This is a genomic window from Flavobacterium tagetis, assembly GCF_016735615.1.
Classification (GTDB): domain Bacteria; phylum Bacteroidota; class Bacteroidia; order Flavobacteriales; family Flavobacteriaceae; genus Flavobacterium; species Flavobacterium tagetis.
In genome coordinates, this window is sequence record NZ_JAERSF010000002.1 from 115,343 (window position 1) to 230,685 (window position 115,343).

The window sequence follows — 115,343 nt, forward strand, 5'->3', positions numbered from 1 at the left end:
TCAAAATCTTCTTTTTTAACGATTAAGCTATCGTGCTGCATTCTATAGGCAACTAAATCTTCAATAGAAACTAATTTTAAATCGAATTTCTTCGCTACTTTAATTAGTTCAGGCAAACGAGACATTGTTCCGTCCTCGTTTAAGATTTCGCAGATTACACCTGCAGGCTTAAATCCTGCTAGACGCGCAAAATCAATTGCAGCTTCAGTATGTCCTGTTCTTCTTAAAACGCCTCCTTGTTTGGCAATTAAAGGGAAAATATGACCCGGACGAGCTAAATCGTGAGGTTTTGTATTTGGATCAACTAATGATTGAACTGTTTTTGATCTGTCAGCAGCAGAAATACCAGTTGTAACTCCATTTCCTTTTAAATCAACAGAAACTGTAAAAGCAGTTTCCATATGATCAGTATTGTTGGTTACCATGGCGCGAAGATCCAATTCTTTGCATCGGCTCTCTGTAAGTGGTGTACAGATTAATCCGCGTCCGTGAGTAGCCATAAAGTTGATCATTTCTGGTGTTACTTTTTCGGCAGCAGCCAAAAAATCACCTTCGTTTTCGCGATCCTCATCATCGACTACAATGATTACTTTACCTTGACGAATATCTTCTATAGCTTCTTCAATGGTATTCAGTTGTATTTTTGTTGTTGACATAGTTATTTTTGCTTTTGAGCAGGTAAAAACCGCTCATAGATTTTCTGAAATAGTTGTGAAATCGGAGTTGTGATCGCGTCAAAATTAATTAACCCATTGTCGTTTGTAGCACGGTAAGTTAATAAAATTGCCAGCGGAGATAGTATAAAAGAAGACATCCAGGATCCCATAAATGGAGTCATTCCGCCTTCTTGAGATAGCCTTTTTCCGAAAGTATTGATGAAATGGAAAGTAATAAAGATTAAAACAGCAAATACAATTGGAAGTCCAAGTCCTCCTTTTCTAATAATAGCACCAAGTGGAGCTCCAATAAAGAACATTAAGAAACAAGCAAATGCAATGACAAATTTCTCATACAATGCAGTCAAGTGTCTGTTGATATCACGTTGTTTATCTTTTAAGTCTTTCTGGGTGGTCTCGATAGAGTAAATGGTGCTAGTAATATTACTGCTGGCCATTTTTAAAATATCTAATTTATCTTTGTTAGAATAGATAGATAAAAGATCATTTGGAAGCTGTTTCTTCTTGATGTCTTTTTTTGAATCAGAATGGAACTTTTTAATTCCAACTCGCTGATTGATATTTTCAGAAAAAGAAACAATTTCGTTGTCTAAATTTTTGCTCAAAGAATCTAAAGTATAACGTAACTCGTTAACATTTAGCATGGCATTTGTTCCTGCAATACTTTCTTTGCTGTCGTCAACTTTGTTAAGTTCAGATAAATCGATATTGATAATTTGCGTTTTAAATTTTCCTTTTATAAAAGGCATTTTCGCGCGATCTTCATATTTTTTAGGAGTAACGTCCTGGTAGTAATAACCGTCATTTAAAACTAACTTTAAAATGCTAGATTTTTCATTACTAACTAATTCACCAGTTTTAGCTTTAATAACGGTTTTATTTTCACCCATATTATTCGCTTTCTCGTGAATAGTTACACCAGTTAGGTGATTTCCGTTTTCGCCAGTTTTTTTGTTTACTTTAATGTTGTAAGTTCCGACATCGTTAAACTGGCCTTCAGCAATAGCCATAGCTGGCTTAGCTTGAGCAATGTTTTTTCTAAAGTTGACAAACTTATATTCGGCGTATGGAATAACATTATTGGCAAACCAAAAGGCAACAATACTTAAAACGAAAATAAAAATAATCAAAACTCGCATTGCTCTTTGCAAGGAGATTCCTGAAGACTTCATAGCTGCAAATTCATAATTTTCGGCTAAATTTCCGAAAGTCATAATAGATGCTAATAAAACCGAAAGTGGTAAAACCAACGGAATAATTCGTGGCATAGAAAAAAGCAGGAATTTCACGACTAATATTAAGTCGAGATCTTTACCTGCTAGTTCTGAAATAAATAGCCATACTGTTTGTAGTATGAATATGAAAAATAAGATTACAAATACCGTAGTAAATGTAAGTAAGAATGTTTTTAATAAGTATTTGTCTAGAATTTTCAACCTTCTGATTAATCTAATTTATTGATGTAGTATTTCGGGTATTTACTCGCTACAAAGGTAAATTGATTTTTTGATAATGGCTGATTGGTTTTAAAAGAATTAACGGTTAAAGTTGTTTTTGTTCCGTTTTTTCCAGTTTCAATCAAATTATAGATGTGTTTAGTTTGAACGTCAACACCTAACAAAATTTCTTTTCTTTGGTCTTTTCCGCTAGTTGGAACTAATTTGATGTATTGAATTTTTCTTCCTTTTACATTCTGAACAATGTCCATGTTGTATTTGTAGCCAGAATTAAAGAAAGTAAGCATTTTAGAAGGAGTGATTGCATTATCATCTTTCTCGTTTACTTTAGAAATAGTAACTTCTTCGTCTTCAGGAACGATAGTATATGTTTTTTGACCGTCAAAAATTTTCGTAACGCCCATGAAATTCAAAACATATTGATTTCCTTTCATTGTTACATTTCCTTTACTGTCTTGATTGATGTTTTCTTTGGCATTATTCAAAGAATATTTAAAATCGATAACAATATTGTCGTAGCTTTTTATTTTAGAAGTTACTTCGTTCAATAAATCTTTCGCTTTTTTATCTTGAGCCTGAATAGAAGTGAAGCTCAAAAGCAAAATAATTACCATTTGGAAGCACTTTTTAGTCATGTTTGTGATAGAATTGTTGTTGATTTCTTGAATTTTTGCTTTCATGATTGGATTAATTTTGTTCATTATTAAAAAATTGATCAAGAGCATTTAAATCTAAGATGTTTACACTGCGTGCTTTACTGCCTTCAAACGGACCAACAATACCTGCTGCCTCAAGTTGGTCGATCAAACGACCAGCTCTGTTGTATCCTAATTTTAATTTTCGTTGCAATAAAGAAGCAGAACCTTGCTGTGCATTGACAATAATCTCTGCCGCCTCTCTAAATAAAGTATCTCTTTCGGAAATATCTATATCAAGATTAATGCCACTTTCTTCTCCAACAAACTCTGGAAGTAAATAAGCTGTAGCGTATGCCTTTTGTCCGCCAATAAAATCTGTAATTTTTTCTACCTCTGGTGTGTCAATGAAAGCACACTGTACACGAATTACGTCGTTTCCGTTGGTGTATAATAAATCCCCACGACCAATAAGCTGATCTGCTCCTTGAGTATCCAAAATAGTTCTAGAGTCAATTTTTGAAGTTACTCTAAATGCAATTCTGGCAGGGAAATTGGCTTTAATTAAACCTGTAATAACGTTTACCGATGGTCTTTGCGTTGCAATAATCAAGTGAATACCAATAGCACGGGCTAATTGAGCCAAACGAGCAATCGGAACTTCAACTTCTTTTCCAGCGGTCATAATCAAATCGGCGAACTCATCGACAACCAAAACGATGTAAGGTAAGAATCGATGGCCGGCTTCTGGATTTAATTTTCTAGACTTGAATTTATCGTTGTATTCTTTGATATTACGAACCATCGCATCTTTTAATAAAGAATAACGATTGTCCATTTCTGTACAAAGTGAATTTAAAGTATTGACAACTTTTGCATTATCGGTAATAATAGCATCTTCAGTGTCAGGAAGCTTGGCTAAATAATGTCTTTCGATTTTATTGAAAAGCGTAAGCTCTACTTTTTTCGGATCGACCAAAACAAATTTTACTTCTGCTGGATGTTTTTTGTATAAAAGCGAAGTTAAAACCGCATTTAATCCAACCGATTTTCCTTGTCCAGTTGCTCCAGCCATCAATAAGTGAGGCATTTTGGCCAAATCGACAACAAAAGTTTCGTTAGAAATGGTTTTCCCTAAAGCAATTGGCAATTCCATTTCTGCTTCTTGGAACTTCGCCGCTCCGATAACACTTTTCATTGAAACCATAGTTGGGTTTTTGTTCGGAACCTCAATACCGATAGTACCTTTTCCTGGAATTGGCGCAATAATACGAATTCCAAGTGCTGATAATGATAAAGCAATATCATCTTCTAAACTCTTAATTTTAGAAATTCTGATTCCCGCTTCTGGCACAATTTCGTATAAAGTAACCGATGGTCCAACGGTTGCTTTAATCTGTGCAATTTCAATTTTGTAGTTACGAAGTGTATCTACAATCCTGTTTTTATTTTCTTCTAATTCTTCCTGATTAATTGTAATTCCGCCAGTCGAATATTCTTTTAACAAATCGATGGTTGGGAATTTGTAATTGGATAAATCCAAAGTTGGATCAAATAATCCGAAATCGGCAACTAGACGAGAAGCTAAGTTTTCTTCAATAATATCTTCCTCCTCAGCTTTTTCAATTACAAAAGCTTCATCAGGAGAAACTAATGGCAATTCTTGTTTTGGAGTAATTGGCTTTAAAACTGGATTTAACTCAATTTCTGATGAATGAGAAATAGTTGGTTTTAAAGCTTCTTTGTTAAGTTCGAATTGCGTGTCAACTGTTTTGATGTGAATATCATCTATTTCAGGATCACTTTCTATTTCTTCTTTAATAGCAAATTCTTCCAGATTATAAGCGCTTTCAGGTTGATTAACCGCTGGTTTTAAAGTGTCTAATTCTGATTTGAATTCTTTTTTAGTAGAATCAAAATACGATTGAATTTTTTCTGGCGATAATTTGATTTTGAAAATCAGATAGATAATTAAACCAAAAAGGAGTGTAAGAAGTGTGCCTGTTTTTCCAATATAATCTTGCAGAAACAAATTCAGTTCATAACCAATTGTTCCTCCTAATTCTGGTGCAGAAGTAGCAAAGAAACCAAATAATACAGAAACGATAATAATGGCAAAAATATCCCAGAACCAAGTATTTTTTAGCTTTTGAGTAGAAAGCTCTAATGCTAAAAACATTCCAGTAAGGAAAAATAAACGTACGAAAATGAAAGAAGCAAGTCCGAAACCTTTATAAATAATCAAATCGGCAAGAAAAGCCCCGAATTTACCGAGCCAGTTCTCAACAACTTCAGTGCGATCGCCAAGTTGGTTTACAACACTTTGATCATTTTGCCATTGTCCATTAACATAAAAAGAAATAAATGCAACCAATAAGGCTATAGAAAAAAGAACCAAAAGACATCCTAGAACAAACTTTTGCTGTTTGGACATCTTAAATGATTTTTTATTTCCTTCTTGTTTATCGTTTTTTTTATCTACAGTTTCTTTTTTATTTTTTGCCATTCTTGCGTTTTCCTTTGCCTAAATAAATTTTGGAATATAAATAATCAAGCCTATTGCTATTGCAGTCATTGCAGCAAAAAATACTGCTCCTGCAGCAATATCTTTAATAAATCCGATTCGTTTGCTGTAATCAGGATGGATAAAATCGGCAATTTTTTCAACTGCTGTATTTAATCCTTCGATTGCTAAAACTAAACCGATTGCCAAGGTTTGACAAAGCCATTCGGTTTGCGTAATATGAAAATAAAAACCTAAAATAGTCATTATGATTCCCAATGAAAATTGAACCATAATGCTGTGTTCTGTTTTAATTAATTTTACAGCGCCGTTAAAAGCATATGTCATGCTTTTTAAACGGCCTGTAACAAATGTGTTATCTTTTTGAAACTCCATTTATTGGAAAATATTATAGTGCTGCTAAAGCTTCTTCGTAATTTGGTTCGTTTGCAATTTCTGCTACTTGTTCTGTATGAACAATTTTTCCGTTAGCATCAACAACAATAATTGCTCTTGAGTGCAAACCTGCTAATGGTCCATCAACGATTTCTAATCCGTTTGCTTTACCAAAAGCACCAGTTTGAAAATCTGATAAGTTTACCACATTTTCTAAACCTTCAGCACCGCAGAAACGTTTTTGAGCGAAAGGTAAATCTCTAGAAATACATAAAACGGTAGTGTTTTCTAATCCGCTTGCACTTGCATTGAAAGTTCTAACAGATGTTGCACAAGTTCCAGTATCAACACTTGGGAAAATATTTAAAACTAATTTTTTTCCAGCGAAAGTGCTTAGTGAAGCAACTGATAAATCGTTTTGTACTAATTTGAAGTCAGCTAGTTGTGATCCAACTTTTGGTAATTCACCTGATGTATGAACTGGATTTCCTCCTAATGTGATAGATGCCATGATTTTTGATTAAAATTAATGAGGCTCAAAAGTAAGGATTAATATTTGAATGTAAAAGTATTTGTTGAGGGTTTAAGGAGAGATTAAGGATCGTTTTTGGATAGCTATAAATTCACGAATCAATCTAAAAATTTTAGATTTTAGAAGCTGGATTTTGGATTTTTGTGCATGTCAGGCTGAGCGGAGTCGAAGCCACGCAGGTAGCTCTAATCTAAAATTGCTAATCTTTGTCTGTTTACTTTGCGTGGGCTTCGACTCCGCTCAGCCTGACAAAGATTACGTTAATATAGAGATTGAAAATTGGCACTGAGACTATAAACTAAAAAAAGCGTCCCTAAATTAGAAACGCTTTCTCAGCTTTGTTTTTTTATTTATTTATTCTTGGGAGGGGATCGATTTATTTATCGATTGAGCCTAATACACGTTTCATAAACGTATTTAAAGCTTCTTTTTTATCTGTTCCTTGAGCAACCAATTTCTGCACTTCAAGGGCACCGTACATATTTGAAATCAATTCACCGATTACGTCTAATTCTTCGTCTTTTAGAGAAGGAATTTCAGTCATAGCTTCTAGAACTTCAATCGTTTCGATGATATAGTCCTGATCGTTTTCTTCGATGAATTGTGTTAAATGCTTAATTACTGGTAATTTCATAATTTCTTGTTTAAGCGTTAAATCGTTTTTTTGTTTAATCGATTAAACGAATAAACAAATAACCAATTAAACGATAGCGTTTACTAAGTCAATTAATACTTCTTGTTTGTTAGTTTGCGTTTCGCCAACTAATTGTCCGTTTACGAAAGTTGCGAAAGTTGGCAAGTTGCTTACATTAGCTAGTTTTCTTGATTCAGGAGAATTTTCTGCATCAACCAAAACAAAAGTGATAGCTTCATTTTCTGTTGCTAATTTTTTGAATTTTGGTTTCATAATACGGCAATTTCCACACCATGAAGCTGAATATTGTACTACTACTTTTTCGTTTTTAGCAACTAAATCTGCTAACGTATCTTCGTTTAAGTCGATTAACATAAGTTTTATTTTTTGAGATTCTAGGGTGCTAAGATTCTAAGGTTCTGAGTTTTTGAACCTTTGTGGATTTTAGCAACTGTAATTTTTGAGATTTTTTGAGAGAGGATTTGATTTCTAAGGTACTAAGGTCTAAGAGAAAATCTTAGAACCTTAGCATCTTAGTATCTTAGAAACTAATTAAAAATTAGTTTGCGCTTAAGTATTCGGCAGTACTGATTCTGTCAGCAGACATAGCTTCTTTACCAGCTTCCCAGTTTGCAGGACAAACTTCACCTTTAGTTTGAATGTGAGTGTAAGCGTCAACCATTCTTAAGTATTCGTTTACGTTACGTCCTAATGGCATATCGTTTACGCTTTCGTGGAAAATTTTTCCAGTTTCGTCAATTAGGTAAGTAGCTCTGTAAGTTACGTTTGAACCTTCGATGATAACTGAATCTGTATCTTCGCTATAGCTTGTAGATTCGATATCAAGAATACCTAAAATGTTAGCTAAATTACGGTTTGTATCAGCTAAGATTGGGTAAGTAACACCTTCGATTCCACCATTGTTTTTTGGAGTATTTAACCAAGCAAAGTGAACTTCGTTTGTGTCGCAAGAAGCACCAATTACGATAGTATTTCTTTTTTCGAATTCTGGTAATGCAGCTTGAAAGGCGTGTAATTCAGTTGGACATACAAAAGTAAAATCTTTTGGGTACCAAAATAAAAGTACTTTTTTATTGTTGTTTACTGCTTCTTCAAAAATGTTGATTTTTAAATTGTCACCCATTTCTGAGATAGCATCTACTGCAATACTTGGGAATTTTTTTCCTACTAAAGACATAGTTTTTGTTTTACGTTAAATATTTATTTCTGGTGCAAAAGTAGGCTATAAGTCCAGATCCTTACAATAAGATGTGATTATTAATATTTATAAGTTAATAAATTTTAGCTATTTCACCTTTTAACTTATTGAATTTCAATATTTACAGGTAAAGCTCCGCTGAAACTATTTTTTTCTAAAAATTGAATTCCTGCTGTTTTTTGAAATTCTTTAAAATCCTGATACGCCTCAACCAGCGCTGAAGCCTTTTTTAGATTCGGAATTAACGGTAAGGAATATGGATTTCCGAAAACATAAATAATGCATTTTTTGCTCTGAAGCAAATCAGAAAGTAAGTTTAGAACTTCTTTATCAATTTCGAAATTATTTAAAGGTTTTGCTTTCGGAACAAATAGTGAAATTAAAATCGTATCGAAATTTTCTAATTCTTTTTTGATAGATGAAATATCCGAAACTTCTAAATTTTCAAAAGCAAATTCAGGTGAAGGTAATTCTGTATTTAAAGTTTTAAAAAATGTATTTTCGGTATTTTTATACAAACTCAGTTTGGCTAATTTGTTGTTTTTCTGAGCTTCAAAAGCTAATTCTGCACTCGAATTATCGATAATGGTTGTAATAGCATTTTGAGCAATTTCCAGATTTAATTCTGATGTTTTTTCGAAATTTAATTCACCCGAAGCTGAAGTGTTTCCAGAAAGAATTCCAGCTTTTTCTTTGGCTTTCATGATTCGGTTGTAGCTCTCGAAAATGCGATCTGGAGAAGCATTTTTATAAATTGCTTCAATTCCTTCAGGAACATTTTCGGCGAAGCATAAAACATCATTTCCTGCATTAAAAGCTTCCCATTCTAATTGACCTTTTGTTTCGTACAATTTCGAAACGCTGTGCATGTTTAAAGCATCAGAAATTACCAAACCATCATAACCTAATTTATTACGTAAAAGATCTTGAATTACTGCTTTTGATAATGTTGCCGAAGTATCTTTCCCGTCATTTAAACTCGGAACCGCCAAATGCCCAATCATAATCGAATCGACATTATTTTCGATTCCTTTAATAAATGGATACAATTCGTTTTCCATTAATTCTTCTAGAGTTTCTTTTAAAACCGGTAATCCTAAATGCGAATCCACATTAGTATTTCCATGTCCTGGAAAATGCTTCAGACAACCTAAAACGCCAACTTCCGTCATTCCATTTAAATATTCAATAGAAAAATCGGCAACTTTCTTTTTATCTTCTCCAAAAGAGCGATAACCAATAACGGGATTATTTGGGTTGTTATTAATATCTGCCAAAGGCGATAAATTATATTGAATTCCGGCTGCTTTTAAATCTAAACCAATTTGTTTTCCAGTTTCGTAAACTAAATTTGATTTGTTTTCTGGTAAAGCGCCAAGCGTAATCGCATAAGGATATTGTGGTGTTTTTTCAATTCGCATTGCTAAACCCCATTCTGCATCAATGCTAATAAGAAGTGGAGTAGAAGCTGCTTTTTGATAACGAGCAATAAGTACTTTGATTTTTTCGTAGCTGTCATCATTAAAAACTACTTTTTTCTTGCTTTCGTAATTGGTTGCAGCGCTCGCACGGCTGTGAAAAAAGGTCAGTCCGCCAATATTATGCTCTTTTATAAGGCGTTCCGTTTCTTGAATATTTTCTTCGGTATCGTTGATGAATACTGCTGGAAAGAAAAATTGTCCTATTTTTTGTCGTAATGCTTCTGCTGTAATTTTCATTATTATAAAGTCTTTTTCATGCAAACACTATTATCCATTTTTTCGTAAGGCGGATAATTGGGAATTATGGTATAATTTAATTTTTGATATAAGTTAATGGCTTCCGGCTGTTTTTTTCCCGTTTCTAAAATAGTATAAGTATAACCGACTTCTTTTGCCCAAGTTTCAAGTTCTTTTAAAACGGCAGAAGCGATTCCTTTTTTTCTATGATCGGGATGAACGTACATTCGTTTGATTTCTGTTGTTCCTGATTCTTTTTCGCGAAAAGCGCCACAACCAACAGGAATTCCATTTTCATAATAAACGATTGTATGTTTTATTTTGTCGGTTTTATTAAACTGATTATAAAACGCGTGATCTTCGCCATCTCGAATCGCTAAATCTTGGTCTAATAAAACAACCAGATTTATAAAATCGATATCGTCTGAATTCGTACGTTTTATACTCATGATTTAAAATGCTTAGATTTGTTTCGTTTATTTTCTAACACATAGAAACATAGTATCTAGTTCTTGAAAAAGGCGTTTCACTTTGTTTAAATACACATAGCTATGTGTTGAGAAACTAGTTTCTCTTTTTTATTCTTTTAATAGAAAAAAATCTATGTCTCTATGTGTTTAAAAGAATATTTTATTTCAACTTTGCTTTCTTTTGTTTAGCCAATTGTTTTTTGGTTTCAAGCGCTTTTTCCAATCGGTTTTTAAAACGGAAAAGTTTTGGCAATCCCTCCAATCGGTCTTCAATTGTAATAATTTCGTAAACCACAATTGCTTTTTCTAGAACTCGAATTTCATTTTCGAGGTCATTTTCGTTTTTGTAGATCGTTGCTAATCGATCGTAAGGATGGTTTCCTTTAAAGCCTTCTGCAACATTTTCTTCGTATAACTCAATCGCTTTTTCAAGATTTCCATTTTTTTCGAACTCCGATCCTTTCAGATTGCGTTCGTTCTGCAAATTCTCATTGATTTCCATAGGTAAAGTTTGATTTGGGGTTTAAACTTCTTCTGATTTCTTCCCAAAATCTTTTGGGAAAGTTAAAAAACGTGATAAAATAAGACCTGGAATTGTTGCTATTAAAACCCATACAAAGAAGTTTTGATAGCCTAAAAATTTCTGAATATAACCGCTCAACATTCCCGGAAGCATCATTCCTAATGCCATAAAACCAGTTGCAAGTGCATAATGTGCTGTTTTTGATTCTCCTTCGGCAACGTGAATTAAATACATCATAAATGCTGTAAATCCAAAACCATAACCAAATTGCTCTACAATCACGACGGCATAAATGTAATAAATTGATGTTGGGTGAAAAAATGCTAACAGAATAAAACCAATGATTGGTAAATGCATAGCTAAAAACATTGGAAACATCCATTTTGTAAGCCCTTGTTTAGAAATTGCAATTCCGCCTAAAATACCTCCGATAGTTAAGGCCGCAACCCCACAAGTTCCGTAAATGATTCCAACAGCTTCAGTATCCAATCCCATTCCGCCCAATTCTTTTGAGTCTAATAAAAACGGACTAAGCATTTTAAGCAATTGAGATTCTCCTAATCTGAAAACCAAGATAAAAGTTAGAATTAGCCCGATTTGTTTTTTCTTAAAGAAACTGATAAATATAGTTCCGAAATTTTGATGCGGTGTTTCTTTCTTATTTTCTACAGCATTAATTTCGTTTTTTGGTGTAAAAATGAAATTGTAAACCGTAATAAAAGTCATCAATAAACCAACGCAAATCATGGTATAAGACCAAGCTTTGGTATTGTCTCCAAATTTATGTTCTAAATATCCAGCAAAGAGAACCACTAATCCGTTTCCTGCAAGCATAGAAAGTCTGTAAAAAGTACTTCTAATTCCGATAAAAAAAGATTGTTTGTCTTCTGGTAAAACCAATAAATAAAAACCATCACTCGCAATATCGTTCGAAGCCGAGGCAAAAGCTGCAACCCAGAAAATCGATAATGTCATGGTGAAAAATCCATTGAGCGGAATCGTGAAACCGACCAGCAGAAAGGCAATTGAAATGATGAGTTGCATCAGCAGAAACCACTTTCTTTTGGTTCCGATTAATTCAATAAGCGGACTCCAAAGCGGTTTGATAACCCACGGCAGATAAAGCAAACTGGTATAGACTCCTATATCTTCATTTGTAATTCCTAAATTTTTGTACATAATTACCGAAACCGAAATAATTATGGCATACGGTAATCCTGAAGCGAAGTTTAGAAGCGGAATCCAAAACCAAGGTTTGTTATCTGTTTTCATTAGGTTGATTTGGTGTATAGTTTTTATAAGGTTTTTTTAAGTCTATAGCAGTTGGTGTACTTTCGTTAGCATAATAATCAATAAAAGTTACAGCACAGGCTTTGTACAGATTTAGTTTTCCAGCTGCAATGGCGAAATTAATTTTTCCGTCAACTTCTTTTATGGTTACTTTTTCAATGATTTTTGAGGCATCATTAATATCGATTTTCGAAATATGATCGCCACCATAAACCACCATATAACGAACTTTTGTATTTAGCGGACTTTGGAATGTAAAATTATATTTAATGCTGTCCTTACTATATTCCAAAACTTTTGGGGTATCGATAATAACATGTTTTAAATTTGGAACCGCAGCAGGAAGTGCAGGATATTTATATTGATTTTCTTCTAAATGACGAACTACATCAAAGTTTTTGCCCATAAACCATTTTGAACTGAAATATGCACTTCCAGAAACATTTTTAAAAGTTCTAAGAAGATCAATCTGATTTGGAATTTCAGTCATATAATTCCAGTTTTTATCACCGTCGCCTCTAATTTTGTATGTTGCGTGTCCTATATAAATAGCAGTATTTGGATTAGCGTTTTCAGACCACCATTTTACCAATTTAGAGTAAGAAGCTCTCGTATTGTTCATACTCCAATACAATTGAGGCAGAATATAATCAATCCAGTTCTGATCCATCCATAACATCGGGTCTGCGTACAAATCGTCGTAATTTGATGTAGATTGTGTTTCAGAACCTCTCGGATCCTGAGATTTATTGCGCCAAACTCCAAACGGACTAATTCCGAATTGTACCCAAGGTTTACTTTCTTTGATAGTTGTAGAAATAGCGTGTACAAAGTTGCTGACATTTGCACGGCGCCAATCAGAAAGGCTTAAGCCAGCTCCATATTTTTTGTAAGACGCGGTATCGTTAAATACTTTTCCAGGAACAGCATAAGGATAAAAATAATCGTCAAAATGAATCGCGTCGATATCATATTTGTCAACGACTTCTTTTACCACTTTAGTTAAATGTGCCTGAACTTCTGGCAAAGCAGGATCATAATAATATTTTCCGCCATATTCAATCATCCATTCTGGATGTTTAAAAAGATCGTGCCCAGGGCTTAAAAGATTTTTATTCAAATCGAAAGTGGCGCGATATGGGTTTAACCAAGCATGAAATTCGAATCCACGGTTGTGAGCCTGTTCAATCATCCAAGCTAATGTATCGTAATACGGATTTGGAGCCAAACCTTCTTTGCCCGTTAAAAATCGCGACCAAGGCGCAAATTCTGAAGGATAAATAGCATCGCCAACACTTCTAACTTGAACAATTACAGCATTGTAATTCAGTTTTTTGTAGGCTTCTAAAATTTCAAGATAATCAGCTTTTTCTTTTTCTACGTTGTCTGTCGCTTTTTGTGGCCAGTCAATATTTACAACTGTTGCAATCCAGACACCTCTAAATTCATTTTTAGGATGCAGTATTTTTTCCTGAGAAACAGATTTCCATCCAAAGAAAAATAAAAATATAATAGAGTATAGTAAGTGCTGATTTTTATGCATTTCAATCTTTTTAAACAAAAACCAAAAATAGTTTTTTTAACTGATTATAATTAATAACGCTGGGTTTTTTCTGCTACGAATTCACGAATTATTTTTTTCAAAGATTAAATATAATCCAAGTAATTACAATTCGTTTAATTAATAACGTTTTTTGCGCATAGATTTTTAAATAAATACGTGAATTACTTCGTCTGTCCCTTCGGTCGAGTCGTGGCTATCTTTTAATCTGGGAAAGAAATTTTTCCCATTGTTACCGATGGAATTCCTTTTTGTGAACCAAAATTATAATTTCCGCCAGCAACAGTTTCATTAGCCAAAACGGCAAATAAAACTGCTTCTTTTGCATCGCCTGAAATTCCGAGAACGTCGCTTTTTTCAAATTTACAAGACAATAATTCCTGTAACCACTTCACCATTAACGGATTTCTAGCGCCACCGCCAGACATATAAACTGTAAACTCTTCGATTGGTGTTTTAGTATTTTCTACAACAAACAAAACCGCTTCAGCAATCGTTTCTGCACTCAGACGTGTTAAAGTTGCCAGCAAATCTGGTGCCGAAATATTCTGCAAACCTAATTTTACTAAAGCAGAGTTTACAAACTCATGGTTAAATAATTCCTGACCAATAGTTTTTGGGAAGCTTTTCTGGAAGAAAGGATCGCTTTTTAATTCGCTTAAAAGTTCTTGATTTACAGTGCCGCTTTTAGCGATTTCAGCATCTTTATCGAAGCTTTTTTCAGGGAAAAATTGTTTGGTGAAAATATCGATTAAAGTATTTGCTGTTCCGGTATCGGTTACAAAAACTTCTTCGGCATTTTGTGAAGCGGGCAAATAAGTAAAATTTGCGATTCCGCCCATGTTGATCATAATTCGGTTTTCGTCTTTTTTACTGAATAACAAATAATCGCCGTAAACCGCCAAAGGCGCGCCTTCGCCACCCGCAGCAACGTGTTTTTGTCTGAAATCTGATAAAGTGATAATTCCCGTTTTTACCGCAATATGATCGCCGTCTCCAATTTGTAAAGTGGCGTTTGGAAATTTTTCCTGCTGATGTAAAAACTTCGGAGCGTGCAAAACCGTTTGTCCGTGCGAAGCGATCAAATCGACTTCGCTTGCAGGAATATTCCATTTAGCAAGACAATCATTGATCATTCCCGCGTGCAGGTTTGCAATCCATTCGTTTAATAAAACTAAATGCTGAAAATCGATTGTTTTCTTTGCAAATACTTTTCTTATTTCGGTTTTAATATCGTCGTTATAATCAACAGTTTCAAATTGCTGGATTTTGACCACCGTGTTTTCGCCCTCGCCCGAAACTTCGCAAAGTGCCAAGTCGAGTCCATCAAGTGAAGTTCCTGACATTAAGCCTAATATTTTTCGAGTTTCTTTTTGAGCTATTTCGTATAGGGCTTTTATATTTTTATTCATTTCAACTAATCTTAAAAAACATAATTAATTTGGAAACGCTAAAATGGGATTTATTTGCGTATAAATTTAGAAAAAAGAGATTTTATTGTTTCTAGTTACAAGAATTAACAAAAAATCAATAGAGATAGAATATTAATGTTTAAATATGTCGTTCCGCTGAAGCTTTTGTGACGGCGAATCAAAATGGTTATAGATATTTCGCTTCTCCGAAGCTAGTCTGAAATAACTCGAAAGGCCATTACAATTGTAATCTTAATTAATGAAAAAAAAACCTCGACTTAAAAAAATCGAGGTTTTTCATTTTAAATTCTACTCCAATTCCAAATAAGGATTTAAAATTTCTGCTAATTCATTGAGCCAGTAAAAGTTGTCTCTTAATTTGATGATTTCGCTTTGAAATGTTTCATGTTCGCTCAAAACACATAAAGCGAGTGTGAAATTTACCTGCCTTAATGTTTTAGCCATTTCAACAGGATCTATTCTGTCGTTGAAAAAATTCAAAAGCTTGATTTCGGTTTGTTTTGAAATTGTGTTGGTACTCATAATCTTTGTGTTTAGGAAAAGAACCCGCACAGCTAAGGTGTCCTACGCCACAAAGTGCGTTGCAGTTGTTTCCAATACCGCCACCATACCGCACGGGCAAAAGTTTTTTTGATATCATATTTCTTTGTGTTTAGGGCTGTAAAGATATCAAAAAAATATTTTAAAGTAAGAAAAAGATTATATTTTGTTTTTAAAAACAATACTATTGCTGTAGTATATTGTCTCTAATTGGTAAATATAAAACGATATTTTGAAAAATGATAAATTCAGTGAGATTTCCACACAGTATGTCATTTCGACGAAGGAGAAATCTTCGCAAGAAACTCGATAAAGATTGGCTTTTCGTTACGGAGTTACGTGCGAAGATTTCTCCTTCGTCGAAATGACAAAATTGGGGAAGAATTCGTTGTGTCAATTTTTAGGTTTCATAAGCCTTCGACTTCGCTCAGGTGACAATTGAGTTTAAAAAACTTAGAGCCTTAGCATCTCAGTCCCGATAGCTATCGGGATAATACCTTCTATTTCAACACAAACTCATTTTCTTTCAATTTCTTCAAGACAGCAGCAATAATCTTAGAACGGCATTCTGAGTTTTGAATCGTTGATGCGGTTTTAACCCAATAACGAACATTGAGCTGAATAATACCTGCGGCGGCAACATCGGTAATTACGGCGGCGTTTTCGTGGTCTTTTTCGGTTACTTCTTCGCTGTTGCCAAGAACTTCTTTTACGAGTTCGATGGCGCGGGTATAATCAGAACCATATTCGAGTCCGACCGTGAAAGTTTGGAGTAGAAACCCTTCGCTGTTGTAATTAATTAAAGTGTTTTTTATGAGAAGCGCGTTCGGAATATAAATGATCTTAGAATCGCTTTTTACTTCAGTATCTCTCAGGTTGAGATTGATGACTTCGCCTTTTACACCATTGCTTTCGATAATATCGCCAATAGAAAACGGACGTTTGAAAGCTAGCAGAATTCCGGCAAGGAAATTTTCACCAATATCTTTAAGCGCAAAACCAATCACAAAAGCTGAGATTCCCGCGCCAGCAAGCATACTTTGCGCAACGCCGTCAAGTCCGATAATTTTAAACATGAAGAGAACTCCAATAATAATCAGAACCGATTTAATTAATCGGGCAATAAAAGTGGCGAGAAGTCGGTCGTGCATTCTGGCTTTGAGTCGGTTTCCTGCAAAGAGACCAATTCGCGTTGCGATAAACCACGAAACGAGAATTACGACAACGGCCAGAATAAATTTTGGCGTAAGATCGACAATACTGTAATAATAGTTTTCTAAATGTTTAAAGACGTCCTGAACGAAATTTTCCATGATAATAAGGCGTAAAAATGTTTAAATTGTTTAGTGAAATTTAAAACACATAGAAACATAGTTTTTCTTTGTACTTAAAGGCATTTCATTTATTTAAATTCACATAGCTGGGTTTACTGTACTATGTGTTAAAATCTAGATTTTTATAATATTCTCATGCTTTGAATTTAAAATCTATGTTTCTATGTGTTTAAAAAATTTTATTCAACTAAACAAAACTTTAAAATTAACTTTTAGTAAATGGAATACTTTACAGGATTCTTTCTGAATTTTATAAAATGTGATGGAATTATTAGATAAAATCTACAAATGAAATTATTTTGCCATGTGTTATCTTTATATTTGTTGTCTCAATTTTTGAGGAATTATTTTAAAGAAAAAGCACCATTTAACATGTTGACCCAATCTCATTTAGAGCAATTAGCCAGCGAACTCGAAGGCACACTTTTATTCGATGATCTTCATAAAACACTTTATTCGACAGATGCATCGGTGTATCGGATTCGTCCAAATGCGGTGGCTTTGCCTAAATCTACAGCAGATATCAGCAGGTTAATTCGCTTTGCGGCAGAACATAATATTTCGATTACGCCTAGAACTGCTGGAACTTCATTGGCAGGACAAGCAGTTGGTGACGGACTTGTGGTGGATGTTTCGAAACATTTTACCAAAATATTAGGTTACGATGCCGAGAAAAAAACGGTTACGGTTCAGCCGGGCGTTATTCGCGATGAATTGAACTTATTTTTAAAACCTCACGGCGTATTTTTCGCGCCAATTACATCTACATCAAACCGAGCAATGATTGGCGGAATGGTGGGAAATAATTCATCGGGAACAACTTCGATTCGGTATGGTGTTACGCGTGATAAAATTGCGGAAGTTAAAGCGATTTTGAGTGACGGAACTGAAGTGGCTTTTGGCGAATTGACTTCAGCTGAATTTATAGAGAAAACCAAAGGCGATTCTTTAGAAAACAAAATTTACAAAAGCGTTTACGACGAACTTTCGGTAAAAGAAAATCAGGAAGAAATTATAAGAGAATTTCCGAAACCGGAAATTCACAGACGAAATACAGGTTATGCTGTAGATATTTTGCTAAAATCTGAATTATTTGGCGGAACTGAACCAACGATAAACTTAGGGAAATTGCTTTGCGGAAGTGAAGGAACTTTGGCATTTACAACCGAAATTACTTTAAAAGTTGATGATTTACCACCACCTCATAGTATTATGGTTGTGGCGCATTATCATACGATTCAGGAATCTTTGGAATCTGTTGTCGTAGCAATGAAACATCATTTGTACACTTGCGAAATGATTGATGACACAATTTTGGATTGTACGAAAACAAATCGTGAGCATATTAAAAACCGTTTCTTTTTGGTTGGAGAACCAAAAGCGATTATGCTGTTTGAAGTGGCATCACACACTTTAGAAGATGCCGAAAATCAAGCAAACGCTTTAATTGCCGATTTAGAGAAACATAATTTTGGATACGCCAGCGTTAAATTATTTGGAGCTGATATTGATAAAGCCAACGAACTGAGAAAAGCAGGATTAGGTCTTTTAGGAAGTATTGTAGGCGACGATAAAGCAGCGGATTCTATTGAAGATACGGCAGTAGAATTAAGCGATTTACCAGCGTATATTGCAGAGTTTTCTGCAATGATGTTGCGTCACGGACAGGAAGCGATTTATTATGCGCATGCGGGTGCGGGAGAATTGCACCTTCGTCCGGTTTTGAATTTGAAGAAAACGGAAGATCTAAAATTATTCAGAACCATTGCGACGGAAGTAGCGCATTTGGTGAAGAAATATGGAGGTTCGCTAAGTGGTGAACACGGAGACGGAATCGTGCGTGGAGAGTTTATTCCGTTTATGATTGGTGATAAGAATTACGAATTACTGAAAAGATTAAAATTGGCGTTCGACCCGAATTCGGTTTTAAATATCGGAAAGATTGTCAATGCTTTGAAAATGGACGAAAATCATCGTTTAGTTTCGGGTAGGGTAGAACCAGATATTAAAACATTTCAAGATTTCTCAGACAGTTTAGGAATTTTGCGTGCTGCAGAAAAATGCAACGGTTCTGGCGATTGCCGAAAAATGCCATCGGCAGGGGGAGCGATGTGTCCGAGTTATCGTGCGACTAGAAATGAGAAAGAAACGACTCGTGCGAGAGCAAACGCTTTACGTGAATATTTGACGTATTCTGAAAAAGAAAACAAATTTGATCAGAAAGAATTATACGAAGTTTTTGAGTTGTGTGTAAGCTGTAAGGCGTGCGCGAGCGAATGTCCTAGTAACGTAGATGTTGCCACTCTTAAAGCCGAATTTTTGTATCAATATCAAAAAGCAAACGGATTTTCAACTCGGAATAAGATTTTTGCCAACAACGCCAAATTGAACAAAATGGGAAGCAAATTCCCTGCGATTACGAATTTTATTTCGAATCAGTCTTTGGTGAAAAAAACAATGGGAATTGCGCCTGAAAGGCAAGTTCCGTTATTGGCGAAAAAGACTTTTAGAAAATGGTATCAAAACAACAAACCTGTAACATCAGATTTTCCAAATGGAAGATTGTATTTGTTTGTGGATGAATTCACGAATTACTACGACGTAAATATCGGAATTGATGCTTTCGAATTGTTGACTAAATTAGGTTATCAGGTTTTAGTTGTAGATCATGAAGAAAGTGCAAGAACCTATCTTTCAAAAGGATTTTTGGAGGAGGCAAAGAAAATCGCTAATCACAACGTAAATGTTTTTAAAGATTTGGTTTTAGCCAATGCACCTTTAGTCGGAATTGAACCTTCTGCTATTTTAACTTTCAGAGACGAATATCTTCGTTTAGCAGATGACAAAGAAGCTGCAGAAAAGCTATCCAGAAATGCATTTACAATAGAAGAATTCTTCAAAAAGGAAATCATCGACGGAAAAATAACATCTGATTCATTTTCGGAAGAAACCAAAGAAATTAAAATTCACGGACATTGCCACCAGAAATCTTTAAGCTCTGTTGAAGCGACTTTCGTCATGCTGAATCTTCCTAAAAATAATACAGTTACAATTTACAATTCGGGCTGTTGCGGAATGGCAGGTTCTTTTGGATACGAAAAAGAGCATTATCAAGTGAGTATGCAAATGGGAGAGGATACGCTTTTTCCGAAAGTTAGAAACACGGCCGAAAACGTAAAGATTGCTGCCGCAGGAACGAGCTGTCGTCATCAAATTTATGATGGAACAAAACGTGAGGCACAGCATCCGGTTAGTATTTTGAGAAATTGCTTGAAGTAGAATTTAACCGCAAAGCTCGCTAAGAATTACGCAAAGGTCGCAAAGTTTTTTTGTTTCCCGCAGATTTGGCAGATTGAGCAGATTTATTTTTTATTTCAAGCTCCCAATATCTATCGGGACTGCTGATTTAAGCTGATTTTGGAGATTTAATTTGAAAAAAATCTGCTCAATCTGCGAGAGAAAATTTATAGACAAAGATTTGAGAAAATAATTCGTGAATTCGTGGCAGAAAAAAACACCTGTAAAAACAAAATCGTTTTATATATTTGAAATCAAGATATTTTTTGCATTATTTGCAAAATAAAACAAAAAGAACTGAATTAAATTAATTTATAACAGTAAAACATTATATGGCATTTTCAAGTTTATTCCGAAAGAAAACAGTACAGGATATTCTGAAGCAGGTTGCACAGAACGAAACAGACGGTCATAATGCCTTAGGAAAACATTTGACAACTAGGGATTTAACGGCTTTTGGAATAGCAGCTATTGTTGGAGCGGGAATTTTTAGCACCATTGGAAAAGCCAGTGCAGATGGAGGACCAGCTGTAATTTTCTTATTCTTATTTACTGCTTTAGCGTGTAGTTTTGCAGCTTTTGCTTACGCAGAATTTGCTTCTATGGTACCAGTTTCTGGAAGTGCTTACACCTATTCGTATGTTGCTTTTGGAGAATTAATTGCTTGGATAATTGGTTGGGCTTTAATCATGGAATATGCCGTTGGAAATATAACCGTCGCCATATCGTGGAGTGATTACTTTACGGGACTTCTCCAGAGTGGCGGAATTCATTTGCCGCAATGGATTCAGATGGATTACTTAACTGCTTCAAACGGATTTAAAGATGCTGAAGCTTTAATGCGAGGCGGAAAATCATTCGAAAATTTAAGTGTCGCTTTACAACAAGCACATACAGCCTGGACAACTGCGCCGACAATTGGATCTTTCCATTTTGTAACTGATATACCTGCTTTATTCATCATTATTTTGATTACAGCTTTGGTCTACAGAGGAATGAAAGAATCTCGTAATGCAAGTAACTTAATGGTTGTGGTAAAACTTTGCGTAGTGCTTTTAGTTATCGCAGTTGGAATATTTTATGTAGATACAGCCAATTGGGATCCGTTTGCGCCAAATGGAGTTAGCGGAGTTTTAAAAGGAGTTTCTGCCGTTTTCTTTGCTTACATTGGTTTTGATGCGATTTCGACAACTGCCGAAGAATGTAAAAATCCGCAGAGAGATTTACCACGCGGCATGATGTGGGCCATTATTATTTGTACAATTCTTTATATTGCTATTGCCTTGGTTTTAACCGGAATGGTAAAATATCACGAATTGAATGTTGGAGATCCTCTTGCATTTGTTTTCGAAAAATTAGACTTAAAATGGATGTCAGGAATTATTGCCGTTAGTGCAGTAGTAGCAATGGCGAGTGTTTTATTGGTTTTCCAAATGGGACAGCCTCGTATTTGGATGAGTATGAGCCGTGACGGGTTGCTTCCAAAAAAGTTTTCAACCGTTCACCCAAAATTCAAAACTCCATCTTTTGCAACAATTGTTACGGGATTTGTAGTTGCAGTTCCAGCTTTATTTTTAAACTTAACAATGGTTACAGATTTATGCAGTATCGGAACTTTATTTGCCTTTGTATTGGTTTGTGCAGGAGTTTTGGTTTTACAAAATAAACCTGAAATTCCAAGAGGAAAATTCAAAACACCTTATATCAATTCAAAATATATTTTGCCAGTTTTAATTATTGCTGGTTTGTATTATGCTTTTGCTTTCAACAGTAAAGCTACGATGGCATTTATTAATAATGAAGCGCAAACTTTTGATGCTACTTCAATCGTAACTTCTTTAGATAAAGAAGATTCTCAAAAAGTTTTTAGTTATTTAAAAAGTATCGATCAAAATAATAAAACAGCTGAAACTTCAGATTTAGAACATTTATTAAGCCAATATCAAGATGATGAGGTTAAGTATGCTGAGGTTGTAAAGGGACTTCCGATCAAAGATTCATTAAAATACGAAACAGGTTTCCAGTTATTCAAACACAAAATTCCAATGTGGATATTTTTATTTGTTTTAGTTGGATTGGCGGTTTGGGCATTCAGAAAAAATCTATCTTTAATTCCGCTTTTAGGATTAATCTGCTGTCTTTATATGATGGCTGAATTAAGCGTTTGGAACTGGATTTATTTTACAGTTTGGCTCTTAATCGGACTATTTATTTACTTTACTTATAGTAGAAAAAATAGTAAACTGAATACTGAAAATATAGGGTAAAAGTAAAATTATATACCATAAAAGCCGTTCTGAGCACTTCAGAATGGCTTTTTTTATTTTGTGGTTTTTTATACAAATATTCCTAAGTTTTGAAAGGTCTTTTGCTTAAGTTTGTTCCTCTCGAATTTTTAAATTTATTTTTTTAGTACATGAGTTTTCTTGATAAAATATTGGGCAAAAAAGATGCTCCAATACAATCTTCTAATGATTTCTGGAATTGGTTTTTAACAAATGAAAAAGTGTTTTTTAAGACCGTTCAAAATGGAGAAAATATACACCAAGATTTTTTTGATAAACTGGCTCCAAAACTGGATGAAGTTCATGAAGGTATTTATTTCCTTACCGGAATGTTTGATGATCAGACAGCCGAATTAGTTTTAACGCCAGACGGAGCAATTAGAAACATTTACGCAATTGAAGAATTAGTTGCTAGCGCTCCTAAAATTGACGGCTGGAAATTTACAGCTCTAAAACCAGCTTCGGATATTAATAATATAGGTATTACGTATCAGGGTTTTGAATTCAGTAAAGAAAACCTAAAGTTTTATCCTCGCATCCATGAGGAGTATCCAGACGAAATAGATCTGGTTATTGTTTATGATCATTTTATTGAAGAGAAAAAATCTAATATAACCAACGGAGTCTATATTTTTCTGGATAATTATTTAGGCGAACTGCATTCAGTGACTTTGATTGATAATCTTGTAGTTACGGGATCAGATCAAACTTCGGAAGAGCTAATTCCAATCGAGAAATTAAAAGACTATTTAATTTGGAGAGAAAAAGAATTTGTTGAGAAATACGAAGGAACCCGACATAACACAGAGAATGATAGTTATGCCAATTTTGAAGGTAAAAAGCAAGATGGCTCTATTGTTTTGGCTCTGATCAATACCACAATTATTGAGTGGGATAAAAAAGCATCTCACCCTTGGGTTTTTATATTGGGAATTACTTTTGATGACTGTGACAACGGCGGATTGCCAGACGAAAAAACATATAAGCTGTTGGAGGAAATCGAAGAAGAAATCATCTCTAGTCTTCCAGATTCTGAAGGTTATTTAAATGTGGGAAGAGAAACCGCAAACAATAAAAGAGAAATCTTTTTTACTTGCAAGGACTTTCGAAAACCAGCGAAAATTGCTGACGAATTAATTAAAAAATACAGCGGTGTTTTTGAAATAGGCTACGAACTCTATAAAGACAAATACTGGCAATCGTTTAGACATTTTGAACCAAGATAAATTGCAAAAAGCCGTTCTAAGATTTTAGAACGGCTTTTTAATTTCCAAAAAAAATCCGCTTAAGAAAGATCTTCAGCGGATTCAAAACAATCTAAAAAAAAATGTGCAAATTTATTTATAGAGTAATGTTTCCTGTTTTAAGACGCCAAGCTCAATCATACAATCTTTCATCATTTCGTAAGTGCGCTGAATATCGTTGTCTAGTCCAATAGAAAAACGAATCAAACCATCTGTTAATCCCATTTCTTTCTGTTCTTCTAACGGAATTTCACTTGAAGTTGAGGTTCCAGGCGCGCTGAATAATGTTTTGTAAAAACCTAAACTTACCGCTAGATATCCTAAGTTTCGTTCCTGCATTAATTCCATTAATTCATTAGCTTTTTCCAAAGAACCTACATCAATCGTCAGCATTCCGCCAAAACCGTATTCTGGATTAATCATCGTTTTGTATAATTCATGACTAGGGTGACTTTTCAATCCTGGGTAAACTGTTTTTAAACCGTCTTTTTCAAATTGATCTGCCAAATAATGCGCATTATGGCTATGCTGCTTAATTCTGATATGAAGTGTTCGAAGGTTTTTCATCACACTTGCAGAACGTAAACTATCCATTGTTGGCCCTAAAAGCATGCTTGCACCAGAATTTACATTCTTCAATGAATTGATAAATTCTTTCGAAGCACAAGTTACACCGCCAACAGTATCACTACTTCCGTTAATATATTTTGTCAAGCTATGAATCACAATATCAGCACCTAATTTTGCAGGAGAAACTGATAATGGCGAAAACGTATTATCGACAACTAATTTTAAATTGTGTTTTTTAGCAATTTCTGCCAAGCCTGCAATATTAGCAACTTCTAAAAGAGGATTACTAACCGTTTCGCAATACAGGACTTTAGTTTTAGAAGTAATTGCAGCTTCAACAACATTCAATTTTGTAATATCAACAAAACTTGTTTCAATTCCGAATCTTGGTGTAAAGTTTTTCAAGAAAGCATAAGTTCCACCATAAATAGTTCGACTCGAAACAATATGATCACCTGCACCGCACAATTGCAATAGAGTAGGCGTAATAGCGCCCATTCCCGAAGCCGAAACATTTGCCGTTTCTGTTCCTTCCATCGCTGCCAATGCCTGATCTAAATATAAATTACTTGGAGAAGAATGGCGCGAGTATAAATAACAGCCTTCCATATTACCTTCAAAAGTATCAAACATGGTTTTAGCCGAAAGAAAAGTATAAGTTGAAGAATCAGAAATCGACGGATTCACACCGCCAAATTCGCCAAAATATTGCAAATCCTGAATTTTATCTGCTGGGTTGAAGTTTTTCATTATAGTTAGTTTCAAGTTTTTATTTGTTCCAAGTTGCTAAAATTGCAATTGTTATCCTGAGCGAAGTCGAAGGATAAGGAGCTATTTCCTGCTTTCCGTTTCAAGTCCTCATAAAAAAGTCAAAGTTTCTAATGTTCTAAAAAGAGCTTCCGTTGGTCGCTTTTTTAGAACAAGAAACATATGCCTTTTTTACTCCGGGCTTTCCACTTCTATCAGGGCTAGGACATCCATATTTCAAAAGAAATTCTAGTCAAAATAAGATCTAATAAGAAAATTAATCAACCGTAAATTGAATAATTAGATTTTAAAACTAGATAAATGTGTTTATAATGATTTTTAATCTAAATTTGATTCTGAAATTACAATTTACTAGATTTTCTTTCTTTTTAATAACAATCAACCAAAAATGACTTTAGACGCTACAGATAAAAAACTTCTGGTTTTACTTCAAACCGATAGTAAAAAAACAACCAAAGAATTATCATTAAAACTTGATCTTTCGGTTACGGCAGTATACGAAAGAATCAAAAAATTAGAACGCGAAGGCATAATAAAAAACTACGTGGCATTAGTAGATAAATCCAAAATTGAAAAAGGATTTGTGGTTTTTTGCCATTTAAAACTCATTCAACACACGAAAGAATTTCTAACCAAATTTGAAAGTGAAGTCATAAAACTAAACGAAGTTCTAGAATGCCATCACGTAAGCGGCGATTATGATTATATCTTGAAAGTCTTAGTAAAAGATATGGAAGCGTACAGAGAATTTTTAGTAACCAAACTTACTTCTTTACAGCATATTGGCAGTACGCAAAGTATGTTTATGATTAGTGAAGTGAAGAATTCGACAGTGATTTCTTTTTAGGAGTTTCAAAGGTTCAGAGAGGCAAAAGGGATAAAGTTTTTTCTGTAGAGATGCACTGCAGTGCATCTAGCATAAGTTAAATACATAAACGGAAAACATTAACAAAATTCACAGCTAAAAAACCTTAAATTTGAATTTAAATATAAGCAAAATGGAAACGAAAGAATTAAGACGTAAGCTTATAAAAGATTTTGGTAAATTCATTGATGACGATTCAAAACTAGAAATTTTGGAAAGTGTTTTTGATGCCATCAAGAACGATGAAAAAGAGTCAATCGTTCCAGATTCACATTACAATAAAGTCGCTGAAGAAAGAGAAAAATATTTGTCTGGAGAAGTAGAGGCAAATACTTGGGAAGAAGCAGAGCAACGACTGAATGCTAAATATAGTTTTTAAGATTAAAATTTTACCATTAGCAGAAAAAGAAATTGATGAATCTATTGAATTCTACTAAAGCAGAAGCAAAGGTTTGGGAAAGCAATTTCTAACATATTTAAAATCTTATCTTAAGGTTTTGAAGATAAATCCAGAGTTATTTGAAATCAAAAAACAGCCAGGTTATAGAGAAATGACTTTGGTTAAATTTCCATTTGTTATCATTTATGAGATTATTGGCACTGAAATAATTATTTATTCCATATTTCATACTTCGAGAAATCCAGAAAGAAAACTTTAAGGCTAAGATTCTAAGTTTTCTTTTTTATCTTATAAAGTTATAAACTTTGCGACTCTGCGTCATTGCGAGGTTAAAAACAAAACTTAGCGAACCTTATACAATCTTAACAGCTTCAAGATTAAAACAGGCTAATATTTCACACAAAAAACATTGAAAATTAAACTTCAAACAGAACTTTATTGCTTAATTTTGTAACCGCTAAAATAAAAACAAAATACTATGAGTTCATTTGACGTAGTCATTATAGGTTCAGGTCCTGGAGGATATGTATCAGCAATTCGTTGCGCACAATTAGGTTTCAAAACTGCAATTGTAGAAAAATATAATTCATTAGGCGGAACTTGCCTTAACGTAGGTTGTATTCCTTCAAAAGCATTATTATCTTCTTCTCATCATTATGCTGAAATCGCTCATTTCGCAGATCACGGAATTGAAGTTTCAGGAGATGTAAAAATCAACTTAGAGAAAATGATCGCGCGCAAGCAAGCCGTTGTAGATCAAACAGTAGGTGGAATTAACTACCTAATGGATAAAAATAAAATCACTGTTTTCAATGGTTTAGGTTCTTTCGTAGACGCAACACACATTGCTGTTGCAAAAGCTGACGGAACGTCTGAAACTATTGAGGCAAAATATACTGTAATTGCTACAGGATCAAAACCATCTTCTTTACCATTTATCAAAATTGATAAAGAAAGAATTATTACTTCTACTGAAGCTTTAGCTTTAAAAGAAGTTCCAAAACACTTAGTAATCATTGGTGGAGGAGTTATCGGAATCGAGCTTGGACAAGTTTATCTTCGTTTAGGAGCTCAGGTTTCTGTAGTTGAATTCATGGACAGAATCATTCCAGGAATGGACGGAGCTCTTTCTAAAGAATTGACTAAAGTGTTGAAAAAACAAGGAATGAAATTCTACGTTTCTCACAAAGTAAAATCAGTAGAAAGAAACGGTGATGCTGTTGTAGTTCAAGCTGAAAATGCAAAAGGAGAAACTATTACTCTTGAGGGAGATTATTCATTAGTTTCTGTTGGTCGTCGTCCTTACACAGACGGATTAAACGCTGACAAAGCTGGAGTTAAAATTTCAGATAGAGGTCAAGTTGAAGTAAACGATCATTTGCAAACTAGTACTCCAAATATTTATGCAATTGGTGACGTTGTTCGTGGAGCAATGTTAGCGCACAAAGCGGAAGAAGAAGGAGTAATGGTTGCTGAAATCTTAGCGGGTCAAAAACCACATATCGATTACAATTTAATTCCTGGTGTTGTTTACACTTGGCCAGAAGTTGCTGCAGTTGGGCAAACTGAGGAGCAATTGAAAGCTGCTGGAGTAAAATATAAATCAGGAAGTTTCCCATTCAAAGCTTTAGGACGTGCAAGAGCAAGTGCTGACTTAGACGGATTCGTAAAAATCTTAGCTGATGAGAAAACAGATGAGGTTTTAGGAGTTCACATGATCGGTGCTCGTACAGCAGATTTAATTGCTGAAGCGGTTACTGCAATGGAATTTAAAGCTTCTGCTGAGGATATTTCTAGAATGAGCCACGCGCATCCAACTTTCGCGGAAGCGGTAAAAGAAGCAGCATTGGCAGCGACAGAAAATAGAGCTTTACACGTATAATTTTTACGTTAAATTATATTTAAAAACCGTTAGAGTGATCTGACGGTTTTTTTGTGCTTCATATAATATAATATTCAAAAATAATTTTGTAAATTAGATGTGTATTTCAGGTGCTATCTTTATGATAATTAAAAAGATAGTATTATGAAAACTAAATATGTAGTTCCGGTTTTGATCGGAGCAGGGATTGGACTCGCATTGTATTCTTGCGGAGGCGGAATTCCAAAAAATGCAAAAGCTGTAACAAACTTTGACAGCGCAAAATATCTCGGAAAATGGTATGAAATTGCCAGATTGGATTACAAATGGGAAAGAGATTTGAACAATGTAACTGCCGAGTATTCTTTAAATGAAGATAAAACAATAAAGGTAGATAATAAGGGCTATAATGTCAAAAAAGACAAATGGGAACAAAGTGTCGGGAAAGCTAGATTTGTCAAAAAAGACAACATTGGTATGCTGAAAGTCTCATTTTTTGGTCCTTTTTATTCTGGTTACAATGTCGTAGCAATCGATCAAGATTATAAATACGCACTTGTGGCTGGAGAAAGTTTAAAGTATATGTGGATACTTTCTAGAGAAAAAACAATTCCGGAAAGTGTAAAAGCAGATTTTCTTATCAAAGCTCAAGAAATTGGGTATAATGTAACCGATTTGGTTTGGGTAAAACACGATAAGGCAAATTAAAAAATAAAGTCCGTCAGATATTAATGCTGACGGACTTTTTTATTTCGATTTGAAAAATTACTTAAGCAGTAAAAACGCTTTTGTAATTATCCCAGTATCTGTAAATCAAGAAAAGGTTTCCTAGGAAAAGAAGAGCTGCAATTGGCAGACCATCTGGAGTAAGAAAATAATTGATAAACAAAATATTTACCGTAATCGGTAAGATCAAGATGTTTGCTAAAGTTACATAACGCCCAGATACAAATGCAATACCACACAATAACTCGATAGATTTTGCCATTGGCATTAAATACGTCGAAGCCATTAAACCTACATTAAATGCTTTAAAATTCCCTGTAGTTTCAGGTTCTGGCATTAGGTGGAAAAAATAACTGATAGAGGCGAACAGCAGCAAAAGGCCAATTAAAACGCGGACAATAATTGTGGCAATTTTCATAATACTTAGGATTTTTTAAGGTTAAAAAATTAATTAAGTTATTGGAAGAAATGCAATCTAAAAGCTCAAAAGAGAATCATAAATTAATTTTTTTAAGGCTCTTTTTTAAGGATTCTACAATCAAATTAACACTGTTTTTGGATTAATCTAATTGTATATCAAATATAACGAATTTTTTCTTATAAAATGAATGTCTTTTTAACAGTTTTGTAATGTAATTCAAATCAAATTGATTATTTTTTTGTTTTCTTCTAATGAAATAATTTTGTCGTAATTTTGACCTTTAAAATTACCTTTTTTGAGAGTTTCCATCCGTAAAAATATTGCCAATCCGAAACTGTTTAAAGAACAGCTTTTAAGTTGGGCGCAACAATTTCGCGAAGTCGTTTTTTTAGACAGTAATTCTTATCCGCAACAGTATTCAAGTTTTGACTGTATGTTGGCAGTTGATGCTTTCACCTCTTTAAAAACAGACTATTACAATGCTTTTGAAGATTTAAAACAATACCAGCAAAACACAAAAGACTGGCTTTTTGGATATCTTTCTTATGATTTGAAGAACGATATTGAAAATCTTCAGTCTAATAATTTTGATGGTTTAAATTTTCCAGATTTGTTTTTCTTTCAGCCTAAAAAAGTTTTTATCCTAAAAGGAAATGAACTTGAAATCCAGTACTTAATGCTGTGTGATGATGAGGTTGAAGAAGATTTTAATGACATAGTCGAAAGTCAAAAGTCGAAAGTCGAAAGTCAAGAAACGATAATCATAAAGCAACGCATTTCGAAAGAATTGTATGTTGAAAAAGTAAATAAAATGCTTCATCATATTCATATTGGAGATATGTACGAAGCTAATTTCTGTATGGAGTTTTATGCTGAAAATGCCGTTATAAACCCATTAGAAAAGTTTCAGAAGTTGAATGAAATTTCACAAGCGCCTTTTTCTGTTTTCTTTAAAAATTACAAAAATTACTTGCTTTCAGCTTCACCAGAACGATATTTGAAAAAAGAAGCAGAGAAGATTATTTCACAACCAATAAAAGGAACTTCAAAACGTTTTGTAGATCCGATAGAAGATGAAAAATCAAAAAACATTTTAGCTTCTGATGCCAAAGAACGTGCTGAAAACATCATGATAACCGATTTGGTTCGAAATGATTTGTCGCATACTGCACAAAAAGGCTCAGTTGAGGTTGAAGAACTTTGTGGAATTTATTCGTTTTTACAAGTCCATCAGATGATTTCTACAATCACTTCAAAATTAGATCCTAAATATTCAGCAGTAGATGTCTTGAAAACAACATTCCCGATGGGAAGTATGACAGGTGCGCCAAAGATTTCGGTAATGGAAATCGTCGAAAAAACAGAAGAAACCAAAAGAGGTTTATATAGTGGTGCAGTTGGATATTTTACTCCAGAAGGCGATTTTGATTTCAACGTCGTAATCCGAAGTATTTTATATAATCAAGAGAATAAATATGTTTCTTTTTCGGTTGGAAGCGCGATAACATCGCTTTCAATTCCAGAAAGAGAATATGAAGAATGTTTATTGAAGGCAAAAGCAATGCATGAAGTTTTGCGATAAAAAAGTTGCCACGAATTGCGCGAATTTGCACGAATTATTTTTTTTCCACAGATTAAAAAGATTTGCACAGATTTTTTAATCAATTTAATCCTTTTAAGCTGTGGCTATTTTTTACGAATTGAAGAAAAAATTCGTGCAATTCGTGGCAGAAAAAAACAGCGCTTAACATTTCGTTTAAAAATAGATCGAATTTAATTTTTTACTTTTATCAGATGTTTTCAAAATTTCAAAATCATATCGTATCCAGATTTTCGTTTTTAGCCGAAAAAAAGCTTTTTTTGGCTGTAAGTGGAGGTTTAGACAGTATGGTTTTGTTACATTTAATGAATCAATTACCTTACGAAATTGCTGTTCTACATTGCAATTTTCAACTTCGTGGACTAGAAAGTTTTGGAGACCAGGAATTTATACAGGATTATTGCGATCAAAATAATATCCCAATTTTTACCACTCATTTTGATACAGAAGCTTTCGCTAAAGATTATAAACTATCGACGCAAGTTGCGGCGAGAGAATTGCGTTACAGTTGGTTTTATGAGCTTTTGGAAGAGGAAAACTTCGATTACATTCTGACTGCTCATCACGCTGATGATAATTTGGAAACGTTTATCATCAACTTAACTCGCGGAACTGGTTTAGAAGGTTTGACAGGGATTCCAGAGCAAAACGATAAAATTATTCGTCCGCTGCTACCTTTTTCAAGAGAAGAAATCTTGAAATATGCAGAAGAAAATAAGATAGAATGGAGAGAAGATAGCAGTAATGCTTCTACGAAATATCTCAGAAATAAGATTCGCCATAATTTGGTTCCAGTTTTAAAAGAAATCAATCCGAATTTCTTGGATGCTTTTCAGAAAACTCAGTCCTTTCTTCAAGAGTCAAAAGAAATGGTTGAAGATGCATCGATTATTGTCTATCAGCAGGTAGCCAAAGAAGAAGGAGATGATATTCATTTTGATTTAAATCAGCTAAAAAAACTTCCTAATTATAAATCATATTTGTATCAATGGCTGAAAGAATTTGGTTTTTCGGCATGGAATGATATTTATGATTTGGTTGAAGGGCAATCTGGTAAACAAGTTCTTTCAGAGGAATTTAGATTATTAAAAAATAGAGAAACACTCATTTTGAGTCCGTTTTCTGAAACATCAGAAAAAGACGAATATGAAATTAGTGAAAACGATACAGAAGTTAATTTTCCCTTAAAAATGAGTCTTTGTAACGTAGGTCACACAACATTCGGTTCAAATAAAGTTATATTTGTCGATTCTGATAAAATCCGCTATCCTTTGATTTTGCGTAAATGGAAAGAAGGAGATGTTTTTCAGCCGTTTGGAATGCATGGAAAATCGAAAAAAGTAAGCAAGCTTTTTAAAGATGAAAAACTATCCTTGATTGAAAAGGAGAAAACATGGATTTTATGCTCAGAAGATCAAATAGTCTGGGTAGTCGGAATAAGACAAGACGAACGTTTTAAAATAGAAAAAGCCACAAATAAAATACTTAAAATAGAATTACAATAATGAACTTTACTCAAGCCCATCAGTCGATAACTTCGAAAAGTATCTGGAATAAAATAACCGCTTTTTTACTCTTTTTCTTTTTTGCATTAGCAAGTAACGCTCAAATATTAGAACCAGTAAAATGGACTTCTAAAATGGAGAAAAAGGGAGATAAGGTTATTCTAATTTTTGATGGAACAATCGAAAAAGACTGGCACATGTATTCTCAGTTTACACCAGACGGCGGGCCATTGGCATTAGAAATAACTTTTAAAAACCAAAAAGGAAACTACGAATTAGTTGGAAAAGCTAAAGAAGGTAAGACTAGAACAGCTTTTAACGATGTTTTTGGCGTAGATGAAACTTTCTTTGAAGGAAAAGCACATATCGAACAAGAGATCAAAATCATTAACCCAAATTTAAAAACGGTTGATGTAGATTTTGATTTTCAGGTTTGTAAAGAAGTTTGCATCAATTCGAGCAAGAAATTCTCAATAGCTGTTCCTTCGACTTTTAAAATGAATGAAGTTCCAGTTGTTGCAGAGGCTAAATTGGACGAGACAAAAGTAGTTGGACTAGCTGTCGATACGGTTAAAAAAGAAGAAGCCGTACAGCCAAAAGTTGAAAAAACTGCAGAAACGGTTAAAGAAGAAATTCCTGCGCCGGCACCTGCAAGAAGTTTGTGGTCAATCTTTTTTATTGCTTTTTTATCAGGATTTGCAGCATTGTTAACGCCTTGCGTTTTCCCAATGATTCCAATGACGGTGAGTTTCTTTACCAAACAAAGTAAAAGTCGTGCAAAAGGAATTAGAAACGCCATTATTTACGGATTTTCAATTATTGCAATTTACGTGATTTTAGGTCTTATTGTAACTAAAATATTTGGTGCAGATGCATTAAATGCTTTATCTACAGATGTTTGGTTTAACTTGATTTTCTTTGTTATTCTAATCATTTTTGCTACTTCGTTTTTGGGAGCTTTCGAAATTATGCTTCCGAATTCTTGGGCAAACAAAGCCGATCAACAGGCTGATAAAGGAGGTTTGATCGGAATATTATTTATGGCTTTGGCTTTGGCAATTGTATCATTCTCTTGTACAGGGCCAATTGTTGGAACTTTATTGGTTGAAGCTGCTTCAAATGGAGGAATTGCTCCAATTGTTGGAATGTTAGGATTCTCGTTAGCATTAGCGCTTCCATTCATGTTATTTGCAATGTTCCCAGGATGGTTAAACTCTTTGCCAAAATCTGGAGGATGGTTAAATACTGTAAAAGTAGTTTTAGGGTTTTTAGAATTGGCATTGGCATTCAAATTCTTGTCAAACGCAGATTTGGTTTTACAATTACATTTCTTAGAAAGAGAAGTATTTATCGCAATTTGGATTGCCATTTTCGGTGCTTTGACTTTATATTTATTCGGAAAAATTACCTTGCCTCACGATAGTCCGACGAATCATATTTCTGTTGGAAGATTGTATTTAGGATTGCTGACATTTGTATTTGCAATGTATTTAATTCCTGGACTTTGGGGAGCTCCTTTAAAATTAATTAGTGCATTTCCGCCACCTCCGCAGTATAGCGAAAGTCCATTTGGTGTTGGAGGCTCAGGAAACGGAGCAGTTTCTACAGAATCTATAAAAGGGCTTCCGGCAGGTGCTGAATTAGGACCGCATGGAATTATGGTTTTCCATGATTACGAAGATGGTTTAGCGTATGCAAAAGAAATCAATAAACCAATTATGCTTGATTTTACTGGTTATGCTTGCGTAAACTGTAGAAAAATGGAAAATAACGTTTGGTCTGAACCAACGATTTTACCAATTCTAAAAAATGATGTAGTTTTAATTTCTCTTTATGTAGATGATAAACGCGAATTGCCAAAAGAAGAACAATTTACAACTGAAGCTGGAGACAAAATCATCACAGTTGGTGATAAGTGGACAGATTTTATGATCTCAAAATACAAAACGAATACGCAGCCTTTATATGTTATTACAGATTTAGAAGGAAAAAACATGAATACTTCTAAACCTACAATAAGCTACGTAAGCGCTGATGAATATTTGGAATGGTTGAAAGAAGGAATTGCTAATTTTAAATAAGTTGTAAAGAAGCAAGAAGAAAGACAATAGAGAATAGACGAAAGACATACTCTAAAGTCTACAATATAAAATCTAAAATAAAGGGGAATTTAATTCAAACAAAAAGCACTCTAAGTCAAATTTAGAGTGCTTTTTTATTTATCAAGTAATGTGAGAAAGGGAATTTATTTTATAAGAATTCTCCGTGTTGAGAGATGTCTAATCCTAGTTCTTCTTTTTCTTCAGTAACTCTTAGAGGAGTAATTTTATTAACGATGAAGAATAAAGCGTAAGAAGCTACAAAAGCAAAGATTGAAACGATAACCAAAGCAGTTAATTGGTTGATGAATAATGTAGGAGTTCCGAAGATTAAACCTTGATTGTCTCCAACTGCAGGGTTGATTGCTTTTGAAGCGAAAACACCAGTTAAAAGCATACCTACCATACCGCCAACACCGTGACAAGCAAATACATCTAGAGCATCGTCGATTTTTCCTTTAGGGAATTTGCTTACTACAATGTTACTTACAATTGCAGAGAATAAACCGATGAAGATTGCGTGAGGGATACTTACGAAACCAGCAGCAGGTGTAATAGCAACAAGACCTACAACAGCTCCGATACAAGCTCCAAGAGCAGATAATTTGTGTCCTAAAATTTTGTCAAGGAAAACCCAAGCCATTGCAGCGGCAGCGGCAGCAACAGTAGTTGTTCCTAAAGCTTGAGCAGCAAGACCGTTTGCTCCTAAAGCAGATCCAGCGTTGAAACCAAACCATCCGAACCAAAGTAAACCTGTTCCTAATAATACATAAGTGATTCTAGCAGGATTTACTTTTTGAACTTTTCTTTTTCCTAAGAAAATAGCTCCAGCCAAAGCAGCCCATCCAGCGCTCATATGCACTACTGTTCCTCCGGCGAAGTCCAGAACTCCCATTTTGAAGAAAACTCCATCAGGGTGCCATGTCATATGAGCAAGAGGAGCGTATATTAAAATGATGAATAAAACCATGAACAACAAATAAGCCCAGAAACGAATACGTTCTGCAAAAGCACCTGTAATTAATGCAGGAGTAATGATGGCGAATTTTGCCTGAAATAATGCGAATAATATAAATGGAATTGTTGGTGCAAGGCTCCAGGCTGTATTGGTTCCAACTCCTGCAAAGAACAAATTCTGAGAGGGATCTCCGATAATTCCTCCTATTGTAGGTCCAAAAGCCAATCCAAAAGCAACAACTGTCCATAGAATAGTAACAATTACCATTGCCATAAAACTTTGAAGCATAGTACTAATTACGTTTTTCTTACCTACCATACCTCCGTAGAAAAATCCTAATCCAGGTGTCATTAGCAATACAAAAGCAGTTGCAACAATCATCCAGGCAGTATCTCCCGTATCAAACTTTACAGCTTCAGCAGGAATTGGGTTGTCTGCAATGATAAAGTTCGAAATAAAGGTTAGGACCAAAATCGTGATAAGAATCACACTTAAAATAATTTTTCGCATAGTTATTTAGTTTTAAATTTTTTATAAAAGTATAAAATGATTTAATACCCCCTAAGAAAATAGGGTTGTGTGTTTAATTTTTGTTAAATTTAAAATTTAACCCCTTTCATTTTGCGTGAATTTCTTAAAACAAACTTAAAATTTACAATTTGGCAACATTTTTTTTTTACTTACCATCATTTTTGATAATTTTTAGGGTAATTGATTGCTATTTTTTGTAGGATAATAGATATTTGTTGTTTAAAAAACGTCTGTTGCATGTCATGATGGATATTTTTTAATCTTTTTGACAATTTTGATGATTATAATATAAGAATGGGAAATAGAAGAATTAAATGGGGAATAGTAGGATTGGGAAACATTGCAAGTCAGTTTGCGTCAGACTTATTATTGGTTGAAAACGCTGAGCTGACAGCAGTTGTTTCAAGAGATTTAGCTAAAGCTGAGGAATTTGGAGGAAAATTTAATGCTTCAAGAATATACAATTCTTATGATTTGCTTTTTGAAGATTCAGAAGTCGAAATCGTCTACATTGCAACTCCTCATAATTCGCACGCCGAATTATCTATAAAAGCTTTAGAAAAAGGTAAACATGTGCTTTGCGAAAAGCCGATGGCTTTGTCTTATCAAGATGCGCAAAGAATGATAGAAGCGTCTAAAAAACATAATGTATTCTTTATGGAAGCTTTTTGGACAAGATTTATCCCTTCAGTTCAAGATGTTCTTCAGAAAATAGGCAATGGAATAATAGGAGACGTTAATTATATAAAAGCCGATTTTGCCTTTCACGGAAGTGAAACAGAAAACAAAAGACTTTTTGATAAAGAATTGGGCGGAGGAGCTTTATTTGATATTGGAGTTTATCCTTTATTCTTGTCTTATATAATATTAGGAAAACCAAAAGAGATTACTGCAAAAGCAATCAAGCATAAAAACGATATTGATTTGCAGACATCGATGATTTTGCAATACGAAACAGCTCAATCTATTTTGCACGCTTCTATAGTTTCAGAATCTGATATGAAAGCTATTATTTCTGGAACAAAAGGACGAATAGAATTAAATGCTCCGTGGTATGTTGCTGATGGTTATTCTTTATTTATTAATGAAGAAAAAGAAGCCACTTTTACTTTGCCAACTTTAGGAAAAGGGTATTCTCATGAAATAATGGAATGCCAAAATTGTATTTTCAATAATGAAATTGAAAGCAAACTTTGGTCGCATCAGAATTGTTTGGATTTGAGTAGAATAGTCGAGGAGATTAAAACTCAAATCAGATTGCCTTTTTAGGATTAAATTATTTTGTAATAAAATATTTACAATTAATTATTTTTCATTAGTTTTAAAAACTATTAATGAAAGGATAATTATGTTAGTAAAAGTTTACGGAAGTGCGGTTTTTGGAGTTGAAGCCACAACGATTACAGTTGAGGTTCACATGGACAAAGGAATTGGTTATCATTTAGTTGGGCTTCCGGATAATGCTATAAAAGAAAGCAGTTATAGAATTGCCGCTGCACTCAAGAATAATGGTTTTAGTCTTCCGGGAAAGAAAATTACAATCAATATGGCGCCAGCCGATCTTCGAAAAGAAGGATCTTCATACGATTTGACATTGGCTATGGGAATTTTAGTTGGTTCAGATCAGATAAAAGCTCCAGAAATTGAACGATATATTATTATGGGAGAACTTTCTCTCGATGGAAGTTTACAGCCTATTCGTGGTGCACTGCCAATTGCAATCAAAGCCAAAGAAGAAGGTTATAAAGGATTTTTTCTCCCAATTCAAAATGTGAAAGAAGCGGCTATTGTAGCAGGTTTAGATGTTTACGGAGTTGAAAATTTAAAAGAAATTATTGATTTTTTCGCTGGCAAAGGAACGCTTCAACCCACAGTTATCGATACAAGAGCAGAATTTTACAAAACCCTCGATTTTCCCGAACATGATTTTTCAGACGTTCGCGGGCAAGAAAGCATTAAGCGCTGTATGGAAATTGCAGCAGCGGGCGGACATAATATTATTTTGATTGGTCCGCCAGGAGCAGGAAAAACGATGCTGGCCAAACGTGTTCCGAGCATTTTACCGCCCATGACTTTGCGTGAAGCTTTAGAAACCACCAAAATTCATAGCGTTGCAGGAAAATTAAAAGAAGTAGGATTGATGAATCAGAGGCCTTTTAGGAGTCCGCATCATACAATTTCTAATGTCGCTTTGGTCGGAGGAGGAAGCTATCCTCAACCTGGTGAAATCTCGATGGCGCACAATGGTGTTTTATTTTTGGATGAGTTGCCAGAATTCAAGCGTGATGTTTTAGAAGTAATGCGTCAGCCGTTAGAAGATCGCGAAGTAACGATTTCAAGAGCCAAGTTTACTATTACATATCCATCTTCTTTTATGCTTGTGGCAAGTATGAATCCAAGTCCAAGCGGATTTTTTAATGATCCGAGTATGCCAAATACTAGTTCGCCACACGAAATGCAGCGTTATATGAGTAAAATTTCGGGGCCTTTATTAGACAGAATCGATATTCATATAGAAGTTACGCCCGTTCCGTTTGAGAAATTATCAGACGAACGAAAAGCGGAAAGCAGTGTCGAAATTCGTAAACGAGTTACAGCAGCAAGAGAAATTCAAACCAAAAGATTTGAAGCCGTTGAAAATGTTCATTACAATGCACAAATGAGCAGTAAACTAATTCGAGAATTTTGCGTTTTAGACGAACCTTCAAAAGAATTGCTCAAAACCGCAATGGAAAGATTAAATCTTTCTGCCAGAGCTTATGATAGAATTTTGAAAGTTTCCAGAACTATAGCCGATTTAGATCATTCTGAAAATATTGTTTCATCTCATATTGCAGAAGCTATTCAATATAGAAGTTTGGATCGAGAAGGATGGCTTGGGTAGAATTGTTAATTGTTAATTGTTAATTGTGAGATGTAAGATGTAAAATAATAAAGCTTTACTTTTAGCATCTCACATTTCACATTTTACATTTCACAATAATAATGGCTTTTATTGTTTCGGATAAAAGAATTTGAAAGAATTAGAAACAGCTGTATGCAGAATAGATCCGTGGTTTTCTTCTGGGAAATAATCGAAGTGCGTTTTTACACTTTTGCTTTTCGATTCTTTTAGTTTTTCAGCAAGTAAATTAGCATCAACTTCCATAACATGTGGAATTGCTGTTGGAGCTAGTCCTTCTTTGCCAACAGCAATATAAATTTCAGTTTGCTGATTGAAATTTTCTTTCAGCATTTCAGAATCTAAACTTAGCAAAGAACCATTGTTCCACCATAAACTAGGACTTACAATAATATATCTATTAAAAAGAGTTGGCTTTTTAAGTAAGATTTCAGTTCCTAATAAACCCCCAAGAGATTGGCCAATAATGGTTTTAGAATCATTTGTCTTGTATTTCTTTTCAATAAAAGGCTGTAATTCTTTTTCAATAAAAGCTATAAACTGATCAGAATGTCCTGTTGTTGGAAAACGAGTTTTGTCTTTTTCGATAGAAGTTGGAAAAGTAAAATCTCTTTTTCTATCAACAGTTGCAATACCCACCACAATTGATTTTGGAACCTGATTAATCCATTCAAAACTATTAAACTGAACTAATCCCGAGATATGAATAAAATCTTCATCAGCAGAACCGTCCAATAAATAAATAACAGGATATTTTATGTCTTCTGCTGGATTGTAGCCTTCTGGGAGATAAATGTTTAAAATTCTTTTTTCATTCAGTTCTTTTGATTGAATTTCATCAATAACGCCTAATACAAAAGGTTTTACTGTTTCAGTGGTTTTCGTTTTATTTTTTTGTGCGAATATAAAATTCGAAGAAAAAAATAAAAAAGCTAGGGCAACAAATTTGGTCATTAATTTTTGAAATTTTGTGGTAAAGATTCTTGTTTTACTTCTTGTTCGGGCTTGTAGTAACTGCTTCTATTTGTAGTGACAATTAAAACGCCTGCTTCGCCGTAATTACCATAGAGGCTGATTCCAGCTTGTTTTTCAAGAGCAATAATTTTTTTGATTTCAATTTTAGAAAGTACAAGTTTTTCTTTCTCTAAATCCTGATAACGATGAGGAATCCCGTCTACAACAACTATTGGATGATCTGTAATTTTTCCTGTTTTGGCAAGATTTGCAATAGAGTCTGATAGATATAGTTTGTCTTTTCCTTCGTCTGAAAGTTCATATCTATTTTGAGAAAAAACGGTGATTGAAATTAATAACAAGAAGAAAGTGAGGAGTTTCGCCATTGGATTAGTTTTAAGTTTTTTGGAATTAAAAAATGATTTTCTAATCGAAAATACAAAAAAATCCTGCAAAAATGCAGGATTTAACAAATGATGTAATTATTTAGTTTTTAATTTTTTCCAGCAAAAATAGCATCTAAACCTTCCATTGCAATAGTGAAACCTTCTTTGAAACCCATTTGAATAATCATTTCCAAATCAGATAGTTTTTCGTGTTTGATGATAACATCAACAAAAGTAGAACCGTCTTTTTCAGAGAAAGTCACATTCCAGTCAGAGCGTGGAAATTCTTTGTTTAGATTTCCTTCGCTGTCGCTAAAAGCATCTAGATATTTAAAATTAGTTTTCGGACTAATTGAAGTAAAATCTGCAATCGCCCAATGTTCTTCGCCTTCTGGTCCAAGCATTGCATACAATCTTCGTCCGCCTTCTTTAAAATCCATGCTTTTCGTTTTAGCTTTCCAAGGAGCAGGAGCCCACCACAAATCCAGAATCTGAGGTTCTGTCCAGGCAGACCAAACTTGAGGCAGCGAAGCATTAAATTCGCGTTTTACATTGACAGTATTATTTTCTTTATCAACTGTAAAATTCATTAAAAGATTTGATTTCATTTTTTTTAGATTTTAATTCGTTAATAATAATTCGGCTAAAATGGCTTTACTTTTCTGCTAAGATTTTGTCCAAACCTTCCATCGCTGATGTAAAACCTTGTTTGAATCCCATTTCGATTATTTTTTCCAGTTCTTCAAAACTGTCTCGTGTAATAACAATATCTACAATAGTAGAATCTCCCTGTTCTGTAAATGAAACGTCCCAGAAAGAACTGCCAAAAGCAGAATTTGGATTGCCTTCAGCATCGCAAAAAGTAGACGTATACTTAAAATTTGTTTTAGGAGAAATCGAAGTATAATCAAAAGTGCTCCAGCCTTGTGCGCCTTCAGCACCAACCATTGCGTACAATCTTCTTCCGCCTTCTTTAAACTCCATGCTTTTGGTTTCAGATTTTAACGGAGCTGGCGCCCACCATAAATCCAGAATTTCTGGTTCTGTCCATGCAGACCATACATTTGACAATGGGGCGTTGAATTCGCGTTTTACATTCACTCTTTTATTTTCCTTGTCTACAGAAAAAATCATTAATAAATCAGTCTTCATTTTCTTTAGATTTTAAGTTTAGTAATACTTGATCCAATTGACTAAAACGCTGTTCCCAAATTGCTTTAAATTGCTCCAGCCATTGATCAACTTCTTTCATTTTATCAATTTTGAGCTGATAATAAATTTCTCTGCCCAATTTCTTTTCTTCCAATAAATCACATTCATTCAATATTTTAATGTGCTTAGAAACCGCTTGTCTTGTAGTTTGAAACTGCTCTGCAATTGCATTGGGTGTTAATGCACTCGAAGAAATCAAAACTAATATTGCTCTTCTCGTCGGATCGGCAATCGCTTGAAAAATATCTCTTTTCATTTTTTTTGAATATTTATTCGCAACTAATCAGTTGCAAATATATGCAACTTTTTGGTTGCGTAATTAAAAAATGTGATTTTTTTAAATGAGAAGAACTTAAACAAAAAAAGACGCATCAAAAATGCGTCTTTTTCTCTATAATCGTGTTATATAATTACCGTCTAAATTTATTCTTTACGATGATGTCTTTTAGCTTGGCTTTCAGGTCTTCACCTGTATCATAAACCATCTGTTCGTTGTTCGGAAAAGCAATAGCGCGTTTATCAAAATACCCAAGATAATTATCGTCGCAAGCACCTCTGTTTCCTTTGTAAGTAGAATAAATATTCTCGAAAACATATTCGCTGCTTATCGGGAAAGTCTGCACCAGCTGATTACTTTTTAAATCAACATAATCCACTTTTGCTGTTACAAGACAAGATTTAAACTGTCTGAATTCGTAAACCGTTGCACGAAGTGTTTTATAATTATCCACTTTTATTTCTTTGCCTAAACTGTCTTTTACGGGTCTTCCGCGACTGTCCAAAAGCGTTTTTACGCCATCTTTAACTTGTCTTTCCTTTACAAATTCTTTCTCTTTAATTTGTTCTGGCGAAATCGCAATCTGTCTAAAACTCAAAATCAAGCTATAATCATACGACACATTTTTTTGTCTCGCACTGTGGTAAACCGTCCATTTATCATTTAATCCGTAGGTTTTAAAATCCAATAAATCTTCCTGAAGCATTTTCGGAATCACCATTTCGGTTTCGTTTTTCGCGTACACATCTATAAAATCAGTTCCTTTAAACTGAGCGTCGTCCATTAGTTTTTTTGTGTTTTTGTAATTTGGATTAATGCTTTCCAAATACGCAAAATCATCATACGCTTTTCTGAAATCCAATTTATTATTTGATTTCAAAAGTCCCGAAGCATTTTCATATAAATATTTCGAAAGCGCATTTTTGCTGTTTACAATTTCGTTCGAATAATTATCAAACGGGAAATTGGCATTTCGTCCCAACTTCAATAAAGGCAAAGGCAGAATTGGTCTAATTTTTTCCTGACGGTTATTTAGCTGTACATAAGTGTTGTAGATGCGTTCTGCATTTGCTGGATTATTTTCTTTGTTCAGCATTTCCAAATTGCGCAAATCGCGATCTTTGGCTTTTGCAAAAGCTTCTTCAAGCAGATAAACATAATCTTGTTTTCCTTTAGAATCTTTTTTGGTGCGAAGTGCTTCAACAGCACGATCAATTGCACCATCGTAATTTCCATCGCTAAGCATTGATTGTGTTGTTTTTACCCCACAAGAAGAAAGGGCTAAAAACAATATAGAAAATAGAAAAGTAATTTTTTGCATAGTGTGTTTTTTGAAGTTGCAAATATATTTTATTTAACTTTCAACAACTATGCCTTTTTCTAATTTATTTAAGGAGCAGAAAAACCTGTTTCCATAAGTACGTTTACTCCCGCTGTACGCTAAATTCCCGATTAACAAAAACTACGGCTGAAAAAGCCTTGTTTTTCTAAATCGGGAGATACCGCTTCCATCGGGGCTATTTTAGAACTTTTGTTTTTCAGAGGAAATGTAAAAACAAAACTAATTTATTCCGCCACTTTTTTATATTCAAAAGTACCAACCTCAGGATTTGTTATAACACGTTTTTGATTGTCAAAAGAATTTATAGTAAACACAACTGGCAGAATAACAGAAATAATGGTCAATTGAGAATTATCTTTAGATAGTTTCCATTTTGCTTTGTGTAATTCATCTCCAATAACACTTTCAAAATCACCATTTTCTTTAAAAACCTGAAAAACCTGATCTGTTTTAAAACGTTTTTCAATACTTTTTTCTTTTCCGTTTTTAGTCCACTTTACTAGTTGCCATTTTCCGATAAGTTCTTTAGAAGTTTGAGCAGAAGCAGATAAACTGATTAAAAAGACGAATGCTAAAATTAGTTTTTTCATTTTTTAAATGTTTAAAATTCAATTCTAATTTAATGATTTATAATGAATCGAAATAGAATTTCATATTGAGTTGTTTAGCTGTTTTTTAATCAAAACAATCTGTCCCAAATGATAATAACTATGTTCAATCATGGCTTCGATGTTTCTTTTGTAAGTTCCGTATTTGGCATCTACAAAACCTTCATTGAGTTTTTGATCAGACATTTGTTCTACTAGCAAAGCAAATTCTTCGGCGTCATGCCAAAATTTCGTTAGAAAATTATCCCATTGTTCTTGCGAATGAATCGGAGGAAAATCAAAACTAAATTTGTCTTTTATATCTAAAGTTCCACCTTTAAAAACCTGATTGATTCCGTTAATATAATAATGAATATGCTGAGCCAGAATTGCAATTGTATTTAAATTCTGAATTGGACTGACAGCAATTTTCCAATCCAGATTTTCGAGCTGATCTTTAAAATTGGTGTTAGCAATCCAGGTTCCGTTTAAAATAACTTCTCTAAAACGATTGGCAATTTCTGTTGTACTTTTCATATTCAAAATAGTTTAGAAGTTAAATTACGATTAATTTATTCCTGCTGAATCCATTCGTATTTTCCATTTTTCAGATAGATAACACCACCTCCACAGCTTTCATCGGCATGAATAAAGATTCCGACGTTAGGCAGTTTTATTTTGTCTTGTTCTGCAACTTGTTCTTCACCAATGATTTCTCCGTCTTCATTTACATTTTCAAAATAAACCTCATTTTTGGGCGCTTTTTCAAATATTCCTGCCCAATCAATTTCATCAAAACCTTGTCCTAAAATATCATTTCCAAAGCCTAAATAATCAGTTTTTTTTCCGTTTCCGTAAGTGATTTTAAAACCGCTTTTTTGGTTGTTTGTACTTCTAAAGATTTCTACAGTTTCGTCTAGACTATCTCCGTCAAGATCACATAATATTTTATTGGTTTTATGTTTTGTCGAAAGCACAATTGTATCTGCTTTTTCTGTTTTTGGCTCTTCTTTTTTAACGGCTTTGAGAGAATCTTTTGCGGTGATTTGAGCAGTTTCGACTTCTGTTTTTGTTTCTTTTTTACAAGAAATGGTAAGTACAGATAAAAGGAGTAGAGTTCTAATTTTCATATTAGGCTTAGATAAATTTTAAAATGCTAATATAAAAAATTACGTACGAAAATATTAGGTTTTCTATTGTATTTAAAGAGTTTTTTAAACTTGTTTTTCAATTTAAGTATTGAAAATGAATGAGTTATTTGTTTTTGAAATAACTCTCAAATTTTTGAAGGTTGAAATTTTTCCCTTAAAAGTGCTCCTAAGAGTGGTAATATTCCAATTATAATAATTTCGATTAAATAGAATCCAGTTCTTTCTATAAAAGAAGGGTATTTTAGAAAATTAGTAAATATTGTAAAGAGTGGCCATTCAAGAGGAAATAAATATATCTGCACAATAACCCAAATAAAACTTGAATCTATATTTTTGTTGGGTAATTGGTTTGGACTTATAATGCAAGAAATAATAAATAAAAATAAACCAAGGAGTCCAAGGATGCAATATTTTAGTTTTTTATGTTTTTTTATGGTGGTTATAAAGCCAGAATAAATATAGATTAAAATAGTAGCTATAAAAAAAAGAATAACTAGAAACAAATTGGTTACTTTAATCATACAAAATGAAAAAATACAGACTAAAAAATGAGTAAATATTATATTTTTCATTTTTTCCTAATCTTCACCTGATATACAATTTCCCAGAAAATAATAGAAAAAATGGCATTGGCAAAAATGGCAGTTTGGATATTTTCAGTGAATGTTCTAAACAAAAGCATTTCTCCTGCTTTTATAGCTAAAAAGACACTTAAAAATGCAATTAGGAATGAACAAATAATATTTAATAATAAGTTCCATTTCAAAACAAAACAAGAATAAATAATATTTAAGAATATATACCCAAAACTTACAGTAATAAAAAAATCACTATTTAATCTATCGGAAAGTTCAAATAAAAAGGGAGCAGCAAAAAAATACACTATAAACATTGTCAAATAAATGAAGATTCTAGCTTTTAATTTCACTTTGCTTTTTCTTATTAAAATTTCAAAAAATTATTTAGATTTTCTAATCTTCACCTGATACACAATCTCCCAAAAAATAATTGAGAAGACAGCATTAGCAAATATAGCAGTTTTAACCTGATACGGATCGTAATTTACCAACAGATGCAAGTTGGTAAACTGTAAAGCCAAAAACATAGCCAAAGCTGCAATTCCGACAGCGCAAAGTACATTAAGCAAAGGTTTCCATTTTAAGGCTGTAAAAGCATAAATAAGATTTAAAATACCAAAACCAGCTCCTAAAGTTACAAATGCATCTCCTTTAAACTTTTCGTTTAATTCAAGCAAAAGCTGTGTAGAAGTAAGGTATAAAAAGAAGAGAATAGAATAAATCAGGATTCGTACTTGCGGTTTCATTTTGATATTTTTAGGATGATTTTTTTTATACGCGAAGATACTACTAAATGATGAATGCCAGATGAAGTCTGTGAACTTCATAGATTAAGATTAACAAACTTTTTTGATTATTTAGTGTCTAGCTCAATTTTGAATTTTTCAATTTGCCTTCTATGACGTAAGATGTGTACAATTGCATGTTCCATCATTTGTTCAATATCATAAACTTGTCCCCAAGAAGTGGTTATTTTTTTCTCGTTGTTGCATTCTTCCAATTGATTATCGCTAAAATTTTTAAGCACATTTTCTGTAAAAATAAAAAATGCAGTTAGATCATTTTGATATTCTGAAACAGTCTTTCTATATACAAGATCTGGAATGCTATTTTGCTCTCCCAACAATTTCTGAATATACAAAGCATAAGTATATCCAGAACGAACTACATGCGATAGTATCGATTGAACTGATGCATCATTGATTGCAATAGTAATTGCTGTCTCATTAAAAGAAGAGATTGTTTTGCTTAAATCTAAAATCGCTCTTTCGTATTCATCGAGTAAAGCTCCAATTGCGCCTTGTCTGTATGTTTTGGTCATATTTTGCAGCATTATTCAAGTTTGTTTTATGGCAAAAGCGTTTCTATTTTGGTTTCCGATTTTTCCTTTAGTGGACTATCGGCCTTCAAACTCCAAATGATTAGAAATTTACCTTTTACAATATATTCTTCTGGATGCTCATCGGTTGGTTCGCCTGCTTTTCCCCAAAGTAAACCTTGCAAGAATCGATCGCCCTTAAAAGCGTGATCGAATTCAAAATACATAATAGAACCGCGATCTGCTTTACTTTTAAAACTCTGAATAGCTTTACTTTTTATAGTTCCAACAATGTTGCTGTAGGTTTCAATATCATTATAAAAACTACAAGCTTGTGGCGTAATGCAAACGTTGCCGTCGCTTACCATATAACCGCCTTTCGGAATTTCTTTTGGTTTTAGTTTTAAATCGGCTAAGGTTTGGCTGAATGAATTTGTTGTGAATAGTAGTAATAGTGTTGATAGTAGGATTGTAGATTTCATTTGATTTTGGGGATTGATTTGGTAGGCTAAAAATAGGGGTTTTATTTTTTTTGTACTTTAACTATTTTCTCTTTTTCATCATAATACAAGAGATCTTTGTTTTTTTCAAACCAGGCTCTCCATTTCTTAATCGTTTTATCTGGAGGAAAGACTGGCATATCAAACGGCTTTTCCATTTTATAACTAATTCCGGTGATATCGATTAAAAACTTTCGGGCTTCGTACACCATATTTAAGTTAATCGAAGCATTTTCGTTTGCCAATTGTTCAAAAGCTCCAAGGTTTTCCAGAAATATTTCCTGAGCATTTTGTGCGTTTAATTTGGCTGAAAATGAAAGAATAACAAATAGAAATAGAGATAGTTTTTTCATTGGTTGGTTTTTGGTCTACAAAAAAAGCACAAAATCATAAGATATTTGTGCTTTTGCAAAATTTATTTTAAAAGGAATTTATTTTCCTTTTAGTAATTTTTCTAAATATTCCACTTTGTCTTTTTCAGCCTGAACCAAACGTTCATAAAGCTCAACAACTTTATCAAGTGGGTTGAAAGTGCAATTATTATTAATTCCCTGAGCCCCACTAATAGAACTATTATCGTAAAAATTATTAAAAAAATTAAAAACTGCTTCTTCTGAAAAATTTTCAATTGCTTCAACAGTAACGCCAAGTGCTTTTGCAATTTTAGCCAGTTTTTCTTGGTCAATAGTCTCGCTGTTTTCAATACCAGAAATAGCTTGCTGATTTGTACCAATTGCAATTGCAAGCGCTTCTTGCTTCATACCTTTAAGCTCTCTGATTCGGCTTATGTTTCTGCCGATATGTTTTGGTTTTGATGTCGTGCTCATAATTTCAAAGGTATTTAGTTTTTTTGATTTTATTGAAGAGTAAATATATGATTTTTCTGAGATAATATTTAATGCTATAAAGTTTCAGTATAGAGTTGTAATTAACCACAATCTTGTGATTTCGACGTTAGAAGAAATCTGTTTCAAGTGGAAGCGTCTCATTCGTGCCTGTAAAAGTCTTTTTGTTGTTGATTTACTCAGATTGTGTTTAGGAGTGGAACGTTCGCATTAGTGAGTGGCAAATTATATCATAAAGTCTTTATTGTTTACATAATCTTCAAAAACTTGTATAATATAACTGCAATAGCTACTCATTTCATTGTATCTATTATATAAGTCACTGATTGAAACTCGGCTTCCAATTTCTGCGGGTGTATTATTTCCATGTGCAATAGCATTTCGATTGTCAACAATGTCTTTTAATCTGCCACCAATTGAAGGGGCATTCAAAATTGGTGCGCTAATGCAAAATGTTTTCCAGATGCTTTCAAGTTGAGCAAATCTAATATTTTTACCATCAGTAGGCATCAAGTCAGTTGATATTTGAGCAATTACATTATCTCTAATCTTTTCGAACAAATTCCATCTTTGTGTCCAATTTCTGTTTTTTGTACTACTTAGTGAATCAAATTCTGGATTAAGGGCCAAACTGAGTAATAAGGGTTTAATGTTATTTACATTTGTACTCTCAATATTTATTGCAGAAATTGTTTTTTTTACACATGATGTAATTGTAAATTCAAATACACCATAAACATGTACATAGAATAGACCTTTTGCAGTTAAAAGGCTATTAGGAGTAGGTGTTGGCGCTGGTGGTATCAGATTCGATGTAAGGTCTAAAAATTCCCTAACCTCTACTAATTTTGATGCAGATTCTGTTTTAAGATCATTAAACATTTATTATACTGAAAATTTATCTTGACAGAATTCAATTCTTCCTTTTACCTTGGATTTAGTATTTGTTGCTCCAGTAGTAAATTTTCTTAAGTCATCTGATATCATCCAAGTAGAAACATCATTTAAATTTAGAGAACCATTTTCTTTAAAAGCTAAGGCCGCTCCAACAGCAACTGCTTCGAATAAATTTACTGGTGTAGTTTTTTGTTTTCTAGATATTCCATTTGGAATTTTTGAAAGTTCATCAAAAACATTTTTGAACAACGCTTCATTGTCTGAATAATTAAAATTATTTGATTTACTAGCGTGCATCATGTAGTCATTTAAAAAATCAACGACACTATGATCAAAGTTTTCATAATTATTGAGGAAAGCAAAAAATCTTAATACAAATTCTTCTCGAGTGCCATCCATTTCCATTGAATTAGTTAAAATAACAGTTTTTTTGAAATTTTCATAACTACTCAAAGTTTTTAAAAAATCATTGAATTTTCCTCTATAAATACAACTCCTAATTTCTTGATCAGTTAAACTAATCCCCCCAGTATTTAATCTCTCAAACAAATCAAATCTTACACTTAAATCACTTTTGTCGCTTAATGTTATAACTTTTAATGGTTTAAGTAAAAAGTCAAGTTGAATAGATCGTGGTAAGTCTGAAAATTTTTTATTATTAAATGATGTAAGCTTGTTTAATTCCGATAATTTTAAATTTGTAATTTTATCACCCTCAGCTTTTTGTAATTTATCAATTACACTTTGATCACCGCAAAATCTAATTATAGAACTTAATCTTTGTACACCATCTATTAGTTCCCAAGTATTATCAGGATTAGTCGCCATAAATAAACTAGGAATCGGAATTCCTAAGAAAATAGATTCAATTAAATTTGACTGTCTATCGTCTTTCCAGCGGAATTGTCTTTGATATTCAGGAGCAATGTCAATTATTCCATCATTGAACATACTCACTAATTCTTTGACTGAAAGATCAAAAGTATTAAAATCAACTTTTCTTTTTTGATCATTTAATTGAATATCGAGGTTCATATTTTTTTACTTTAGTTATTTTCCAAATTTAGTTAAAAAGTAGTATCAATTAATTATGTAATGCAAAATAATAAACTAATTATTGTTATCACATAAAATATATTTCTGTGAATTTATTTAAGGTTTTCAATTATTCTGTTTAGTTCTAAAAAAAAGTTAATAATGGAAATTTTAAAAATTTACAACAAAAAAATCCCGCCTCAATTAAGAAACGGGATTAAAATGATATTCTCTTTTTTTCTATTGTTAAACCGTAGCTGCAATTTCTTGTGGCAACGGAATTTGATTTTTAAGTAAATCTTCAAATGTTTCAGCTTGACGAATCAAGATTCCCTGACCGTTCATCCAAAGAACTTCGGCTGGTTTGTATCTTGAGTTGTAGTTCGAAGACATTGAGAAACAGTATGCTCCAGCATTTCTGAAAGATAAAATGTCACCTTCTGTAATTTCTGGAATTCTGCGGTTGTTTGCAAAAGTATCGGTCTCACAAATGTATCCTACAACAGAGTAAAAACGCTCTTTTCCTTTCGGGTTTGAGATGTTGTCAATATGGTGCGAAGATCCGTAAAACATTGGACGGATTAAGTGGTTGAAACCACTGTCGATTCCGGCGAAAACTGTTGAAGTTGTTTGTTTTACTACGTTTACTTTTACTAAGAAATGACCTGCCTCACTCACCAAGAATTTTCCTGGTTCGAAAATCAACGTTAAATCTCTTCCGTATTCAGCACAGAAAGCGTTGAATCTTTTTGATAATTTTTTACCTAATTCTTCGATGTCTGTTTCGATATCGTCTTTTTTGTAAGGTACTTTGAATCCGCTTCCGAAATCTAAGAATTGTAAATCTTTGAAATGTTTAGCTGTATCAAATAAGATTTCAGCAGCATACAAGAATACCTCGATATCTAAAATATCAGATCCTGTGTGCATGTGAATTCCAACAATACTCATTTTTGTATTCTCAACAATTCGCAAAATATGAGGAATCTGGTGAACAGAAATTCCGAATTTACTATCAATGTGTCCAACAGAAATGTTAGCGTTTCCGCCCGCCATTACGTGTGGATTGATACGGATACATACCGGAATATGTGGATGTTTTGTTCCGAATTGCTCCAGAATAGATAAATTGTCGATATTGATTTGTACACCCATTGCGGCAACTTCTTCAATTTCTTCTAGAGAAACGCCGTTTGGTGTAAAGAAAATTCTTTCGGGTTCATAGCCAGCATGAAGTCCTAACTGAACTTCCTGAATTGATACAGTGTCTAAGCCAGACCCCATGTTCTTTAATAACTGAAGAATCGCAATGTTTGACAATGCCTTCATGGCATAATTAACTCTTAAGTTTTCTACCTTGGAGAAAGCTTTAGTTAATCTGTTGTACTGAGATTGGATTTTTTCAGCATCGTAAACATACAATGGACTTCCAAATTGGTCTGCTAACTGCAGTAAATCTTTTGCTTGCATTTTTAAATCATTTTGGGCAAAGTTATTACACTTTTATCTATCAGCAAATAATTTGTAGAAAAATAACAAATTATAACAAATTGTTTTATTTTAAACAAAAAGTTGCTGTTTTTGGAATTTTATAACCTTTTTAAAGATGCTATCCCGATAGCTATCGGGACTGAGATGCTAAGATACTAAGTTTTTTTTAGCCACGAATTCACGAATTTCTCTAATTTCTACGTGATGCTTAAATTATTTTTTTGCCACAGATTTAAATGATTTCCACAGATTTTTTTTTGTTTAGCTACGAATTACACGAATTTTTAATTTTAGATTTTTCACAAAATGCTCAAAACATAGCCCGTGGTTTCAACCACGGGCTACATTTGAATATAGAAATCAAAGAGAAAAGAAAAATTAGTGGAAATTTGCGTAATTCGTGGCCAAGAAAAAAATCCTTTTAATCATAATAATCTGTGGCAAACAAAAAAAAAACAAAACCCCTGAATATAAATTCAAGGGTTTGTTAGTAGTTATGTTGTTTATCGGAATAAGATTAATTAAAGCCTAAGAGAAAAACTTAGCATCTTAGAACCTTAGTATCTTAGAATCTTTAAAAAAAAATTATAGACTCGGTAAATCTCCTTTTCCTTTAGTAGGCAAGTTTGTAGATCCCATAAGGAATAAATCTACTTCTCTTGCTGCTTCGCGACCTTCTGAAATAGCCCACACGATTAATGATTGTCCTCTTCTCATATCACCAGCAGTGAAAATGTGAGGTACGTTTGTCTGATAGTTATGCGCTTTGTAGTTGCTTCTCATATCAGTTTCGATTCCTAATTGCTCGCTTAATGTTTTCTCAGGACCTGTAAATCCAAGAGCTAATAAAGCTAAATCGCAAGGCCAGATTTTCTCAGAACCTTCTTTTTCGATTAATTCAGGACGTTGACCTGGAGTCATTTTCCATTGTACTTCAACTGTTTTTAATCCAGTTAATTCGCCTTTATCGTTAGAAATGAATTCTTTAGTGTTAATTAACCAGTTTCTGTCGCAACCTTCTTCGTGAGAAGAAGATGTTTTAAGCTGCAACGGCCAGAAAGGCCAAGGAGTTGACTCGCTTCTTCCAACTGGAGGTTTTGGCAAAATTTCAAAGTTAGTAACCGATTTTGCTCCGTGTCTGTTTGAAGTTCCAATACAGTCAGAACCCGTATCTCCACCACCAATAACGATTACATCTTTACCAGTAGCTTTTACCTGATCTGGAATTGATTCTCCGTATAAAACTTTAGTCTGTTGTGTTAAGAAATCCATTGCTTGAACAACGCCTTTGCTTTCGATTCCTTTAGTTGGCAAGCTTCTTCTTTCAGTTGCTCCTCCGCATAAAACGATAGAATCGAATTGGTTTAATTCTTCAACACTGAAGTTAACTCCAACATTTACATTAGTTTTGAAAGTGATTCCTTCTGCTTCAAGAACAACTACACGACGGTCGATAATTCCTTTTTCTAATTTGAAATTCGGAATTCCGTAACGTAATAAACCTCCAATAGCGTTGTCTCTTTCAAAAACAGTAACGGTGTGACCCGCTCTGTTTAATTGTTGAGCAGCAGCAAGACCTGCAGGTCCTGAACCAATAACGGCAACTGTTTTTCCAGTTCTTGTTTTTGGTGGCTGTGGTTTAATCCATCCTTCAGCGAAACCTCTTTCGATGATGCTTTTCTCGATGTTTTCGATAGAAACCGGATCTTTGATGATTCCTAAAACACATGATTTCTCACATGGAGCAGGGCATAAGCGTCCTGTAAATTCAGGGAAGTTGTTAGTAGATTGTAAAATCTCTAATGCGCTTTGCCATTCTTCCTGATGTACCATGTCGTTGAAGTCAGGAATTAAATTTCCTAACGGACAACCACTGTGGCAAAAAGGAATTCCACAGTCCATACATCTTGATCCTTGTTCTTTTAATTTATCTTTTGGTACCGGAATAGTAAATTCGTTGTAGTTTGAAACACGTTCTGCTACTGCTAAATTACTTTCGTCGGCTCTGTTATATTCTTTAAATCCGCCTATTTTACCCATGACTTTTTTATTAAATTTAGTTGTGAGATGTGAAATGTGAGAGGTGAGTTGAAAAACTTTGCACCTCTGCACCTTTGTAACTCAGAACCTTTTAATTAAGCTATTAATTCTTCTATTTTTTTCTCTTCTGCAATTCTTTGTAATGCTTTTTTGTAATCAGTTGGCATTACTTTTACGAAGTGCTGTTGTTGGTTTTCCCAGTCTGCTAAAATTCTTTTTGCTAATGGACTGCTTGTGTACAATGAATGATTTTTGATCAGTTTTCTTAGTTTCGTAAGATCTTCTTCTTCCATTGGATCGAATGCAACCATTTCCATGTTACAAACTGTAGAATCGAATTTCTTTTTCGGATCGTAAACATAAGCTACACCACCGCTCATACCAGCTGCGAAGTTTCTTCCTGTTTTTCCTAAAACTACTACTGTACCGCCGGTCATGTACTCGCAACCGTGATCTCCAATTCCTTCAACAACGGCTGTTGCTCCAGAATTTCTCACACAGAAACGCTCTCCGGCCATTCCATTAATATAAGCCTCTCCGGTAATAGCTCCGTAAAGGGCAACGTTTCCAATAATGATATTGTCTTCAGGTTTGAAAGTTGCAGTAGGAGGTACTTTTACAATTAATTTTCCTCCAGAAAGACCTTTCCCTAAATAATCATTACAGTTTCCGTGAATTTTAAATGACAATCCGTTTGTTGCAAAAGCACCAAAACTTTGTCCGGCAGAACCTTCAAAATCAACTAAAATAGTGTCATCAGGTAATCCTTGTGCGCCGTAGATTTTTGAGATTTCGTTACTCAAAATCGCACCTACAGAACGGTCTGTATTTTTAATTTTAAAAGTTACTCTTGTTTTCTCTTTTCTATAGATCGACGGAATCGCTTCTTTGATGATGTCAAAATCCAATACATTTTCAAGTTGGTGATCTTGAGTAGTTGTATTATGATTTGGCTCTGTTTTCGCTTTTTCCGGTTTGTATAGAATTGAGGACAAGTCTAAACCATTTGCTTTATAATGTTTGATAGCTTTGTTCGCATTTAATTTTTGTGACTGACCCACCATTTCTTTTAAAGTTCTGAAACCTAACTGCGCCATGATTTCTCTTAACTCTTCAGCGATGAAATACATGAAGTTGATTACGTGCTCTGGAGTTCCTTTGAAATTTTTTCTCAATTCAGGATCCTGAGTTGCAATACCAACCGGGCAAGTATTTAAGTGACAAGCTCTCATCATGATACATCCAGAAGCTACAAGCGGAGCCGTTGCAAATCCGAATTCTTCAGCTCCTAATAAAGCTGCAATCGCAACGTCACGACCTGTTTTTAACTGTCCGTCACACTCTAAAACTACACGGCTTCTTAAATCGTTTAAGATTAAAGTTTGCTGTGCTTCAGCTAAACCAAGTTCCCATGGAATACCTGTGTGTTGTAAAGATGTTAATGGTGCAGCTCCCGTTCCTCCGTCGTAACCAGAAATTAAGATTACGTCAGCTTTTGCTTTGGCAACACCGGCAGCGATGGTTCCAACTCCAACTTCAGAAACTAATTTTACGTTAATACGAGCTTCACGGTTTGCATTTTTCAAATCGTAAATCAACTGAGATAAATCCTCAATTGAGTAAATATCGTGGTGAGGAGGAGGCGAAATCAAACCTACATAAGGTGTAGAATTTCTAGTTTCAGCAATCCAAGGCACTACTTTTTCTCCAGGTAATTGTCCACCTTCTCCAGGTTTAGCTCCCTGAGCCATTTTGATTTGGATTTCTTTAGCGTTTGTCAAATAGTTGATCGAAACACCAAAACGTCCTGACGCAACTTGTTTGATCGCACTGTTTCTAGAATCTCCGTTAATTTCTTTCTGGAAACGTTTTGGATCTTCTCCACCTTCTCCAGAGTTACTTTTTCCTCCAATTCTGTTCATTGCAATTGCTAAATTCTCGTGTGCTTCTTTAGAAATAGATCCGTAAGACATTGCACCTGTTTTGAATTTCTTTACAATTTCTGTCCAAGGCTCTACTTCGTCAATAGAAATCGGATCAAGATTGTTGAATTCAAATAAACCTCTAATCGTCATTAAGTTTGAGCTTTGCTCGTTAACGGCATTAGAGTATTCTTTATAGCTTTCTGGGCTGTTTAAACGAACCGCTTGTTGTAATTTAGAAATAGTGGTTGGGTTGAACATGTGTTTTTCACCACCACGTCTCCATCTGTAAATACCTCCAATTTCAAGAGAAAGCAAGTTTGCAATTTTTGAATTTGGGAAAGCTTTTTGGAAACGTTTTTTTACTTCTTTCTCCACTTCCATTAAACCAATACCTTCAATTCTTGATGGCGTGTAAGGGAAGTATTTAGATGTAAATGTTTTGTTTAAACCTAAAATCTCGAAAATCTGGGCAGCTCTATATGAATGTAAAGTAGAGATACCAATTTTGTTCATGATTTTCACGATTCCTTTTGCAATCGCTTTGTTGTAGTTTACAACAGCGTAATCCGCTTTTACTTTTGTAATGAAACCTTTTTCAACCTGATCGTGAATGATTTCGTTTACCATATAAGGATTGATTGCACTTGCACCGTATCCGAACAATAAAGCGAAATGATGAGGTTCTCTTGGTTCAGCAGATTCGATGATGATTCCGAATTTAGAACGAACCTGTAAAATGTTCAAAGAGTGGTGAATGTAAGAACAAGCCAATAACATTGGAATTGGAGCTAATTCTTCGCTCACACCTCTATCAGATAAGATGATGATGTTGCATCCTTCTTCAACCGCTTTAAAAGTAGCCTGAACACATTTTTCAAGAGCACGCTCTAAACCGTTTACTCCTTTTTCTATTTTGTATAAAGTAGAAATAGTAGCCGATTTGAAATCTGCGTGATCGATATTTCTGATTTTATCCAAATCCTCGTTAGAGATAACTGGATTCTGAATTTTTAGTTTTTTACATTGTTTCGATTCAATTTCGAAAATATTGAAATCTCCACCAATCGCTAAACTGATATCGGTAATGATTTCTTCACGAATACCATCCAAAGGCGGGTTTGTAACCTGAGCAAATAATTGTTTGAAGTAATTGTACAACAACTGAGGCTGATCTGAAAGAACTGCCAAAGGTGTATCGTTACCCATAGAACTGATTGCTTCAGCTCCGTCGCTACCCATTGGGTTGATGATTGTTTTTAAATCTTCAATAGTGTAACCAAACAAACGTTGTCTTGTTAAGAAATCTAATTTTTCAACAGGAGTAGGGTTGTTTGTATAAGGAACGCTAGCTAATGGCAATAAGTTTTCGTCAACCCATTGTTTATATGGACGTTTTGTAACTATTGCTTTCTTCACTTCTTCGTCTTCGATGATACGACCTTCGTTCATATCAACCAGGAACATTTTTCCTGGCTCTAAACGTCCGTGCTGAATTACATCTTCTGGATCGATATCTAATACACCAATTTCAGATGACATAATTACGAATCCACTGTGTGTTAATGTATAACGAGAAGGACGCAATCCGTTTCTGTCTAGTAAAGCACCAATTACGTTACCATCTGTAAACGGAATAGAAGCAGGGCCATCCCAAGGCTCCATAATACAAGCATTAAACTCGTAGAAAGCTCTTTTTTCAGGAGACATGGTTTGGTGTTTTTCCCAAGCTTCAGGAACAACCATCATCATTGCTTCTGGAAGCGAACGACCTGTCATTAATAAAAGCTCAATAACCATATCCATAGAAGCAGAATCTGATTTTCCTTCTAAGATAATTGGGAATAATTTTTTGATATCATCGCCAAAAACTTTGCTTTGCATAAGCTCTTCACGAGCACGCATACGGCTTACGTTTCCACGAAGTGTATTGATCTCACCATTATGACACATGTATCTAAACGGCTGAGCTAAATCCCAAGATGGGAATGTATTTGTAGAGAAACGTTGGTGTACAAGCGCTAAACGCGTCACCAAGTCTGGATCTTTTAAATCTATATAATAACGGCTGATGTCTTCCGGCATCAATAGACCTTTATATATTATAGTAGTTGTCGATAAACTAGTAAAATAAAACATGTGGCTTTCTGAGGTTTTAGATCCTCTTACGGCATGTTCAGCAATTTTTCTAGCTGCAAAAAGTTTTGCATTAAATTCTTGTTCAGTTAAATCCTGTCCGTTTTTAGAAACGAAAACTTGTTTAATTGTTGGTTCTTTTTCTGCGGCGATTTCACCTAGATTTTCAACGTCAACGGGTACATCTCTCCAACCTAAAACTTTTAAGTTTTGATCTTTGATAGTTGCTTCAAATGCATTAATACAAAAAGAAACTTGGTTTTTACTTTTTGGTAAAAAAACCATTCCTACTGCATACTCACGCGCTTCTGGGATTTCAAAGTCACAAACTTTCTTAAAAAAATCATGAGGAATGTCGAATAAAATTCCGGCTCCGTCACCAGTTCTTCCATCAGAACTAACGGCACCACGATGTTCTAATTTAATTAAGATGTCTAATGCTTTGTGAATAATATCATTTGACTTAATACCATTCAAATTACAAATAAATCCTGCACCACAATTGTCGTGTTCAAATTCAGGCAGATAAAGCCCTTGTTCTTTAACTCTCATTCTTGATATTTTTTTTACAAAAATAAAGATTTCGTTAAACATAATGTATTGAAATAGTGCTTTTGCTTACATTTTTGCTGTAATATTAGAAAAAGCATTCTTAATTATTAATATTATGATATTAAGCATCCCGAATTGCTAAAAATATAATTACTCTTAAAATATATTAGGAAAAATCGTCGGCAGGCCAATAAAATCAATGAATTTTTTGTTAAATATCAAACGTTTTATGCGAATTGTGTTAACATTAACAAATTGTTCCGTTAACGATTTGTTTGCTTTGAAAAATTATCAACGGCTAATACCTATATATAACATTTATTTAATTGAAAAAGATTTTACTATTAAGTTGTATTTTGTTACTTTTGTCGCACTTTTATTCTGAAATAAATTCAGAACCAGACAAATTCTATATTATGAACATACACGAATATCAAGGAAAAGAAATTTTAGCGAGTTACGGAGTACGCGTACAACGCGGAATTGTGGCTAACAATGCGGTTGAAGCTGTAGCTGCTGCAAAACAATTAACTGCCGAAACTGGTACAGGATGGCATGTAATAAAAGCACAAATTCACGCAGGTGGTCGTGGAAAAGGTGGTGGAGTTAAGCTGGCAAAAAACTTGCAACAAGTTGAAGAGTTAGCAGAACAAATCATCGGAATGCAGTTGATTACACCTCAGACGCCGCCTGAAGGTAAAAAAGTAAATAAGGTATTAGTTGCAGAAGATGTTTACTATCCAGGTGAAAGCGAAACTTCTGAATTTTATGTTTCTGTTTTATTGAATAGAGGTACTGGACGCAACATGATCATGTATTCTACTGAAGGTGGAATGGATATCGAAGAAGTTGCTGAGCACACTCCACACTTAATCTTTACTGAAGAAATCGATCCTTCTGTAGGATTACAAGGTTTCCAAGCTAGAAGAATTGCTTTCAATTTAGGTCTTTCTGGAAACGCTTTCAAAGAAATGGTGAAATTCATCGACGCATTATACAATGCTTACATTGGTTCTGATGCTTCTATGTTTGAAATCAACCCAGTTCTTAAAACTTCTGATAACAAAATCTTAGCTGTTGACGCTAAAGTTAACATTGATGATAACGCTTTATACAGACAACCTAAATATGCTGAAATGAGAGATATCCGTGAGGAGAATCCAATCGAAGTTGAAGCTAAAGAAGTTGGTCTTAACTATGTGGACCTTGACGGTACTGTAGGATGTATGGTAAACGGAGCTGGTCTTGCAATGGCAACTATGGATTTAATTAAATACGCTGGTTTTGAGCCTGCTAACTTCCTTGACGTAGGAGGAACTGCTGATGCAAAACGTGTTGAAACAGCTTTCAGAATTATCTTGAAAGATCCAAACGTAAAAGCTATCTTGATTAACATCTTCGGAGGAATCGTTCGTTGTGACCGTGTTGCTCAAGGTGTTGTTGATGCTTACAAAAACATGGGTGATGCTATTAAAGTGCCAATTATCGTTCGTTTGCAAGGAACAAATGCTGAAATTGCAAAAGAATTAATTGACAACTCTGGTATGCCAATCTTATCTGCAGTTCAATTCCAAGAAGCTGCTGACCAAGTTAAAGCTGCTCTTTCTTAATTAAATAAGAAATCAATTTATATAGAAAAACCATTCCGAAAGGAATGGTTTTTTGTTTTTGTAAAGTTTGCGTATTGTAAAGGCACACTGCAGTGATTCTCTACAATAAAATAATATGCTTAAAAAATTTTCTCTCGCAGATTGAGCAGATTTTTAATGATAAAGAAAAAGATAAATCTGCTGAATCTGCAAAATCTGCGGGAGACAAAAATCTCAGCAGCTTGTAAAAGATATAGCCACAGATTATTAGAATTAAAATGATTTTAAAAAATCTGTGTTAATCTGTGTAATCTGTGGCTAAAAAACTTTGCGTGCTTTGCGGTTAAAAAAAAACACTATTTCAAAACAGTCGCCAAATCTACAATTTCAAATTCTGGATCATGTGTTATAAATTCTCTAATCAATGCAGCATGACCAGCGCCTACTAAAATCATTATTTTAGTATCTGTAGTTTCAGTTAATTTCTGAATTAAAGAATACATATATAAGTTCCTTTTGTACCAATTTGAAACCAAAGAAGCTCCTGTAAAATCATCTGGATTTCCAGCTCTATTGGCTACTTCCAAATACCATTGGATATTGCTATTTTCGGTTTGTTTTTTATTGTAATGTAGCATGAGTTCTTGTAACGAGCTTTTTGCTATTCTTTCATTATGATCTTTTTCATTTCTTTTTTTTGTCTCATTACTTTTTTTCAATAAATCCTTTTGGTTTGCTTTTTCCATTGACATTAGTAAACTGTCATAAGGAAAAGAAGTGTAGAGATTCATTCCATATAATTTTTTATGATTCAGTTTTTTAGCAGTACGAAGTGCCAGTTGCGTTATTTCGTTTTTGTTAGTTTTAAAAAGACTGTCGGTGTTTTTATTGTAAAACTTATCTAAATCGGCTTGTTCATCAAATTCCCATTCTACAAATATTTTATCTGGACCAAATTTTTTGATTTTGTCACTCATTATTTCGAGTTCCTTTTGGCTTTTCTCAGACAAGATATCAAAACTGTTTAGTTTAGCAACATCAAGACCAGGATTGGCGTAATGAAATGTCCCAACCAATAATAGCTGCTTTTTCTTAGTTTGAGCAGATGTCATGTTAAATGTAATAAGGGCTAATAATAGAATGATTTTTTTCATGATTTTTCGTTTTTATGGATAGTGTATATCGTAGAAGCGTATTGCAGTGCGTCTACGCAAAGTTTAATGATGTGGTTAAAAAAGAATTATTTCAATACAGTCGATAATTCTACAATTTCAAATTCTGGGTCATGTGCTAGAAATTCTCTTAGCATTGCAGCGTGTCCGGCTCCAAGTAAAACCATTATTTTAGTATCAGTACTTTCGGTTAATTTTTGAACCAAAGAATACATATATAGGTTTCTTTTGTACCAATTTGAAACTAAAGAAGCTCCTGTAAAATCGTCTGGATTTCCTGTTCTGTTGGCTACTTCTAAATACCATTGAATATTATCTTCATTAGAGGCTTTTTCATTGTAGTAAAGCATAAGATCTGTTAAAGAGCTTTTAGCCATTCTTTCGTTATTATCTTTGACAAACCTTTCTGTTGACTCCGTATTTTTTTTCATTAAATCCTTCTGATTTGCTTTTTCCATTGACATCATCAAACTATCATAAGGAAAACGAGTGCGATAATCAATTCCGTACATCTTTTTGTGATTCAGTTTTTTAGCAGTACGTAATGCTAATTGAGTAATTTCATTTAAATCTTTTTTAAGTAAGCTGTCGGTGTTTTTATTATAGTACTTATCTAAGTCGGCTTGTTTGCTAAATTTCCATTCTACAAATATTTTGTCTGGACCAAATTTCTTGATTTTGTCACTCATAATTTCGAGCTCTTTTTGGCTTTTCTCAGACATCACATTAAAGGTCTTTATTTTGGCAACATCATGACCTGGATTTGCATAATGAAAAGTTCCAATTAATAAAATTTGTTTTTTCTTAGTTTGAGCAGAAGTTAAGTTTAATGTAATAATTGCTAGTAATAAAATGATTTTGTGCATGACGTTTTGTTTTTAAATTCATGACAAATGTATTCCGTCTTTTGACCTCTATTTTTTGTTTTTGATGAACATAGGATTTCATTTTATAAACACATGAAATTTGCAGTGTAATAATTTCATGTAAAGTTTTTGATAGTTCATCCCTAAAAAAACATGTTTTAAATAAATGTCATTTTCAATTAAAGGGTTAATTGTATTTTTGAGCTAATTACCATAAAACTATGAAAGCAAGAATCCCTTTTTACTATCACATTGTCTTTTTCCTTCTGTTATTTCTAACGTACATTTTCTGGGATATTGGACTTAATGATGAAAAAATAGAAATTGTAATCAAAGCAATATGTTATGGAATTACACCAACTCATTTGTTAGCAATATTTTGTATTTACATTCTCAATTTTTATTACTTCTGTGAATGGTTTTTAAACAGGAAGAAATTGTTTTTTTATATTCTGACAATTCCAGTTTCGCTATTGCTTTTTGCGGCCGTTCGCTATTTTTTGCAGGAAGTTGTCATGTTTAATATTACTGGAATGCACAATTACTATGAAGAAGCCAGAGAAATAACCTATTACATAAAAGACAATTTTTTCTTCGGATTGCCAGCTGTACTTTTAAGTGCATTGACTTTTTTGTTTTGGCAGTATCATACTACACAACATCAAAATCAGGAATTGCTTTTGGAAAATAAAAAAGCCGAATTTCAAATGCTGAAAGCACAAGTTAGTCCGCATTTTTTGTTTAATACACTAAATTCTTTTTATAGTCAGTTGGTTATAAAAGAAGATGAAATGGCCGATGATATTTTGGTACTTTCCGATTTGCTTCGATATGTAATTACAGAAACAGACAAAGATGAAGCGATACTTTCTAAAGAAATTCAATTCATTCAAAACTATATTCATTTGCAAAAGAAAAGGTTTGAAGATCAGTTGTTTTTAGATTTTAAAGTGGAAGGGAATTATTCAAACGAAAAAATCATTTCGTCGGCTTTGATTCACTTTGTTGAAAATGTTTTCAAACATGGAAAATTTAATAATGAGAAAGAAAAAGCCATTATTTCAATTCAAATAAAAGACGATTTTCTAGAAATTTCAACTTTCAATTATTTCATTGAAGGAGAAAATTATTCTTCAACGGGAATTGGTTTTGATAACTTGACAAAAAGATTGGAATACACTTATAAAGGGCAATTTATTCTGGAAAAAACAGAAGAAAATAATACCTTTAAAACTTACTTAAAAATACCGCTAAAGAAATAATTTATGGCTTTTAAATGCATAATTGTAGACGATGAACCGCCTGCAACTCGAATATTGGAAAATTATATCGGAAAAGTAAATTTTCTGGAGAAAGTTGGCGTTTTTAATGATTCGTTAAAAGCATTAGAATTTCTAAATAAAGAATCTGTAGATGTTATTTTTCTAGATATTCAAATGCCTCAATTAACAGGTTTACAGATTTCTAAAATTATTTCTAAAGATATAAAAGTCATTTTTACAACAGCTTATCCTGATTTTGCTTTAGAAGGATTTGAGCTGAATGCAGTCGATTATTTGCTGAAACCGATTTCTTTTGAACGTTTCTATCAGGCTGTTTCAAAATTGAATTCAGAACCTAAAATAGAAATTTCAAATCAGAGCAGTCTGACTGATTTTCTTTTTGTTAAAACAGACGGGAAGAATAAATTTCAGAAAGTGTTTTTGACTGATATTTTGTATGTAGAAAGTCTTCAGAATTATGTTTGCATTCATACTTCAAAACAGCAGATTATAACGCATTCGTCTTTGAAAAATGTAATTGAATCGTTACCGGAAAAGGAGTTTATACAAACTCATAAATCGTATATTGTTTCTTTGAAACATATCGAATCAACAGATAATTTTTCTGTTTTTATAAATGGAAAAGAACTGCCGATTGGAGCGACTTTTAAAGATGCCTTTTTTGATAAAATAGAGGAGAATAAAATTTAATGCTTTTTAACCGCAAAGCACGCAAGGATTTTTGACCAAGTATTGTGAATACAAACGCAAAGTTCGCAAAGCTTTATCCATATAGCTTTGCGAACTTTGCGTTTGTATTTAGTCTTTTAAGTAAAAAAAACTTGCGTTCTTTGCGGTTAAATCACTCAATTATGATTTTTTCTTATTGCCGTTTTTGAAAACCACTTTTTCTACAACAACTGGTTTTCCATTTCCTTTTGGGAATGATTTCTTTTTAGGTTTTCCAGCTGATGAGCCTGACTTTGACGGACTTTTATCGCCTCTGTATTTTTCTGAATCTTTTGGTGTTGCTTTAAATTCAGGTCTTTCTTTAGAAGTTTCTTTCTTCGGAATTTCTGATTTATGTTTTGCTAAAACTTCATTTGGGTTCTTAGGGTTTTCTTTCGTTCCTCTTAAATGAATAACCAATCCGTTTAAGAAATTACGTAAAACCTGATCGCCACATTCCATATAATTTGGATGATCTTCTGCTCTAAAAAAAGCGCCCAATTCTGATTTTGAAATTCTAAAATCTACTAAATCTAAAATTTCAACTATTTGGTCATCACGGAGCATCAAAGCCACGCGAAGTTTTTTAAGTATATCGTTATTTGTCATCGTTTATTTTTTACAAAGGTAAGGTTTATTTTTTAGCCACGAATTCACGAATTTTTATTCTCAAAGATTATCAAAAATAATTCGTGAATTAGTGGTTATTTTTTATTTAAAACGCTTACAAGTTTATCTAAATCATCTTTGAGATGATTGGCTGTAATGACAATTCGATTTAATGGTTCTGCTTCTTTAGTGTATCTGAAACTGGCAATAATGATCTTTTCTTGTTTTAGTTTTTCTACCAAATCATCCGATAAAAGATAAATTAAAGGATAGTTTTTATCAAATAGAATACTGTCGTTTTTGATTAGAATTGAATCTATATAACTCAGATTATCGTTCAGTTTTTGATGCTGTATTTTATAAATTTCTTTAGCATCATAAAACGTTTGTACAAAAGCAGGATTCATTCCTGCCGCGCTAGTAAAAGTTTCCAATTCTTTGATTTGATTTATAAATTCAGAATCAGATGCAATCACTCCACCTGTTAATCCGAAAGCTTTTCCTAGAGACGAAACCATGATTTTTCTTTTAACCGGAAATTCAATCGAAGCATAAATTCCAGAACCATTTTCGTTTACAATTCCTAGCGAATGTGATTCATCGATTACTAAAGTAATTTCTTTGCTTTTTGAAATTTTTTGTAAAAATGATAAATCGGTAGGTTTTGTTTCAAAAGAAGGAACACCATCAGTTAGAATCGTTATTTTTTCAGATTTTGAATCTAACAGCCTATCGTCTAATTTTCCATTTATGAATATAGGAAAACTATTTTCGGTTTGGATAGCGTTATGCGTATCATTTAAATGAAAAAAACAATCAGTTTGCTTTTTCATTAAATCAATAACCAGTTTTCCAGCCAGCATTCCCGAAGAAACCGTAACAGCCTTTTCTGAACCAATATGAGAAGATAAAAAGCTTTCACCTGTATCATAAGCCGATAACTGAATATTTGCCGTTCTAGAGCTTCCATATGTGGTTCCCCAATTCAAGATATTTTGAATTACTAATTCCTGAAATTTTGTATTAGTTGGAAGTCCCAAATACGCAGTTCCACCAAAATACAAATACTGTTTTTGGTCAATTTCAATAACTCGATCTGGAAATTTTTCGACTTTCATTTTATAAAAGTGTAACTCCCGTTCCGTTTAAATCAGAATAACTTACAACACCGTCTTTTATAGTAACGCCTGTAGCAATATCTTCTGCCAAAAGAAGTGCACCGTCCATATCTACATAATCCAATTGCGGAAGCAAATGCGCAATAGCAGAAATCCCAACTGTAGATTCAGTCATACAGCCTACCATTGTTCTTAATCCTAATTTTTTAGCTTCTTCAATCATGCGTTTTCCGGGAGTTAAACCACCGCATTTTACCAGTTTAACATTTACACCATGAAAATGATTGTGGCATTTTGCAACATCTTCTTCAATAATACAGCTTTCGTCTGCAATGACAGGCAGAACAGAATGTTTGAAAACCTCTTTATGACCTTCCCAATTATCGGCTTTCATTGGCTGTTCTAAGAATTCAACGCCTAGTTTTTTTAATTCAACAGCGTTGTTTATTGTTTCCTCAACACCCCAGCCACAGTTGGCATCAATTCTAAAAACAGCGTTGGTATGTTTTCTAAGTGCTTTTACAATTTCGATATCTTCTTTAGTTCCCAGCTTAATTTTATAAATCGGCCACGGAAGTTCCTGCATTTTAGAAACCATTTTTTCGATAGAAGCAATTCCAATAGTATAATCTGTCATCGGATTTCTTTCGGTGGTGTAGTTCCATAATTCGTATAATTTTTTGCCTTTTTTACGGGCATACAAATCATTGTAAGCCAAATCCAAAGCGCATAAAGCAAACATATCGTCTTTTAAATACGGATGAATTTTTGCCCAAAATACTTCTGGAGTTTCATTCTCAGTATTTTCAATAATGCTTCTGATTTTCTCCAAATCCTGCATCATCATTGGTACAGTTGTATTGTAATATGGGTTTGAAGTAGCTTCTCCAAAACCCGAAAAACCATCGCTTTGCAATTCAACAATTAATGAAGGCTGAAAATCTATAGATTCTCTCGAAATGGTAAAAGTGTGTTTTAGTTTGAGATTGTATTCTCTTAAAATTAGTTTCATTGCGATGTTTTTATTTTTTTCTATTTATAACCTAGCCACAATATTGCTTCTGTAAAATGATCTTTCCAAAGTTTCTCATTATGCTCTCCGCCTTTCACAATTTTAATTTTATCAAGATGAAGACAATAACAGCGTTTGGTATCAAGTAAACGTTTCATTTTGGTCAAATCGTTTACCATATCGTCACTTTCTTTATCTCCGCAAAGAAAATAGATTTTGGTTTTGATTTTGGATTGCTTTTCAGTGAAAGTATAAATCTCAGGTGAAAACCAGAACGAAGGCGAAAAAACACCTGCTTTTCCAAAAACCTCAGGATATTTTAATGCTCCATAATAAGAAACCAAACCGCCAAGAGAACTTCCAAAAAGAATAGTATTTTTAGCTTTTGTCTTGGTTCTGTAATTTTTATCAATATGTGGTTTTAATGTTTTTACAATGAATTCTAAATAATCATCGGCATTTCCGCCACCATATTTTTCATTTTTAAAAGGCGTCAGTTCATCAATGCGTTTTTCATTTCCATGTTCGATTCCGACAACAATTACAGGAGCTTTTAAGCTGTCCAGTTTTTCGTCTACATTCCATTCGCCAGAATAAGATGTTTTAGCATCAAATAGGTTTTGAGCGTCGTGCATGTAAATAACGCTGTATTTTTTTTGAATGTCTTTGGAATAATTTTCTGGAAGATAAATCCAGATTTTTTTTGAAGTATTCAGTTGAGGCGCCTCAATTGTAAAGGTTGATACATTTTTTGAAGCAGTGCTTTGTGCTTTGCCAATAAGAGTAAACAGAAGTAAAATCGCCAAGAAAATCCTCTTCATTATCCGTGTTTTGTATTTTTATTTAAAAGCAATATTTTAGCTAAAAATAATAAATTGATGAATACAGAAGCAGAAAAAAGAAGTTTACTTTTAGAAATGATTACCCTCGCCACTGTAGACGGACATTTGCACAAACGCGAACTAGAATTTTTAAGACTTGTAGCTTTTGAGTTGAATATAAATGATGAAGAATTTCAGGATTTATTTCATCAGGAAACAAAATCATTGCCAATTCCATCTGAGATTCAGCGCATCAATCAGTTTTATAGATTGGCTTTGTTAATGCATTGCGATGGGGTTTTGCATGAAAGAGAGTTTCAAGCCATTCAGCAAATTGCTATTCAGATGGGATTGAATCTTTCTGCGGTAAAACGAGTTTTAGAAATGATGAAAAAAGCACCAAATACGGTAATCAATCCAATAGTTTTATTAGAAATTTTTCAGGAACAGCACAATTAAGCCAGCTGTTCCTGTAGTTTTTTAATTTCGTCACGAAGTTTGGCAGCTTGCAAGAAATCTAATTCTTTGGCAGCTTTTTCCATTGTTTTGCGCTTTTCGCGAATCATTTTTTCTAATTCTGTTTTAGATAAATAAGCTGTTTCTGGCTCAGCAGCAACAGGAATCGGATGACCTAATTCGTATTCAACCAATGGATTTTTGGTAAACGCGCTTTCGATTTTTTTGTTTAATGCTTGAGGGGTTATATTATTTTCTACGTTGAAATTAATCTGTTTCGTTCTCCTATAATTGGTTTCGTCAATTGTTCGTTGCATACTCGCCGTGATTTTATCAGCATACATAATTGCTTTACCATTTAAGTTTCTCGCTGCACGGCCAATAGTTTGTGTTAAAGATCTATGATTTCTCAAGAACCCCTCTTTGTCAGCATCTAAAATGGCAACAAGCGAAACTTCTGGTAAATCCAAACCTTCACGAAGTAAGTTTACTCCAATTAGAACATCAAAAATACCTTTTCGTAAATCTTGCATGATTTCGATACGTTCTAAAGTGTCTACTTCAGAATGGATGTAACGGCATCTGATGCTTACTTTGGTTAAATATTTCGCTAATTCTTCAGCCATTCTTTTAGTTAAAGTAGTAACCAAAACTCTTTCGTCCAATTCACATCGAACCTGAATTTCTTCAATTAAATCATCAATCTGATTTAAACTTGGACGAACTTCGATTTCTGGATCTAATAATCCAGTTGGACGAATAATTTGTTCTACATAAATTCCGTCAGATTTTTGCAGTTCGTAATCGGCAGGAGTTGCTGAAACGTAAATCACCTGATTTTGTAATGCTTCGAATTCTTCGAATTTTAATGGACGGTTGTCCATTGCAGCAGGTAATCTAAAACCATATTCAACCAAGTTTTCTTTACGGCTTCTGTCACCTCCATACATAGCATGAACTTGTGAAACGGTTACGTGACTTTCGTCTACAACCATTAAATAATCGCTTGGAAAATAATCTAAGAGACAGAAAGGTCTTGTTCCAGCTTCACGTCCGTCGAGATATCTTGAGTAATTTTCAATTCCAGAACAATATCCTAATTCACGAATCATTTCTAGATCAAAATTGGTTCTTTCTTCCAGACGTTTGGCTTCCAGATGTTTTCCTATTTCTTTAAAATAGTCAACCTGTTTCACCAAATCCTGTTGAATCTGCCAAATCGCACCTTGTAAAACTTCTGGAGAAGTCACAAACATGTTGGCAGGATAAATAGTTAGTCTTTGAAATTTCTCTATAACTTGAGAAGTTTTAGCATCAAATGATTCGATCTCTTCGATTTCATCTCCAAAGAAATGAATTCGATACGCATCATCAGCATAACTAGGATAAACTTCAACCGTATCTCCTTTAATTCTAAAAGTTCCTGGGTTAAAATCGGCTTCTGTTCTTGCATATAAACTCTGTACTAAACTGTGTAATAATTTAGTTCGTGAAATAACTTGATCTCGTTTTATTTCAATTACGTTTTTCTGAAATTCAACAGGGTTTCCAATACCATACAAACAAGAAACTGATGCCACGACCAAAACATCTCGGCGTCCAGAAAGTAGAGAAGAAGTAGTGCTTAAACGCATTTTTTCCAATTCTTCATTGATAGATAAATCTTTTTCAATGAAAACCCCAGTCACAGGCATAAAAGCTTCTGGCTGATAATAGTCGTAATACGAAACGAAATATTCAACAGCATTGTTTGGAAAAAACTGCTTGAATTCTGAATACAATTGAGCTGCCAAAGTTTTATTGTGCGCCAGAACCAAAGTTGGTCTTTGCACTTCTTGAATTACATTGGCAACGGTAAAAGTTTTTCCCGAACCTGTAACTCCCAACAAAGTTTGATATTTATCTCCATCAACCACTCCTTGTGCCAATTTTTGAATGGCTTGAGGCTGATCTCCTTTTGGACTATATTCTGAGGAAACTTGAAATTTCATTTGCGTATACTGAAAATTTGGTTTTGTAAAGATACGAAGTTTGTATAAGTAAGTAGTTTAAAGTCTGTTCCGAATTGTACTAATTTGCACTATTTTGTTTATGGAACCAATGTAAATGCAAAGCGCATTTTTGTGAAAAAAAACTCTTAATCTAAAAAATCAATTACCGCATCATTTACAATTTTTGGCTGATCGATAGTTAGAAAATGCCCAGCATCTTGTATAACTTTGGTTTTACTGTTTTTTAGATGTTTTTGCGCCCTTTCTAGACTTTCTTCCGAATTGATGACGTCTTTATCACCAATTAAAACTAAAACAGGATTTTGAATAGATTCTAATTCTTTGTCTGAAAAGGGCATCATTTTAAGCATGCTGGAATTTGATTTTGCATATTTATTGGCCAAATAAAATTGCCTTTTGTAAATACGGCTTATGTTTTCTGGATGAGTTGAAAAAGTGTTTAATGTTTTACTGAATTTCTTTTCACTTGGAAAAAGTTTCAGCATTAACGCTGAAGTCGTTTTTCTGGGTTTATCCAAGAATTTGAAAGTTTGCGCGGGACTCAATAAAACAATTTTATCTATAGAATTTGGTTTTTGAATCGCTAATAATGTCGCAATCCAACCCCCTCGAGAAGCTCCAATAATATCGAATTTCTTTAATTTATAGTAAGCAAAAACTTCGTTGTAAAAAGCAACAATATCATCTGATGAAAGTGGTTTTGCAGTTAAGTTGGACTTATTGGGTTCCATTATAAAATCAATGGCGTAAATACGATGATTTTTAGCGAAAGCTTGAATGTTAGGATACCACATGGTAGAACTGGCATCCATTCCGTGAAGTAAAACCAGATCTTTTCCGTTTTTTGGCCCAGCCATTACAACATGTGCTGTTCCGTAACTTGTTTTTACATCTTCTTCAGTGTAAGGAATGTTCCAAAGTTTCAGAGCTTTATCATAAGCAGTTTGGTAATCTACTTCTTCACTTTTGGTTTTAAAAACGTAGTCTTCAAATTTTGTTTTTTTTGAAGCACAACTTGTCACTAAAAGAAGTACAATAACTAATCGGGAATATAGTTTTAACATGGCAATAAAATTCAATTTTTCAGCTTAAAGTTACGAGTAGAGTAGGTGAAAGACGTATCAGAATTTTATTTTAAAATATCATAATTTTAAGATTTGTCGTTTTTGGAAGTCAGATAATAAATCTGAACAAACGCTAAAATAGCATTCGGAATAATTACCGGCCAAAGCCATTGATTGAAATCTCTGTAATTGTTTAAAAAGATGCCATAAATGACAAAGCAGATACAGCCAAACATATTAATGAATCGTATTGCTCGAAGGTTTTTTAGCAAAAATCCTCCAACAATAAAAACAGATGCGAGATAACCAATGTATTCTGCCATAATCTTGATTTTAAATAGTTTACAATAAATGTACTTAAAGTAAATTATAAAATCAAGATTTTGGTATTGGAAATGAATGTGTTAAAAGAAATGTTTCTGAGAATTTGAGTTTTCAATAAAACTCCAAGCTATAATTCTGCTGTTTTTTTGCCCTTGAGACATTTCGATTGTTTTGACAGAAACGGCGTTTACTTTTTTCAGGATTTTGTAAATCGATACCAAGTTTTCTTTTTTAGAAACTAAAGTTGTAAACCACAAAACTTGCGATGGATATTTAGCACTTTCGTATATCATTTGTGTGATGAATCCGATTTCGCCGCCGTTACACCATAATTCTGCATTTTGTCCGCCAAAGTTTAAAACTGGATTTGCATTTCTTTTCTCTTTCGGATTTAAATTAGAAACTTTTCTAGAAGTGCTTTTATTTGCTTCTTCTGCAGATGCATGAAAAGGTGGATTACACATCGTGAATGTAAAACGATCTTCGGGCGTGATAATGTTTTTAAAAATAAATCTTAGTTCTGTTTGCTGTTGTAAACTGATAGAATCGATTAATTCTGGATTGGCTTCAATAACTTTCGCACAATTTTCAATTGATTTTTGGTCAATATCTGTTCCTACGAAGCTCCAGTTGTAAATCGAATTCCCTAATATCGGATAGATTAAATTTGAGCCTGTTCCGATATCTAATCCTAAAACTGTACTGGTTTTTGGAATTTGATTATTGTTACTTTCAGCCAATAAATCAGCTATGTAATGAATATAATCGGCACGTCCTGGAATTGGCGGGCAAAGATAGTTTTTAGGAATATCCCAGTTTTGAATATTGTAATAGGTTTGAAGTAAAGCTTTATTTAAAGTTTTTACAGCAAGCGGATTACTAAAATCAATGGTTTCAATTCCGTGTTTATTAATGGAAATAAAAGCTTTTAATTCTGGGCAATTTGAAATGAGAAGCTCAAAATCATATCGGGAACGATGAAGATTTCTTGGATGTAAATTGTCTTTTTGGGAATTGCTTTCTGTTTTCATTTTCATTGATTTCGGTTGCAAAGATAGTTATTCCTTTTTTGAAGAAAGGCTTGTTTTGAAAATGAGTGCACTAGCCCTGATGGGAGCGGCATCCTTTTTCTGGCTTCTTTAGCCAGGAAAAGATATAGCGGACAGTAGGGAATAGCTCCTAATCAAAACATTCCATTAAAAGTAAATCGCCTTCACGATGAGTAATGGATACAATACCGTCTTTTTCGACAGAATTACTGCTTCCGGTTCTGTAACCCATTGTGAGGGTATCGTTGTTTAATTCGTATTTTAAATTCGCTGAATAGATGCCGTTTACAACACCAATCGGAATTAGCGAAATTGGTGTTTTTGCAGTATACCATTTTTCAAATTTTGTTGGCAGCAGGAATATTTTAGAATGATCATCAAGAATTACAATTTTGAGCAAATCTCGGTAACGAACAATTTGTGTAAGGTTTGTAATAGTATGATCTGCACGTCTTCCAGTTGCCCAGACGACATTTACGGCGGGAATTTTTCTTTCGATAAGATAATCAAAAGCTTTCTCCAAATCGGTTTTGTCTTGATCAGGAGTATGAACAATTTCTATCGGGAATTGTGATTTGTAAATTTCAGGATCGAACCCACGGTCAAAATCACCCAATAAAACGTCAACTTTTATGCCTAGTTCAATCACTCTTTCAATAGCCGAATCTAAAACGACAACTAGTGGTGACCATTCTAGCAATTGTCCTAATAATTCTGGATCACAGGCTGCGCCATTTGCAATTATTAAAGCAGGTTCTTGATCGTCGCGAACTATATGATGTGATGACATGTATGTTTTTTTGAATGTGTTGCAAAGGTAATGTTTACAATCTAGAATCAGAAATCTAGCAGTCTTCTGTGGTAATTGATTTGTCCTAGATGGTAAGCCAAATGAGTTGAAAGATGAATTAAGAAAAATCCAGTTGTCATTTCTTTTTCAAAAACAATTTGCGGGTAAATCGTTTCTAAATCAGCTTCTGTTAAATTGTCCAGAGCTTTGTTTACAACTGAAATTGTATCTTCAACTTTCTGAATTAATTCTGATTTAGGAATGTCTTTTAATGAAAATTCCAAAGGACGATTTCGCACATAACCTGTTTCGCCTATTTCTGCTCCAATATAAGTGTTTAGATTTCCAATTAAATGAAGACAAAGATTTCCAGCAGAATTAGAAATATTTTTATCGATTGTCCAAATTTGCTTTTCGAATTCGTAAGATTCGATTTCAAATTTCAGCTTGTCTAAATCTCTATTGAAAAGTGTTTTTAAAGTTTGTAAAACCATAATTAATTTCTTTTTGTTATTGGAATCCAAATCTCTTCTTCAGAAGTTGGATCGTCTTTTTTATATCTTTCGTTCATTACTGCAAAATGGGGTCTGTCATCAACTGTGTAATCAGAATTTGGAAGCCATTCTGCAAAAATATAATGATAAGTTTTATGTCCTTCTGAAGCTGGTCCTAAATGAAGAAAAACAGCATATAAACCAGTTGGAACAATTAGTGTTTCCATTCCTTCTGGGATAGTTGAATAATCTGAAACTTCTACTGCTGCCCATTTTTGAAAAATATCATTCGGATCAAAATTGTTAAAATGCTCTTTTTCATAAACTTCTAAAGAATATAAATTAGGACTTATTACATTTTGTATTTCTTTTCTATTAGGCATAAAATCACTCCATAATTGAAAAGTTTTGTTTTCGATAAAAGACATCTCAATAAAATGTCCGACTAGTTTTTTTTCGGTTAAGGTTTTGATTAGCGGTTGCATAATTATTGAATTTTATATTTTTTTGTACTGGTTTCGCTTAAGGAGAAATAGCCTAGCGGGTAACTATCTTTATTAGTTACATTGACCATATTTCCTTTTACAGTTGCTGGAGGAGACTGAAATGGTCCGCCAATATTACTTCCAGCAATGCTGACTAAGATGCTCATATAATTATAGTATTGTTTTGAGATTCCATAGTGTGTTATCTCGATTTCATTTCCAATTTGTAAATCTTCATCATCAGAAAGGCTGAAAAATTCGTTGCCATTAAAAAATTTATCCTCATCTACATAATAGATAGATTTGACTTTATTAGGGTATAAATATTTGTACAAATAAAAATTATCTGCATCAACAGGATCATTATAAAAAGCTTTAATTTCGATATCTTTTCCTGTAAAACCACCTTCGTTATTTTGATCTATTCGGGTAATGGGCGCTATTGATTTTAAAGTTTCGGTTCCGATATATCTATTTCCTCGGCTAATTACGGTTAGTGTATATTGTTCGTCAATAACAGGAGTAAAATTAGAGCATACGTATTGTCCTGTCTTTTTAATTTCGATAAAATTAAATCTTTCTTTCTTGCTGTTTTCTATATAAATAATTGCATTAGATACAGTTGGGATTACGTTTTCAAAATAACCAGTCGTTGTAGTTAGTCGTATCGTCTGTTCATTTCCTGCTGTTCCTTTTTCCCAATTAATAGCAGCCTCAATTACTAATTTTGGAGCGGCTGTATCTAAATCAACATCTACAACCTCTTCGCAACTTGTGAAGAGTACAGATGTGAGAATCACGATTAAAAAAACTAATTTTTTCATACTTATATTTTTAGTTTTTACATTGATTTTTTAGAATTTGAAATTATAGCTAACCGCTGGAACAATTCCAAAAATAGATGTTTTAATAGCTTCATTTACACCAGTGTCAACATTTTGGCGAAAGTTGATTGAGGCAGCATTCATACGATTGTACAAGTTGTAAATGCTGAAAACCCATTCGCCTTTCCAATTTCGATCTTTGTTTTTGCTCGGAGTTAAGGTTGCAGAAATATCTAAATGATGATAAGAAGGGAGTCTGTTTTCATTCCTCAAACCATAACTTGGAACTGTTATTCCTAAATATTCATATTGCCCATTCGGATAAGTAACCGGCTGTCCTGACTGCAAAGCAAAGTTAGCGCCAAAAGACCATTTTTCGTTTAAGTTGTAAGCCGATGTAATGGCAAGATTATGTGTTTTATCATATGCAGAAGCATACCATTGGCCATTGTTAATTCCTGTTTCTTCGGGAGTTCTTCCAGGCGTCTGCTGTTCAGATTTGGAAATTGTGTACGAAATCCAGCCGTTGAATTTGCCCTTGTTTTTCTTAATCATTAACTCTAAGCCATACGAACGCATATGACCATTTAAAATGACTTGTTCAATGGCATTATTGGCTATTAAATCGGCTCCGTCTATGTAATCTAACCTGTTTTGTATTTTCTTGTAATAAGTTTCGACTTCTAGTGAATAAGCGCCGTTGTAAATATTTCTAAAATATCCAATGGCCCCTTGGTCTGCAAGTTGAGGTTTTATGTAATTGTCGCTAGGCATCCAAACATCTAGCGGAGTAGGAGATGAAGTGTTAGAAATTAACTGAAGATATTGTGCCATTCTATTATAGCTGGCTTTTATGGCTTGATCGTCATTTAATTGATAAGAAATAGAAAAACGCGGTTCGAGATTGCCATAACTCTGAATGACTTTATTTTTTCCAAAATACTTTGTTGAAGTTGGTGTTCCTTTTTCGTAAATCTGCATATCACTATTAAAAACAACTGCTTGATTATTATCGTAATAATTAATGGTAGAAGCGCCTAATCTATAAAATAAGCTATATCGTAATCCGTATGCGACAGTAATTTTTTTAGAAAGCTGACTTTCTGCATCCAAATAAACTGAAGGTTCAAAAGCGTATTTTTTATCCAATTGATCCGGATTGATTCCTGAATCTTCACCAGTTGGCTTAATTGTTCCGGGATTAAATTGATAATAGATTCCGTTTACACCATAATTCAGTTTTAATTTATCTGAAAGATAATGTTTGAAGTCGTATTTAATATTATAGTTTTTAATCCCAGAATCCCAAGTAAATCCAACAAAATCAAGATCTAAGCCATAATAATAATCGCTATAAATTAAAGAAAGATTTGAAAATAATTTATCAGAATATAAATGGTTCCATCTGAAATTTAAAGTAGAGTTTCCGTAAGTATTAGTGAAGCTTTTGTTTAATCTGAAAACATCACGCCCAAAATAACCTGATAAGTAAAGGCTATTATTATCGTTGAGTTTATAGCTTAATTTGGTGTTCAAGTCATAAAAATAGGCTGAATTATTTTTATTCTCTTCTGAGAGTTTTAAAAAAAGATGCGCATAAGAAGCTCTTCCTCCAATTAAAAAAGAACCTTTGTCTTTTGCAATCGGACCTTCAGCAAGCAGACGGCTTGATATTAAGCCAATTCCGCCATTCATATGAAAACCTTTACTGCTTCCGTCTTTTTGATAGATTTCTAAAACCGAAGACGCTCTGCCGCCATAACGTGCAGAAATTCCTCCTTTATACAATTTTAGATCTTTAATGGCATCGGGATTGAATACAGAAAAGAAACCGAAAACGTGAGAAGAATTAAAAATCGTAGCTTCGTCCAAAAGAATTAAATTCTGATCGGCACCGCCTCCGCGAACATTAAATCCAGAAGCACCTTCGCCAGCATTTGTAACACCTGGAAGCAGTAAAATCGATTTTATAACATCGACTTCTCCTAAAACCACAGGCATTTTTTTTATGGTTGAAATAGAGAGTTTGTTAACGCTCATTTCTGGCGATTTGATGTTTGTCTTGCCTTTGTTTTCTGTAATAATGACTTCTTGAAGTTCTTCGCCGCCTTCTTTAATCGAGAAATTGCTTTTTGAATTCTGATTTAAAATAACGGTTTTTTGAATGGTTTGATAACCGGTATAACTGATTTCAATTTCGTATTCTCCTTTAGGGGCAGAAAGCGAGTAAAATCCGTATTCGTTTGTAGTAGTACCAATTTTTAGTGATGGAATATAGATTGAAACTCCAATTAGAGTTTCATTATTTCGGCTGTCAGTAATAGTTCCGCTTAGAGTGAATTTTTCCTGCGCAAATGAGGTGAAAATCGTAAGAATAAAAAGAAAAAATGTGCAGGTATTTTTTGTAATCATTATATTGATTTTGATTTACATAGTTAACAAATTCTTACTACATATTCTTACGGAATTTTTGTTAAAGATAAGTTAAGATAAAAAAAGGACAACTTTGCGAGTTGTCCTTTTACTTATTTAGAAATACAAAATGTATTCTGAATTATTTGATTTTAGCAACAATAGCGTTGAAAGTTTCACTTGGACGCATTGCTTTGCTTACCAATTCTGGTGTTGGTTGGTAGTAACCTCCAATGTTTTGAGCTTTACCTTGAGCACCAATTAATTCTGCATCGATTTTAGCTTCGTTAGCTTCAAATTCAGCAGCAATTGGAGTAAAGATTGCTTTCAATTCAGCATCTTTAGTTTGAGCAGCCAAAGCTTGAGCCCAGTAGAATGCTAAATAGAAGTGAGAACCTCTGTTGTCAATCTGACCAACTTTACGAGCTGGAGATTTATCGTTTGCTAAGAATTTATCGTTTGCTTGGTCTAAAGTTTCAGATAAAACAATTGCTTTAGAATTGTCTAAAGTTTGCCCTAAATGCTCTAAAGAAGCGCCAAGAGCTAAAAACTCTCCTAATGAATCCCAACGTAAGTATCCTTCTTCTGTAAATTGCTCAACGTGTTTAGGTGCAGAACCTCCAGCACCAGTTTCGAACAATCCACCACCGTTCATTAACGGAACGATAGAAAGCATTTTTGCAGAAGTTCCTAATTCTAAGATTGGGAATAAATCTGTTAAGTAGTCACGCAATACGTTTCCAGTTACAGAAATAGTATCTAAACCTTTGATGATTCTGTCTAAAGTAAATTCTGTAGCAGCAACTGGGTTTAAAATACGGATATCTAAGTTTGTAGTATCGTAGTCTTTAAGGTATTTTTGAACTTTTACGATCAATTCTCTATCGTGTGCTCTGTTTTCGTCTAACCAGAAAACAGCAGGAGTACTAGATAAACGAGCTCTGTTTACAGCCAATTTAACCCAGTCTTGAATAGGAGCGTCTTTTGCCTGACACATTCTGAAAATGTCATTAGCTTCAACGTTTTGCTCCATTAAAACATTTCCGTTTGCATCAACAACACGAACAACACCGTCAGCTTTCATTTGGAAAGTTTTGTCGTGAGATCCATATTCTTCAGCTTTTTGAGCCATTAATCCAACGTTAGGAACACTTCCCATTGTTTTTGGATCAAAAGCACCGTGTTTTTTACAGAAATCGATCGTTGCAGTATAAACACCAGCGTAAGAACGGTCTGGAATAACAGCAAATGTATCTTGTGCTTTACCTTCTTTGTTCCACATTTGTCCAGAAGTACGGATCATTGCTGGCATAGAAGCATCAACAATTACGTCAGATGGAACGTGTAAGTTTGTAATTCCTTTATCAGAATTAACCATTGCAAGAGCTGGTCCGTTTGCGATTGCCTGATCGATAGCCGCTTCAACTTCTGCCTGCTCAGGTCTTCCAGCAATTTTAGCGTAGATATCACCTAAACCGTTTCTTGTGTCAACATTTAATTCAGCGAATAAAGAAGCGTATTTTTTGAAAACATCTGCAAAATATACTTCAACGATAGCGCCAAAGATAATTGGATCAGAAACTTTCATCATTGTAGCTTTTAAGTGCACAGAAAGTAAAACTCCTGCAGCTTTAGCTTCAGCGATTACATCAGCAGCAAAAGCCTTTAATTTGCTTACGCTTAATACAGAACTGTCAATGATTTCTCCAGCTTTTAATGGAGTACTTGCTTTAAGAACAGTTGTAGTTCCGTCTTTAGCAACAAATTCGATTTTTACATCATTTGCTTCATTTACAGTTAATGATTTTTCACTTCCGTAAAAATCACCTCCTGCCATAGAAGCCACTTTAGTTTTTGAGTCAGCAGACCAAGCACCCATAGAGTGCGGATTTGCTTTTGCAAAGTTTTTAACTGCTCTTGGAGCTCTACGGTCAGAGTTTCCTTCACGTAAAACTGGGTTTACAGCAGAACCTAATACTTTTGCATATTTTGCTTTAATTTCCTTTTCAGCGTCGTTTTGTGGATCTTCTGGGAAATTTGGTACGTTGTATCCGTGCGATTGTAATTCAGCAATAGCCGCTTTTAATTGCGGTACAGATGCTGAAATGTTTGGTAATTTGATAATGTTTGCTTCTGGCTGAGTTGCTAATTGGCCAAGTTCTGCCAATGCATCTCCAGTTTTTTGAGCATCTGTCAAAGAATCTGGGAAGTTTGATAAAATTCTTCCTGCCAGCGAAATATCTCTGGTTTCGATTTCAATTCCAGCTGTTGCTGTAAAAGCTTGAACAATTGGTAACAAAGAGTAAGTTGCCAATAGAGGCGCCTCATCAGTTAAGGTGTAAAAAATTTTTGATTTATTCATTTTCTTTTTTTTTTATAATCGTATCGTCAGGAGTTAACGATGTAAAAGATATATTCGGCTCAAAATGAGCGGAGCAAATATAATAAAATCACAACGAAAACGGTTGAGTTTTGAAGAGAAATGATGAAATTAACAGATTGTTATTTCGAGCTCGTTAAATTGCTAAATCGATGATTTTGGTATTAAAAAATTACAGTTTTGATAGTGATGAAAATAGAACATAAAAAAAACTCGTTTCAAGCAGTATGAAACGAGTTTTTTATAACATTTTGATAAATGATTATCTTCTTTTATCTTTAATCTTAGCTTTTTTACCAGTAAGTTGTCTGAAGTAGAAAATTCTAGCTCTACGTACAGCACCTTTCTTGTTAACTTCGATTTTTTGTAAAGCTGGTAAGTTCACTGGGAAGATACGCTCAACACCAACAGATCCAGACATTTTACGGATAGTAAAAGTTTCTGTAACACCAGAACCTCTTCTTTGAATCACAACTCCTTTAAAGAACTGAGTTCTTGTTTTTTCACCCTCTTTAATTTCGTAGAAAACAGTGATTGTGTCTCCAGCTCCGAAATCTGGAAAATCTTTTTTAGCAACGAATTCGTCTTGAACGAATTTTAATAAATCTGCCATGATAATTTAAATTATGGTTTTATATTAGAACAACATTCACGGATCTCGCCAGAGGTTGGTCAAATTCGGGTGCAAATATAGTTTGAAAAAAATGAAATTCCAAGAAATAAAATTCCAAATTCCATTTTTTTAATCGGCTGATTATTTGATGTTTGGAATTTGGAATTTTTCATATTTAAATTTTTTTTATTTAGGCTGTTGCTGAGTAACACAATGAATCATTCCTCCGTTTGCATATAAATTGCGAACATCAATTCCAATTACTTTTCGAGTCGGATACAAACTCTGAATTAACTGATTAGCCACAGCGTCATTGGGATCACTATAATTAGGAACCAGAACAACAGTGTTTCCAATATAAAAGTTTACATAAGAGCCTTTATATCCTAGTTTTTTACCGTAAGTTGTGACAACATTATTTTTAGACAATGGCAATTTTAAGAAAGTATAATTTTTGCCGTTTTTATCTTTCGAGTTGTATAAAGTACTGATGTCATTTTGAGGAACTTCCCAATACAATAAATCATTTTCATTCATGGTTACGATTGTGTTTTTATTAGCAAAACGAGCAAATCCATCAATATGCATATCGGTAATTTCCCTTCCTGCTTTGCCGTCTAGCCAAATAAAATGTGTCACTCCAAGATATTTTTTAAAATTCGTCTCGGCTTGTTGCTGCGTCATTGAAGGGTTTCGATTTGAATTTAGTATTGAACTTTTGGTAGCCATTAAAGTGCCATTTCCGTCTATTTCTACAGCTCCTCCTTCATTAATCATTATATTATTGAAATCTAAAACCGTGATTTTTTGTTCTGCACCAATTTCTGATGGAATTGTATTGCAATTTTGAAAAGCTGCTTTTTTGCCCCAGCCATTAAATCCCCAATCTTGAATGACCAATTGATTGTTTTTGTCTTTTACATAAATTGGTCCATTATCTCTTACCCAAACATCATCGGTTTTATAAATTTTAAATTCAATAGATGATAATGAAATTCCTGATTCTTGTAATAAAGCTTCAATTCTGTTTTTTTCAGTAGAATCATAAGCGACAATAAAAACTCTTTCACTTGTTATTAGTGATTTAGTCATGGCAATCCAAGTTGCATCTAAATCGTTTCTATAATCAATTCCATATTGATATTGATGTGGCCATTGCAGCCAAGTTCCTTCATGTGGAGCCGATTCTTCTGGCATGGTGTACATAGCTTCAGTATTTTCTATTTTTTCTGTAATTGTATTTATTTCATCCCCTTGACAAGAAGAGATTAAAGGAATTAGGACTAATGTTAAAAAAAGCTTTTTCATCTTAATTGATTTGTTTTTAAATATTTAATGCCGTTTTTATCGATAACTTGACGGGACAAAAGTATTTCTAAATAGTAATTGAGAAGTTGTCCAAAATGGACAATTTAAATAAGAGGAATATAAATAGCTGTAAGATAATCGGCTGGTGTATTGCAATTTGAATCGTTTTTGATGTACTCTTCAATAACCGGTAAATGAGATATTTCAATGTCATTTTGAAGAAACCATCCGCCAAAAATTTGCTGATAAGTATCTTCCAGCGTTTCATAACATCCGTGATGGAAAAAACGGGCATATTCGCCTCCAAAAAGCTTTTTTACTGGAAGATTTTTCAGAATGGCTTTGGTAACGATACAGGCTTCATACGTACATTTCGATTTTTCTGTAATTACAATATCATCTGTAATAATACCAAAGTAATCTGAAATGGGGTCTTTAATTTCATTTTCTAATAAAGAATCCCAAAGCGTTTCTATCTCAGGATTAATATAGGAAGTTTTACAGCTGGAATAATAAGCAGTTATTTCTGGAATGAAAACAATTTCTGGTTCTGAAAAAGCAATAAATTCTTTTGGATGAAAATCATTAAGCAGGAATTCTTTTTGATTTCTAGCTTTAGAAGGAGAATAATTAAAATGTTTTTTGAAAGTTTTGGAAAAAGACTGTACATCTGCAAAGCCAACTTCAAGAGCAATATCTGAAATTTGTGTATTAGAATATAAAAGCTTTTTGTATCCGTTTTCTATTTTTAACCTTGTCTGATAAGCACCAATTGTTTCCCGAAATAAAGAATAAAAAACGCGCTGTAAATTTCTATAAGAATAACTGGAAATATCTTCAAGATCACTTATTGAGATAATTTGATTGTAATGTATCTCAATATGATTTCTGGTATTATAAATGCGCTTTAGATTAAAATCATTCATTTTTATCCAGTTTTAGAGTCTTAATCTCGGTCTGCAGGATTATTTAAGGCTGAAACTGTAAATCTGAGGCTGAGCAATCTTTAGTGCCCTTCTAATAAATCTGGACGCCTGTTTTTTGTGTGTTCGTAAGCCATGTCTTCGCGCCACTTGTCGATTTTGGCAGCATGTCCGCTGGTTAAAACTTCTGGAACTTTCCATCCTTTGTAATCTGCAGGTCTTGTATAGATTGGGCCAGACAATAAATTGTCCTGAAAACTATCTGTCAAAGCTGAGGTTTCGTCACTTAAAACACCAGGAATTAATCGGATTAAAGCATCAGACAAAACTATTGCCCCTAGTTCTCCTCCCGATAAAACATAATCTCCAATAGAAATTTCTTTAGTAATAAAATGATCTCTAACTCTTTGATCAACACCTTTGTAATGTCCGCATAAAATGATAATGTTTTCATACATCGACATTTTATTGGCCATTTTCTGGTTTAAAGTTTCGCCGTCAGGAGACATATAAATTACTTCATCGTATTCGCGCTGGCTTTTCAAATGTGTAATGCAATCATCAATGGGCTGAATTGTCATTACCATTCCAGCACCTCCGCCAAAAGGATAATCATCTACACTTTTCTGTCTGTTTGTGCTATAATCACGAAGATTGTGAAAATGCACTTCGACCAAACCTTTATCAATGGCGCGTTTCATAATTGAGGCCTCAAACGGGCTCCTTAATAATTCAGGTAAAAGAGTAATAATGTCAATTCGCATCTTTATTCGATAATTTCTTGCTGGCAAAGATACAAATAATGCATAGAGTCTTTTGGTAATAATTATATAACATACTTATTAAATTATGTAAAAAGGATTGTAGTAACTTTAATTATCATTACAAGATTAATTGTCAGTAGGATAACAACCAAGTCCAAACGTAAATTCAAACACTTATTATGAAAAAAACAATATTAATGTCCGCATTGCTTGCACTCTTTGTATTCTCCTGTGCGAGCACTAGCTCAGCTACGGTCGCTGTGGGAGAAGCTAAATCGAAAGTGCTTAAAACCTTAGGAAATCCAGTAAGAACTTTAGATAATAATCAAAATGGAGAAATTCTCGTTTATGCTGATCAAGTCTTTACTGAAGACGGAACAACGTCATTGGCCGGAGCAAATTATTGGCGTTACAATTATGTCTATATAAATAAAGAAGGTAAAGTGACATCAACACGACAAGAGAAACAGAATTATCCGCCTCAAGCAATTGATTCTGTAAAAATGGAAGGATTAAATCTATTGACATCTAAATAAATTTATCCGAAATATTTTTAAACAATTCGTATTTTTAGATTTATTTAGAAATACGAATTGTTTATTTAATGACTTCATCAAAAATAAAAATCCTTGCTATATCTGGAAGTACGAGAAGTAATTCTAGTAACTTTAAAATTCTGAAATACATTTCGAATTATTTAAAACCTGAATTTGAAGTAGAGTTTTTTGAAGATTTAGAGCATCTTCCGCATTTTAATCCAGATTTAGATACAGATAATCCTCCACAAGAAATCACTTCATTTAGAAATAAAATTATAAGTGCCGATGGAGTTCTCATTTGCACTCCCGAATATGTGTTCAGTCTTCCCGGGAGTTTAAAGAATGCTTTAGAATGGTGTGTTTCAACAACTATCTTTTCAAACAAAAAAACGGGTCTTATTACAGCTTCTGCTTCAGGCGAAATAGGACACGAGCAGCTAATGTTAGTAATGAAAACGCTTGAAGCTAAATTTGATGAAGCGACGCAGCTTTTAATTCAAGGCGTACGCGGAAAAGTGAATGCTGAAGGAGAAATAGTTTCGGAACAGACTGAAAATGCACTTCAAAATTTTGCAAAAAACTTTAAGAATCAATTTTTATAATATATTTACTTTCTGAAATTTAAATCATTAAAATGATTAGCAGAAGAAACTTTATCGTAACCACAGGTCTTGTTGCAACAGCAGTTTTGGCTTCACCATCATTTGCATTTTCTATGAATAAAAAAGAAATAGGTTTACAGCTGTATACACTTCGTGATGAACTTCCTAAAGATGTAAAAGGAACTTTAGAAAAAGTTGCTAAATCAGGTTATACGACCGTTGAAACATACGGTTTTTCAATTAAAGATCAGTTTTGGGGATTAAAGCCTGAAGAATTAAAAAAGATTTTAGATGATAATGGACTGAAAGCAGTTAGCGGACATTATAATTTAGGAAGTTTTTTATATGACGGAAATACTGCAGAATTAATCGCCGCAATTGAGGCTGCAAAAGTTCTTAAAAATGAATTTCTGACTGTTCCATGGATTGATGAACCTTTTAGGAGAAATATTGAAGATTATAAAAAGATTGCTTCCCGAGTAAATGAAGCCGCAAAAATGTGCAAAAAAGCAGGCTTGAAACTGGCTTATCACAATCATGATTTTGAGTTTAAAAAATATGATGGCGTTACAGGTTACGAAATTCTATTAAAGGAGACCGACAAAGATTTGGTTTATTTTGAATTGGATTTGTATTGGGTAGTTCATTCTGGAAATGATCCTTTGAAACTATTTAAAGAAAATCCAGGCCGTTTCAAAATGTGGCATGTGAAAGATAAAGATAAGAATAATAGCGATTTGAATACTGAAGTAGGTTCTGGAACAATTGATTTTAAACCCTTTTTCGCAGCGGCAATAAAATCAGGAATGATTCATTTTTTTGTAGAACAGGAAAATAATTTTGCTTCTGATTCTTTTGATTCGATTAAAAAAAGCTGTGATTTTATTTCGAAGAATTTAATCTAATTCATAGTTTATGAAGAAGATGTTTTTGCTGGTATTTGTGATTCTTTTGTCTTGTCAATCTGATAAAAAAGAAAAGACAAATTTAAAGACATCGTCAATTCCGAAGCAAATTTTACCGCCTCAACCTTATTTTGTAGATATTAAAGTTAATGATGTTAAGCTTGGGAAGCCAACCTATGGAGATTGGTTATTTTCTCATAAAGAAAACGGACAAAGTTTCGAACAATTTGTTCGAACTAAACATGTTGTCCCAACCAAAGAAGAAAATATTATTTATTTGCAACCTATTGGAAAATTTGATTCAATGCAAATAAAACAAATAGAACTAGTTCGTCACTATCTGCAAATATTTTTTCAGTTGGAAACTAAGGTTTTAGGTAATGTTTCAAATGATAAAATTCCGAATCATGCTAGACGAATTGGGGACGTTGGGCAAGAACAGTTTTTAGCGGGATATATTTTGACCGATGTTTTAAAAGAAGAAAATCCTAGTAATAGAATTGCTTTGATGGCAATAACTGAAAAAGATTTATATCCAAAACCCGAATGGAATTATGTTTTTGGATTGGCATCTTATAGAGATAAAATTGCAGTAAGTTCTATTTATAGAATGCAAAAAGAAGCCGATTTTAGTTTAGCTTTAGAAAGATTGCTGAAGATTTGCTCTCACGAAATAGGCCATATGTTTGGTTTGCATCATTGTATTGAAGCCAGTTGCGTCATGAATGGGACTAATAGTATGACAGAGACAGATTCGCATTCTATTAGATTGTGTTCGCTTTGCCAGAGGAAATTAAATTCAGGATTTAAATATGATAATTTAAAAAGGCTGAAAGAGCTTGAAGAATTCTTTCAAAAAAATAATCTAAATGAAGGATTGGTGTTAATGAAAAAAGATTTTGAAAAAATTAAAAATAAATAAAGATGAGTACTAGCAAACAATTTATAAAAGGAGACGAAATAGAGTGGGAAGTAGTTGGTGAAGGAATAAAGCGTAAAATTTTAGCTTTTGACGACAGAGTGATGCTGGTAAACGTTCATTTTGAAAAAGGCGGAATCGGTACTTTACACGATCATTATCACTCACAAGTTACTTACATTGCAAGCGGAAAATTTGATGTTACAATCAGCGGAGTAACGCAGACTTTAAAAGAAGGCGATAGTTTTTATATTCCGCCTCATGCTGTTCATGGAGTTGTATGCTTGGAAACTGGTATGCTGACAGATGTTTTTAGTCCTGCTAGAGAAGATTTTTTGAACTATTAAAAGCTTAATAAAAATACAACCATATAAGTGCTTTAAGAAAATTTAAGTTTGGCTTTAAATTTCGCAAGATGTTTTTAAATGAGCTTATATCACTTATATGGTTTAAAAAAAACTTAAAAATTATACTTTTTTTAAAGTTTTGCTAAAGATTAGAGTGGTATTTTTGCAGCATGAATTTATCTAAAACTAATGTACTGTTTATGGCAGTTTGCACTGGTCTTATAGTTGCAAATCTTTATTACTGCCAGCCTTTGATTGTTTTAATTGCTAACGAATTTAAAATTCCTGAAGCCAGTGCCGGAACTATAACGTATCTAACTCAGGCGGGTTATGCTATTGGGTTATTTTTTATGGTACCGCTTGGCGATAAAATAGAACGAAAAAGGCAAATTTTAATGACGACTTTTGCTACTGTAATTGCCTTATTGATTGCAGCAACAGCAAAGAGTTTTCTTGTTTTACAAATTGCTTCACTGCTAATCGGAATCACATCGATTGTACCACAGCTTATTTTGCCATTGGCCGCTTCTTTGAGCGCACCTGAACAAAGAGGAAAAGTTGTTGGAGCTATTATGAGCGGACTATTAGTCGGAATTTTGCTTTCGCGAACTTTAAGCGGTTTTATCGGCCAAGTGTTAGGCTGGAGATCGATGTTTTATATCGCAGCCGGAATTTGTCTTTTGATCTTTTTTGTAATTCAAAGCAAATTCCCAGTTAATAAGCCTCAGTTTAAAGGAACTTACGGGCAATTAATTAAGTCTTTATTTACGCTAATAAAAACACAGCCTGTTTTGCGCGAAGCTACAGCAATTAATGTTTTCAGTTTTGCTCAGTTTGGAGCATTTTGGACTACAATGGTACTTTTGCTTTCTGGAGAGCCTTTCGATTTTAATAGTGCAACAATTGGTTTGTTCGGAATTGTTGGTGCATCTGGAGCTTTAGCAGCACCTCTTGTTGGTAAACTTGGGGATAAAGGAAACTCAAGAATTGCAGTTGGTTATGGTATTTTATTGGTTTTAATCAGCTTTTTGATTTTTTATTTTTCAATCGAAAGTGTGATCGGAATCGCAATTGGAATTGTATTTATTGATATCGGAATTCAAGGTGTTCATATCTCTAATCAAACAAGAGTATATTCGTTATTGCCAGAAGCAAGAAACAGATTAAACACTGTATTTATGTCGTTGACATTTTTAGGAACGGCAGCAGGATCTGCATACGGTTTGCTATTATGGAAAATGGGTGGATGGCAGTACGTAACAATCGGCTGTATGGTCTTATCTTTATTATCATTAACGATTTACGGACTTACTTATAAATCAAAATCTAAAAAAGCGAAAGCGCAAATTGATTAAAAAATTAATTTGTAAATTTGCGTTCAAATTAAAAATAACAACATGGAAAACGGAATATACGCTAAATTCAATACTAGCAAAGGTTCAATTTTAGTAAAATTGACACACGATTTGACACCAGGAACTGTAGGTAACTTTGTTGCTCTTGCAGAAGGAAATATGGAAAATAAAGTAAAACCTCAAGGGCAAAAATTCTATGACGGATTAACTTTCCATAGAGTAATTGCAGATTTCATGATTCAGGGAGGTTGCCCAAAAGGAACAGGAACTGGAGATCCAGGTTACAAATTTGATGATGAGTTTCACCCAAGTTTAAAACACGACCGTCCAGGAGTTTTGTCTATGGCAAATTCTGGTCCAGGAAGTAATGGTTCTCAATTCTTTATTACTCACGTTCCAACTCCTTGGTTAGATAACAAACACAGTGTTTTTGGATACGTTGTTGAAGGACAAGACGTTGTTGATGCTGTTGCTCAAGGTGACAATTTAGAGTCTGTTGAAATTATTAGAGTTGGAGAAGAAGCTCAAAAATGGAATGCAATTGAAGCTTTCATCGGCTTAAAAGGTGCTCGTATGAAACGTGAGGCAGCTTTAAAAGCAGAATCTGAAGCAAAAATGGAACAATTAGCTGCTGGTTTTGATAGAACAGAAAGCGGTTTACGTTATAAAATGATTCAAAAAGGTGAAGGTAAAAAAGCTGAAGCAGGAAAAACTGTTTCTGTTCACTACGAAGGATCTTTAGATAACGGAAAAGTATTTGATTCTTCTTACCCACGTAAAAAACCAATCGAATTCAAATTAGGAATAGGACAAGTTATTGAAGGATGGGACGAAGGTATTGCTTTATTACAAGTTGGAGACAAAGCTCGTTTTGTAATTCCATCTGATTTAGCTTACGGTCCATCTGGTGCTGGAGGAGTTATTCCGCCAAATGCAGTTTTAATTTTCGACGTTGAATTAATGGACGTAAAATAAGATTTTAGAAGCAATTTAGCATTGTTTTAAATAATAATCCCATATGCCACGGCGTATGGGATTTTTTTATATTTACTTCAATTAAAAAAAAAACAAAACCAAGAAATGAAAAAAGCGATTTTAAGTTTAATGACCATAGCGTTGTTTGCAGCGGCATGTGGCACTAAAAAAACGGCTGTTGCAGAAACTGCTCCTGTCGAAAAGGAAATTAAAGCGAAAGAATTAACACCTGAATTGGCAGCAGGTAAGAGCCTTTACGAGAATAGCTGTGCTAGATGCCATAAGCTTTACGAACCAAAAGAGTATACGAAAACAGAATGGACACCGATTTTGGTAAAAATGGGTAAAAAAGCAAAATTAGACGAAACTCAAATGGCTTCAATTACAAATTATATTGATTCACAATTGTAATTTTGATTTGAGTAATAAGCATAAAAAAACTGTTCGATAGAACAGTTTTTTTATTTTCAAATAGATATAAAAAAAACACCGTCACAGAATGAGGTGTTTTTAAACTTAAGAATGGTGTACAGCAGAATTATCTACAGCTATTACTTTTAAAGTTTTGATACCAGCAGGTAATTCCCAGTCAACTTCGTCATTTTCTTTAAAACCAATAATAGCAACACTTAAAGGTGCTAAAATTGAAATTTTAGATTGTTTTACATCTGCTGCAGAAGGTAAAACGATTTGAATTTTCATTTGTTTCTTAGCTTTTACATCTTCTATCGTTACAAATGAATTGATTCGGATTACCGAACTGTCAAGTTCGCTTTCTTTACTAATTACAGCGCGATCTAATTCTTGCGAAAGCTGATTGGCTTCTTTAGTATTTGTTGAGTTTTTACTTTTTAAAATCAATTCTCTTAAAAATTGATAATCCGATTTACAGAAAGTGGGTGTTGGTTTCATATCTATATTGAATTTATTGTTATAAAATTTTAAATGATTTTTTCTTCTTAGAACAATTTACAAACGAAAAATTTCAGAGTCTTAAAAAAGACAGAATCGAAATGTTTAATCTGAAAAACAAAAAAATATCTGATCAAAAATTGATTTTTGTCAAATAATAGAAATGTTTAAGTTGATGTAAATCCTCCGTCAAAAAGAAGAAAAGTGAAGTAGACGGAGGCCTAAAAAATAAAGGCCTTATTATGTGAAATAATTACAGCAGGTAGTGGTTTTGCTAAGCAAAACGACTTTATAGGAGCTGTAAATGGTGTTTTATTTCTCATAAGGAGGATTAAATTGATTTGCAAATATACGCAATCTTTTTGAATTTAGTGAGGTTTTACTTCCATTTAATACCACAGCCTAAACTTGGCTTTTGCGGTTCTTTTAAACTTCTGTTGTAAATCAAGGCATCAATTGCGCCTCTAAGGTCGCTTCCGCTAAGAGGAATTCCGTTGCCAGGCCTAGAATCGTCAAGTTGCCCGCGATAGAATAATTTGTCTTGATTATCAAACAAATAGAAATCTGGGGTGCAAGCCGCTTGATAAGCTTTTGCTGTTTCCTGACTCTCATCGTACAAATAAGGAAAATCAATTTTATTTACCATGGCAAAGTCCGTCATTAATTCTGGACTGTCTTCAGGGTATTTTACAACATCATTACTAGAAATAGCGATTACTCCTAATCCTTGAACGCGATAATCGTTCGCAATCATTACAATTTCGCTGATAACATGATGCACAAATGGACAATGGTTGCAGATGAACATCACTAAAGTGCCTTTCGAGCCTTTTAAATCTTCAAAAGAAAAGGCATTGTTCGAGTTGGTGTCTTTTAAATAAAAATCAGGTGCAATTGTTCCTAAAGGAAGCATTGTTGATTCAGTTCGTGCCATTTTATTCGAAATTTGATTTTCAAAAATAGTTTTAAAAATCTGTAAATAAAAGAGCACAAGATAAAAAATACCCAAAGAAAGCAGTTAGCTTATTCAGCTTGCTTCTTTGGGTACTTTTTTTGTTTTTATGAATTCAAAAATTCCAGTAAATCTTCGTTTAGTTTTTCTCTATCTGTATAAAAAAGGCCATGAGGCGCTCCTTCATATTCGATATAAGTATTATTTGCTATAGATTTTGCTGCTTTTCTAGATGTAAGATCAATAGGTACAATTTTATCGTCATCACCGTGAATAATCAAGGTTGGGACTTTTATGAAATCTAATTCGTCTCTAAAATCAGTATAAGAAAACGATTCAGCGCATTTTAGAGTAGCTCTTGGAGAAGCGACTGAACATAAAGCTCTGTAATATTCTAATAAAGGCGTGCTTAAGGGCTTATTAATAATATTGACCCCGAAAAACGTTTTCCCGAAATTATCAATAAATCCTATTCTGTCTTCTTTTATTGCTGCGGCAGTGTTTTCACTTTTCTCTTTTGGATGTCCGTCAGGATTATCTTGAGTTTTTAATAGAAATGGAATAATTGACGAAATCAAAGCTGCTTTGGTAACGCCTTTTCCGCCGTGACGGCTAAAATAACGAACCACTTCACCGCCGCCCATAGAAAAACCTACAAGCGTTACATTTTCTAATTCCAATTGTTCGATAATTTCTTTAAGATCATCTGCCAAAGTATCGTAATCGTAACCGTCCCAAGGTTGAGAAGATTTTCCGAACCCGCGTCGATCATAGGCGATTACGCGACAGTTGTTCTGTACTAGATGATCAATCTGATATTCCCACATTTCGTTAGAAAGAGGCCAGCCATGAATAAGGATTACAGGTTTTCCCTGACCATAATCCTTCACATAAAGTCTTACATTTTGAGCAGTTTCTATATATTTATCGGTGTGAACCTGTTTTAAATTAGATTCAAAATCTTTAATTGACATGCATGCATTTGGTTCAGTATGTTCCATGTTATATTTTTTTACGTGAGTATTTTTATTTTTCTTCTCGTAAAATTAGATTTAAAGAAAAAGAAATAGGTTATAGAATTAGGCGCATTAATTACAAAATTTATAGGTTTGTAAATAATACAATTTAAAAATGGATTTAACCTGGAACGAATTTGAACGCACCGATATGCGCGTTGGAACAATTATAGAAGTAAATGATTTTCCTGAAGCAAGAAAACCGGCTTATCAATTAACAATTGATTTTGGTTCAGAAATTGGAATTAGAAAATCATCTGCCCAAATTACCAAAAGATATCAAAAAGAAGATTTGGTTAATCGTCAGATTGTGGCAGTTGTAAATTTCCCAAGAAAGCAAATTGGAAAATTTATGAGTGAATGTTTGGTTTTAGGTGCAGTAGGAGAGGAAGGAGATGTGATTTTATTAGCTCCTGATTTTAAGATTGAAAATGGTCTACGTATTGGTTAATTTCTAATCAAATAAATTTTACCGCAAAGCACGCAAAGTTTTTTGCAAGTGACATTTTAGAAGATTTTAAAGTTCGCAAAGCTTTGCGAACTTTAACCGACAAAAACTTTGTATAAAGCCTTGCGTTCTTTGCGTAAATCTTTGCGAACTTTGCGGTTAAATTATAGATTTATCTTTTCAATTAACTTCTTTAATATCAACTGCCCGTCTTCCCAATATTTTAAGTCAGAATCAGAATTAATGTGTCCTTGCTGTCCGATATTTACAAAATCACTTCCCCAGTTTTCAGCGAAGAGTTTTTTTCTTTCAAAAGAAGCATAAGGATCATTTTCGCTCGCTACTACTACCGAAGGAAAAGGTAATTTATAAAGCGGAATTGGAGAAAAATTTCTTATGCATTCAGGTGTATGCTGAGGTGAATCAACATCAGCAGGAGCGACTAAAAAAGCCCCGATAATATTCGGATTATTGTATTTTTCTGCCCAATGCAAAACCAATGAAACAGCCAAACTGTGTGCAACTAAAATAGTGGGTTTGTCAAGTTTTAAGATGTTCTCGTTTAATCGTTCAAGCCATTCTCCTAGAATTGGTTCGTCCCAATTGTCTTGGACAACGCGAATTGAGTTTTCGAATTTTTTATGCCAAAAGGTTTGCCAGTGTTTTTCTCCAGAATCTCCAAGTCCTGGTATAATTAATAGTTGTGTCTCCATTGCCGTGGAATTTTTATTTAGTGATTATTTTTTGCGTTCTTTTAAAATTCGGTTTACTTCATTTACTAATAGCGGAAAAGCAGGTTCTGTCATACCATGGCCATAACCATCAAGTTCGTAAAGCTTGGTTTGCTGATGTCCGTTTAGTTTCATCATTCTTGCCATATAAGCGTTTTCTTCATAACGTCCAAGCATTTCCAGTTCGCGATCTCCAGTAATTAATAATAAAGGCGGAGCATCTGCACGAACGTGGTAAAGTGGTGCAAAAGCGTCAATTGTAGGCTGTTTTTCTGGAATTCCGTTTTCTCTTCTGATTTCGAAATGTGTAATGCATTGCCCGCTAAACGGAATAAGCCCCGCAATTTGATTCGCATCGATATTTTCTTTTTGAAGATATTTTTTATCCAATCCAGTCATCATTGCTAAATAACCTCCTGCTGAATGTCCTGAAACAAAAATAGAAGATTTATCTCCACCATAACTGGCAATATTATTAAATGTCCAAGCAATTGCTGCGGCTGCATCTTCAATTGCTTTTGCTGCTTTTGCTTTTGGAGATAATCTATAATTTACACCAATAATAGCAAAACCTTTATTTTTTAGAGCTTCAGGAATTTCTTTATTTCCGCCTGTTAATCCACCGCCGTGAAACCAGATTATAGTAGCGAAATCCTTTTTGTTTTTAGGGTAGTAAATATCCAACACGCATCTTTCGTTAATATATTTATCCGATTTATTTACAGCTGCATTATAATATTGGATATTGTTTTTCGTTTCATATTCTATATTCTGTGCAGATAATGAAATTCCGTAAAGGAAGAAACTTAGGAGGATAATTAATTTTTTCATTAGAGGTAAAGTGTAATTTGTAAAATTGTTAGAAGTAAAAGTTGAATGAATCGTACGTCTCACATTTTACAATTCAAATCTCAAAACATAAATATATAAAAAAAGTCCAAAATGCATAACAAATTGGACTCCTACTTATATAGATGATTTTGAATTAAATATCATCAAAATCAATATCTGTAAAACTAGATCTTTGGCTTTCAGTCTTTTCAGAGCTGTATTCTTTTTTGAAATCTTTTTGGTGTCTTTCAGAAATTACTTCTTCGCCTTTGTGGTTTAAAACATAAGAAGTCATTTCTTCTAATATTTCTGCGAAAGCACTAAAATCTTCTTTGTATAAGTAGATTTTGTGTTTTTTGAAGTGAAAAGAACCATCTTCTTCAGTAAATTTTTTGCTTTCTGTAATCGTGATATAGTAATCATCAGCTTTGGTAGCTCTCACATCAAAGAAATAAGTTCTTCTTCCTGCTCGTAATACTTTAGAAAAAATCTCTTCTTTTTCTAACATGTCATTTTCTCTCATAATACGTTCTATCATTTTTGGAATTAATAGTACTCAAAAATCATAAAAAATTATCTATTACGCAACAATTAAAGTAATTCTTTTTCCGAAAGTTGTTTTAAATATAACGATGCGTAATATCCTTCTTGATTTATCAATTGATTATGAGAACCTTGTTGAATTATCTTACCATCTTCGAGTATAATAATTTTATCTGCATTCTTTGCCGATGATACTCGATGGCTCACAATTATGGTTGTTTTGTCTTTAGAAATTTCAAATAAATTATTCAAAATCATTTCTTCCGTTTCGGTATCAACTGCAGACAAACAATCGTCAAAAAGCAAAATTGCTGGATTTTTGATAATCGCTCTTGCAATAGAAACACGCTGTTTTTGTCCACCCGAAAGTGTAATTCCTCTTTCTCCTAAAACAGTGTCGTACTGTTTGTTAAAGGCAATAATGTTGTCGTGAACTACAGCGTTTTTCGCGGCTTCAATCACTTCCTCGTCAGTTGCATTCTGATTTCCGAATTTGATATTGTTTTTAATCGTATCCGAAAATAAAAATGCGTCTTGAGGTACAATTCCGATATTATTTCTAAGATCATTTAGGTTTAAAGTGCTGATTTCGTTTTTATCAATTTTGACATCGCCTTCGGTTACATCATACAATCTCGAAATCAAAGAAAGAATGGTAGATTTACCAGAACCAGTTTTTCCTAAAATGGCTAAAGTTTCTCCTTTTTTTACTGTGAAAGAAATATTTTTTAAAGCTTCAATATTGGTGTCTTTATAAGTAAAAGAAACATTTTCAAAAGTGATATTTCCTTCTACATCTGATGAGCTTTCATTATTGTTTTTGATTTCTGGTTCGATTTTCAAAAACTCATTCAAACGTTTTTGAGAAGCTTCGGCTTCCTGAACCATCGAAGAAACCCAGCCTAAAGAAGCAACAGGCCAAGTCAGCATATTTACATATAAAATAAACTCTGCAATTGTTCCAATATTCGGGATAGTTCCGTTGATGTACATAACGCCTCCAAAATAAATTACAACCAAATTGCTGATTCCGATAAGTGCAATCATTAAAGGACCAAATAAAGATTGAACTCTTGCTAGGCTTAAGCTTTTGCGTTTGCTTTCTTCAGCCAAATCAACCATATTATTTTGATGCTGATTTTCTAAAGAATAGGCTTTAATGACACGAATTCCTGAAAATATTTCCTGAGTAAAGCTCGAAACTTTAGAAAGATATTGTTGGAAAGTAGTGCTTCGTTTATTGATTTCAGAACTTAATTTGAAAATGCAATATGAAAGAATCGGTAAGGGCAGTATAGTATATAAGGTAAGGCGAGGAGATACATTATACATATATAATATGACAATAATAAAACGAATGGCCGTATTTATAGTATACATAACAGCTGGACCAACATACATGCGGACTTTTGAAACGTCTTCGCTGATGCGGTTCATTAAATCTCCAGTACGATTTTGTTTGTAGAAAGTCTGAGAAAGATTTTCGTATTGTCTGAAAACTTCATTTTTTAAATCAAATTCAATGTGACGTGACATTACAATTAAAGTCTGACGCATTAAAAATGTTAAAAATCCCGCAACAATCGTTGTACCGATGATTAATAATACGTTATGAATTAAATCTTGACGAAAGGCAGCAATTACAATTTCTGACTTTTGGTCTGCAGCAGATAGTTTATCAAAATTCTCAATCGCGTTTAAAGACTTACTGATAAGCTTTGGAGTGTATAATGAAAATATTTGTGCGATTATAGTTGTTAAAATTCCAAGCGAAAAACTGTATTTATATTTGACGAAATATTTGTTTAAATAGCTTAATTCTTTCATTTTTTTAAGAAATCTGATATTGAATTGATTTGTATTTAAGAATTATTATTAAATAAAATTATAATAATTTGCGATTTAATCAAAACAATTATATTGTAATATTGTTATTTTAAAGATGAAAAATTAGCACATGTGTATTTTTTAATTATGTTTGAGATGTCTTTTTGACGAATTCATAATTTTAACCTAATTAATACTAGCGCTATGGATGCAACTTTCGCAACTGGAAAGGAACTTCAAAAAATGGATCCTGTTTTTGGTCAATTATCTTTTGACGATCACGAACAAATTGTATTTTGCAATGACAAAGATACAGGTTTAAAAGCAATTATTGGTATTCATAATTCGGTTATGGGGCCAGCTTTGGGAGGAACCAGAATGTGGAATTATAACACAGAATGGGAAGCTTTAAACGATGTTTTACGCCTTTCTAGAGGTATGACGTTTAAATCTGCCATTACTGGACTTAATATTGGTGGAGGTAAAGCGGTAATTATCGGCGATGCTAAAACACAAAAAACACCTGAATTAATGCGTAAGTTTGGTGAATTTGTTCATTCATTAAGCGGAAGATATATCACTGCAGAAGATGTTGGAATGGAAACTAAAGACATGGATACTGTAAGAGATGTAACGCCTTATGTTACTGGAATTTCTGAAGAAAGAGGTGGTTCTGGGAACCCTTCGCCAGTTACTGCTTACGGAGTTTATTTAGGTATGAAAGCAGCTGCTAAAAGTCAGTTTGGTACTGATGTTTTAGATGGAAAAAAAGTTTTGGTGCAAGGAATTGGGCACGTAGGGGAAACTTTGGTTGAGTATTTAACTAAAGAAGGAGCTCAGGTAACTATTTCTGATATTAATGAAGAAAAATTATACCAAGTTGCTTCAAAATACAATGCAACAATTTACACTGGTGAAGATTTATATACTGCAGATGTTGATATCTATGCGCCTTGTGCAATGGGAGCAACAATTAATGATAATACAGTAGATAAGATTAAAGCTAAAGTTATTGCTGGTGCTGCCAACAATCAATTAGCAGATGAAAATGTTCACGGTGCAAGATTGCAAGAAAGAGGAATTTTATACGCTCCAGATTTCTTAATCAATGCTGGTGGAATTATCAATGTTTATGCTGAATTAGCAAACTACGGTAAAGCTGAAATTATGGCTAAAACAGAAAATATCTATAATACAACTTTAGAAATTATAGATTTTGCTGCTAAAAATAATATTACAACTCATAAAGCGGCTCTTACAATTGCTCAAAATCGTATCGATCAAAGAAGAATCGAAAACGCTTCTAAGTAATTTTTTAAGCTTACAGTCTCAGTCTCAGTTTTCAGATCTACTGGAAACTGAGACTTTTTGTTTTTACTTAATGCTGAAAACCGAGACTGGAACTGAAAACTAAATAAAAATAAGACCAAAAGTCGCGACTTTTTTGCGAATTAATTTTAGAATACGCCTTAAAAGTTATACTTTTGCAGACTAATTTTTAAATGTTCTTACGAGGTGGTAAATAGAAGACACATACGCGTTAAAGTAATGCAATCCATTTATGCAATGCATCAAAGCGGTTCTGAAAATATGGAAAAAGAAGAGAAATTTCTTTTCTACAGCATTGACAATATTCAGGACTTATATCTTATAATGCTTTCTTCATTGATAGAAATTTGCAAAAAAGAAGCTGTCTATTTGCATCTGTCAAGTAAAAAACACCTTGCTACTGCAGCAGAACGTAATCCGAACGAAAAGTTCATCAAAAACAAAATCTTCCAGCTTTTAGCAGAAAGTAATTCTCTTAGCATTGCTTTAGAAAATCGTAAAATCAATAACTGGTCTTTAAACGATGATTATATCATTTTGCTTTTAAATGATGTTAAAGCAAGCGATATCTACAAAAAATACATGAGCAATAACGTCAATACGTTTGAAGAAGACAGACAATTTATTATTGATTTGTTTGAAAATGTTATTGTGCCAAATGAAAAATTATATGAATATTTGGAGGATGATAAATTAACTTGGGTTGATGATATTCCGGTTGTAAATACTCATATCGTTAAACAATTGAAAGCAATTAAAACAGAAGATCCAGACGATTTTAGAGTGCCAAAATTGTATAAAGATGTTGAAGATAAAGATTTTGCTAAAGATTTGTTTAGAAGAACAATTCTAAACGAAACAGCTTTTGCAAAAGAATACGAAGATAAAACGCCAAATTGGGATAGTGATCGTATTGCTGAAATTGATACAATTATCTTAAAAATGGCTATTTGCGAGTTTGTTAAATTCCCTTCAATTCCAGTAAAAGTAACTCTTAACGAATATTTAGAAATTGCAAAAGAGTATTCTACGCCAAAAAGTAGTATTTTTATCAACGGAATTTTAGATAATTTGGTTAAGGAACTGACTGCCAATAAAAAGATGGTAAAAGTAGGAAGAGGGTTAATGTAAAAATTTGAATTTTCAATTTTTAAAATTCCAAATTCCAACCACTTTGTCTCCCGGAGCAAAGTCAAAGAGCTAAAAAAAGAATATTAAATATAAATCAAAAACAAATTTAAATTATGGGACAATTATCTCAATTTGCGCCATTCCTTTTAATGTTCGTGGTAATCTATTTCTTCATGATCAGACCACAGCAAAAGAGAGCTAAAAACGAAAAAGAATTTGAAAGCAACCTAAAAGTAGGTGATAAAATAGTAACAAAAAGTGGTTTCCACGGTAAAATTGCTGAATTAGCAGAAACTACTGTTGTAATCGAAACTATGTCTGGAAAATTAAAATTAGAGCGTTCTGCTATCTCTTTAGAATTGAGCGCTGCTTTGAATAAAAAAGCTTAAGCTTTTTAAAATTCCAATAAAATTCAAAATCCCAAATTCCAAAAGGAGTTTGGGATTTTTTTATGTCATTGCGAGGGACGAAGTAATCGCATTACGTATAGCTATAATATTGAGATTGCTTCGTTCCTCGCAATGACTTGTAGAACGGAAAAAACCTTTGTCAAAGTTTTAAACTTTGACAAAGGTTTAGTTTCGCATAGTTTTGGAATTTGGATTTTAAATATTGGAATTTAATTTACCTGTATTTATCATTCAATCCCACATTCGCCAAAATCATCGGAACAACTTTCTCTATTCTGGCAAGTTTTGTTTTTTCCTGTTTAGCTGATTCAATATATTCTAAAAATTCATATTGTTTGTAAGGTTTGAAATTTTCAAAAGCTACTTTTAGGGCTGGATTTTGTTCCATTTCTTTATTCAAAAGCTCAGAAATAATCGCTTCTTTTTTGGAAGGTTTTATAACTTTCCCTTGCTTTTCATTTTCAATAGCTTCGTAAATATATTCTAAAATTTCTTTTTCGTTCACTTCCTCTTTAGAAGTAAAACGCCATTGTCTTAAAGATTTTGTTAGTTCTTCTTGAGCGTTTATCAGTTTCTTTTTTTCGTCTTTTAAGAAAACGCCATTAAAAAACCATATTGCAAAATAATCTTTGAATCCGCCAAGACCAATTACGTTTTTCTTCTCGTAAACATAAACTGGACCGCCCCATTTTGTGGTTTCAGTCAATTCGGTTTTATCAATAATCGATTTTAGGAAAAGTAATTCTTCTTCCCATTGATCACCGTATTTCCAAATGCCTTTATTTTCGGATTTTGATTCCATTATTTTCTTTTCTTAGATTTTTCTGGTGCGTCAAAAATTCCAGGAATAGCAGTTAATTCAGCAATTTTTACAATTACATCAGTTGCTTTCTGAATGCTTTCTGCTGGAACATATTCGTATTTTCCGTGGAAATTATGTCCGCCTGCAAAAATGTTCGGACAAGGTAATCCCATAAATGATAATTGAGAACCGTCAGTTCCGCCACGAATTGGTTTAATGATCGGTTTGATGTTCAATTCTCTCATCGCTTTTTCGGCAATGTCTACAATATATTTTACAGGAAGAACCTTTTCTTTCATATTGTAATATTGGTCTTTAACTTCAGCAGTTACAATATCTTCTCCAAATTTCTTTGCGAATTTTTTGTTGAATTGTTTCGCCAACTTATGAATCAATTCTTTTCTTTTTTCGAATTTCTTTCTGTTGTGATCACGGATAATTAGTTCTAAAACGGTTTCTTCAATATTTCCTTTTATGTGGTGCACATGGAAAAAACCTTCGTAACCTCTAGTTTCTTGAGGAGTTTCACCTTTTGGAAGTTCGTTGATGAAATCATTAGCCAAAAGCATAGAATTGATCATTTTTCCTTTCGCATAACCTGGATGGACACTTTTTCCTTTGAAAGTAATTTTAGCTCCAGCAGCATTGAAATTTTCATATTCTAATTCTCCAATCTGGCTTCCGTCCATAGTGTAAGCCCATTGTGCTCCAAATTTTTCTACATCAAAATGATGGGCGCCACGACCAATTTCTTCATCTGGAGTAAAACCAATTCTGATTTTTCCGTGTTTAATTTCTGGATGTTGGATTAGGTATTCCATTGCCGAAACAATTTCTGTAATTCCAGCTTTATCATCAGCGCCTAATAGTGTTGTTCCGTCAGTTGTAATGATGGTTTGTCCTTTATATTGTAATAAATCTTTGAAGTAATCTGGAGATAAAATGATGTTTTTTTCTGCATTCAAAACGATATCTTTTCCGTCATAGTTTTCAACGATTTGCGGTTTTACATTAGCTCCGCTAAAATCTGGAGAAGTGTCAAAATGAGAAACAAAACCAATAGTTGGTACTTCATGATCAACATTACTTGGCAGCGTCGCCATGATATACGCTTTGTCATCAATCGTTACATCTTCAAGGCCAATTGCTTTTAATTCGTCAACTAATTTATTGGCAAGATTCCATTGTTTTTGTGTGCTCGGTGTTGTTTGTGAATTTGGATCTGATTCCGTATCAATCGTTACATAACTGATAAATCGATCTATGATATGTTGCATTTTTTTTAATTTTTAGCAAATATAGAAAAATTTTTCTGCTAGGAAATTTAGCTTCCTAATATCTGAATTAATAAAAAAGGGATTCTAAATTGAATCCCTTTTGGTATCTTAAATTTGTTATTTACTTTTTACGCATCTAAAACCTACGTGGTTTGCGGCAGATCTAATTTCGCCTTTTCCTCTTGTTCCAACCATATAACGAGTACAGTATTGATCGGTGCATAAGAACGAACCGCCACGATGAACTCGTTTTATTTCCGATGGATCACTAGGATCATAATAAGCACTCGGTCCCTGTGGGTTTTTTGTTACTTTTCCGCTTTCTGCTAATGATTTGTAATAATCTACGCTGTACCAATCGTTTACCCATTCCCATACATTTCCAGCGATATCATATAATCCGTATGCATTTGGAGCATATTGTTTGGTTGGGGCAATTCCTTTAAATCCGTCTTCTCCAGTATCACCGTCCTTAATTGGAAAATGGCCTTGGTAGATGTTAGCCTGAAATTTTCCTTTTGGTTTTAAATCATTTCCCCAAGCGTATAAATTTCCAGTTTTACCGCCTCTTGCAGCAAATTCCCATTCAGCTTCTGTCGGAAGTCTTTTTCCAGCCCATTTTGCATAAGCCGCAGCATCTTCATAGACAACATGTACAACAGGGTATTTTTCTTTTCCTATAATGTTGCTTTGCGGGCCTTCAGGGTGTCTCCAATCTGCACCTGGTTCGTAACGCCACCATTGCAAGAAATTGTTTAAATTAACTGCTGATGGTGTAGGAGTGAAGACTACAGAACCTGTTACTAAATCTTCCTCGTTTGCCGTTGGAAATTCTTCTTTAGTTGGTTTTTGTTCAGCAACCGTAACATAACCAGTAGCTTTTACAAATTTTTCAAATTCTTCATTAGTTACTTCAGTTTCATCCATATAATAGCCATCTACATAAACTCTATGTATTGGAGCTGCGTCTTTAGTGACTCCTTTAATGCTGCACAAACTTTCATCTTCAACATTGGTACCCATAGAAAATTCACCTCCAGGAATCCAAACCATGCCTTTTGGCGCTTTTTCTGTAGGTTTAAATTTGTTTTCTACAGTTGGTTTAAATTCAGATTCTATGTTGCTTGGTGTCTCGTGACACTCTACAGCTGTTTTTTCTGCTTTATTTGTGAATTTAGTATAACTGTAAGCAATTGAAATAATGGATAATGTGAGTAATGCAAAAATCCAAAAGGTTTTGTTTTTCATGGTTTATTATTTTTGAGCTTATAATGGTTGTCAATAGCAGGTATAAAATTAGGTAAAATTACTTTTATAAATATAGTAATTTTATAGAATTAATAAAATTAGCTTTCTTTCTCAACCGAAACTACTTCGTATTTATCTTTTCCATCAATCTGTACGGGCTGATAATAGGTTTCTCCAAATTTTACATATTTGGCATCGCCAATTGTCACTTCTTCTCCGCCTTCAGGCAAGTTTTCTACAATTGTTCCAGCAGTAGGAGCAACGACAGTATATTTTCCACCGTCTTTTTCGTAATACGTTCCTCCGTAATAGTAATTATTGACTGTTCCTGTATTGACTGTTTCTGCTCCACTCGGAATATTATTTACAGTTCCGCCAACTGGTGCAGGTACAGCAGTATAACCGCCATTTGTCGAGGTATACCAAACTCCTTGGTCGTAGTGATATTTCTGATTTTCCACACTAACAATAATCGCTGTAGTTGCTAGAGTTGCAACAAAAAATCCCCAAGGATGCCAAACTGGTCCCCAATAAAAAGGTCTGTAAGGACGTGGATAATAAGGATGGTAGCAATTGTATCTGTAACCACCGTATACATAAGGTGGACGTGTATATGGTCTATATCCGGGACGAACTACCGTATTTCGATTATTGCGAACATGAACACTATTGTTAACATTGATGTTGACGTTATTTCTGTTTCTGTTAACGTTATTGCCGCTTATGTTGGTATTTCTGTTACCAACATTGTTTCTATTTACAGTATTATTTCGATTTACTGTGTTATTTCTATTAACAGTATTATTTCTATTGGAATTGTTTGATGGTCTTGTAATTTTAGTTCCAGAATTATTAGCTCCAGGTCTGGTTGTTGCAGGCCTAGTTGTCGCTGCTGGTCTTGATACATTGGGTCTAGATTGAGTAGCAGGTCTTGCTTGTCTGGTATGCGTTGCACCTCCAGCTCTATTCATTCCTCCACCGCCTCCAGCTCGATGACGTTGCGCTAAGGCATCAGCTGAAATAAAGAAGAAAATTCCAATTACGCACAGTAATAGTGCAGGGTTTTTTACTATTTTGGATATGTTTTTCATATTCAGTAATTTATGTGATTTAAAGTTATGAAAAAAAATGTTCGATTTATGTTAATGAGCTAAAAGTTTAAATCACAATGAAATATCCCATTGTATTCTAAATCTCCATCCTTCCTGCAGTGGAAGTGTTTTGTCTTGAAAACTGAAATAACTTACCTCTGAAGTCAGTTTGTTTTTATGGCCCTTAAAAAACCAGTTAAAGGCCAATGTTGACTCATCCTGCCTATTTGCTCTTATCGAATTATCAGGTCTGTATGCGGCATGGCGACCAGCCATTTCTAAACGTTTTGGCCACCATTCAAAAACATTATGAAAAAAATATCCTGCCTGAACGTAATATCCTTTCATTATGGTGGTGTCATCATTATTTATTTTATCAATAATTTCTTTGGTATGCCATTCGCTCTGCCAAGAGAAGCCACGGTACATAAAAGCAGTTTCCAAATTCCATTGATTGACTCTGTACTGTCCTGGCAAACCATTTTCAAATCCGTCTAAAGAACCTCCTCCTGCTTGTGAAAAGCGGGTGTATGGGCTTCGGTTGGTGATGGCAGAGAAAGCAATAATTGGAGTTGGTTTTTCGTGAAATTCTAAGTCACAGCCTTCAAAATCAAGAAACCTTCCTAGAAAGTTCCATTGTGCTCTTCCAAAATACATTAAATGATTATCGTCGTTTGAAGTGCTTCCGCGCCCTGTTCCTGTTAGAGCTGCAGCCCAATAATTAAAATCGGCAATTCCAGTACCTTTTAAATGTCCGTAAACTTCAACTCCCAATTGTCTATCTACAGTAAACGGGCGGTTAATAAGAGATCGATCTACCATTTGCTGTTCGCCACTGCTGATGAAGCGTTCGCGTGTAAATTCTGTTTTCCATTGCCCAACTTTAAAACTCAGGAAATCCCATTTCTCGATCATAATTCTGAAATCCAATAAATTAGATTGACTTAATTCGTATTCCCAATAGTATTTAAGCCAAGGTTCAAAAGCATGACCGCCAATTTTTAATCTGGCACGGTTTATTTTAAAAGTAGTTTTAGCATCTTGGCTATAATCATCATAAGTTAAAGGGTCTGTATCATTTGGTGTTGAAAAACGAAATTGCAGACGACTTGCCAATTGAAATAGGAATTTTTTATCGCGGGTTTCTAATTCAATTCCTTTACTGCCATATCGTACATTCATTAGTTTCGTAGTATCTTTTTCTTGCTGAGAAAGTCCTTTAAAACTAATCAAGGAAAGAAAAACTAAGAGAAGAATTTTAGAGATATGATTGAATTTATTTGAGCTATACATAAGATCAGTAGGTTTGAATAAAAATTATTTTCCTCCAAAGTTTTTTGCGATGCCTAAACCAATTCCCCAGCTGTCATAAGCATTCCATTTAAAATCGTAGCTGACAGTTCCGAAAATTTCCCAGCCTTTTGGCAGTTCGTAGCCATATTCAACTCCCGCTCTGGTCAGGAAAAAATCTTCTTCTTTAGCAAATTCACCTCCAAATCCTAAAAGAAAACTCCAATGCTCGTTAGGTTTATAAATTCCCATTAGAGCAGGAGCAATAGGATAACTTCTTTCTACCGTTTCTTTGTTGTCTCCGCTGGCATATATCTTTTCTACCTTAAATTTTTCGACAATAAAATCGGTATGTAAACCAATAGCCCATTTTTCATGAAATTGATAAGTATAATCAATTCCCCACGCTGGAAGAGTTAACGTCTCGCGATTTCCTTCTTCATCACGGCCTTCAAAAACATGAACATGGTTGATAGAAATCCCAATTTGATGATGTGGTTTGAATTTTTTTTCTTCGTTTTCCTGAGCTGAAATTTTGTTTTGAATGATTAAGTACAAAAGAGCTGTTAGAAAAAGTGTTTTTTTAAGATGGCTTGTACTAGTCATTGTGATTTAGTTTTTAATCTTTAATCTTTAATCTTTAATAAAAAAAGAAGTATTTTATTTACTTTTTTCAGTATATAAATACCTCTTTAATTTTATTTTTCTATAAGACTACTCGCTTTTCATAATTCTTAAAGCTTCTTTATTAAGATCTTCATAGCTTTGTTCGCTAATATCAACACCAACACCTAAAATTTCTCCACCTTTAAAAGTACCTGGTGATTTATATTGATGACTTACAGCGTCGCCACTATCGAATCCTACACAAAGACCATCACCAGAAAGTGTGAATTTACCTGGTTGTGTTTTCATAGGACCTTTGGCTACTTCTTTGCCGTCAATGTATAAATGACCTGTACCAATTTGTTCTCCGTTTTTACCAGTACTTTCTCTTACAAACTCAAATCCCAAGGCATGTTTACCAGGAGTTAAGGTAGCCGATGAAACAAAAGATTGTTCTGGCTGAATTCCTAAGAAATTATAAACATAGTGTAATTTATTGTCTTTGATGAATAAAGTGTGTCCTCCAAAGCGAGATCCGTGAGCAAAAACTACTCCTGAAGCTCCCGATTTAATATCTACATCACCTACAATTTTGTATGAGCGACCGCGTACGTTTACTGCTACACCTTCTGGTACAGCAGCAGTTCCAGGATAGTAAATGTAACGAGTTTTTGGTTTTTCTTGAGAAGGACGTTCCGTGCTTAATAATTCCATAGGAGAACGGTCGTCTAGAGGTAAAACTAAATTTTTAGCAGCTTCGTCAAACCAAGCGTCTTTAAGTTCTTTTAATTTTTCAGGATACTTTTTAGCCAAATTGTTTGACTCAGCTCTGTCCACATCTACATTGTATAATTCCCATTCGTCTTTGTCAAAGTTGCTTTTACCAGTAAGCGGTACATGTACAGCAACTGCTTTCCAACCGTCTTTCCAAATTGCACGAGTCCCTAACATTGTATAGTACTGTATGTGTTTTTGAGTAGGAGCATCTGGTTTAGCATCAAACGAGTATTTCATTGAAACTCCAGATAATGGATATTGATCTACGCCATTATATTTAGTAGGCATTTCTAGACCACAGATGTCTAAAATTGTAGGTACAATGTCAGTAGAATGGTGGTATTGATTACGGATTTCACCTCTGGCTTTAATTCCTTTTGGCCATGAAATTACTAATGCATCACAAGTTCCTCCTGCATAATTACTGTAACGTTTAAACATTTTGTAGGGAGCAGAGAAAGCTGCAGCCCAACCAGTAGGATAATGCTCGTAAGTATCTGGACCTCCTAGTTTATCCAAATATTTTAAATTTTCAGATAATTCATCAGGATAACCATTAAAGAATTTGTTTTCGTTTACAGATCCAGATGGAGAACCTTCACCCGAAGCACCATTATCGGCAGCATAAAGAACTACAGTATTTTCTAACTGACCTGTTTTTTCTAAATACTCAATAACACGTCCTACTTGAGCATCAGTGTATTCGGAGAAACCGGCATATACTTCGGCTAGTTTTGAGAATAATTTTTTCTCATCAGCACTTAGTTTATTCCAAGGTTTTACATAATCACCAGGATTAGCAATATTAGGAGGTAAGAAATTGAAATCGGTGTTTTTAGTTCCTTTAGGTACAATTCCTTTAGCAATCATACGTGGTAATACCCATTCGCGATAAGCATCGTAACCAGTATCAAATTTTCCTTTGTATTTAGCAATGTACTCTTCTGGTGCATGGTGTGGTGCATGGTTCGCTCCAGGGCAATACCACATATACCATGGTTTAGAAGGGTTGGTGGCTTTTTGATCTTTGATGTATTCAATGGCTTTATCGGCTAAATCTTTAGATAAGTGATAGCCCTCTTCAGGAGTATAAGGTGCCTCAATAAAGTGGTTGTCTTCTATTAAATCAGGATACCATTGGTTGGTTTCACCTCCTATGAATCCGTAATAGCGGTCAAAGCCCATTTGGGTTGGCCATTGTGCTTTGGAGCCCCCAGAAGAAACGTCTTGTTCTGGTACGTTGTGGTTTTTTCCAATCCAGAAAGTACTCCATCCTGCTTGTTGTAGTACTTGACCAATTGTAGCACACTGAGCTGGGATTTGTCCGTTTGCTCCAGGATAACCATCTGTAGTTTCGGTGATGGATGCCATACCGTTTAAGTGGTGGTTACGACCAGTTAATAAAGTAGAACGAGTTGGCGAACATAATGCTGTAGTGTGCCATTGGGTGTAGGTAATACCATTGTCCGCTAATTTTTGTAGTGTTGGCATGTTTATGGCTCCTCCATAAGGTGACCAAGCAGCCTGTCCTGTGTCATCGTATAAGATAAACAATACGTTTGGCGCACCTTCTGGAGCTGATTTTTTAGTGTAGGGTTTCCAGTCTGGTTTTGAATTTCTAATATCAAGTTCGATGACACCATGGAAATTTTCTTTAGTTACTTTCTGCGGATCTGCCTGAGCAGATATTTTTGAAGTTAAGCCAAATGAAAGGCAAAATAGCAGGGTGAAAATACTTTTTAGGATGAATTGTTTACTGACTTTCATGATTAAAGTTATTAATTAATTAATCTTTTTAAGGGTGCTCTTTTGAATCTGGATATAAAAACAATCTAAAAAAGAATAGAATTTCTATTCTTTTATAAATCAATCTGTTTTGATGATATATAATATGAGATGAACATCTCAAAAGTAAATATTATTTACCCCAAAAGAGGATCTTAGAAGAGCCAAACTTGTTTCATTTTATAACTTGCAACATAAAAAAAACACGTTTTTGGGCTATTACATTGTAAGTTTTTAAAATTGTTTTAATTGTAAGTCGAATAATTAAACAAAAAGGAAATTATTTGTTTTTTGGAAAAAGACACCTTTTTAAACTATAATATTTAAATTTGCATCCGAAAAAAATAACAACACAACTCTTATGTATAAATTGATAATTCGTCCGATACTTTTTTGTTTTGATCCTGAAAAAGTACATTATTTTACTTTTTCATTTGTAAAATTCATTTCAAGAATCCCTGGTGTCTCGGCAATTATAAAATCAATTTATGAAGTAAAAGATGCTCGATTAGAGAGAGAAGTTTTCGGAATTAAATTTAAAAACCCAGTTGGACTTGCGGCGGGTTTTGATAAAGATGCAAAGCTGTATAAAGAACTAGGAGATTTTGGTTTTGGTTTTATTGAAATCGGTACTGTAACGCCAGTTGGACAAGAAGGGAATCCTAAAAAACGTTTGTTCCGTTTAAAAGAAGACCAAGCGATTATTAATCGAATGGGGTTTAATAACGGTGGAGTTCTAGAAGCGGTTGAACGATTGAAAAAGAATTCAGGTGTTTTAATTGGAGGAAATATCGGAAAGAATAAAGTAACCGATAATGAAGATGCGGTTAAAGATTATATCATTTGTTTTGATGCTTTATTTAATCATGTAGATTATTTTGTAGTGAATGTGAGTTCTCCAAATACACCAAATTTGAGAGCTTTACAAGATAAAGAACCGTTAACGGCTTTATTGCAGACGTTGCAGAACAGAAATGTCGAAAAGCAAAAAACAAGCACTCAAAAAGTAAAACCAATTCTTTTAAAAATTGCTCCAGACTTAACAGATGAGCAATTATTGGATATTATTGATATTGTAAAAACAACGCAAATTGCAGGTGTTATTGCAACAAATACAACAATTTCTAGAGAAGGTTTGCAATCTGCAAACCAAACAGAAACAGGAGGTTTGTCTGGAAAACCATTGACGAAACGTTCTACAGAAGTAATTCGTTTTCTTTCAGAAAAAAGCAATAAAGCATTCCCAATTATTGGAGTAGGAGGAATTCATTCTGCTGATGATGCGATTGAAAAATTAAATGCAGGAGCAAGTCTAGTGCAATTGTATACAGGATTTATTTACGAAGGTCCAGCATTGATAAAAGCAATCAACAAAAAAGTTTTAGAGCAATTGTAAAAATAACGCTTGAACGGCTAATCCGGCAAGTATTGCAATTCCAAAACTGATTAAAGTGCCGATTAAAACATATTCGGTCAATTTTCTGTCTTTGGCTTCTTTTAAGTCTCCGAATCTGAAAATAGATTTGGCAGCCAATAGAAAACCGATTGCTTCAAAATGCCCGGTTAAGATAAATCCGAATACAAACAAGCGTTCTAAAATACCAATATAATTTCCAGCAGCAATTAGTGAGTTATCCTGATTGCTGTTTTTGCTTTCTGGCGCCCAGATTGAGATTATGGTCTTTATAAAAATGGAGGTTGGTTTTGTAAGCAATAAAAATCCAGTAAGTAGAATCCAAAATTGATTATTTTTCCAAAAATCAGGAATTGGCTTGTTTTCGTACAGAAGTGCAATTCCGATTAAAATTAAAATATGCGCAATCTGGTCAAGAACAAACCAAGTGCGTTTGGTTTTGGCTTTCTGGAAATTCAGTTTTATTAGATCGATGATTCCGTGAGTAACAGCAATAAGTAAAGCATAAGGTATAAAACTGATTTCGCCAACTAAAACTGCAGTCAAAACTCCATGAAGCAAAATGTGCACATATAGGTAAAAACTTTTGTGCTTTTTAATTTCTTTGTCTGCCACCCAAGAATTGGGTTGAAGAATAAAATCACCTAATAAATGGGCAAGAAGCAGTTTTATAAATAAAATCATGGGGCTGTAAGTTGTTTTATTTGCTTTCTAAAGTATTGATCTAAATTCATTACCAAATCAAACTGAGCACGTTTTTGTCTTCGGCTCACGGCGGCTTGGTTGATGCCTAATTTTTGTCCTAATTCTTCTTGAGACAAATTCGGGTTTTCAATGGCAACAGCTACAAATTCTGCCGATTGTACCAGCCAACTGTCCATAAAGGTCAATGCCAGTTGTAGCATTAAATTTATTTTTTCGTCAAAATCTATATTTCCTGTTCGAAGTGCTAATGTAACTTTCTGCTTTTTTAAAGTTTCAAATAGTTCTCCCGAATGTATAAAAGCAGAACCATTACTTTCAGAAATTCTTTCAGCATTATGCGTCTTATCTCCAAAACCAATACTCATTCTTGCGTCAGATTTTATGGCTCTTAAATGTGCTTTAACCAAAATAGCGGCTAACAATGCGTCTTCGGGATTACTGACTTCAATTTGAAATTCATCTCCACGATATACTTCCCATTGACTTGGCGTTTTGCCAAATGGAGCTAAGATTTTCTTTAAATCTTCAACCCAATGTTCAGATTGCTGTTGTCTGGAACCAATTATGTCACCTGTAATTACACTAGTCATAACTCAAATATAATTAAAAATTATAAATTTTCTATTACAAATATACGTAATAAGTTTTATATTACGTTTTTGGGTAATAATTTAAAATATTACTGTTTTAGGTAATAATAATGGCTATTACAATATTCTGTAATAAATTGGTTTGAGTTAAAATTATCTTTTATTTCAATAAAAAAGAAACTAACTTAGCCTTTACAAAAGAATAAGCTTTGAGTAAAGAAATCAAAATTATCGAATGCCCTCGAGATGCCATGCAAGGCATTAAGGATTTTATTCCAACAAAAAATAAAGTTACTTACATACAAGCTTTGTTGCGAGTTGGCTTTGATACAATCGATTTTGGAAGTTTTGTTTCTCCAAAAGCTATTCCGCAAATGCAAGATACTGCTGAGGTTTTGGCACAATTGGATCTTTCTCAGACTACAAGTAAACTGCTTTCTATTATTGCCAATACGCAAGGAGCAATCACGGCTTCAGAATACGAACAGATTCAATATTTAGGTTTTCCTTTTTCTATTTCAGAGAACTTTCAAATGCGTAATACGCACAAAACCATTGCAGAATCTTTGGTTACGCTAGAAGAAATTCTTGAAGTTGCCGATAAGAAAAACAAAGAATTGGTTACGTATCTTTCAATGGGCTTTGGTAATCCGTACGGAGATCCTTGGAATGTTGAAATTGTAGGCGAGTGGACCGAAAAACTGGCTGGAATGGGCGTGAAAATTTTATCACTTTCTGATACTGTCGGAACTTCTACGCCAGAAGTAATTACCTATTTGTTTTCAGATTTAATCCCGAAATATCCTGAAATTGAGTTTGGTGCTCATTTGCATACGACCCCTGAAAGCTGGTTCGAAAAGATCGATGCTGCAGCAAAATCGGGCTGTACACGTTTTGATGGTGCTATTCAAGGTTTTGGAGGCTGTCCGATGGCAACCGATAAACTTACAGGAAATATGCCAACAGAAAAACTAGTTTCGTATTTTACTGCTAATAAAAAAATAACAGGACTTAATTCTCTTAGTTTTGAAAGTGCATACAACGAAGCTTCAAAATTGTTCGGAAAGTTCCATTAAAAAATAGTTATTTTTCTTACCTTAGATACTGAATGTAAACACAAATGCGTTACATTTAGTATTGACATAATTAATATCATGAGATCACGACTTCTAAGTAAAGTTTCTATTATATTTTTTTCAGTCTTTTTGTTATTTTCCTGTTCAAGCGATTTAGATTTTGATCAGGTGAACGATTTTAAGCTAGAACCTGTATTTGTAGCAAATCTTGCTTACTTTGATATTCCTGCAAACCGACTTGTAGACGATGGTGGCACTAATATTGGGTACGATTCTAGAGATTTTGATATTTTTAAGAATAAGTTTTTTACTGAACGTCTTAAAAAAGCAGAGTTTGATTTTGAAATTGAAAACAGTATTGATCGTGCTTTTGTTCTTAACATGCTTTTGCTTAATGAAGAAAATAAGATCTTACAAACAATATCCTTTACCGTTCCATCTTATAAAGGGACACCAAATGTTATAAAATACCCAACAGAAGTTTTCGAAAACACGCGATTAGATCTTTTAAAACAAACTCAAAAAATTGGCTTTGTGGTAATAATTGCTGCTGGATCTCCATTAAATAGTGAGAGTCTAGGAAATTTAAAATTAAGATCAAGTGCAACTGCTTATTTAGAAATTGAATGAGAAAAGTACTGATCCTTTGTTTATTTTTTCATCTTTCTTGTTTTGCCCAAAACAGAGAATTATTGTATAATTTTACTTCAATTCCGCAGTCCTCGCTTGTAAATCCAGGAGCTGATGTTTCTTATAAATATTATTTTGGATTTCCAGTTTTATCTGGAATTTCAGCAAATGTGGGTTCCAGCAGTTTCTCGGCTTATGATTTATTCGCCAATGATGGAGTCGATTTTAATCAAAAAGTAAGAAATGCTGTCAATAAATCTTCAAGTAATGATAAAGTAGTAACCAATCAGCAATTGGAAATATTTTCTGGCGGATTCAGAATTGGAGGAAGAGAAAGCCGATCTTATATTTCTTTCGGCTTGTATCAGGAATTTGATTTTTTTATGTTTGTTCCAAAAGATTTGGCTTTGTTGGCTTTAAACGGAAATCGAGATTATATTGGGAAATCATTTAATCTAGGAGATTTGAATATGAAAGCCGAAGTACTTTCTGTTTTTCATGTTGGTTTTCATAAAAAAGTCAATGATAAATTTGTTTATGGAGGACGCGCTAAAATTTATTCAAGCGGTGCAAATGCTACTTCAACAAAAAATTCAGGCTACATTTATACAGGACAAGAGCCCGGAACTCCAAACCTTTACAATCAGGTTATTTCTTCCAATTTAGAACTAAAAACCTCTGGAATTGCAAGTTTCACTAAAGATGAGTACGAAGGAAATATAGCGCGTGATATTGCCAATAATACCTTCTTTAAAGGAAGTCTAGGTTTTGGCGTCGATGCAGGAATTACCTATTATATAAAAGACAATTTGCAGCTAACGGCGAGTATTATAGATTTAGGTTTTGTAAGACAGACTAAAGACATAGAAACCCTTACCTACAAAGGAACTTACCAATACAATGGTGCTAATCCTGATTTCTTAGGTTCAGATGATCCGGAAAATGTATTTGACGAATTTGACAAAGCCATACCAAGAGATACACTTTATAATAAGTATACAACTTGGCGTCCGACGAAGTTTTATTCTTCCATTCAATATTCGTTTGGTGAAGCGCGTCCAGATGACGAATGTAATTGTCATGGAAAACTTAATACATATTATAAAAATGCGGTAGGAGCACAGCTTTTTGCAATGACTGCACCTCGAACACCTTTATTTGCCTTAACAGCTTTTTACAGAAGAAATATTTTTAGGAAATTAGATTTTAAAGCCACTTATACCTTAGATACTTTTTCAAGTACAAATATTGGTTTAGGTCTTGCAGGAACAATTGGTCCAGTAAATATTTATGCTCTGGTCAATAATGTTTTAGAATATAAAGATATCTCCAAAGCTAGTAGTGCGGCCTTTCAACTCGGAATCAATTTTGTTTTTCAAGATAAAGAATAGAAATATTCAATTTTTCAAATTACTTCGTCTGTTCGCTATCGCTCGAGTCCAAATTCCAAACTCCCAAAAAGCGAAGCTTTTTTTTCGATCTAACTTGGAATTTGGAATTTAAAAAATTGGAATTTAATTTGAAAGACTTTTCCTGTAAATATAAATTTATGAATAAGTTAGTATTCAAGTTAGCAATTTATTCACTATATTTGCACGCAATTCAACTAGAAATTGCACCATGATAGCACACAACTCCAAGATTATCGGCGAAGGTTTAACTTACGACGATGTATTATTAGTACCTAACTACTCGAATGTGCTTCCTCGCGAAGTGAGCATTAAATCAAGATTCTCAAAAAACATTACATTAAACGTTCCAATTGTATCAGCTGCGATGGATACAGTTACAGAAAGTGCAATGGCAATCGCTATGGCACAAGAAGGCGGTATTGGTGTTTTACATAAAAATATGACTATCGAACAGCAAGCAGGAAAAGTTCGAAAAGTAAAACGTGCTGAAGCAGGTATGATTATCGATCCGGTAACTTTACCAATGAACTCAACAATTGCTGACGCTAAAAACGCTATGAAAGAATTCGGAATCGGTGGTATTCCAATCGTAGATGAAAACAAAATCTTAAAAGGTATCGTTACAAACCGTGATTTACGTTTCGAAAAAAACGGAGCAAGACCAATCGCTGAGGTTATGACAAGTCAAAATTTAGTAACTGTTGCTGAAGGAACTTCTTTAGAGCAAGCTGAAGTGGTTTTACAAGGTCATAAAATCGAAAAATTACCAGTTGTAAACGCTCAAAATGAATTAGTTGGTTTAATCACTTTTAGAGATATTACAAAATTAACTCAAAAGCCAATTGCTAATAAAGATTCTTTTGGTCGTTTAAGAGTTGCTGCTGCAATTGGAGTTACTGGAGACGCTGTTCAAAGAGCTGAAGCTTTGGTTGCTGCAGGTGTAGATGCCATCATTATCGATACAGCTCACGGACACACAGAAGGTGTGGTAAATGTATTAAAAGAAGTAAAATCAAAATTCCCTCAAATAGATGTAGTTGTTGGAAACATTGCAACTCCTGAAGCTGCTAAATATTTAGTAGAGAATGGAGCTGATGGTGTAAAAGTTGGAATCGGACCTGGTTCTATCTGTACTACACGTATCGTTGCAGGTGTTGGTTTTCCTCAATTCTCAGCAGTTTTAGAAGTAGCTGCAGCTATTAAAGGAAGTGGGGTTCCAGTTATCGCTGACGGTGGAATTCGTTATACAGGAGATATTCCTAAAGCAATCGCTGCAGGTGCTGATTGTGTAATGTTAGGTTCATTATTAGCAGGAACAAAAGAATCTCCAGGAGAAACTATTATTTTTGAAGGAAGAAAATTCAAATCTTACCGCGGAATGGGATCTGTTGAAGCTATGCAAACTGGTTCAAAAGATCGTTATTTCCAAGATGTTGAAGACGACGTTAAAAAACTAGTTCCAGAAGGAATCGTTGGACGTGTTCCTTACAAAGGTGAATTGAACGAAAGTATGCTTCAGTTTATTGGAGGTCTTCGTGCAGGTATGGGATATTGTGGTTCAAAAGATATTCCAACTTTACAAGAATCTGGGCGTTTTGTTAGAATCACTTCTAGC

The 115,343-nt window shown here is 33.8% G+C and carries 108 protein-coding genes and 1 pseudogene (2 of these 109 running past the window's edge); 34 read left to right on the forward strand and 75 right to left on the reverse strand.

The window, feature by feature from the left end; genetic code table 11:
* The 17 genes from ribB to JI750_RS07935 all read right to left on the reverse strand — a co-directional run.
* Positions 1-656 carry the 5' portion of a 3,4-dihydroxy-2-butanone-4-phosphate synthase gene (ribB, locus tag JI750_RS07855; protein WP_201999981.1) on the reverse strand. The gene continues 478 nt to the left of window position 1, outside the view, so 656 of the gene's 1,134 nt are visible here — the first part of the coding sequence; the start codon lies at positions 654-656; its stop codon lies beyond the left edge, outside the window.
* 2 nt (positions 657-658) lie between these two features.
* Positions 659-2,113: an LptF/LptG family permease gene (locus JI750_RS07860; protein WP_201999985.1), complete on the reverse strand. Its 1,455-nt coding sequence runs from the start codon at positions 2,111-2,113 to the stop codon at positions 659-661.
* Between the two features lie 8 nt (positions 2,114-2,121).
* Positions 2,122-2,769 (reverse strand): outer membrane lipoprotein periplasmic chaperone LolA1, encoded by a 648-nt coding sequence (gene lolA1, locus JI750_RS07865; RefSeq protein WP_202003082.1) that lies wholly within the window; start codon positions 2,767-2,769, stop codon positions 2,122-2,124.
* A 52-nt stretch (positions 2,770-2,821) separates the two neighbouring features.
* Positions 2,822-5,275 carry a DNA translocase FtsK gene (locus JI750_RS07870; protein ID WP_201999988.1) on the reverse strand — a complete coding sequence of 818 codons (2,454 nt, stop codon included), beginning with the start codon at positions 5,273-5,275 and terminating at the stop codon, positions 2,822-2,824.
* Between the two features lie 18 nt (positions 5,276-5,293).
* On the reverse strand, positions 5,294-5,668 hold the full coding sequence (locus tag JI750_RS07875) for a diacylglycerol kinase (protein WP_201999991.1): 375 nt from the start codon (positions 5,666-5,668) through the stop codon (positions 5,294-5,296).
* A gap of 13 nt (positions 5,669-5,681) precedes the next feature.
* A complete protein-coding gene (tpx, locus tag JI750_RS07880) occupies positions 5,682-6,179 on the reverse strand; it encodes a thiol peroxidase (protein ID WP_201999994.1) in 498 nt (165 codons plus the stop codon).
* Positions 6,180-6,576: 397 nt separating this feature from the next.
* Entirely contained in the window at positions 6,577-6,834 is a 258-nt protein-coding gene (locus JI750_RS07885; protein WP_008462029.1) for a DUF6952 family protein, read from the reverse strand.
* 66 nt (positions 6,835-6,900) lie between these two features.
* Positions 6,901-7,209 carry a thioredoxin family protein gene (locus JI750_RS07890; protein ID WP_008462030.1) on the reverse strand — a complete coding sequence of 103 codons (309 nt, stop codon included), beginning with the start codon at positions 7,207-7,209 and terminating at the stop codon, positions 6,901-6,903.
* Between the two features lie 184 nt (positions 7,210-7,393).
* Positions 7,394-8,032 (reverse strand): peroxiredoxin, encoded by a 639-nt coding sequence (locus tag JI750_RS07895; RefSeq protein ID WP_012024184.1) that lies wholly within the window; start codon positions 8,030-8,032, stop codon positions 7,394-7,396.
* A 125-nt stretch (positions 8,033-8,157) separates the two neighbouring features.
* Positions 8,158-9,771: a glycoside hydrolase family 3 protein gene (locus JI750_RS07900; RefSeq protein ID WP_201999997.1), complete on the reverse strand. Its 1,614-nt coding sequence runs from the start codon at positions 9,769-9,771 to the stop codon at positions 8,158-8,160.
* Positions 9,772-9,773: 2 nt separating this feature from the next.
* On the reverse strand, positions 9,774-10,220 hold the full coding sequence (locus JI750_RS07905; protein WP_202000000.1) for a GNAT family N-acetyltransferase: 447 nt from the start codon (positions 10,218-10,220) through the stop codon (positions 9,774-9,776).
* A 181-nt stretch (positions 10,221-10,401) separates the two neighbouring features.
* Entirely contained in the window at positions 10,402-10,743 is a 342-nt protein-coding gene (locus JI750_RS07910) for a tetratricopeptide repeat protein (protein WP_111377772.1), read from the reverse strand.
* 21 nt (positions 10,744-10,764) lie between these two features.
* A complete protein-coding gene (locus tag JI750_RS07915; RefSeq protein WP_202000003.1) occupies positions 10,765-12,036 on the reverse strand; it encodes an MFS transporter in 1,272 nt (423 codons plus the stop codon).
* Positions 12,023-13,597 carry a glycoside hydrolase family 10-like protein gene (locus JI750_RS07920; protein WP_202000006.1) on the reverse strand — a complete coding sequence of 525 codons (1,575 nt, stop codon included), beginning with the start codon at positions 13,595-13,597 and terminating at the stop codon, positions 12,023-12,025. The genes JI750_RS07915 and JI750_RS07920 overlap by 14 nt, the downstream gene beginning before the upstream one ends.
* A 221-nt stretch (positions 13,598-13,818) precedes the next feature.
* The gene (locus tag JI750_RS07925; protein ID WP_202000009.1) at positions 13,819-15,027 is read right to left on the reverse strand and encodes an anhydro-N-acetylmuramic acid kinase; all 1,209 of its coding nucleotides are present in this window, start codon (positions 15,025-15,027) and stop codon (positions 13,819-13,821) included.
* 309 nt (positions 15,028-15,336) lie between these two features.
* A complete protein-coding gene (locus JI750_RS07930) occupies positions 15,337-15,570 on the reverse strand; it encodes a hypothetical protein (protein WP_202000012.1) in 234 nt (77 codons plus the stop codon).
* 518 nt (positions 15,571-16,088) lie between these two features.
* The gene (locus JI750_RS07935; RefSeq protein ID WP_202000015.1) at positions 16,089-16,901 is read right to left on the reverse strand and encodes a mechanosensitive ion channel family protein; all 813 of its coding nucleotides are present in this window, start codon (positions 16,899-16,901) and stop codon (positions 16,089-16,091) included.
* Positions 16,902-17,294: 393 nt separating this feature from the next.
* Between JI750_RS07935 and JI750_RS07940 the strand changes: the two genes are divergently transcribed.
* From JI750_RS07940 to JI750_RS07950, 3 genes are all read left to right on the forward strand, one after another.
* Positions 17,295-20,201 (forward strand): FAD-binding and (Fe-S)-binding domain-containing protein, encoded by a 2,907-nt coding sequence (locus JI750_RS07940; RefSeq protein WP_202000018.1) that lies wholly within the window; start codon positions 17,295-17,297, stop codon positions 20,199-20,201.
* Positions 20,202-20,551: 350 nt separating this feature from the next.
* The gene (locus JI750_RS07945) at positions 20,552-22,486 is read left to right on the forward strand and encodes an amino acid permease (RefSeq protein ID WP_202000020.1); all 1,935 of its coding nucleotides are present in this window, start codon (positions 20,552-20,554) and stop codon (positions 22,484-22,486) included.
* Positions 22,487-22,635: 149 nt separating this feature from the next.
* Positions 22,636-23,730 (forward strand): DUF695 domain-containing protein, encoded by a 1,095-nt coding sequence (locus tag JI750_RS07950; RefSeq protein ID WP_202000023.1) that lies wholly within the window; start codon positions 22,636-22,638, stop codon positions 23,728-23,730.
* 111 nt (positions 23,731-23,841) lie between these two features.
* Here the strand turns inward: JI750_RS07950 and JI750_RS07955 are convergent, their stop codons facing one another.
* A complete protein-coding gene (locus tag JI750_RS07955; protein WP_202000026.1) occupies positions 23,842-25,068 on the reverse strand; it encodes an aminotransferase class I/II-fold pyridoxal phosphate-dependent enzyme in 1,227 nt (408 codons plus the stop codon).
* A gap of 406 nt (positions 25,069-25,474) precedes the next feature.
* On the opposite strand from JI750_RS07955, the gene JI750_RS07960 reads away from it, so the two are divergent.
* The 5 genes from JI750_RS07960 to JI750_RS07980 all read left to right on the forward strand — a co-directional run bounded on the left by JI750_RS07960 (position 25,475) and on the right by JI750_RS07980 (position 28,920).
* The gene (locus JI750_RS07960) at positions 25,475-25,933 is read left to right on the forward strand and encodes an Lrp/AsnC family transcriptional regulator (protein ID WP_012024199.1); all 459 of its coding nucleotides are present in this window, start codon (positions 25,475-25,477) and stop codon (positions 25,931-25,933) included.
* A gap of 151 nt (positions 25,934-26,084) precedes the next feature.
* Positions 26,085-26,330 carry a hypothetical protein gene (locus JI750_RS07965; RefSeq protein ID WP_202000028.1) on the forward strand — a complete coding sequence of 82 codons (246 nt, stop codon included), beginning with the start codon at positions 26,085-26,087 and terminating at the stop codon, positions 26,328-26,330.
* Between the two features lie 73 nt (positions 26,331-26,403).
* The gene (locus tag JI750_RS22000) at positions 26,404-26,610 is read left to right on the forward strand and encodes a type II toxin-antitoxin system RelE/ParE family toxin (protein WP_255566572.1); all 207 of its coding nucleotides are present in this window, start codon (positions 26,404-26,406) and stop codon (positions 26,608-26,610) included.
* A gap of 219 nt (positions 26,611-26,829) precedes the next feature.
* Positions 26,830-28,233: a dihydrolipoyl dehydrogenase gene (gene lpdA / locus JI750_RS07975; RefSeq protein ID WP_202000032.1), complete on the forward strand. Its 1,404-nt coding sequence runs from the start codon at positions 26,830-26,832 to the stop codon at positions 28,231-28,233.
* A gap of 144 nt (positions 28,234-28,377) precedes the next feature.
* The gene (locus JI750_RS07980; protein ID WP_202000035.1) at positions 28,378-28,920 is read left to right on the forward strand and encodes a lipocalin family protein; all 543 of its coding nucleotides are present in this window, start codon (positions 28,378-28,380) and stop codon (positions 28,918-28,920) included.
* A 61-nt stretch (positions 28,921-28,981) separates the two neighbouring features.
* Here the strand turns inward: JI750_RS07980 and JI750_RS07985 are convergent, their stop codons facing one another.
* Positions 28,982-29,356 (reverse strand): DoxX family membrane protein, encoded by a 375-nt coding sequence (locus tag JI750_RS07985; protein WP_111377787.1) that lies wholly within the window; start codon positions 29,354-29,356, stop codon positions 28,982-28,984.
* Between the two features lie 298 nt (positions 29,357-29,654).
* Between JI750_RS07985 and JI750_RS07990 the strand changes: the two genes are divergently transcribed.
* From JI750_RS07990 to JI750_RS08000, 3 genes are all read left to right on the forward strand, one after another.
* Complete coding sequence (locus JI750_RS07990; RefSeq protein ID WP_202000039.1) at positions 29,655-30,941, forward strand: anthranilate synthase component I family protein; 1,287 nt, start codon at positions 29,655-29,657, stop codon at positions 30,939-30,941.
* Positions 30,942-31,153: 212 nt separating this feature from the next.
* Positions 31,154-32,464 (forward strand): tRNA lysidine(34) synthetase TilS, encoded by a 1,311-nt coding sequence (tilS, locus tag JI750_RS07995; RefSeq protein WP_202000048.1) that lies wholly within the window; start codon positions 31,154-31,156, stop codon positions 32,462-32,464.
* Positions 32,464-34,545 carry a protein-disulfide reductase DsbD family protein gene (locus JI750_RS08000; RefSeq protein ID WP_202000050.1) on the forward strand — a complete coding sequence of 694 codons (2,082 nt, stop codon included), beginning with the start codon at positions 32,464-32,466 and terminating at the stop codon, positions 34,543-34,545. The genes tilS and JI750_RS08000 overlap by 1 nt, the downstream gene beginning before the upstream one ends.
* Positions 34,546-34,714: 169 nt before the next feature.
* Here the strand turns inward: JI750_RS08000 and JI750_RS08005 are convergent, their stop codons facing one another.
* A complete protein-coding gene (locus JI750_RS08005) occupies positions 34,715-36,031 on the reverse strand; it encodes an ammonium transporter (protein WP_202000054.1) in 1,317 nt (438 codons plus the stop codon).
* Between the two features lie 315 nt (positions 36,032-36,346).
* Here JI750_RS08005 and JI750_RS08010 point away from each other — a divergent pair, with 315 nt between their 5' ends.
* Together JI750_RS08010 and JI750_RS08015 are read left to right on the forward strand one after the other, a co-directional pair.
* Positions 36,347-37,321 carry a Gfo/Idh/MocA family protein gene (locus JI750_RS08010; RefSeq protein WP_202000057.1) on the forward strand — a complete coding sequence of 325 codons (975 nt, stop codon included), beginning with the start codon at positions 36,347-36,349 and terminating at the stop codon, positions 37,319-37,321.
* A gap of 79 nt (positions 37,322-37,400) precedes the next feature.
* On the forward strand, positions 37,401-38,936 hold the full coding sequence (locus JI750_RS08015) for a YifB family Mg chelatase-like AAA ATPase (protein ID WP_202000060.1): 1,536 nt from the start codon (positions 37,401-37,403) through the stop codon (positions 38,934-38,936).
* Positions 38,937-39,044: 108 nt separating this feature from the next.
* Here the strand turns inward: JI750_RS08015 and JI750_RS08020 are convergent, their stop codons facing one another.
* From JI750_RS08020 to gltB, 19 genes and pseudogenes are all read right to left on the reverse strand, one after another.
* Complete coding sequence (locus JI750_RS08020; RefSeq protein WP_202000064.1) at positions 39,045-39,908, reverse strand: alpha/beta hydrolase; 864 nt, start codon at positions 39,906-39,908, stop codon at positions 39,045-39,047.
* Positions 39,908-40,294: a hypothetical protein gene (locus JI750_RS08025; protein WP_202000068.1), complete on the reverse strand. Its 387-nt coding sequence runs from the start codon at positions 40,292-40,294 to the stop codon at positions 39,908-39,910. The genes JI750_RS08020 and JI750_RS08025 overlap by 1 nt, the downstream gene beginning before the upstream one ends.
* 107 nt (positions 40,295-40,401) lie before the next feature.
* Positions 40,402-40,902: an SRPBCC family protein gene (locus JI750_RS08030; RefSeq protein ID WP_202000071.1), complete on the reverse strand. Its 501-nt coding sequence runs from the start codon at positions 40,900-40,902 to the stop codon at positions 40,402-40,404.
* A gap of 46 nt (positions 40,903-40,948) precedes the next feature.
* Positions 40,949-41,446, reverse strand: coding sequence for an SRPBCC family protein (locus tag JI750_RS08035; protein WP_202000074.1), 498 nt, complete (start codon positions 41,444-41,446; stop codon positions 40,949-40,951).
* Positions 41,436-41,762 carry an ArsR/SmtB family transcription factor gene (locus tag JI750_RS08040; RefSeq protein ID WP_202000077.1) on the reverse strand — a complete coding sequence of 109 codons (327 nt, stop codon included), beginning with the start codon at positions 41,760-41,762 and terminating at the stop codon, positions 41,436-41,438. The genes JI750_RS08035 and JI750_RS08040 overlap by 11 nt, the downstream gene beginning before the upstream one ends.
* Before the next feature lie 154 nt (positions 41,763-41,916).
* The gene (locus tag JI750_RS08045) at positions 41,917-43,104 is read right to left on the reverse strand and encodes a hypothetical protein (protein ID WP_202000079.1); all 1,188 of its coding nucleotides are present in this window, start codon (positions 43,102-43,104) and stop codon (positions 41,917-41,919) included.
* A 245-nt stretch (positions 43,105-43,349) separates the two neighbouring features.
* Complete coding sequence (locus JI750_RS08050) at positions 43,350-43,715, reverse strand: hypothetical protein (protein WP_202000083.1); 366 nt, start codon at positions 43,713-43,715, stop codon at positions 43,350-43,352.
* Between the two features lie 60 nt (positions 43,716-43,775).
* Positions 43,776-44,249 carry a DinB family protein gene (locus tag JI750_RS08055; RefSeq protein WP_202000086.1) on the reverse strand — a complete coding sequence of 158 codons (474 nt, stop codon included), beginning with the start codon at positions 44,247-44,249 and terminating at the stop codon, positions 43,776-43,778.
* Between the two features lie 35 nt (positions 44,250-44,284).
* Positions 44,285-44,842 carry a hypothetical protein gene (locus tag JI750_RS08060; protein ID WP_202000089.1) on the reverse strand — a complete coding sequence of 186 codons (558 nt, stop codon included), beginning with the start codon at positions 44,840-44,842 and terminating at the stop codon, positions 44,285-44,287.
* 979 nt (positions 44,843-45,821) lie between these two features.
* Positions 45,822-46,187, reverse strand: a complete 366-nt coding sequence (locus tag JI750_RS08065; RefSeq protein WP_008462110.1) for a hypothetical protein — start codon at positions 46,185-46,187, stop codon at positions 45,822-45,824.
* 107 nt (positions 46,188-46,294) lie between these two features.
* Entirely contained in the window at positions 46,295-46,762 is a 468-nt protein-coding gene (locus JI750_RS08070) for a DinB family protein (RefSeq protein WP_202000091.1), read from the reverse strand.
* Between the two features lie 26 nt (positions 46,763-46,788).
* Complete coding sequence (locus JI750_RS08075; protein WP_202000093.1) at positions 46,789-47,241, reverse strand: hypothetical protein; 453 nt, start codon at positions 47,239-47,241, stop codon at positions 46,789-46,791.
* Between the two features lie 41 nt (positions 47,242-47,282).
* On the reverse strand, positions 47,283-47,612 hold the full coding sequence (locus JI750_RS08080) for a hypothetical protein (RefSeq protein ID WP_202000095.1): 330 nt from the start codon (positions 47,610-47,612) through the stop codon (positions 47,283-47,285).
* 78 nt (positions 47,613-47,690) lie between these two features.
* Positions 47,691-48,086 (reverse strand): helix-turn-helix domain-containing protein, encoded by a 396-nt coding sequence (locus JI750_RS08085; RefSeq protein WP_202000097.1) that lies wholly within the window; start codon positions 48,084-48,086, stop codon positions 47,691-47,693.
* Between the two features lie 243 nt (positions 48,087-48,329).
* Complete coding sequence (locus JI750_RS08090; RefSeq protein WP_202000099.1) at positions 48,330-48,986, reverse strand: MAE_28990/MAE_18760 family HEPN-like nuclease; 657 nt, start codon at positions 48,984-48,986, stop codon at positions 48,330-48,332.
* 3 nt (positions 48,987-48,989) lie between these two features.
* Positions 48,990-50,036 (reverse strand): DUF262 domain-containing protein, encoded by a 1,047-nt coding sequence (locus JI750_RS08095; protein ID WP_202000102.1) that lies wholly within the window; start codon positions 50,034-50,036, stop codon positions 48,990-48,992.
* A gap of 246 nt (positions 50,037-50,282) precedes the next feature.
* Positions 50,283-51,509: pseudogene (lysA, locus tag JI750_RS08100) on the reverse strand (diaminopimelate decarboxylase); the annotation flags it as partial.
* A gap of 603 nt (positions 51,510-52,112) precedes the next feature.
* Positions 52,113-53,567, reverse strand: coding sequence for a glutamate synthase subunit beta (locus tag JI750_RS08105; protein WP_202000107.1), 1,455 nt, complete (start codon positions 53,565-53,567; stop codon positions 52,113-52,115).
* 95 nt (positions 53,568-53,662) lie between these two features.
* Complete coding sequence (gene gltB, locus JI750_RS08110; protein ID WP_202000110.1) at positions 53,663-58,177, reverse strand: glutamate synthase large subunit; 4,515 nt, start codon at positions 58,175-58,177, stop codon at positions 53,663-53,665.
* Between the two features lie 416 nt (positions 58,178-58,593).
* Between gltB and sucC the strand changes: the two genes are divergently transcribed.
* Positions 58,594-59,787: an ADP-forming succinate--CoA ligase subunit beta gene (gene sucC / locus JI750_RS08115; protein ID WP_066035083.1), complete on the forward strand. Its 1,194-nt coding sequence runs from the start codon at positions 58,594-58,596 to the stop codon at positions 59,785-59,787.
* 335 nt (positions 59,788-60,122) lie between these two features.
* Here the strand turns inward: sucC and JI750_RS08120 are convergent, their stop codons facing one another.
* On the reverse strand, positions 60,123-60,920 hold the full coding sequence (locus tag JI750_RS08120) for a DUF5694 domain-containing protein (protein WP_202000113.1): 798 nt from the start codon (positions 60,918-60,920) through the stop codon (positions 60,123-60,125).
* 86 nt (positions 60,921-61,006) lie between these two features.
* Positions 61,007-61,804 carry a DUF5694 domain-containing protein gene (locus JI750_RS08125; protein ID WP_202000115.1) on the reverse strand — a complete coding sequence of 266 codons (798 nt, stop codon included), beginning with the start codon at positions 61,802-61,804 and terminating at the stop codon, positions 61,007-61,009.
* A 221-nt stretch (positions 61,805-62,025) separates the two neighbouring features.
* Between JI750_RS08125 and JI750_RS08130 the strand changes: the two genes are divergently transcribed.
* Together JI750_RS08130 and JI750_RS08135 are read left to right on the forward strand one after the other, a co-directional pair.
* Entirely contained in the window at positions 62,026-63,066 is a 1,041-nt protein-coding gene (locus tag JI750_RS08130) for a sensor histidine kinase (RefSeq protein ID WP_202000118.1), read from the forward strand.
* Positions 63,067-63,069: 3 nt separating this feature from the next.
* Positions 63,070-63,777, forward strand: coding sequence for a LytR/AlgR family response regulator transcription factor (locus tag JI750_RS08135; RefSeq protein WP_202000121.1), 708 nt, complete (start codon positions 63,070-63,072; stop codon positions 63,775-63,777).
* Between the two features lie 159 nt (positions 63,778-63,936).
* Here the strand turns inward: JI750_RS08135 and JI750_RS08140 are convergent, their stop codons facing one another.
* The 4 genes from JI750_RS08140 to JI750_RS08155 all read right to left on the reverse strand — a co-directional run bounded on the left by JI750_RS08140 (position 63,937) and on the right by JI750_RS08155 (position 67,355).
* Positions 63,937-64,404 (reverse strand): DUF1456 family protein, encoded by a 468-nt coding sequence (locus JI750_RS08140; RefSeq protein WP_202000124.1) that lies wholly within the window; start codon positions 64,402-64,404, stop codon positions 63,937-63,939.
* A 95-nt stretch (positions 64,405-64,499) separates the two neighbouring features.
* The gene (locus JI750_RS08145) at positions 64,500-65,522 is read right to left on the reverse strand and encodes an aminotransferase class I/II-fold pyridoxal phosphate-dependent enzyme (protein ID WP_202000128.1); all 1,023 of its coding nucleotides are present in this window, start codon (positions 65,520-65,522) and stop codon (positions 64,500-64,502) included.
* A gap of 1 nt (position 65,523) precedes the next feature.
* The gene (locus tag JI750_RS08150; protein WP_202000131.1) at positions 65,524-66,534 is read right to left on the reverse strand and encodes a dipeptide epimerase; all 1,011 of its coding nucleotides are present in this window, start codon (positions 66,532-66,534) and stop codon (positions 65,524-65,526) included.
* 20 nt (positions 66,535-66,554) lie between these two features.
* On the reverse strand, positions 66,555-67,355 hold the full coding sequence (locus tag JI750_RS08155) for an alpha/beta hydrolase (RefSeq protein WP_202000134.1): 801 nt from the start codon (positions 67,353-67,355) through the stop codon (positions 66,555-66,557).
* Positions 67,356-67,412: 57 nt separating this feature from the next.
* Between JI750_RS08155 and JI750_RS08160 the strand changes: the two genes are divergently transcribed.
* Positions 67,413-67,814, forward strand: a complete 402-nt coding sequence (locus JI750_RS08160; protein ID WP_202000137.1) for a TerB family tellurite resistance protein — start codon at positions 67,413-67,415, stop codon at positions 67,812-67,814.
* Here the strand turns inward: JI750_RS08160 and uvrB are convergent.
* The 14 genes from uvrB to trmD form a co-directional block, all read right to left on the reverse strand.
* On the reverse strand, positions 67,811-69,802 hold the full coding sequence (gene uvrB / locus JI750_RS08165) for an excinuclease ABC subunit UvrB (protein WP_202000140.1): 1,992 nt from the start codon (positions 69,800-69,802) through the stop codon (positions 67,811-67,813). The genes JI750_RS08160 and uvrB overlap by 4 nt on opposite strands.
* Positions 69,803-69,948: 146 nt before the next feature.
* Positions 69,949-70,887, reverse strand: coding sequence for an alpha/beta fold hydrolase (locus tag JI750_RS08170; RefSeq protein WP_202000144.1), 939 nt, complete (start codon positions 70,885-70,887; stop codon positions 69,949-69,951).
* A gap of 86 nt (positions 70,888-70,973) precedes the next feature.
* The gene (locus JI750_RS08175; RefSeq protein WP_202000147.1) at positions 70,974-71,210 is read right to left on the reverse strand and encodes a uroporphyrinogen decarboxylase; all 237 of its coding nucleotides are present in this window, start codon (positions 71,208-71,210) and stop codon (positions 70,974-70,976) included.
* Between the two features lie 81 nt (positions 71,211-71,291).
* Positions 71,292-72,242, reverse strand: coding sequence for a 23S rRNA (adenine(1618)-N(6))-methyltransferase RlmF (gene rlmF, locus JI750_RS08180; RefSeq protein ID WP_202000150.1), 951 nt, complete (start codon positions 72,240-72,242; stop codon positions 71,292-71,294).
* Positions 72,243-72,390: 148 nt separating this feature from the next.
* On the reverse strand, positions 72,391-73,050 hold the full coding sequence (locus tag JI750_RS08185) for a thiamine diphosphokinase (protein WP_202000153.1): 660 nt from the start codon (positions 73,048-73,050) through the stop codon (positions 72,391-72,393).
* 47 nt (positions 73,051-73,097) lie between these two features.
* Complete coding sequence (locus JI750_RS08190) at positions 73,098-73,544, reverse strand: DinB family protein (RefSeq protein ID WP_202000156.1); 447 nt, start codon at positions 73,542-73,544, stop codon at positions 73,098-73,100.
* Positions 73,545-73,546: 2 nt separating this feature from the next.
* Positions 73,547-74,029 (reverse strand): GyrI-like domain-containing protein, encoded by a 483-nt coding sequence (locus JI750_RS08195; RefSeq protein WP_202000159.1) that lies wholly within the window; start codon positions 74,027-74,029, stop codon positions 73,547-73,549.
* A gap of 2 nt (positions 74,030-74,031) precedes the next feature.
* On the reverse strand, positions 74,032-74,853 hold the full coding sequence (locus tag JI750_RS08200; protein ID WP_202000162.1) for a DUF4249 domain-containing protein: 822 nt from the start codon (positions 74,851-74,853) through the stop codon (positions 74,032-74,034).
* A 30-nt stretch (positions 74,854-74,883) separates the two neighbouring features.
* Positions 74,884-77,265, reverse strand: coding sequence for a TonB-dependent receptor (locus JI750_RS08205; protein ID WP_202000165.1), 2,382 nt, complete (start codon positions 77,263-77,265; stop codon positions 74,884-74,886).
* 142 nt (positions 77,266-77,407) lie between these two features.
* On the reverse strand, positions 77,408-79,627 hold the full coding sequence (locus tag JI750_RS08210; protein WP_202000168.1) for an NADP-dependent isocitrate dehydrogenase: 2,220 nt from the start codon (positions 79,625-79,627) through the stop codon (positions 77,408-77,410).
* A gap of 280 nt (positions 79,628-79,907) precedes the next feature.
* Positions 79,908-80,258, reverse strand: a complete 351-nt coding sequence (gene rplS, locus JI750_RS08215; protein WP_008462155.1) for a 50S ribosomal protein L19 — start codon at positions 80,256-80,258, stop codon at positions 79,908-79,910.
* Between the two features lie 186 nt (positions 80,259-80,444).
* On the reverse strand, positions 80,445-81,566 hold the full coding sequence (locus JI750_RS08220) for an agmatine deiminase family protein (RefSeq protein WP_202000171.1): 1,122 nt from the start codon (positions 81,564-81,566) through the stop codon (positions 80,445-80,447).
* Between the two features lie 104 nt (positions 81,567-81,670).
* Positions 81,671-82,492: an AraC family transcriptional regulator gene (locus JI750_RS08225; protein ID WP_202000174.1), complete on the reverse strand. Its 822-nt coding sequence runs from the start codon at positions 82,490-82,492 to the stop codon at positions 81,671-81,673.
* A gap of 80 nt (positions 82,493-82,572) precedes the next feature.
* Entirely contained in the window at positions 82,573-83,253 is a 681-nt protein-coding gene (trmD, locus tag JI750_RS08230) for a tRNA (guanosine(37)-N1)-methyltransferase TrmD (RefSeq protein WP_111365359.1), read from the reverse strand.
* 179 nt (positions 83,254-83,432) lie between these two features.
* Between trmD and JI750_RS08235 the strand changes: the two genes are divergently transcribed.
* From JI750_RS08235 to JI750_RS08270, 8 genes are all read left to right on the forward strand, one after another.
* Complete coding sequence (locus JI750_RS08235) at positions 83,433-83,789, forward strand: hypothetical protein (protein WP_202000177.1); 357 nt, start codon at positions 83,433-83,435, stop codon at positions 83,787-83,789.
* A 68-nt stretch (positions 83,790-83,857) separates the two neighbouring features.
* Entirely contained in the window at positions 83,858-84,394 is a 537-nt protein-coding gene (locus JI750_RS08240) for an NADPH-dependent FMN reductase (RefSeq protein WP_202000179.1), read from the forward strand.
* Positions 84,395-84,426: 32 nt separating this feature from the next.
* On the forward strand, positions 84,427-85,299 hold the full coding sequence (locus JI750_RS08245) for a sugar phosphate isomerase/epimerase family protein (protein ID WP_202000182.1): 873 nt from the start codon (positions 84,427-84,429) through the stop codon (positions 85,297-85,299).
* 10 nt (positions 85,300-85,309) lie between these two features.
* Positions 85,310-86,221, forward strand: a complete 912-nt coding sequence (locus JI750_RS08250; protein ID WP_202000185.1) for an archaemetzincin family Zn-dependent metalloprotease — start codon at positions 85,310-85,312, stop codon at positions 86,219-86,221.
* A 2-nt stretch (positions 86,222-86,223) separates the two neighbouring features.
* Entirely contained in the window at positions 86,224-86,565 is a 342-nt protein-coding gene (locus tag JI750_RS08255) for a cupin domain-containing protein (RefSeq protein WP_202000187.1), read from the forward strand.
* Positions 86,566-86,765: 200 nt separating this feature from the next.
* The gene (locus JI750_RS08260; protein WP_236673002.1) at positions 86,766-87,920 is read left to right on the forward strand and encodes an MFS transporter; all 1,155 of its coding nucleotides are present in this window, start codon (positions 86,766-86,768) and stop codon (positions 87,918-87,920) included.
* A gap of 42 nt (positions 87,921-87,962) precedes the next feature.
* Complete coding sequence (locus JI750_RS08265; protein ID WP_202000191.1) at positions 87,963-88,895, forward strand: peptidylprolyl isomerase; 933 nt, start codon at positions 87,963-87,965, stop codon at positions 88,893-88,895.
* 105 nt (positions 88,896-89,000) lie between these two features.
* On the forward strand, positions 89,001-89,306 hold the full coding sequence (locus tag JI750_RS08270; protein WP_202000193.1) for a cytochrome c: 306 nt from the start codon (positions 89,001-89,003) through the stop codon (positions 89,304-89,306).
* A 105-nt stretch (positions 89,307-89,411) separates the two neighbouring features.
* Here the strand turns inward: JI750_RS08270 and JI750_RS08275 are convergent, their stop codons facing one another.
* The 3 genes from JI750_RS08275 to JI750_RS08285 all read right to left on the reverse strand — a co-directional run bounded on the left by JI750_RS08275 (position 89,412) and on the right by JI750_RS08285 (position 91,760).
* Positions 89,412-89,807 carry a GreA/GreB family elongation factor gene (locus JI750_RS08275; protein ID WP_095931379.1) on the reverse strand — a complete coding sequence of 132 codons (396 nt, stop codon included), beginning with the start codon at positions 89,805-89,807 and terminating at the stop codon, positions 89,412-89,414.
* A gap of 379 nt (positions 89,808-90,186) precedes the next feature.
* On the reverse strand, positions 90,187-90,741 hold the full coding sequence (locus JI750_RS08280) for a thioredoxin family protein (RefSeq protein WP_202000195.1): 555 nt from the start codon (positions 90,739-90,741) through the stop codon (positions 90,187-90,189).
* A 125-nt stretch (positions 90,742-90,866) separates the two neighbouring features.
* Positions 90,867-91,760: an alpha/beta fold hydrolase gene (locus JI750_RS08285; protein ID WP_202000197.1), complete on the reverse strand. Its 894-nt coding sequence runs from the start codon at positions 91,758-91,760 to the stop codon at positions 90,867-90,869.
* Between the two features lie 130 nt (positions 91,761-91,890).
* Between JI750_RS08285 and JI750_RS08290 the strand changes: the two genes are divergently transcribed.
* The gene (locus JI750_RS08290) at positions 91,891-92,226 is read left to right on the forward strand and encodes a tRNA-binding protein (protein WP_202000200.1); all 336 of its coding nucleotides are present in this window, start codon (positions 91,891-91,893) and stop codon (positions 92,224-92,226) included.
* Positions 92,227-92,387: 161 nt separating this feature from the next.
* On the opposite strand, the gene JI750_RS08295 is transcribed toward JI750_RS08290, so the two are convergent.
* From JI750_RS08295 to JI750_RS08310, 4 genes are all read right to left on the reverse strand, one after another.
* The gene (locus JI750_RS08295) at positions 92,388-92,936 is read right to left on the reverse strand and encodes an RBBP9/YdeN family alpha/beta hydrolase (RefSeq protein ID WP_202000203.1); all 549 of its coding nucleotides are present in this window, start codon (positions 92,934-92,936) and stop codon (positions 92,388-92,390) included.
* Positions 92,937-92,960: 24 nt separating this feature from the next.
* Complete coding sequence (locus JI750_RS08300; RefSeq protein ID WP_202000206.1) at positions 92,961-93,785, reverse strand: alpha/beta hydrolase; 825 nt, start codon at positions 93,783-93,785, stop codon at positions 92,961-92,963.
* Positions 93,786-93,939: 154 nt separating this feature from the next.
* A complete protein-coding gene (locus JI750_RS08305; protein WP_095931384.1) occupies positions 93,940-94,308 on the reverse strand; it encodes a PUR family DNA/RNA-binding protein in 369 nt (122 codons plus the stop codon).
* Positions 94,309-94,376: 68 nt separating this feature from the next.
* Positions 94,377-96,155: an ABC transporter ATP-binding protein gene (locus JI750_RS08310; RefSeq protein WP_202000209.1), complete on the reverse strand. Its 1,779-nt coding sequence runs from the start codon at positions 96,153-96,155 to the stop codon at positions 94,377-94,379.
* Positions 96,156-96,359: 204 nt separating this feature from the next.
* Between JI750_RS08310 and JI750_RS08315 the strand changes: the two genes are divergently transcribed.
* From JI750_RS08315 to yajC, 3 genes are all read left to right on the forward strand, one after another.
* Positions 96,360-97,466: a Glu/Leu/Phe/Val family dehydrogenase gene (locus JI750_RS08315; protein ID WP_305038669.1), complete on the forward strand. Its 1,107-nt coding sequence runs from the start codon at positions 96,360-96,362 to the stop codon at positions 97,464-97,466.
* Positions 97,467-97,703: 237 nt separating this feature from the next.
* The gene (gene nusB / locus JI750_RS08320; protein ID WP_202000212.1) at positions 97,704-98,615 is read left to right on the forward strand and encodes a transcription antitermination factor NusB; all 912 of its coding nucleotides are present in this window, start codon (positions 97,704-97,706) and stop codon (positions 98,613-98,615) included.
* A gap of 113 nt (positions 98,616-98,728) precedes the next feature.
* The gene (gene yajC, locus JI750_RS08325; RefSeq protein WP_008462186.1) at positions 98,729-99,004 is read left to right on the forward strand and encodes a preprotein translocase subunit YajC; all 276 of its coding nucleotides are present in this window, start codon (positions 98,729-98,731) and stop codon (positions 99,002-99,004) included.
* A 235-nt stretch (positions 99,005-99,239) separates the two neighbouring features.
* Here yajC and JI750_RS08330 read toward each other — a convergent pair whose 3' ends face one another.
* From JI750_RS08330 to JI750_RS08360, 7 genes are all read right to left on the reverse strand, one after another.
* Positions 99,240-99,827, reverse strand: a complete 588-nt coding sequence (locus JI750_RS08330) for a YdeI/OmpD-associated family protein (RefSeq protein ID WP_202000215.1) — start codon at positions 99,825-99,827, stop codon at positions 99,240-99,242.
* Entirely contained in the window at positions 99,827-101,104 is a 1,278-nt protein-coding gene (pepT, locus tag JI750_RS08335) for a peptidase T (RefSeq protein ID WP_202000217.1), read from the reverse strand. The genes JI750_RS08330 and pepT overlap by 1 nt, the downstream gene beginning before the upstream one ends.
* Positions 101,105-101,221: 117 nt before the next feature.
* The gene (locus tag JI750_RS08340; RefSeq protein WP_202000220.1) at positions 101,222-102,352 is read right to left on the reverse strand and encodes a formylglycine-generating enzyme family protein; all 1,131 of its coding nucleotides are present in this window, start codon (positions 102,350-102,352) and stop codon (positions 101,222-101,224) included.
* A gap of 98 nt (positions 102,353-102,450) precedes the next feature.
* On the reverse strand, positions 102,451-103,443 hold the full coding sequence (locus JI750_RS08345; RefSeq protein ID WP_202000223.1) for a DUF6515 family protein: 993 nt from the start codon (positions 103,441-103,443) through the stop codon (positions 102,451-102,453).
* Positions 103,444-103,515: 72 nt separating this feature from the next.
* Complete coding sequence (locus JI750_RS08350; RefSeq protein WP_202000226.1) at positions 103,516-104,736, reverse strand: OprO/OprP family phosphate-selective porin; 1,221 nt, start codon at positions 104,734-104,736, stop codon at positions 103,516-103,518.
* A 24-nt stretch (positions 104,737-104,760) separates the two neighbouring features.
* Positions 104,761-105,339, reverse strand: coding sequence for a hypothetical protein (locus tag JI750_RS08355; RefSeq protein ID WP_202000229.1), 579 nt, complete (start codon positions 105,337-105,339; stop codon positions 104,761-104,763).
* Between the two features lie 108 nt (positions 105,340-105,447).
* A complete protein-coding gene (locus JI750_RS08360; RefSeq protein ID WP_202000232.1) occupies positions 105,448-107,883 on the reverse strand; it encodes an arylsulfatase in 2,436 nt (811 codons plus the stop codon).
* Positions 107,884-108,262: 379 nt separating this feature from the next.
* On the opposite strand from JI750_RS08360, the gene JI750_RS08365 reads away from it, so the two are divergent.
* Positions 108,263-109,297, forward strand: a complete 1,035-nt coding sequence (locus JI750_RS08365) for a quinone-dependent dihydroorotate dehydrogenase (RefSeq protein WP_202000235.1) — start codon at positions 108,263-108,265, stop codon at positions 109,295-109,297.
* Here the strand turns inward: JI750_RS08365 and JI750_RS08370 are convergent.
* Together JI750_RS08370 and JI750_RS08375 are read right to left on the reverse strand one after the other, a co-directional pair.
* Positions 109,283-109,999: a DUF3307 domain-containing protein gene (locus JI750_RS08370; RefSeq protein ID WP_202000239.1), complete on the reverse strand. Its 717-nt coding sequence runs from the start codon at positions 109,997-109,999 to the stop codon at positions 109,283-109,285. The two genes, JI750_RS08365 and JI750_RS08370, sit on opposite strands and share 15 nt — an antisense overlap.
* Positions 109,996-110,610, reverse strand: coding sequence for a hypothetical protein (locus JI750_RS08375; protein WP_202000241.1), 615 nt, complete (start codon positions 110,608-110,610; stop codon positions 109,996-109,998). Before JI750_RS08375 ends, JI750_RS08370 begins: the two co-directional genes overlap by 4 nt.
* Before the next feature lie 209 nt (positions 110,611-110,819).
* Between JI750_RS08375 and JI750_RS08380 the strand changes: the two genes are divergently transcribed.
* The 4 genes from JI750_RS08380 to guaB form a co-directional block, all read left to right on the forward strand.
* Positions 110,820-111,686, forward strand: a complete 867-nt coding sequence (locus JI750_RS08380; protein WP_202000243.1) for a hydroxymethylglutaryl-CoA lyase-like TIM-barrel protein — start codon at positions 110,820-110,822, stop codon at positions 111,684-111,686.
* Positions 111,687-111,764: 78 nt separating this feature from the next.
* Complete coding sequence (locus tag JI750_RS08385; protein ID WP_202000245.1) at positions 111,765-112,316, forward strand: hypothetical protein; 552 nt, start codon at positions 111,765-111,767, stop codon at positions 112,314-112,316.
* Positions 112,313-113,707: a DUF5723 family protein gene (locus JI750_RS08390; RefSeq protein WP_202000247.1), complete on the forward strand. Its 1,395-nt coding sequence runs from the start codon at positions 112,313-112,315 to the stop codon at positions 113,705-113,707. The genes JI750_RS08385 and JI750_RS08390 overlap by 4 nt, the downstream gene beginning before the upstream one ends.
* A 229-nt stretch (positions 113,708-113,936) precedes the next feature.
* A protein-coding gene (gene guaB, locus JI750_RS08395; RefSeq protein ID WP_202000249.1) for an IMP dehydrogenase crosses the window boundary here: on the forward strand, positions 113,937-115,343 show its 5' portion. The gene runs 66 nt beyond the window's last position; only the first 1,407 of its 1,473 coding nucleotides appear in the window; its start codon is at positions 113,937-113,939; the stop codon falls past the right edge of the window.

Coding starts and splice junctions, on each gene's coding strand:
- JI750_RS07960 (WP_012024199.1), top strand. CDS start 25,475: ATGACTTTAGACGCTACAGATAAAAAACTTCTGGTTTTACTTCAAACC.
- JI750_RS08260 (WP_236673002.1), top strand. CDS start 86,766: ATGGCAGTTTGCACTGGTCTTATAGTTGCAAATCTTTATTACTGCCAG.
- JI750_RS08345 (WP_202000223.1), bottom strand. CDS start 103,443: ATGAAAAACATATCCAAAATAGTAAAAAACCCTGCACTATTACTGTGC.
- JI750_RS08270 (WP_202000193.1), top strand. CDS start 89,001: ATGAAAAAAGCGATTTTAAGTTTAATGACCATAGCGTTGTTTGCAGCG.
- JI750_RS08280 (WP_202000195.1), bottom strand. CDS start 90,741: ATGGCACGAACTGAATCAACAATGCTTCCTTTAGGAACAATTGCACCT.
- tpx (WP_201999994.1), bottom strand. CDS start 6,179: ATGGCATCTATCACATTAGGAGGAAATCCAGTTCATACATCAGGTGAA.
- JI750_RS08205 (WP_202000165.1), bottom strand. CDS start 77,265: ATGATTACAAAAAATACCTGCACATTTTTTCTTTTTATTCTTACGATT.
- JI750_RS08365 (WP_202000235.1), top strand. CDS start 108,263: ATGTATAAATTGATAATTCGTCCGATACTTTTTTGTTTTGATCCTGAA.
- JI750_RS08045 (WP_202000079.1), bottom strand. CDS start 43,104: ATGCAAAAAATTACTTTTCTATTTTCTATATTGTTTTTAGCCCTTTCT.
- JI750_RS07870 (WP_201999988.1), bottom strand. CDS start 5,275: ATGGCAAAAAATAAAAAAGAAACTGTAGATAAAAAAAACGATAAACAA.
- JI750_RS08065 (WP_008462110.1), bottom strand. CDS start 46,187: ATGAAACCGCAAGTACGAATCCTGATTTATTCTATTCTCTTCTTTTTA.
- JI750_RS08220 (WP_202000171.1), bottom strand. CDS start 81,566: ATGAAAAAGCTTTTTTTAACATTAGTCCTAATTCCTTTAATCTCTTCT.
- JI750_RS08385 (WP_202000245.1), top strand. CDS start 111,765: ATGAGATCACGACTTCTAAGTAAAGTTTCTATTATATTTTTTTCAGTC.
- JI750_RS08235 (WP_202000177.1), top strand. CDS start 83,433: ATGAAAAAAACAATATTAATGTCCGCATTGCTTGCACTCTTTGTATTC.
- JI750_RS08005 (WP_202000054.1), bottom strand. CDS start 36,031: ATGCGAAAAATTATTTTAAGTGTGATTCTTATCACGATTTTGGTCCTA.
- rplS (WP_008462155.1), bottom strand. CDS start 80,258: ATGGCAGATTTATTAAAATTCGTTCAAGACGAATTCGTTGCTAAAAAA.
- JI750_RS08120 (WP_202000113.1), bottom strand. CDS start 60,920: ATGAAAAAAATCATTCTATTATTAGCCCTTATTACATTTAACATGACA.
- nusB (WP_202000212.1), top strand. CDS start 97,704: ATGCAATCCATTTATGCAATGCATCAAAGCGGTTCTGAAAATATGGAA.
- JI750_RS08300 (WP_202000206.1), bottom strand. CDS start 93,785: ATGAAAAAATTAATTATCCTCCTAAGTTTCTTCCTTTACGGAATTTCA.
- JI750_RS08390 (WP_202000247.1), top strand. CDS start 112,313: ATGAGAAAAGTACTGATCCTTTGTTTATTTTTTCATCTTTCTTGTTTT.
- JI750_RS08275 (WP_095931379.1), bottom strand. CDS start 89,807: ATGAAACCAACACCCACTTTCTGTAAATCGGATTATCAATTTTTAAGA.
- JI750_RS08290 (WP_202000200.1), top strand. CDS start 91,891: ATGGATTTAACCTGGAACGAATTTGAACGCACCGATATGCGCGTTGGA.
- JI750_RS08035 (WP_202000074.1), bottom strand. CDS start 41,446: ATGAAGACTGATTTATTAATGATTTTTTCTGTAGACAAGGAAAATAAA.
- JI750_RS08050 (WP_202000083.1), bottom strand. CDS start 43,715: ATGAAAAAACTAATTTTAGCATTCGTCTTTTTAATCAGTTTATCTGCT.
- JI750_RS08070 (WP_202000091.1), bottom strand. CDS start 46,762: ATGACCAAAACATACAGACAAGGCGCAATTGGAGCTTTACTCGATGAA.
- JI750_RS07900 (WP_201999997.1), bottom strand. CDS start 9,771: ATGAAAATTACAGCAGAAGCATTACGACAAAAAATAGGACAATTTTTC.
- JI750_RS08130 (WP_202000118.1), top strand. CDS start 62,026: ATGAAAGCAAGAATCCCTTTTTACTATCACATTGTCTTTTTCCTTCTG.
- JI750_RS08255 (WP_202000187.1), top strand. CDS start 86,224: ATGAGTACTAGCAAACAATTTATAAAAGGAGACGAAATAGAGTGGGAA.
- JI750_RS08315 (WP_305038669.1), top strand. CDS start 96,360: ATGGATGCAACTTTCGCAACTGGAAAGGAACTTCAAAAAATGGATCCT.
- JI750_RS07885 (WP_008462029.1), bottom strand. CDS start 6,834: ATGAAATTACCAGTAATTAAGCATTTAACACAATTCATCGAAGAAAAC.
- JI750_RS08015 (WP_202000060.1), top strand. CDS start 37,401: ATGTTAGTAAAAGTTTACGGAAGTGCGGTTTTTGGAGTTGAAGCCACA.
- JI750_RS07940 (WP_202000018.1), top strand. CDS start 17,295: ATGTTGACCCAATCTCATTTAGAGCAATTAGCCAGCGAACTCGAAGGC.
- JI750_RS08370 (WP_202000239.1), bottom strand. CDS start 109,999: ATGATTTTATTTATAAAACTGCTTCTTGCCCATTTATTAGGTGATTTT.
- JI750_RS07985 (WP_111377787.1), bottom strand. CDS start 29,356: ATGAAAATTGCCACAATTATTGTCCGCGTTTTAATTGGCCTTTTGCTG.
- JI750_RS08355 (WP_202000229.1), bottom strand. CDS start 105,339: ATGACTAGTACAAGCCATCTTAAAAAAACACTTTTTCTAACAGCTCTT.
- JI750_RS08350 (WP_202000226.1), bottom strand. CDS start 104,736: ATGTATAGCTCAAATAAATTCAATCATATCTCTAAAATTCTTCTCTTA.
- JI750_RS08135 (WP_202000121.1), top strand. CDS start 63,070: ATGGCTTTTAAATGCATAATTGTAGACGATGAACCGCCTGCAACTCGA.
- JI750_RS08195 (WP_202000159.1), bottom strand. CDS start 74,029: ATGCAACCGCTAATCAAAACCTTAACCGAAAAAAAACTAGTCGGACAT.
- lolA1 (WP_202003082.1), bottom strand. CDS start 2,769: ATGACTAAAAAGTGCTTCCAAATGGTAATTATTTTGCTTTTGAGCTTC.
- JI750_RS08145 (WP_202000128.1), bottom strand. CDS start 65,522: ATGAAAGTCGAAAAATTTCCAGATCGAGTTATTGAAATTGACCAAAAA.
- JI750_RS08095 (WP_202000102.1), bottom strand. CDS start 50,036: ATGAACCTCGATATTCAATTAAATGATCAAAAAAGAAAAGTTGATTTT.
- pepT (WP_202000217.1), bottom strand. CDS start 101,104: ATGCAACATATCATAGATCGATTTATCAGTTATGTAACGATTGATACG.
- JI750_RS07895 (WP_012024184.1), bottom strand. CDS start 8,032: ATGTCTTTAGTAGGAAAAAAATTCCCAAGTATTGCAGTAGATGCTATC.
- JI750_RS08360 (WP_202000232.1), bottom strand. CDS start 107,883: ATGAAAGTCAGTAAACAATTCATCCTAAAAAGTATTTTCACCCTGCTA.
- JI750_RS08155 (WP_202000134.1), bottom strand. CDS start 67,355: ATGAAGAGGATTTTCTTGGCGATTTTACTTCTGTTTACTCTTATTGGC.
- JI750_RS08200 (WP_202000162.1), bottom strand. CDS start 74,853: ATGAAAAAATTAGTTTTTTTAATCGTGATTCTCACATCTGTACTCTTC.
- JI750_RS08000 (WP_202000050.1), top strand. CDS start 32,464: ATGAACTTTACTCAAGCCCATCAGTCGATAACTTCGAAAAGTATCTGG.
- JI750_RS08330 (WP_202000215.1), bottom strand. CDS start 99,827: ATGGAATCAAAATCCGAAAATAAAGGCATTTGGAAATACGGTGATCAA.
- JI750_RS08285 (WP_202000197.1), bottom strand. CDS start 91,760: ATGGAACATACTGAACCAAATGCATGCATGTCAATTAAAGATTTTGAA.
- JI750_RS07875 (WP_201999991.1), bottom strand. CDS start 5,668: ATGGAGTTTCAAAAAGATAACACATTTGTTACAGGCCGTTTAAAAAGC.
- lpdA (WP_202000032.1), top strand. CDS start 26,830: ATGAGTTCATTTGACGTAGTCATTATAGGTTCAGGTCCTGGAGGATAT.
- JI750_RS08030 (WP_202000071.1), bottom strand. CDS start 40,902: ATGAAATCAAATCTTTTAATGAATTTTACAGTTGATAAAGAAAATAAT.
- JI750_RS08105 (WP_202000107.1), bottom strand. CDS start 53,567: ATGGGTAAAATAGGCGGATTTAAAGAATATAACAGAGCCGACGAAAGT.
- JI750_RS08310 (WP_202000209.1), bottom strand. CDS start 96,155: ATGAAAGAATTAAGCTATTTAAACAAATATTTCGTCAAATATAAATAC.
- JI750_RS08210 (WP_202000168.1), bottom strand. CDS start 79,627: ATGAATAAATCAAAAATTTTTTACACCTTAACTGATGAGGCGCCTCTA.
- JI750_RS08245 (WP_202000182.1), top strand. CDS start 84,427: ATGATTAGCAGAAGAAACTTTATCGTAACCACAGGTCTTGTTGCAACA.
- JI750_RS08060 (WP_202000089.1), bottom strand. CDS start 44,842: ATGAAAATTAGAACTCTACTCCTTTTATCTGTACTTACCATTTCTTGT.
- JI750_RS07890 (WP_008462030.1), bottom strand. CDS start 7,209: ATGTTAATCGACTTAAACGAAGATACGTTAGCAGATTTAGTTGCTAAA.
- JI750_RS08175 (WP_202000147.1), bottom strand. CDS start 71,210: ATGGCAGAATACATTGGTTATCTCGCATCTGTTTTTATTGTTGGAGGA.
- JI750_RS08250 (WP_202000185.1), top strand. CDS start 85,310: ATGAAGAAGATGTTTTTGCTGGTATTTGTGATTCTTTTGTCTTGTCAA.
- JI750_RS08025 (WP_202000068.1), bottom strand. CDS start 40,294: ATGGCGAAACTCCTCACTTTCTTCTTGTTATTAATTTCAATCACCGTT.
- JI750_RS08240 (WP_202000179.1), top strand. CDS start 83,858: ATGACTTCATCAAAAATAAAAATCCTTGCTATATCTGGAAGTACGAGA.
- JI750_RS07910 (WP_111377772.1), bottom strand. CDS start 10,743: ATGGAAATCAATGAGAATTTGCAGAACGAACGCAATCTGAAAGGATCG.
- JI750_RS08080 (WP_202000095.1), bottom strand. CDS start 47,612: ATGAAAAAACTATCTCTATTTCTATTTGTTATTCTTTCATTTTCAGCC.
- JI750_RS08055 (WP_202000086.1), bottom strand. CDS start 44,249: ATGAAAAGTACAACAGAAATTGCCAATCGTTTTAGAGAAGTTATTTTA.
- rlmF (WP_202000150.1), bottom strand. CDS start 72,242: ATGAAAACAGAAAGCAATTCCCAAAAAGACAATTTACATCCAAGAAAT.
- JI750_RS07915 (WP_202000003.1), bottom strand. CDS start 12,036: ATGAAAACAGATAACAAACCTTGGTTTTGGATTCCGCTTCTAAACTTC.
- tilS (WP_202000048.1), top strand. CDS start 31,154: ATGTTTTCAAAATTTCAAAATCATATCGTATCCAGATTTTCGTTTTTA.
- JI750_RS08225 (WP_202000174.1), bottom strand. CDS start 82,492: ATGAATGATTTTAATCTAAAGCGCATTTATAATACCAGAAATCATATT.
- uvrB (WP_202000140.1), bottom strand. CDS start 69,802: ATGAAATTTCAAGTTTCCTCAGAATATAGTCCAAAAGGAGATCAGCCT.
- JI750_RS07935 (WP_202000015.1), bottom strand. CDS start 16,901: ATGGAAAATTTCGTTCAGGACGTCTTTAAACATTTAGAAAACTATTAT.
- JI750_RS08010 (WP_202000057.1), top strand. CDS start 36,347: ATGGGAAATAGAAGAATTAAATGGGGAATAGTAGGATTGGGAAACATT.
- JI750_RS07905 (WP_202000000.1), bottom strand. CDS start 10,220: ATGAGTATAAAACGTACGAATTCAGACGATATCGATTTTATAAATCTG.
- JI750_RS07925 (WP_202000009.1), bottom strand. CDS start 15,027: ATGAATAAAAATATAAAAGCCCTATACGAAATAGCTCAAAAAGAAACT.
- JI750_RS07920 (WP_202000006.1), bottom strand. CDS start 13,597: ATGCATAAAAATCAGCACTTACTATACTCTATTATATTTTTATTTTTC.
- JI750_RS08085 (WP_202000097.1), bottom strand. CDS start 48,086: ATGAGCACGACATCAAAACCAAAACATATCGGCAGAAACATAAGCCGA.
- sucC (WP_066035083.1), top strand. CDS start 58,594: ATGAACATACACGAATATCAAGGAAAAGAAATTTTAGCGAGTTACGGA.
- JI750_RS08265 (WP_202000191.1), top strand. CDS start 87,963: ATGGAAAACGGAATATACGCTAAATTCAATACTAGCAAAGGTTCAATT.
- JI750_RS08040 (WP_202000077.1), bottom strand. CDS start 41,762: ATGAAAAGAGATATTTTTCAAGCGATTGCCGATCCGACGAGAAGAGCA.
- JI750_RS08190 (WP_202000156.1), bottom strand. CDS start 73,544: ATGGTTTTACAAACTTTAAAAACACTTTTCAATAGAGATTTAGACAAG.
- JI750_RS07980 (WP_202000035.1), top strand. CDS start 28,378: ATGAAAACTAAATATGTAGTTCCGGTTTTGATCGGAGCAGGGATTGGA.
- JI750_RS08375 (WP_202000241.1), bottom strand. CDS start 110,610: ATGACTAGTGTAATTACAGGTGACATAATTGGTTCCAGACAACAGCAA.
- JI750_RS08295 (WP_202000203.1), bottom strand. CDS start 92,936: ATGGAGACACAACTATTAATTATACCAGGACTTGGAGATTCTGGAGAA.
- JI750_RS07955 (WP_202000026.1), bottom strand. CDS start 25,068: ATGAAAAACTTCAACCCAGCAGATAAAATTCAGGATTTGCAATATTTT.
- JI750_RS08150 (WP_202000131.1), bottom strand. CDS start 66,534: ATGAAACTAATTTTAAGAGAATACAATCTCAAACTAAAACACACTTTT.
- trmD (WP_111365359.1), bottom strand. CDS start 83,253: ATGCGAATTGACATTATTACTCTTTTACCTGAATTATTAAGGAGCCCG.
- JI750_RS07930 (WP_202000012.1), bottom strand. CDS start 15,570: ATGAGTACCAACACAATTTCAAAACAAACCGAAATCAAGCTTTTGAAT.
- JI750_RS08020 (WP_202000064.1), bottom strand. CDS start 39,908: ATGACCAAATTTGTTGCCCTAGCTTTTTTATTTTTTTCTTCGAATTTT.
- JI750_RS08125 (WP_202000115.1), bottom strand. CDS start 61,804: ATGCACAAAATCATTTTATTACTAGCAATTATTACATTAAACTTAACT.
- JI750_RS08185 (WP_202000153.1), bottom strand. CDS start 73,050: ATGTCATCACATCATATAGTTCGCGACGATCAAGAACCTGCTTTAATA.
- JI750_RS08160 (WP_202000137.1), top strand. CDS start 67,413: ATGAATACAGAAGCAGAAAAAAGAAGTTTACTTTTAGAAATGATTACC.
- gltB (WP_202000110.1), bottom strand. CDS start 58,177: ATGAGAGTTAAAGAACAAGGGCTTTATCTGCCTGAATTTGAACACGAC.
- JI750_RS08090 (WP_202000099.1), bottom strand. CDS start 48,986: ATGTTTAATGATCTTAAAACAGAATCTGCATCAAAATTAGTAGAGGTT.
- JI750_RS08140 (WP_202000124.1), bottom strand. CDS start 64,404: ATGACAAATAACGATATACTTAAAAAACTTCGCGTGGCTTTGATGCTC.
- JI750_RS07945 (WP_202000020.1), top strand. CDS start 20,552: ATGGCATTTTCAAGTTTATTCCGAAAGAAAACAGTACAGGATATTCTG.
- yajC (WP_008462186.1), top strand. CDS start 98,729: ATGGGACAATTATCTCAATTTGCGCCATTCCTTTTAATGTTCGTGGTA.
- JI750_RS08305 (WP_095931384.1), bottom strand. CDS start 94,308: ATGAGAGAAAATGACATGTTAGAAAAAGAAGAGATTTTTTCTAAAGTA.
- JI750_RS08075 (WP_202000093.1), bottom strand. CDS start 47,241: ATGAAATCTACAATCCTACTATCAACACTATTACTACTATTCACAACA.
- JI750_RS07950 (WP_202000023.1), top strand. CDS start 22,636: ATGAGTTTTCTTGATAAAATATTGGGCAAAAAAGATGCTCCAATACAA.
- JI750_RS08340 (WP_202000220.1), bottom strand. CDS start 102,352: ATGAAAAACAAAACCTTTTGGATTTTTGCATTACTCACATTATCCATT.
- JI750_RS08170 (WP_202000144.1), bottom strand. CDS start 70,887: ATGTTAAAACTATATTCCCGATTAGTTATTGTACTTCTTTTAGTGACA.
- JI750_RS07965 (WP_202000028.1), top strand. CDS start 26,085: ATGGAAACGAAAGAATTAAGACGTAAGCTTATAAAAGATTTTGGTAAA.